Consider the following 113,124-nt stretch of genomic DNA (forward strand, 5'->3'; position numbering starts at 1 on the left):
GGAATCTCTGCCCTTACCATCGGCGGGTGACCTGGCGTTCGTTTGCGACCACGCTGCTGTCGGTGGTCGTGCGACCCACCGCCCGCCCGCTCGGCGTGGGCATCGTGGTGGCCTGCGTTTTCCTGGTTGCTGAGGTGCTCGCCGTCGTCGCGCTGAAACGGGTTGCGCCCATGAACGCCTTCGGGGCGTTGCTGCTGCTGGGTGTGCTGGTCGTGTCCGCCGGGTGGGGTTTCGGCCTCGCCGTCGCGACGTCGTTCGCAAGCGCGGCGGTGTATGCCTATCTCCATCTCGAGGGCCGCGACAGCCTCGCCCCCGCGGTGGCGGTCTTCCTGACGCTGGCGCTGCTGACCAATGCCCTGGTGGGCCAGGCGCGGGTCCGCGCGGCCGAGGCCGAGCAACGCCGGCGGCAGGCCGACAGGCTGGCCGCGCAGCAGGCCGCGCTGCGTCGCGTCGCCACCCTGGTCGCGCGCGGCGCGGCTCCCACCGAGGTCTTCGGAGTCGCGGTCGAGGAGCTGGCGCGCAGTCTGGGCGTCGATCAGGTCACGCTGCTGCGCTTCGAACCCGACGACATCGCCGTGGTGCTCGCCGCATGCGACCGGCCCGGGAAGCGGAGCCTGGCTCCTGGTGAGCGGCTCTCCCTCTCCGGGGACAGCGTCAGCACGAGAATTCGCCAGCGGGGCGCGCCGGCCCGGATCGAGGACTACGACGAGGCAACGGGCCCGATCGCGACGAGGTTGCGTGTCCTGGGTGTGCGTTCGGCCACCGGCGTGCCCGTGATCGTCGGCGGCGTCGTGCGTGGCGCGTTGTTGGTGGGGTGCCTCGACTCCGAAGAGATCGCCCCCGACCTCGACGCCCACATCGGGGACTTCGCCGATCTGCTCGCCACGGCGATCGCCAACGCGGAAACCCGCGCACAGCTGACCGCGTCGCGGGCGCGCCTCGTCGCGGCCGCCGACGAAGCGCGCCGGGGCTTCGAACGCGACCTCCACGACGGAGCGCAGCAGCGGATCGTCTCGTTGAGCTTGCAGCTGCGAGCCGCCGAGGCAGCCGCCGGCGCCGAAGATGTGCGCGATCAGCTGTCGGCCGCGGTCGCGGGACTGGCGGATCTGTACTCGGACTTGCAGGAGCTCTCCCGAGGGATGCATCCCGCTGTGCTGTCCAAGGGAGGGCTGCCTGCCGCACTGAAGGCGCTGGCGCGCCGCTCGACCGTGCCTGTCGAGGTGACGATCGACGTGGACCGCCGACTGCCCGAATCAGTGGAGGTCGCGGCGTATTACCTTGCGGCAGAAGCGCTCACCAACGCCGCCAAGCATGCCCAAGCGGAGGTGGTCACCATCGATGCCAGGCTGGCGGACGAGACGCTGCACCTGTCGGTGAGCGACGACGGCGTCGGTGGCGCAGAGTCGGGCGCGGGCTCAGGTCTGATGGGTCTGCGAGACAGGGTGGAGGCCCTCTCCGGCTCGCTCACCGTCACGAGTCGGCCCGGCGCGGGCACCCACATCACCGCGACCATTCCGGTCGCCGAGCACGCGGCGTCCTAGCGACTACTTCTTGCGCTGACTCTCGGCGTATTCCTCGGGGCGGTTCTTCTTCATCCACGCCCGCATCGGCCAGAACAGCACCCAGAGAACGGGATACACGGTGACGTAGAACAAGCCGTACACCGCCAGACACCCCAGGATCCCGAGCACCCAGCCGGGGTAGACGATGATCAGGCAGAACTGGATGAACTGTTTCAGCACGACCGGGTAGCCGTCGGACATCGACCAGACAGTCTTCGGACTCAGCGCGTCGAGCAGAGCCCGCCACGTCGAACGCTTCGGCGCGTCGACCGGCTCCTCCTCCAGGGCTCCGCTCGCCGGCTCGGTCATGTCAGAAGTCCCAGTCCTCGTCTTCGGTGTTGACAGCCTTGCCGATGACGTAGCTGGACCCGGAGCCGGAGAAGAAGTCGTGGTTCTCGTCGGCGTTGGGGCTCAGCGCGGACAGGATCGCCGGATTGACGTCGGTCTCGTCCCGCGGGAACAGCGCCTCGTAGCCGAGGTTCATCAGCGCCTTGTTGGCGTTGTAGCGCAGGAACTTCTTCACGTCCTCGGTCAGGCCGACCTCGTCGTAGAGATCCTGGGTGTATTCGACCTCGTTGTCGTAGAGCTCGAACAGCAGTTCGTAGGTGTAGTCCTTGAGCTCCTGGCGGATGCTCTCGTCCGTCAACGCCAGACCGCGCTGGAACTTGTATCCGATGTAGTACCCGTGCACGGCCTCGTCACGGATGATGAGCCGGATCATGTCGGCGGTGTTGGTGAGCTTGGCCCGGCTGCTCCAGTACATCGGCAGGTAGAAGCCGGAATAGAACAGGAAGCTCTCGAGCAGAGTGGATGCGACCTTGCGCTTGAGCGGCTCGTCACCCTTGTAGTAGCGCATGACGATCTCCGCCTTGCGCTGCAGGTTGGGGTTCTCCTCCGACCAGCGGAACGCATCGTCGATGTCGGCGGTCGAGCACAGCGTCGAGAAGATGTTGCTGTAGCTGCGAGCATGCACCGACTCCATGAACGCGATGTTGGTGTACACCGCTTCCTCGTGCGGCGTGAGCGCATCGGGGATCAGGCTGACCGCGCCGACGGTGCCCTGGATCGTGTCGAGCAGGGTCAGTCCGGTGAACACCCGCATCGTCAGTTGCTTCTCGTGGGCGGTGAGCGTGTTCCACGACGGGATGTCGTTGGACACCGGCACCTTCTCCGGCAGCCAGAAATTGCCGGTCAGGCGCTCCCAGACCTCGGCGTCTTTCTCGTCCTGTAGGCGGTTCCAGTTGATCGCAGAAACACGGTCGATCAGCTTGATGCCATCACTCACGAGAACCCCATTTCACCTGGCTGTTTACGCTGTCGTCGCGGGATCCCCCGCACCGCTGCCAACACTACAACTGGGGGGCGACATCGCCATGCTCTACGAGATGTTGTGTTCGGGCGTGTCGCTGATCGTCACTGTTTTCACTACCTTCGCCGGTAGAAGACCATCCCGCCGTGGTGCAGTTCGTCGCCGGTGACGAACGTTCCGGACGCGGTGAAGCCGGTGTCGTCCCAGTACTCGATGCGATTGCCCGTCACCTCGTACCGCCCGGTGTACGCGCTCTGCCGGTCCCCGCGAGCCTCGTCGTAGCGGCCGTCGGGCAGCAATTCCTGCCGGATCTCCCCGTCGGCGGTCACCCACATGCCCACGTATGGGTGGTCGGCGGCGGGTGCGGCCGGTACGCGGGTCAGGAGTTCATCGAGTGCCACCAGGTCGAGGTAGGCCGTCACGCGAATCACCCGCTCGTCGTGCAGCGTCATCACCCAGGCGTAGTCGTTGACGTACGGCCGGCCGTCGCGGGCGGTCGCCGTGCCCCGCCACAGGGCCACGACGGTGTCGCCATCGGTGTGGAGCTCGCGCACGTCGGCCCGGATCTCTCCGGCGAGGCGAGACACGATGGGCCCGGCACCGTCCCGCAGGAAGTCGATTCGACTCGTGTAGGTCGAGGGCCGGACGGCCCGCGCCACCGTCCAGTGGACGTCGTCGGCGAGGATCGAGTAGAAGGTGTCCGCCCTTCCGACGCCAAGCGCGAGGGCGTCGCGCACCACCTGGGCGTTGCGCCCCTCACCCTCGGCGGCATCGGCGGTGCCGGTGCTACTGCAGCCGACGGCCACGGCCGCTGCCGCGCCGATCACAGACGATCTCATTCTCGCGCCCCAGCGCTGATTCTCTCCCGATGTCTTCGTGACCATGACATCGAACCTAGGAACGCGCTGGACGTGCCGGCAGGGTGCAGTTCTCCCAGGGACGCGACGACGGGGACGGGCTCAGGCGACCTGTTCGCGCCGGGTGACGCCCTCGTGCAGCGGCAGGTCCGGGTCGATGCGGATGCCGAGCACCTCACAGGTCCCGTTGATCGAGCCCAGCATGATCGTGGTCAGGTAATCGACGAACTTCTCGGCCGGCAGCCGCCGCGGCATGTCCCGCGCAGTGCCGAGCCACCAGTCGGTCGCAGAGGCCGCAGCCCCGAAGGTCGCGAACGCGGCCAGCTCGAACGCCGCGCCGTCGAGCTCCATGTCCTGAAGTTCGTGGCTGAACATGTCGGCCATCGCCAGCGTGATGTCACGGCCCTCGTTCACCGCACGGATCGTCGACTCGCTTTCGGCGAACCGGCCCTGCATCAGGAACCGGATCACGTTCGGGTGGTCGTCGACCAGCCGGACGTATTGCTCGACGGCGCGACGGATGATCGTGTGCGCCGGATCAGTCGAGACGTCGATGGACGGGAAGATGGCCGACCACAACATGTCCCGCATGCGCTGGCCGATCGCCTGGAAAAGGTCCGATTTGTCGGTGAAGTGCCGGTAGATCTTGGGTTTGGCCGTGCCCGCCTCTTCGGCGATCTCCCGCAGTGAGACATCGGGGCCCTGCTGGTCGATCGCCCGGAATGCCGCGTCGACGATCTCGGACCGCACCTTCTTGCGGTGTTCGCGCCAGCGTTCGCTACGGGCGTCCACCTTGACGCCCGGCTCGTCGGCTGCGCGCCTGCTCGGCCCTCGTCGCACGCGGACACTCTACCCGGTACAGATGCGGCTGACCTGCCCCGACCGCGCGCCGCGGGAAGCGCGTCACCAACAGATCATCACGGCCGTGCCGCGCAGCGCGCCTCCGAATCGGTACTATCTCGGGCGACAGCCGCGCAACGAGACGAGAGATATGACGCAGCGATACGACCTGGTCATCGCAGGTGGGGGGCCGTCGGGATCGGCGGCCGCATGGCAGGCCGCCCAGACCGGAGCGAACGTGGTGGTGCTCGACAAGGCACAGTTCCCGCGGGCCAAACCCTGCGGCGACGGCCTGACCGCGCGCGCCGTGAGCTACCTGCAGAAGATGGGGCTGGCCGACGAGGTGGCCACCTATCACCGCGTCAACCGGGTGACCGTCTTCAGCCCCAGCCGCTGGGAACTGTCGTTCCCGACGCGTCCCGGCATGCCCAACCACGGGCACACCGTGAGCCGCGAGCACCTCGACACGACGCTGCTCAAGCACGCCGAATCCGCGGGTGCCGAAGTGCGCCAGGGCGCGGAGGTGGCAGGACCGGAGCTCGACGCCAACGGACGCGTCATCGGTGTCGTCCTCAAGGGCGGCGAGAAGGTGTACGGCGACGCGGTGATCGCCGCCGACGGCGCCTACTCCCCCATCAAGCGCGCGCTGAAGATCGACTCCGAGTACAACGGCTACTCGGCGATCGCGATCCGGTCGGAGATGCCGGCCAACCGCGCGGACTCCGACAGCCTCGACATCTACCTCAAGCTGCAGTTCCAGGGTGACCAGCTGCCCGGTTACGGGTGGGTCTTCCCGATGGGCGACGGCATCTTCAACATCGGCCTGGGCTACGTCAACAGCTACAAGAACTGGCAGTCCATCAACGCGACCCAGTTCCTGGGCGACTTCCTGCGCACACTGCCCCGAGAGTGGGATCTGCCGCCCATCGAGGAGCTGAAGAAGAACAAGAGCGTGCGCGCCTGGCGGTTGCCCATGGGGTTCACCGCCTGGCCGGCGTGGCGCCCAGGTGTGCTGTTCACGGGCGACTCGCTGGGCGCAGGCAAACCGGCATCGGGCGCGGGCATTTCGAAGGCACTGGAGTCCGGATTGGCCGCGGGTGAGTGCGCGATCGCCGCGCTGACCAACGGCGGGCCCGACGATTTCACGAACTACGGGCAGCGCATGGAAGCCGCGTGGGGCCGGGAGTACAAGCGCGGCAGGTACTTCCACAAGCTGGCGGGCATTCCGGCGGTCGCCAACACCGGTATCAAGCTGATCGACAACGCCCACTTCCGCGACCGGATGCTCAAGTCGCTGTACAAGAAGGCCCAGGGCCCCCAGCACACCTTCTAGAGACCACCCCGCCGCAATGTCGGCGCCCCGCCGGGTGTTGGAGTGACAGTCCACACCCGGCGGTGTGGTGTCAGGGGTCGGCGCTACGGTCGCCCTATGGAGCAACGCATCAGCCTGATCACGCTCGGTGTCGACGACCTCGCGCGGGCGCGCCGGTTCTACGAGGACGGTCTTGGTTGGCTGCCCCACGACGCGCCCGAGGGCGTGGTGTTCTACCAAATGCCCGGTATTGCGTTGGCGTTGTTCGGTCGCGCGGATCTGGCCGAGGACGCTCACCATCCCGTGGACGGACGGTTCAGTGGGATCACGATCGCAATCAATCAGCGCTCCGAAGCCGACGTCGACGCGGTGCTGGAGCAGGCTGTTGCCGCGGGTGGCACGCTGCTGAAGCCGGCTGAAAGGGTCTTCTGGGGCGGGTATTCGGGATACTTCGCCGACCCGGACGGGCACGTGTGGGAGGTGGCGCTGAACCCGGCGTGGACGATCAACGACGACGGCACGCTGACGCTCTGACGCTCCGCGGTCAGCGGCCCCGCTGGGCTCGGCCGGGTTTGCGGGCCACCTTGCCCGCGGCGGCGCGGGCGGCCTGCTTGGCCAGTGTTTTCTCGCGTGCGGTGCGCTTGGGCGCCGGTTCCGTCTGACCGCGGGACGAGCCGGGCTTGCGGCCGCGGACGACACCGATGAAGTCGTCGACGAGTGCTGATTGCGGACCCTGCGGCACGGCGAGCGCGACAGCGCAGGTAGGCGCGTCCACGATAGGCCGGTAGGTGATGTCTTTCCGGTGATGCAGGCGCGCCAGCGACTGCGGGACGATCAGCACGCCGGCCCCTGCAGCGACGAGTTCGATTGCAGCTGGCGTGTTTTCGGGCCGATGCTCGGCCGGGGTACCGGGTGCGTCAGGCCAGTCGACGACGTCGTCGAGGGGCACGAGCCGTGACTCGTCGGCGAGATCGGCGGCGGTGATCTCGTCGGCGGCGCTCAGCAGGTGATCCGCCGCGACGACGGCGACTGTGGTTTCGGCGTAGAGCGGGATGACCGCCAGCCCGGAGGTGTCGGTGGGCAGGCGCAGGACCGCGACGTCGACGGTACCGTCGCGTACGGCCTCAGCAGCCTCGGCCGCGGGAATCGTGGTGAGCTCCAGCCGAACCTGCGGGTGACGCTGCGTCCAGTGGCGCGCCCATTTCGCGGGCGTGCCGCCCGGGACGTAGCCGACCGTGAGCGACGGCTGCGACGGCGGGACCATCGCCACAGGCTACCGATACCCTGAGCGTCATGAGCAGGCCGAATTCGCAGTCGATGAAACCCGCGACCGCGGCGAAGAAGCTGGACGTCTACCTGCCGGCGACACCCGAGGAGTTCCAGAGCAACGCCATCACCCGCGACGAGCTCGCTGGGTTGCAGGCCGATCCTCCGCAGTGGCTGCAGGATCTTCGCAAGAACGGCCCGCATCCGAAGAACCTGGTGGCGGCGAAGCTGGGGGTGTCGATCGCGGGGTTGGCCCGCGGAGGGGTCACCGAGGCGCTGACCACCGAGCAGATCGACGCGCTGCTCGCCGATAAGCCGGAGTGGTTGGTCGCCGAACGCGAGAGCTACCAGAACGTGCTCCGCGAAGAGCGTCGCCTGAAGGCCGCACGCGCGGATCAGGCTTCCGAGAAGTAGGCCCGACCCTTTCGAGCGTGGGCATTGTGCACGCGAAAGTGGCTTTCGCCGTGCACAACCCCCACGCTCGAACCGTCGGCCTTTCGCCTGACTCTCACAGGCTCGTCAGCAGGGTATCCCTGAAGACCGGGAGGTGGCTTTTTCCGGTTTCACCCGTGCGCTCTTCGACGCATTTCACTACTGCATTTCCCATACGCGTGACCTCCTTCGCGATGATCGTCGACAGGTACCCGATAACTTCCGATACTGCGAATCCCACAAGAAAACTCATGGGACCGACGGTCATGAACACAATGGCTGCCATCATCAGCCTGAGAACACCACCTCCCAGGGACGCCGACCTTAGTCAGCGTTTCGGCAATTCAGTTGTCGTAGCTCAGCTCACAACATGCAGCTGACGCAACCCTCCACCTCAGTGCCTTCCAGCGCCATCTGGCGAAGCCGGATGTAGTACAGCGTCTTGATTCCCTTGCGCCAGGCGTAGATCTGCGCCTTGTTCACGTCGCGCGTGGTCGCGGTGTCCTTGAAGAACAACGTCAGTGACAGACCCTGATCCACGTGCTGGGTGGCCGCGGCGTAGGTGTCGATGATCTTCTCGTACCCGATCTCGTAGGCATCCTGGTAGTACTCCAGGTTGTCGTTGGTCAGGTACGGCGCCGGGTAGTAGACGCGACCGATCTTGCCTTCCTTGCGGATCTCGATCTTGCTCGCCACAGGGTGGATCGAGCTGGTCGAGTGGTTGATGTAGCTGATCGACCCGGTCGGCGGAACCGCCTGCAGGTTCTGGTTGTAGATGCCGTGCTTCTGCACCGACTCCTTGAGTCGCTTCCAGTCCTCCTGGGTCGGAATCCGGATGCCGGCGTCGGCGAAGATCTGCCGCACCTTGTCGGTGGCCGGCTCCCACACCTGATCGGTGTACTTGTCGAAGAACTCCCCCGACGCGTACTTCGAGCGCTCGAACCCGCCAAAGGCCCGACCTCGTTCGATCGCAATGCGATTCGACGCCTGCAGCGCGTGATAGAGCACCGTGTAGAAGTAGATGTTGGTGAAGTCCACACCCTCTTCCGAGCCGTACATGATGCGCTCACGTGCCAGATAGCCGTGCAGGTTCATCTGTCCCAGACCGATGGCGTGGGATTCGTTGTTGCCCTGCTCGATCGACGGCACCGACGTGATCGAGGTCTGGTCGCTCACCGCGGTCAAGGCGCGAATCGACACCTCGATGGTCTGCGCGAAGTCCGGTGAATCCATGGCTTTCGCGATGTTCAGCGAGCCGAGGTTGCAGGAGATGTCCTTGCCGACCTTGGCATAGGACAGGTCGTCGTTGAACTCCGAGGGCGTGGACACCTGCAGGATCTCCGAGCACAGGTTGCTGTGGGTGATCTTGCCGTCGATCGGGTTGGCGCGGTTCACCGTGTCCTCGTACATGATGTACGGGTAGCCGGACTCGAACTGCAGCTCCGCCAGGGTCTGGAAGAACTCGCGCGCCTTGATCTTGGTCTTGCGAATCCGCGCGTCGTCGACCATCTCGTAGTACTTCTCGGTCACCGAGATGTCAGCGAACGCCTTGCCGTAGACCTTCTCCACGTCATAGGGCGAGAAGAGGTACATGTCCTCGTTCTTCTTCGCCAACTCGAAGGTGATGTCCGGGATCACCACGCCCAGCGAGAGCGTCTTGATGCGGATCTTCTCGTCGGCGTTCTCGCGCTTGGTGTCGAGGAACCGGTAGATGTCGGGGTGGTGCGCGTGCAGGTACACCGCACCGGCGCCCTGGCGGGCGCCCAGCTGGTTGGCGTAGGAGAACGAGTCCTCGAGCAGCTTCATGATCGGGATGACGCCCGAGCTCTGGTTCTCGATGTTCTTGATCGGCGCGCCGTGCTCACGAATGTTGCTCAGCAGCAACGCGACTCCGCCACCGCGCTTGGACAGCTGCAGTGCCGAGTTGATGGAGCGACCGATCGACTCCATGTTGTCCTCGATGCGCAGCAGGAAGCAGCTCACCGGCTCGCCGCGCTGCTTCTTGCCCGAGTTGAGGAACGTCGGCGTCGCCGGCTGGAAGCGGCCGTCCATGATCTCGTCGACCAGCTTCTCGGCCAGCGTGGTGTCGCCGGAAGCCAGCGTCAGCGCCACCATCACCACACGATCTTCGAAGCGCTCGAGGTAGCGCTTTCCGTCGAAGGTCTTCAGCGTGTAGGAGGTGTAGTACTTGAACGCGCCCAGGAACGTCGGGAACCGGAACTTCTTGGCGTACGCACGATCTAACAGCGTCTTGACGAAGTTGCGCGAGTACTGGTCGAGCACCTCACGCTCGTAGTACTCCTTCTGCACCAGGTAGTCGAGCTTCTCGTCCTGATTGTGGAAGAAGACGGTGTTCTGGTTCACGTGCTGCAGGAAGTACTCCCGCGCCGCCTGGACGTCCTTGTCGAACTGGATCTTGCCGTCGGCGTCGTACAGGTTCAGCATCGCGTTCAGGGCGTGGTAATCCATCTCGCCCGGAAGCGCGTGCACGCCGGTGGTGGTTACAGGTTCTGCAGCTGTGACGGTTGGTGGCACGTCTGGTCCTTCCAGAAGTCTTGTAATCCTGCGCGGACGGCGAACACATCGTCCGTCGTTCCCATGAGTTCGAACCTGTAGAGAAAGGGGACGCCGCACTTACGTGAGACGACCACCCCGGCGTAGCCGAATTCGGCGCCGAAATTGGTGTTGCCCGCGGAGATGACACCGCGGATCAACGACCGGTTGTGTTCATCGTTGAGGAATGCGATCACCTGCTTGGGGACGTATCCCCCGCGATCGGGATCGGGGCCGTTGGCGTGCCCGCCGCCATAGGTGGGCAGGACGAGCACGTACGGCTCGTCTACCTGGATCCGCTCCTTGAGGGGAATCCGTATAGCGGGCAGTTCGAGCTTCTGCACGAACCGATGCGTGTTCTCCGACACGCTGGAGAAGTAGACGAGGTTGCTCACTCCCCTGCTCCTCTCGGTCGATGCGTCGGACGGTCCTGTCAGTGGTTCAGGCGGTGACGGCGGATGCGCCGGCGAGGGCCTTGATGCGGTCCGGGCGGAAACCCGACCAGTGGTCGTTGCCGGCCACCACGACGGGTGCCTGCAGGTAACCGAGCGCCATCACGTAATCGCGCGCCTCGGTGTCCACGCTGATGTCGACGACGTCGTAGGCCACGCCTGCCTTGTCGAGCGCCTTGTAGGTGGCGTTGCACTGAACGCAGGCCGGCTTGGTGTACACGGTGACAGTCATTTGCGCGCTCCCTCAGCGAAAATTTTCATCAACAACGGGTGTTTTTCCTGATAACTGCAAGTCCCTGCACACCCCATCCGACGATCACCTGCCCGGGCGATCTACCCTCCCCGCTCTCAACGCCGATCCGAGGAGGTAACTTCCCCCGAGATCCCCGCCGAGCGCAGATCGCGTCTTGTGTCGCTCTCCACCCTAGGGCACTAGATGTTGTGCCTCGTTAGTAGAGCACACACAAGATGGTCTTAATAACACGTTTGGAATTTTCCCTGGTCACCCCGGTGTGTCGCGCCGATTTCGGCGTGTCAGACATCACATCAGGGCCCGCGCGCATCCATGTGTCTGGTCTACCAGGACCCACCGACAACAACGCCCCTACCGGCGCCACCCCCGTAAAAGCCCAGCAAACAACATCGCCCGGCCTTGCTCGAGGAGCAAGGCCGGGCGAGTCGAGTGGAAGTCAGCCGATCTCGGCGACCAGTTTGCCGACGATGTCGCGCAGCTTGGCGACCACATCAGCGCTCTCTCGAGGGTGCTTGCCGTCGAGCGTCTGCGCGGGCAGCGAGAAGTCGAGGTCTTCCACGACACGCGGACCGGCGATACCGAACGACTTGCGGGTCTCGTCGTGCGCCCACACGCCGCCGTACTGCCCGAGCGCTGCTCCGACGACGGCCAGCGGCTTGTCCTTGAGTGCGCTGTCACCGTAGGGCCGCGACAACCAGTCGATCGCGTTCTTCAGGACGCCGGGGATGCTGCCGTTGTATTCGGGAGTGACGACGAGCGCCGCATCGGCGCGGCCGGCAGCCTCCCGCAGAGCCTTCACCGGTTCCGGCACCGACTCGTTGTCGATGTCCTCGTTGTAGAACGGCAGCTCGCCGAGGCGATCGAACTGTTCCAGGATGACCCCGTCCGGCGCTGTCTCAGCGGCCAGATCGGCCAACTGCCGGTTGATCGACTCCTTCCGCAAGCTGCCGACCAGGACCAGAACCGTACTCTCCGCCATCACTTCTCCTATCCGTCATTCGCGATCGTCGTGTGGATACTTGCAGAGTTTAACCGGACCGCGGTCCGATTGATTCCGGCTGAGTTAAAGTTGCCAGGTGAGCGCCTCTGACGGCCTGACGATGCTGTCGGTCAGCGATTCCGGCCCACCCGAGCGGGGTGATGCCGCGCGCAACCGCGCGTTGCTGCTGGACGCTGCGCGCCGACTCGTCGCCGAGCACGGGGCCGAGGCCGTCACCACCGACGACATCGCCGCTGCCGCCGGCGTCGGCAAGGGGACGCTGTTCCGCCGGTTCGGCAGTCGCGCCGGGTTGATGATCGTGCTGCTCGACGAGGACGAGAAGGCTCAGCAGCAGGCCATCCTGTTCGGCCCGCCTCCCCTGGGCCCGGGAGCCCCGCCGCTGGAGCGGCTGATCGCCTATGGCCGCGAACGGCTGTGCTTCGTCAACAGCCACCACGCCCTGCTCTCCGATGTCGGCCGGGACCCGCAGATGCGCTTCAACGCGCCGATGATGCTGCACCACCGCCACGTCCGCGTGCTGCTGGACGACGGCGGCACCAGCGGTGACCTCGACGCCCAGGCCACGGCGCTGCTGGCTCTCCTCGACGCCGACTACGTCCGCCACGAGACCACCGACCGTGGCCGCACGCTGGACGAACTCGGCGACGCATGGGAGACGCTGGCCCGCAAGATCTGCGGCACATGATCGCCGGGGGACAGACAACCGGGTGGATTCTGCACGTGGACCTCGACCAGTTCCTCGCCTCGGTCGAACTGCGGCGCCGACCCGATCTGGTCGGCCTTCCCGTCATCGTCGGCGGCAGCGGCGACCCGTCCGAGGCGCGCAAGGTCGTCACCTGTGCGTCGTATGAGGCCCGCGCACACGGCGTGCACGCGGGGATGCCCCTGCGGGTGGCGGCACGACGCTGCCCGGAGGCCACATTCCTGCCGTCCGATCCCGACGCCTACGACGCCGCCTCCGAGCAGGTGATGGCCGCGCTTCGCGACCTGGGTCATCCTGTCGAGGTGTGGGGTTGGGACGAGGCGTACGTGGACGGCGGCCAGACCGATCCGTTCGCGCTGGCCAAGCGCATCCAGGAGACGATCACCGCGGAGACCGGACTGTCCTGTTCGGTCGGCATCAGCGACAACAAGCAGCGGGCCAAAGTGGCGACCGGCTTCGGCAAGCCGGGCGGGATCGCCGCGCTGACCGACGAGAACTGGATGTCGATGATGGGCGAGCGGCCCGTCGACGCACTGTGGGGGATCGGCCCCAAGACGTCCAAAAAGCTTGCCGCGATGGGTATCACGACCGTCGCCGAGTTGTCGGCGACCGACGCCGAGGCACTCACGGCGACCTTCGGCCCCACCACCGGATTGTGGATCTTGTTGCTCGCCAAGGGTGGAGGCGACACGACGGTCCGCGCCGACCCGTGGGTGCCGCGCTCCCGCAGTCATGTCGTCACGTTTTCCGAGGACCTCACCGATGATGCCGAGATGGCCGCTGCTGTCACCGATCTCGCGCGGCGCACGCTGGCAGAGATCGTCGAACAGCAGCGGGTGGTCACCCGGGTGGCGGTCACCGTGCGCACCGCGACGTTCTACACCCGCACCAAGATCCGCACACTGCCCGCACCGACGGTCGACTCCGACTCCGTCGTCGCCACCGCGCTCGCCCTCCTCGGGGACTTCGATCTCACGCGTCCCGTGCGGCTCCTCGGGGTTCGCCTCGAGCTGTCGATGACCGACGTCGCACCTGTCGGTGCCGGCGGCTAACGTCGGTCGGCGATGTTGCACACCGTCGCGGTTCGCGGATACCGCTCACTTCGAGATCTCGTGTTGCCCTTGCGTCGACTGACCGTGGTCACCGGCGCCAACGGCACCGGCAAGTCGTCGCTCTACCGGGCGCTGCGCCTGCTGGCCGACTGCGGTCGCGGCGAGGTGATCGGATCCTTCGCCCGCGAGGGCGGCGTCGAATCGGCGATGTGGGCCGGTCCCGAACACCTCGGCGGAGCACGACGCACCGGGGCCGCCCAGGGCGGCCCTCGCACCCGCTCAGTGTCAATCGAATTGGGCTATGCCGCAGATGATTTCGGATACCTCGTAGATTTCGGCCTCCCCCAGGCGGTCGATTCGGCGTTCACCCGCGATCCGGAGCTCAAACGAGAGCTGGTCTTCGCCGGCCCGGTCGCCCGGCCGACCACCACCCTGGTCCGTCGCGTGCGGGGAATGGTGGAGGTCGCTTCCGAGGGCAGTCGGGGGTTCGACGAGCTGTCGCGCAACCTGCCGGCGCACCGCAGTGTGCTGGCGGAATGGGCGGGTGCCGCACCCGAACTGGTGATGGTCCGGGAACGGTTGCGGGACTGGCGATTCTACGACGGTTTCCGAGCAGACGCGCACGCTCCGGCGCGGCGACCCCACGTCGGCACCCGCACCCCTGTCCTGGCCGACGACGGTTCGGACCTGGCCGCGGCCATACAGACGATTGTGGAAACCGGCGACGACGACCTCGACCGTGCCGTGGCCGCCGCGTTCGACGGAGCGACGGTCTCGGTGTCGGTCACCGAGGGGCTGTTCGACCTCCACGTGCACCAACGCGGCATGCTCCGCCCGCTGCGCAGTGCCGAGATCTCCGACGGCACGCTGCGTTTCCTACTCTGGACGGCCGCACTGTTGAGTCCGCAGCCGCCGTCGCTGATGGTGCTCAACGAACCCGAAACGTCGTTGCACCCCGACCTGCTCCCCCCGCTGGCCGACCTGATCTCCGCCGCCGCGACGACGACCCAGGTGGTGGTGGTGACGCACTCCTCGGCGCTGCGGGAGCGGCTCGCTGCGGCGCCCCTCGGCGAAGACGAGACGACGGAGATCGAACTCGTCAAGGATTGGGGTGAGACGAAAATCGACGGCCAGGAACTGCTGACCACTCCCCCGTGGAACTGGGGGACGCGCTGAGGGTCAGCGGCGCCGCGGCGGCGGCCGCAGCGCGCGGGTGAACAGAACGTTGACCCGCGTCATCGCGAACGCGTACGGCCACCAGAAGAATCGCTTGGAGAAGTACAGCGCGCGGATGTCCACCGAGGTGTAGATCAGATATTTGTTGCGTTGTACGCCACGCAGGATCTTGTCGGCCGCTTTCTCCGGTGACACCGCGTGGCCCCCGAAGCGGTCGGTCCACCACTGCACGCGCGGATCCTCACGATCCACGCCGACGATCTGAACCGACTGCACCAGAGGCGTTTTCACCGCGCCGGGCACCACCACCGAGACGCCGATGCGGTGGCGCGCGAGGTCGAAACGCAGCACCTCCGACAACCCGCGCAGACCGTACTTGCTGGCCGAATAGGCGGCGTGCCACGGCAGAGCGACCAGCCCCGCCGCCGACGAGACGTTGACCAGGTGGCCGCCACGGCCGGCCGCCACCATGGGCGGCAGGAACGTCTCGATGACGTGGATCGGCCCCATCAGATTGACGTCGATCATCGACTTCCAGTGCTGGTGGGTGAGCTGACTGACAGTGCCCCACGCCGACACGCCCGCGATGTTCATCACGACGTCCATTGCGCCGTGGGCAGTGTGGATGTCGGCGGCGAACGCCACGACGGCGTCGTGGTCGGTGATGTCGAGCGCGCGGTGCGCCGCGACGACCGCACCGAGCGCTTGCGCATCGGCCACAGTGGCGGCCAGTCCGTCGGCGTCACGATCGGTGAGATAGAGCTCCGCACCCTGGGCCGCCAGCTTCAGCGCCGTCGCGCGTCCGATTCCGCTGGCCGCACCGGTGAGCAGGCACCGTTTGCTCGCGAAACCGTCGGCGAATCCCATGGGAGGTGACCTTACCGGCCCCCGACCGAGCCCCGGCCCGCCTCACCGCTCGGGCAGCTCGACCCCACCCCAGAGGCTGTTGAGCCACAATCGCTCGGCGATCTCGACCGCCCGGTTCGGATCCGTGTCACGTCCGACGAACGCGCTGTCCAGCGCGAGCGTCATCGACGTCACGGCGACCAGCGTGCGAACCAGCGCCTGCAGATCATCGGAAATAGGACGGGGGCCCGAATCCTGCTCGACCAGACCGACGATCTTGTTGACCACGGTGTCCTGGAAGTCGTCCATGATCTCGCGGATCTGCGCGTCGGTGCTGCGGGCCAGATTGCACGCGCCCATGATCGGGTCGTTGGACGCGAAAACTGCCGCGGCGTATCCGACCATCCGCTTGGCGAAGGACGACGGCGACTCCCCCGGCTCACGCGGCGCGAAGTCGTGGGTGAGCTGATCGAGCTCCGCCATCGCCTCGGCGACGATGACCGCGAGGACGGCGTACTTGGAGTCGAAATAGAAGTAGAAGCCCGATCGGGCGACGCCGGCGCGCTCGCTGATCGTGCTGACCGACAGGTCGGCGAAGGAGCGTTCCTCGAGGAGCTCCCGTACCGCAGCGATGATGGCTTCCCGCTGACGGTCACCGCGGGTCCTACGGGGATCGCTGCTGACGGGATCGGCGGTCATGACAACAAACCTTTGCATCGCGATGCACAGGACACAAACTCCGCGAAACTTGACAGCCGTCAAGTGGGTCCGCCAGGATGATCAGCAGTGACATCGACCACAGTCACCCTCATTCAGGAGTGCCAAGATGCCAACGATCAGCGCCACTGACTACTGGATCGACCAGGCCAAACGACGTCTGAAGCCCACCGCCCTCACCATCCCCGGGATGGGGGCGGTCGAGAAGCGCCTCAAGGACAAGGAGTGGGAGCGGTTCGTCTTCGCCGAGCCGCCGGCCGGCAGCGACCTGAAGGCGATCACCGGAGACTCCGGGCTGCCGATCATCGGTCACATGATCGAGACGTTCCGCGGCGGTCCGGACTTCATCGTCGAGCAGTACCGCAAGCACGGCCCGATCTTCTACTCGCAGTCGCCGGCCCTGTCGGCGGTGATGGCGCTCGGACCCGACGCGACCCAGGCCGTCTTCACCAACCGCAACAAGGACTTCTCGCAGCGCGCCTGGGATCCCATCATCGGCCCGTTCTTCGACGGCGGACTGATGCTCCTGGATTTCGAGGAGCACCTCTTCCACCGCCGCATCATGCAGGAGGCGTTCACCCGCACCCGGCTCTCCGGTTACGTCCCTCACGTCGATTCGGTGGCCACGCGCGTGCTGAGCAACGACTGGGTCGCCGACGATCCGCGCTTCCTGTTCTATCCGGCCATCAAGGAGCTGACCCTCGACATCGCGTCCGAGGTCTTCATGGGCCACCCCGCGGGCACCGACCGCGAACTGGTCACGACGATCAACCAGGCCTTCACCACCACCACGCGCGCGGGCAATGCCATTGTGCGCAAGCCCGTCCCGCCGCTGAGCTGGTGGCGCGGCATCAAGGCCCGCGAGACGCTGGAGCGCTACTTCGTGAGCCGGATCGGCGAGAAGCGTCGCTCGGAGGACACCGACATGTTCAGCGTGCTGTGCCACTCGCAGGACGAAGACGGCGGTAGCTTCACCGACGATCAGATCGTCAGCCACATGATCTTCCTGATGATGGCGGCCCACGACACGTCCACGTCGACGATGACCACGATGGCCTACCACCTGGCCGCCAATCCGGAGTGGCAGGACCGCTTGCGCGAAGAGTCCCAGCGCATCGGCGACGGACCACTCGACATCGAGGCGCTGGAGAAGCTCGAGACCTACGACCTGGTGGTCAACGAGTCGCTGCGGATGATGACGCCGTTGCCGTTCAACTTCCGCCAGACGGTCCGCGACACCGAGCTGCTCGGCTTCTACATTCCTGCCGACACCCCTGTGGTGACGTGGCCGTCGATCAATCACCGGCTGCCCGAGCTGTGGACCGATCCGGAGAAGTTCGACCCGGAGCGCTTCTCGGAGCCGCGCAACGAGCACAAGCGGCATCGCTACGCCTTCGCCCCGTTCGGCGGCGGCGCACACAAGTGCATCGGCATGGTGTTCGGCCAGCTGGAGATCAAGACCGTCATGCACCGCCTGCTCACGCGGTACCGTCTCGAACTCCCGAAGGCCGGATACACACCGCGCTACGACTACGGCGGCATGCCCGTGCCGCTCGACGGAATGCCGATCGTGCTGCGGCCGCTGCGCTGAGCCCTCCGCGCCGAGCCGTCAGGCCAGGAGCCGGTTCGCGCAGGCGATGACCGCGCGCAACGCCGACTGCACCGGATCGGATGACAGGCCCATCGCCCACTCGACTCGAGCGCCGTTGGCGCCCTGGATGAACGTCGCGATGTCGCCTCCCGCGGTGCGCTGATGGAACGCCGTCATCTCCACGGCGACACCTCGGTCGTAGAGCATCGCGGTGAGGGCGGCGACGGGACCGCATGCCGTCGCCTGCGCTGTTCCGATGCGGTCCCCCAGCGCCAGCGTGGCGTGGTACGTCTGTGCCTGCGGCCCCCACCGGGTCGACGGGCGGTCGGCCTCGGCGCAGGCCCACTGGCCGAGCCGCACCGGTCCGCTCGCCGGTGCGAACTCGGCGACGAACTCGTCGTAGGTGCGGCTGTCGGCCTTCGCCCGCAACGGTTCAGGAGCGCGGCCGGTCAGCCGGGCGGCGAACGACGACGTCCGAGAGTGGGCGATCGTGGCGATCGGAGAATTCATGATGTGCCGGCCTTGAGGTCGAGGAGAACGACCGACGGCTACGCAACGACCCACAGCGGGGGGTCGGTCTGGATCAGACCCCGCTGCGGGTTGCTACTACGAGTCGGTTCGGCACGTCGGCGATAGTAGCCCGCTGCCCGTCGGCGCGGCAAGCAGCTTTACTGTAGAGTTTGCCGTGTTCGATGCCGCCGCAACGCCGGCGAAATGCGCACCGCGAAATTACACTCCGGCTATCCCGTTCCTGACATTCGTTTGCCACGCCAGTGAAATACACACTCCGGAAATGCGTCACGACATTTTCGGAGTAGCAACTGACAGCATCTCCGCCGCCGCCAGGAAACACACCCCGATCCTGCCAGCAAAGTCACTTACCTGCGAAATTATCACAATGCCATTTGCTTGCAGCGCTGGCGCTGGCGCGGTCGCAGGAGCGCGGGGGCTCGTGCACAATGGGCCCAATGTCGTGGTCGATGACGGTGCTTCTGGTCGCGGCAGGCATCCTCGGTGGCCTCACCGGAAGCATCGCGGGTTTGGCCTCGGTCGCCACCTATCCCGCGCTTCTGGTCGCGGGATTGCCGCCGGTCGCTGCGAACGTCACCAACACCGTGGCCCTGGTGTTCAACGGCGTCGGGTCGATCCTGGGATCGCGCCCCGAACTAGCCGGGCAGCGCCAGCGTGTGGTGCGGTTGCTGCCCGTCGCGGTGCTGGGTGGAATCGCGGGCGCGGTGTTGCTTCTGTCCACTCCGGCCGAAGGATTCGAGAAGGTGGTGCCCCTGCTGCTCGGCTTCTCCTCATTGGCGATCCTGGCCCCGGTGCGACCTCCGCCGGAACCGGGAGGTGACACTCGGGGCCACAGAGCCCGCAGAATCGCCGAGGCTGTCGCGATCTGCGGGATCTGCATCTACGGCGGATATTTCGGCGCAGCTGCCGGAGTTCTGCTGCTCGCGCTGCTGTTGCGTTCCGGCGCAGCGAGTTTGGCCCACGCCAACGCCATCAAGAACGTCGTACTCGGCGCAGCCAATCTCAGCGCCGCGGTGATCTTCGCCTGCGTCGCGCCGGTGCATTGGACGGCAGTCGTCGTGTTGGGCCTGGGGTGCCTGATCGGCTCCCGATTGGGTCCCGTCGTGGTCCGCCACGCACCCCCGGGACCGATGCGGGTCGTCATCGGGGCGGCCGGTCTCGCCCTGGCGGTCAAGCTCGGCCTGGATGCCTACTGACGATCACAGAAATACGTCACAGAAAAGCGTTGTCGCCCTGGGTCACTCGGGTGCCCAGTGCGATCAGGTTCTCCGCCGAGGTGTGCAACCGTTCCCCCGCTTCGGCACTGGCCCGCCCCGCCAGATAACGGGACCACGTGCCCTCGATCACGATGCCGAGCTTGAAGCAGGCCATCGCGATGTACCAGTCCAGATGGTCGGTTGCCCTACCCCCGGCGTCGCGATAGGCGCGCAACAACTCGGTGCGGCTCGGCAACCCGCCCAGGTCGGCCAGCGCCGCACCCGCCTGGATCGGGTTCGGGCCGTCCGGCCAGCACACCAGCAGCCATCCCAGATCCAGCAGCGGATCCCCGATCGTGGACATCTCCCAGTCGATGAACGCGGCCAACTCCGGGACGTCGCGGCGCAACAACACGTTGTTGAGATGGCAGTCACCGTGCATCACGCCGGGTTCGGCCTCGGGCGGAAGGTTGGCCGTGAGCCACTCCGCGAGCCCGGTCACCGAGGGGAAGGACTCCGGTGCGTAGCGTTCGTGCCGATAGCTCTCGAGGAGCCGCATGAACTGCGGAACCTGCCTGGCGACAAAGGAACCCGGCCGTTTCAGCGCCCCGAGAGCGCTGCCCTGCCATGGCACCTGCCCCAGCTTCGCCAGGCTTGCGGCGTAGGACAGGCCGACGTCGTGGCGCATGCCGGCATCGCGCAGATAGGCGTCGTCGATGTCGGTGCCCGGGTTGAACCCGTCGATGCACTCCATCAGGTAGAAGACCACGCCGAGGACGTCGAGATCGTCACAGCCGGCGATCAATTCGGGGTGTGGGACCGGTGATCCGGCGAGCGTGCCGAGCACCGCGATCTCGCGACGCATGGTGTCGTCACTGGTCGGCCGGGGGTGTTCGGGCGGCCGGCGCAGCACCATCGGCCGTCCGTCGACGCTGACCCGCACCACGATGTTCTGGGAGCCACCGGTCAGCGGGGCGACGTCGTCCACGGTCGATCCGAGACCGATGTCGCGGATCCAGGCCTGCAGCGCGTCGATATCGGACGGGGACAGCGTCACCTCGACTGGCATGACCGCCATAGTGTCAGGTGCGGCACCGGCGGATCCGCCCGTTCGACCAGATCAGTCCAGGATGCGGCGTGCGACGTTGGTGCTGACGAGATCGAGTAGTTCGTCGGAGCGCCCGGCGAGGATGGTCCGGATCGCGTACAGCGAGAAGCCTTTCGCCTGTTCGGCCGTGATGGTCGGGGGGATCGAGAGCTCCTGGCGCGCGGTGACCACGTCGACGACGGCGGGGCCGTCGGTGGCGAACGCGTCGGCGAGCGCCTGCTCCAACTGCGCCGGATGCTCGACGCGACGACCGAAGATCCCCATGGACTCGGCGACCGCCGCGAAGTTCGGATTCACCAGATCGGTGCCGAAGTTGACGATGCCCGCGGCCTTCATCTCGAGTTCGACGAAGTTCAGCGACGAATTGTTGAACACCACGAGTTTCACCGGCAGCCGGTTCTGCACCAGCGTGATGAGGTCGCCGAACAGCATCGTCAGTCCACCGTCGCCCGCCAGGGCCACGATCTGACGGCCCGGCTGTGCGGTCTGGGCGCCGATCGCCAGCGGCAGGGCGCAGGCCATGGTGCCGTGGTTGAACGACCCGATCAACCGGCGGCGCCCGTTCATCTGCAGGTAGCGTGCCGCCCAGACCACCGGCGACCCGACGTCGACGGTGAACACGGCATCCGGGGCAGCGAGCCGATTCACCGCGCCGGCAACGTATTCCGGCCGGATCGGGGTGCGGTCACGGTCGTTGTCGGCGAGTTTGTCCAGCGTCGCGCGCGTCTTGCGGTAGTGCCGCAGTGAGCGCTCCAGGTGCGCGGTGTCCCCCTTGGGGCGCAGCAAGGGCATCAGGGCCGCCACGGTGTCCTTGACGGTGCCCACCAGAGGAAGGTCGACCGGCGTGCGGCGACCCAGGTTCCGGCCGCGGATGTCGACCTGGATGACCCGTGCGTGGTCGGGATAGAACTGTTGATACGGGAAGTCGGTACCCAGCATCAGCAGGGTGTCGCATTCCTTGATCGCCTTATAGCCCGACGCGAAACCCAGTAGTCCCGTCATCCCGACATCGAACGGGTTGTCGTACTCGATGAACTCCTTGCCGCGCAGGGCGTGCACGACAGGGGCTTTCAGCAGATCGGCCAGGGCCACGAGCTCGTCATGGGCGCCCTCGACGCCTGCGCCCCCCAGGATCGTGACCGCCTGCGCGGCGTTGAGGAGCTCGGCTGCCTGGCCCAGCGCTGTGTCGTCGGGCCGCACCACCGACGTCGTCGCACGCACGGGCCGGGTCTGCCAGGCCGTGGGATCCGCCTTCTGCAAGAAGATCTCCCCGGGCACGACCACGACGGCGACGCCGGACTCCTCGACCGCCGTCCGCATCGCCATGTGCAGGATGCGGGGCAGCATCTCCGGTGTGCTGACCAGCTCGCAGTAGACACTGCAGTCGCGGAACAGCTCCTGCGGGTGGGTCTCCTGGAAGTACTCCGAGCCGATCTCGGTCCGCGGGATGTGCGCGGCGATCGCCAGGACCGGAACCCGGCTGCGCTGGGCGTCGAAGAGGCCGTTGATGAGGTGCAGGTTGCCGGGCCCACAGCTGCCGGCGCAGACCGCCAGCGCGCCGGTCAGCGCAGCGTCGGCGGCCGCAGCGAACGCCGCGGTCTCCTCGTGTCGCACGTGCTCCCAGGTGATTTCACCCGAGCGGCGCAGCGCATCGGTGAATCCGTTGAGGCTGTCCCCGGGCAGACCGTAGACCCGCTGGACACCGCTGACGTGCAGCGCTTCGATGACGTGATCGGCGATGGTGGCCACCTCTGGAACCCTAGTGCGCCCCCGCACCCCGAGCACGACACCATTCGGTAAGGGTTGCCGGCGCACCCCGCCGGTAGGTTGGGCGCCATGACCACCCAGGGCGACAAAGCTGCTCACGGCGTCGCCGCGGCCTCGGTGTCCGTCGGCGTGGCGCAACTGCTCGGGGCTGCGTTCGGTCCGCAGGCCGACGTACGCACCGCCGTCGGCTCCTCGGTCATCGAGCGGACCCCCGGCCCACTCAAGGAGTGGGCCATCGAGACATTCGGCACCGCAGACAAGCTCTTCCTGACCGTCGCGGTGCTCGTCGTCGTGGCGGCGCTCGCGATCATCGCGGGCATCGTCGAGACCCCGCGGCGTCCGTGGGGCAGCGCGATGATCGTCGCCGCGGGCGTTCTCGGCTCCGCGGCGGTGCTGTCGCGGCCGGGCGCCGGCGCCGTCGACGTCATTCCCACGGTGGTGGGTGCCGTCTGTGGCGTTGCCGTGCTGCGGTTCCTTACGTCGCGCCGCTTCACCGGTGAGAGCAGCGAGGACGTCACCGCGACGGACACCGACACCGGCAGGCGCCGCTCGCTGATCACGCTCGGATTGATCGTCGCGGGAACGGCCAGCGGGGTCGCCGGGGTCGTGATCACCCGGCTGGCGTCGTCGGTGTCCGGAGACCGCAACGCCTTCGCACTCCCCCGCGTCGCCAAACCCGCGGCCCCGATCCCCGCCGATGTGCAGCCTCCCGACATCGCGCTGCCGTCGTTCGTCACCCGCAACGACGAGTTCTATCGGATCGACACCGCGCTGACCGTGCCGCAGCTCAGTCGTGAGGCGTGGAAGCTGCGCATCCACGGCATGGTCGACCGCGAGGTGACCGTCGACTTCGCCGATCTCGACCGATTCGAGGTGGTCGAACGGATGGTGACACTGACCTGCGTGTCGAATCCGGTAGGCGGTGAACTGATTTCCAATGCGGTGTGGACGGGCTACCGCGTCGCCGATCTACTCGCTGAAGCCGGGGTGCGCCCCGACGCCGACATGGTGATGTCGACATCGGTGGACGGGTGGACGGCCGGCACCCCGGTCGAGGCGCTCACCGCCGACGACGCGCTGCTGGCGATCGGGATGAACGGTCAGCCGCTGCCCATCGAGCACGGCTACCCGGCGCGGCTGGTGGTGCCGGGTCTGTACGGCTACGTGTCGGCGACGAAATGGGTCGTCGACCTCGAGCTCACCCGGTTCGACCGTGCTGAGGCCTACTGGACCAAGCTGGGGTGGGCGGCGCGAGGGCCGATCAAGACCGAGTCGCGTATCGACATCCCCCGGGCCGGCCAGGACGTGACGGCCGGGTCGACGCGGTTCGGCGGCGTGGCGTGGGCGCAAGACCGGGGCGTGCGGTCTGTCGAGGTCAAGATGGACGACGGCGACTGGCAGCAGGCCACGCTCGGTGCCGCCTATTCCGGGGACACCTGGCGGTTGTGGAGTTTTGACTGGCAGGCAACCCCGGGCTTCCACACGATCACCGTGCGCGCCACCGACAACAGCGGCTACACGCAGACGCCCGACCGCGCCGACCCGGTGCCCGACGGCGCCACGGGCTGGCATTCGATCACGTTCAACGTCAAGTGAGCCGGCTGTCGGACCCTCGTGCCAGGGTGGCTGTGTGCTCGTAGCAGACGTCGCGAAAGCCTCCACGGACGTGGCGGCCTCGTCGTCACGGCTGGCGAAACGCGCACGGCTCGGCGAGCTGCTGAGCCAGGCCGGAGCCGAGTCCTCCGAGGTGGTGTCCGTCGTGGTGTCGTGGCTCTCCGGTGAGCTCACGCAGCGCCAGATCGGTGTCGGGTGGGCCGCGCTGCGGTCGCTGCCGGCTCCCGCCCGTGCACCGGTGCTGACGGTGGATCAGGTGGAGGCGACGTTCACCCAGATCGGGGCGACCGCGGGCAAGGGTTCGCAGGCGCGTCGCGCGGAGCTGCTTCACGGATTGTTCGCCGCGGCCACCGACGTCGAGCAGGCGTTCCTGCGCCGGCTGCTGGGCGGGGAGTTGCGCCAGGGCGCGCTGATCGGGGTGATGGTCGACGCGGTCGCCGCGGCGTCCGGTGCACCGGCGCCGTCGGTGCGCCGGGCCGCGATGCTCAGCGGTGACCTCCCATCCGTGGCAGCGGCCGCGCTCGCCGGCGGTGAAGACGCGCTGGCGCAGTTCACGTTGCGGGTCGGCACCCCGGTCGGTCCGATGCTCGCGCAGACCGCCACCGATGTGGCCGACGCGCTGGAACGTCTGGGCGGCACCGCGGTCTTCGAGGCCAAACTCGACGGGGCGCGCGTGCAGATCCATCGCGACGGCGATCAGGTGTCGATCTTCACCCGCAGCTTGGACGACGTGACGGCGCGGCTGCCCGAGGTCGTCGATGCGGTGCTGGCGCTGCCGGTGACGGACCTGATCGCCGATGCGGAGGCCATCGCGCTGAAACCCGACGGGCGACCGCACCGATTCCAGGTGACCGCGTCGCGGTTCGGGCGGCGGGGCAGCTCCGGCCCGAACGAGCAGCGGCTGTCGGTCTTCTTCTTCGATCTGCTGCGCGCCGACGGAACCGACCTGCTGGATCGCCCGGCGCACGAACGCATCGCGGTGATGGATGCCCTCGTGCCGTCCGATCAGCGGGTCGACCGGCTGGTCACCTCCGACGCCGACGATGCGCACCGCTTCCTGGATGCCACGCTGGCAGCGGGCCATGAAGGTGTCATCGCGAAGTCCGTCGACGCCGCCTACGAGGCAGGCCGCCGCGGCGCCGGCTGGCTGAAGATCAAACCGGTGCACACGCTCGATCTGGTGGTGCTGGCCGTCGAATGGGGGTCGGGGCGGCGCACCGGCAAGCTGTCCAACATCCATCTCGGCGCCCGGGACGAGACGACGGGCGAGCTGAAGATGTTGGGCAAGACGTTCAAGGGCATGACCGACGAGATGCTGGCGTGGCAGACCCAGCGCTTTCTCGAGCTCGCTGACGGAGCGGCGCCGGCCGCGACATCAGGCACAGGTCCCACCGATGGCTACGTGGTGACGGTGCGGCCGGAACAGGTCGTCGAGATCGCCTTCGACGGAATCCAGACCTCGACGCGCTACCCCGCCGGGATGGCCCTGCGGTTCGCCCGTGTGCTGCGCTACCGCGACGACAAGACGGCCGCCGAGGCCGACACCGTCGCCACCGTGCGAGCCTTCCACGACCGCAGCGGTTGATCCGGCAGAGACAAGCCGGGCCGGGCGTCAGGATTCGGCCGCGCGGTACGCCGCGACCACAGGCTCCAGCTCGTCGGGTGTGGCGCCGTGCATGATGACCGCGTCGGCGCCATAGTCGAGTTCCGCGCGCACCCGCGCAGCACACTGCGACGCCGAACCCGTCGCCGCCGGCTCCAACCACTCGTCGGGGATCAGCGTCGCGATGTGCTCGATCTGCTCCGGTGTCGCCTTGTGATCGATACCGCCCGCAACCGACTGCACCACCTCGTCGGCGCGAAAACGTTGCAGCACAGCCGCATCCCACTCATTGGTGCGGACCAGTAGGTCACCATAACCCTGGAGATAGGTCGCCAGTCGAGCCACCGTCTTCTTCAGCCGCAGCTCCTCGGGGAGGTGATCGCCGACGGTGGCAAGGCACGACCAGACCCGCACCTGCCCAGGATCCCGGCCGGCCTGCTCGGCCGCGCTCTTGACGATGCGTACAGCTCGCTGCAGCGTCTCCGGAGTGAAGTAGGTGTGGAGGATGACGTCGTCGAACTGGCGCCCGCCCAATGCCAGCGTCTGCGGACCGAACGCGACGATCGCCAGCCGAATGTCCTCGTCGAAGTCGCCGTCGAGGTAGAGCACCGGGTACCGGCCGATCGGCCCGTCGTGGCCGACGATGGCCCCGCCGCGCCACAGTGTGCGCATCACCTCCGCGAAGTCCTCCATCTGCGCGGTGGTCACCGCGGGCACTCCGAAACCCTGATAGATGGCCGCGATTCCGCGCCCGATGCCGAGGGTGAATCTGCCTCCGGAGAGGCGGTGCATCGTCGTGGCCCACGAACCGGTGATCAGCGGGTGGCGGGTGTTGTGGTTGGTCGCCGCCGTCGCAATCTGCATACGCTCGGTCACGGCCAGCGCCGCCCCGGTCAACGAGGAAGCCTCCTTGACGTTCCACCGTTCGGAGATGAACGCGGTGCCGAATCCGAGCGCCTCCCCGTGGCGAGCCTCTTCGAGCAGGCTCGCCGGACCGTCACCACCCGCGCCGGCCAACAGGTAGTACCCCAGCTCGCCGAGCACCCGGTCCATGCGACGACCATACAACTTCGGCACATGTGTTCATTCGAGCGACGGCGGAGTCTAGAGTCCAGACCATGTCAGAGCCGACACACTTCACCGTCCCCGGTGCCTTGGACGCCATCGCCGCAGTCATCGGCGACCGCGAGTTCATCGTCGCGGGCGATCGACGTTTCACCTACGCGCACACCGTCGAACGGTCGAATCGGCTGGCCGGCTACCTCCACAGCCAAGGCCTCGGTTGCCACACCGAGCGGTCGGCGCTGGCCGGCCATGAGGTCGGACAGGACCTGCTCGGCATCTACGCCCACAACGGACCCGAGTACGTCGAGGGCATGCTCGGCGCCTGGCGGGCCCGGGTGGCGCCGTTCAACGTGAACTACCGCTACGTCCGGAGCGAACTGCAGTACCTGCTCGCGGACGCGGGCGCCACGGCGATGCTTTATCACGCCGCGTTCGCCCCGCGCCTGGCCGAGGTCCTCCCCGACCTCCCCTCAGTGCGGGTGCTGATCCAGATCGCCGACGACTCCGGCAATGAATTACTCCCCGGCGCAGTCGATTACGAGTCGATCGTGGCCGACGGTCCGGCCGATGCCCCGCCGGTCGAGCCGTCACCGGACGACCTCTACGTGCTCTACACCGGCGGCACCACCGGTATGCCCAAGGGTGTGCTGTGGCGATCGCACGACATCTTCATGGCGTCGTTCGGCGGTCGCAGCCTCTACACCGGCGAGACCGCTATGAGCTACGCCGACCTGGCCACGCGCTGCGCAGAGTCACCAGGCACCAAGTTGCTGGTGCTGCCGCCGCTGATGCACGGGGCCGCCCAGTGGGCCGTGATGACCTCGATGACGATGGGTCAGACAGTGGTGTTCTCCGCGGTCACCGATCACCTCGACGTCGACGATGTCGTGCGCACGATCGAACGGGAAAAGGTGCTGACCGTCACCGTGGTCGGCGATGCGATGGCGCGTCCGCTTGCCGACGCGTTCGAGCGCACCGACGCCGACCTGTCCTCGCTGGCCGTGGTGGCCAGCGGTGGAGCCCGGCTGACGCCGACCGCTAAGCAGCGCCTGATCGACACCAAACCGAACCTGATGGTGGTCGACAGCGTGGGCTCCTCGGAGACCGGAGCCCAGATGACCCACATGTCGGCGCCGGGCGCGGTGTCGACGGGCACCTTCACCGCCGGACCCGACACTTTTGTCACCGCAGAAGATCTCGGCTCCATCCTCGAGCCGGGACACGACGGCATCGGATGGCTGGCGCAGCGCGGCTACGTCCCTCTCGGCTACAAAGGCGATGCAGCCAAGACGGCGGCCACCTTCCCGGTCATCGACGGCGTCCGCTACTCCGTTCCGGGCGATCGTGCTCGTCACCTCGCCGACGGCGTGATCGAACTGCTCGGCCGCGATTCGGTGACCATCAACTCCGGCGGAGAGAAGATCTTCGCCGAGGAGGTGGAGACCGCCGTGGCGTCGCACCCGGCCGTGGCCGACGTCGTCGTCGCGAGTAGACCCAGCGACCGATGGGGGCAGGAGGTGGTCGCCGTCGTCGCGCTCGCCGACGGTGTCGAGGCCACGGCGCAGGAGCTGATCGACCACGCGGGAACCGTGCTCGCGCGCTATAAGTTGCCCAAAGCCGTGGTGTTCCGGCCCATCATCGAGCGCAGCCCCGCCGGCAAAGCCGACTACCGCTGGGCGCGCGACCAGGCGAGCGCCGAATCCTGAGCTATTACACCACGATTCGGCCCACACAGCAGCGGTGCGCCGCCTGATTCAGGCGACGCACCGCTGGTGTGACGAGATCAGGCGACGTCGCAGGCCGAGCCGTCGAGCAGGCACAGATCCTGGTCGGCGCCGAGCAGTCCACCGGACTGCGCACCCGCGAAGCTCAACAGGTTGTTCTGCGCGCTGTCCTTACCGTAGGGCGTGTAGAAGTCGTAGTCCGCCAACCCCTTCGACGCGTTGTAGATGTTGAACAGCGGGATCGCCCCGAAGATGGTGCGCAGCTCGTAACGCGTCTTGTCGCCGTCCGGGTCGGGCATCGAGTAATACCCCTCACCGAACGGGGAGTTGCCCATGTACTTCATGTTGAAGATCGAGCCGACCGGAGGGACCTCGCCCTTGGCGGTGCCGACTCCGTTGACGGAGCTGTTGACATCGGTGACCAGGATCGCCTTCGAGTACCCGCGGGAGAGGTCCCACTGAGTGCTGACGTCGGCGTCGACGCTGCCGATCTTGACGCCCTTGGAGTCGAACACGTCGAACTGCTGGTAGCCCTGGACGATGACCTCGCGCGGGGGCAGGCCGTTGACCCCGGTGTAGGTGATGTCCGACGTCGGCTTGAAGGTGTAGTCACCGACGGTGTACGAGTCGCGGGTGGGCTCGTCGGAGGCGTTGAAGCTCAGCGGCAGTTCGTCGACGACCTGGCCCTTACGGGTCTGCGAGATCAGCAGCGTCTTGACGATGTCGTTGCCCTCCTGGGGCAGGGAGTAGTAGAGCGCGTACTCCGACGCGTCCTTCCAGTAGATGATGTTGTAGACCGATCCGACCGGCGGGATCATCCCGTCTTCGACGCCGGATGGGCCGTCGACGGAGGTCACGATGATCGCCTGGCTGGTGGTGCCCCAGAAGTCCGATGTCACGGTGGTCACGCCGTCGAAGGTGCCGATGAGCGTGTTGGTCTCATCGTCGTAGATCCCGAACTTCTGCGTGCCCTGGATCGCGTTGAACAGCGGCTCGTATCCGACGAACCCGGTGTACTCCAGCGTGTCATCCTGGACCGGCTTGATGTGGTACCCATTGGTCAGGTAGATCGGCCGGTTGATGCCCTCGTAGTCGGTGAGGAAATCGGCCGCGCTGTAGTTGCGCCGGAATGGGTCCCCGTTGAGCGGCAGCGACCCGAATCGCGTGACGTACCTGTAGGACACCACATCCGTGCCCTCTTGGGCGAGCGCGGAGTACACCTGTCCGGCGCGACCGTTGGTGATGACGGCGAAGATCGAACCGTCCGGCGGAATGTCCTTGTTGTCGACACCCTGCTGGTAGCCCTCGGCGACGTTCGTGACGTCGAGGACGACGATCTGCAGCGAGCGGTTACCCGCACCGATGTCGTTGTTCATCGCGACGAGACCCTTGATGGTGGCCACCGTGTCGCCGGTCTCGGGATCGATGAGATCGAAGTCCTGCTTGCCCTGGAGCACGCCCGGGAACGCCGGAACCATCGTGTACTTGCCGTAGAACGAGGTGATCGTGGGCTCGCCCACCGGACGGACCTCGAGGCCGTTCCACACCATCGTCGGATCGCTCGGCTGCGCCTGCGAGTCGAGTTCGCGGCGTGACGCCGCGGCAACGAGCCACGCGAACGGCGAGTTCGCATTCGGCGCCGCGGGTGCGTTGCCGCTGAACACGTCGAGGAAGCGCTTGAACAGCGTCACGAGCGGGCCCTGCGACACGGTCGTGGTCGAGGCCTCTTCGGTGTCTGTCGCGACCTCGGTGGTCGTCTTCGCCGACGCGGTCGACACGTTGACCAGCGTCTTGGGAGTCGTGGCTGCTTCGGGGGCATCGACGGTGATCGTCGACAGCAGACCCTTCAGACCCTTGGGCGTCTTCGTCGTCTTCGTCGGAGCCGCTTCGTCGGTGACGGTGGGAGTGACACTCTCGGTGTCGTCTCCGGTCGATGCGCCGGCCTCGGCAGGCTTCCAGGACCAGCGCGGCTTCTTCGGGGGCGCCTTCACCGTGTCGGTGTCGTCGCCGGGCGTCTCGGTCGCGTCGTCAGAGGGCACCTGCGGAGTGTCGGACGGCTGGTCCGTCTCGGTTCCCGGCTTGGGCTTGTGACCGCTGAACAGTTCTTTCCAGACGTTCTTGCGGTCCTTCTTGTCCGGGGCCTTGTCGGCGTCTTTGTCGCCGTCAGTTCCGGTGTCCTTGACGTCCTTGGCGTCCTTGGTGTCCTGGCCGCCGGCGCCCGTCTCTTTGCTCGACCCTTTGCCAGCGCCCAGGGCGCCACCGGGAGTCTGGCTGCCCGTATCCGATGTCGAACCCGCATCGGTGGAGTCCGCGTAGGCCACCCCTTGGCCCGCGAAGACCGCGGCGCCTACACCCAGGGCGACCGCCAGGCCTCCGATACGACCGACGTAACAACCAGCGTTCATTGCTCTCCCCAGGACTACAAGCGACTTGTGACCGAAACTATACAATTCAGGACCGTTCGCACAGCCCGTTTCCAGAGTTAACCAGAAAACTTTCACTATTTTGCTGACCGGCGGGTGACCGCCGTCTTACCTACCGCCGTTCAGCCGACCTTTCGAGGCAGGTCGAAGGTGTCGTACACGAAGGACAGGTCGTTCTGAATCCGCTCCGCGCTCAGCCCGAAGCGGTCGGGGGCGTGCTGGTGCTTGCTCTTGTACGACCGCTGCTTCTCGGCCTGCGCACGCACCTCGGCCAGGAATGACGCGGTGGGCTCGATTTCGGCGAACTCACAGATGCGCTCGATCGTCGGCTCCAGGTTCTGGATCAGATCGGGATAGCGCACCACACACAGGTTCTTCTCCGGGATCTGGCCCGAGGTGTAGGCGTCGTGGAACACCTTCAGCATTGCGCAGGATGCCTGGTAGAGGTTCTCTACCCAGCGCTGCTGGTCCTCGGCGGATGTGCGATTGAACGCGTCGTAGCCGTTCTCCAGCACACTCGCGATCAGCGACATACCCGATGGGATGACCTCGACCGGATCGCGCACGATGTAGACGAGCTTGGCATCCGGATAGCGTTCGAGCACCTCGTCGAGGCGGAATGTCAGCATGCTCGTCTTGGCGAGGATGCGACGATCCTTCTTGTAGAAGAGGTTCCTTCGCCAGAGCTCTTCGTAGTAACCGAAGAATCGCTCCCGCTCCCGAGGAGCCGCGCCGTCGATGCCGAAGCAGCGCCGCGACAGGTCGCTCCCCCAGGTGTCCTGCCAGGCCAGGAAGTACGCCCAGGCGAACGGGCCGTCGAGGGTGTGGAAGAACCACGCCGGGTCGTCGGTCTCGATGCCGCGCAAGCTGGTGTCGTGCACATCCGACGGGTGATAGCGCGCCGGCGAGAGCCGATCCAGCTTGGGCACGATCCGACCGAGCAGTTTGCGCGCGCTGATCGCCGGAAACAGCATCTCCCATAGCTCGAACGCCGACAGGCCGCCGTTACTCAGCAGAAAGCGGTGCAGGAAGGTGGTGCCGCTGCGCGGGTTGCCGATGATGAAGATCGGGCGATCGATCGGCTCGTCTTTGTAGCGCGGGAACACGAGGCGGTCCAGGCCCATGGTGGCCGCGGACACGCCTCCTCGCACCTGCAGGATCAGAAAGGTACCGAGTGGCCGCAGCCACAACCCGAAGGTCTTGTTGATGACTCGGTAGACCCGCAGGTACCGGTCCATTCAGCCCTCCCACACGGCGGCGGCACCCACGATGGTGAATCCCGCTGCGGCACTTGCCATCACGATCTTGTCACCGGGCTCGACCGTGCCGTGCTTGAGCCGGTACTCGAGCGCCAGCGCCCACGCGGTGCTCGCGGTGTTGCCGAACAGCGAATGTGTGTGCACACAGGCCTGCGGGCGGGCGCCGAGCTCGGTGAAGACCCGCTCGAGCACCGCCTCGCTGGGCTGGTGCAAGGCATAGTGGTCGATCTCTTCCGAGGACCAGCCGAGCTCTGCGAGCATCTCGCGAATCGCGGGTGGTACGTGGACCGAGAGCGCGAACAGCTCCTTGGACTTCGACGTGAAGTGCCCGTCGACCGGCGTCTTGCACAGTCCGTAGTGCTCACACAGCGTCTTGTGGAAGATGCCCTCCAGCCGAGCACTGCCGCCGGCCAGCGGCTCGCGCGACACCAGCAGCGCAGCAGCGGCGTTGCCCAGGGTCAGCCCGGCGGCGAACACCGCAACGTCCTGCAGACCCCGCATGTCGTAGGTGATGCGGTCGCGAGTCAGCTCACCGGCGCAGATCAGGGCGGTCTTCATCTCCGGATGTAGCGCGAAATATCCGGCGACCGTGTGCATGGCCTCGATCAGGCCGGCGCACGCGCAGGTGACGTCGGTGGCATGCAGTGGACGTGCGCCGAGCCGACCGGCGACCTCCGCGGCCGTCGCCGGCTCGAAGTTATCGCGGGCGATACCGCCGTAGACCACCAGATCCAGATCGGTGGCCGCCACGCGGTTCTGCTCCAGACAGGCCAGCGCCGCCTGCGTTGCAAACTCTCCCGGCGACAGAGTCGTGCTCTGATCCAGGTAGCGGGTCTTGGTGTTGCAGCGGTCGAAGACGTAGCGAATGGTTTGCTCGACTCCGTCCCACTCCGCGGCCGGACCTGTGAACTCGCCGCGAACGAGCGCGAGAACCTCGTCGTTGTCCATTGCTGTTTCGGGCAGCACTGTGGCAGGCCGCGAGAAGTAAAGAGTTGGAAGCGTCATGAGCCGATCCCCCTGTTCAGTAGTGGCGCGATCATTGCGGTGAGCTGGTCATAACCTATGAGCCACGGGGCGGCTCCGCAATTGCAGCACACGAAACATAGCGTCTTGTCACTGCGCATTGGAAGTTACCCTGCCCTTCGACACCTGTCAGCGGATTGGGCAAGCCTGAGAATTTGGCACGACCTTCTACCAGGCCGCTCATAGATTGTCCCCCGACGCGGCCCTCTATATTGACAGTTCCGTAATATTTCTACCTGGCCGAAGGTTAGCTGATGATCTGCTGTGGAGGGCACGAATCATCACCAGTGTTTTCCTGCTGCTCATGCGCTCGCTACCGGCCAGCAACATAGTCGGCTGCGCGTCATAGCCTGATCGCATGCGCTGGGTCGTCGACGGGATGAACGTGATCGGCGCCAGGCCCGACGGCTGGTGGCGCGACCGGCACGCAGCGATGATCGCGCTGGTGCACGCACTCGAGCGGTGGGCCGGCACCGAGGGCACCGACGTGACCGTGGTTTTCGAACAGCCGCCGCGCCCGCCGATCGAGTCCTCGGTGATCACCGTCGCGCACGCGCCGTGCCCAGCACCCGACTCGGCTGACGCAGAGATCGTCAGGCTGGTCCAGGCCGACGAGCGCCCGGACGACATCGTCGTCGTCACCTCTGACCGCGCCTTGACCGAGCGGGTCCGGTCCGCCGGCGCCATCGTGGCGTCGCCCGCACGGCTGCGCGCCCTGATGGCGAACCAGTGAGCTAGCGGCGATCAGTCGATGACTCCGCGGCGGGTCAGATGGTCGATCAACGGCGAGGCCCCGGCCGTGAGGTGCTCGGCCATGGCCGCGCGGGCCTGCGCTTGATCGCGTGCCGCGAGGGCGGCCAGCACGCGCCGATGGTGCCGGTTCGAGTTCTGCGGCCAGCCGTCCACTGCGGGAAACACGGCCTCGGGCGCGTACCGGGTGATCTGAGACATCAGCTGCGCGAGTTTCGGAGAGTGCGCGGCGACGTTGATCGCGCGGTGGAACTCGTGGTTCAGCCGGACCGCCCGCTCCCCGTCACCGGCGGCGTACGCCGCCTCGAGGCCGGCCTGGACCGCCGACAGGTCCGCCAGCTCGGCGTCGGTGATCGCAGCAGCCGCGCGCGCAGCCAGCTCCCCTCCGATGAAGGCCTGCACCTCGGCGACGTCGGTGATGTCGCGCTCGGTGACCGGCCGGATGACGAAGCCACGTCGCGGCTGCTGGTCCAGCAGGCCTTCGGCCTTCAGCTCGAAGAGTGCCTCACGCACCGGGGTCACACTGATGCCGAGTTCGGCGGCGAGCTGTTCGAGTCGCACGTAGCTCCCCGCCGTGTAGGTGCCGTCGAAGATCCTGCGCCGGACCACCGCCGCCACATCCTCGGCCAGCTGTGGCCTGCTCGCGAAATCGGGGGTGCTCATTGCCGGTCACACCCGGTAGTCGGCGAGCAGCCGCTTGCTGATGATGTTCTTCTGGATCTCGCTGGTGCCCTCCCCGATCAGGAGGAACGGCGCGTCACGCATGAGTCTTTCGATCTCGTACTCGCTCGAGTAGCCGTAGCCGCCGTGGATGCGGAAGCTCTGCTGAGTGACCTCGGCGCAGGCTTCGCTCGCGAAGTACTTCGCCATACCTGCCGCGACGTCGTTACGGTCGCCGGAATCCTTGAGGCGTGCCGCGTTGACCATCATCAGATGGGCCGCTTCGACTTTGGTGGCCATCTCGGCCAGCGCGAAAGCGATGGCCTGATGTTCGGCGATCGGCTTGCCGAAGGTGCTGCGCTGCTGTGCGTAGCGCACCGCGAGTTCGAACGCCCGGACGCCGACCCCACAGGCCCGGGCCGAGACGTTGACACGACCGATTTCGACCCCGTCCATCATCTGGAAGAAGCCCTGTCCTGGTGCTTCCCCGAGGATGTCGGCGGCTTGGGCACGGTAGCCGTCGAAGATCAGTTCCGTGGTGTCGATGCCCTTGTAGCCGAGCTTGTGGAGCTTGCCGGGAATGATGAGGCCCGGCACCACTTCGCCGAAGCCCGTGGGCTTTTCGACGAGGAAGGCGGTCAGATTGCGATGGGGGCGGTCCGCCCCCTCCTCCGTGCGCACCAGCGCGGCCACCAATGTCGAGCTGGCCCCGTTGGTCAACCACATCTTCTGGCCGTGGATCGTGTAGGTGCCGTCGCCGTTGTCGACAGCCCTGGTCCGGATTGCCGCCACGTCGGAGCCGAGCTCGGGCTCCGACATCGAGAATGCACCCCGAGTCTCACCGGTTGCCATGCGCGGCAGGAAGTTTCGTTTCTGCGCGTCGGTGCCGTGCTGCCGGATCATGTAGGCGACGATGAAGTGGGTGTTGATCACTCCGGACACACTCATCCAGCCACGGGCCAGCTCCTCGACGCACAGCGCATAGGTCAGCAGCGACTCGCCGAGCCCGCCGTACTCCTCTGGGATCATCAGCCCGAACAATCCCAGGTCTTTCATGCCGTCGACGATCGCCTGCGGATAGGTGTCGGAGTGCTCGAGTTCCTGGGCGGCCGGAATGACCTCCCTGTCGACGAATGCCCGCACGGTCGAGACGATCTCGGTCTGGAGCTCGGTCAGTCCGAGGGTTTGAGCCAGTCTGGTCATCGCGTTGCCCTTTCACAGACGGACGTCCTTTCGAAGACGGCGGCCAACCCCTGCCCGCCGCCGATGCACATGGTGACCAATCCGTACCGGCCGCCTCGTCGGTGCAACTCACGAGCCAGTGTCGCGAGCATCCGCCCACCGGTGGCCCCGACCGGGTGCCCCAGGGAGATGCCCGACCCGTGCACGTTGGTGCGGTCGAAATCTTCTGCTCTGAAACCCCATTCGCGCGTACAGGCGAGCGCCTGGGCCGCGAACGCCTCGTTCAGCTCGATGAGGTCGACATCGGACAGTCTCAGGCCTGCTCTGGCGAGCGCCTGCCGGGTCGCCGGCACGGGGCCGATACCCATCACCTCGGGACCCACACCGGCGACCGCCCACGACACGAGCGTGACCAGCGGCGTCAGTCCGAGTTCTTCTGCTTTCTCTGCGGTGGTGACCAGGCACATCGACGCCGCGTCGTTCTGGCCGCTCGAGTTACCGGCTGTCACAGTGGCTTCCGGATCGGAGGCCGCGAGGATGGGCCGGAGTGCGGCGAGCTTGTCCAGCGAGGTGTCGGCACGGGGGTGCTCGTCGGTGTCGATCACGTCTTCACCACCGCGAGAGCTGACGGTCACTCCGATGATGGTTTCGGCGAGCAGGCCCTGCGCGCGAGCTGCGACGGCGCGCTGATGTGAGCGCACCGCGAGCTCGTCTTGTTCCTGACGCCCGATCCCGTAGCGACGGCGGAGGTTCTCCGCGGTCTCGAGCATGCCGCCGGGCACGGGATGGTGCTTGCCGCCCGCCGTGGTCCTGCCCCGTGCGAGCGCGTCGTGCACCGTGATGCCGCCGCGGACTCCGCCCCACCGCATGTCGGTCGAGTGGAACACCGCGTTGCTCATCGACTCTGCCCCGCCGGCGATCACGACTTCGTGGTCGCCCGCGGCGACCTGCTGGCAGGCCTGGATCACCGCTTGCAGTCCAGACCCACAGCGTCGGTCGACCTGCATGCCGGGCACTGTCACCGGGAGGCCGGCGTCGAGGGCGATGACGCGGCCGATGGCCGGCGCCTCCATCGAGGGGTAGCAGTGCCCGACGATGACGTCCTCAACACTCTCAGGACCCACACCGGTGCGAGCGAGCAGGCCCTGCAGCGCTGCGACGCCGAGGTCGACGGCCGTCAGCGACGCGAACATGCCGCCGTAGCGCCCGATCGGAGTACGTACCGGCTCGCAGATGACCGCCGCACGGGTCACAGGTGACGTCCGCCGGTGACCTCGAGGACTGTTCCCGTCATGTACGAGGAGAGGTCGCTGGCCAAGAAGAGCGCGACGCCCGCCACTTCGTCCGGTTCCCCGGCGCGGCCCATCGGCACCTCGGCCACCTTGGAGTCCCAAATGTGTTGCGGCATGGCCTCCGTCATCGCCGACCGGATCAGTCCGGGTTGGATCGCGTTCACCCGCACCCCGAGATAGGCGAGCTCCTTGGCTGCCGCCTTGGTCATCCCGACGATGCCGGCCTTGGCGGCCGAGTAGTTGGTCTGGCCGATCATGCCGACCTTGCCCGAGATCGACGACATGTTCACGATCGCGCCGCGCTTGTTCTCCCGCATCAGCGCCGAGGCTGCGCGCAGACCGTTCCACGTGCCCTTGAGGTGCACGGCGATCACCTGATCGAACTGCTCCTCGGTCATCTTGCGCATGGTCGCGTCGCGGGTGATACCCGCGTTGTTGACCATCACGTGCAGACCGCCGAAGTGCTCGACCGCCGCTGCGACCAACGCGTCGACCTGCTCGGCGCTGGTGACGTCGCACTGCACCGCGCGGGCGACGTCGGCACCCCCGAGCCCCTCGGCCGCGGCCTGCGTTGCCTCGAGGTTCACGTCGCCGAGCACCACCTGCGCTCCCTCGTCGACGAATCGCCGGGCGATCGCCAGGCCCAATCCCTGCGCTCCGCCGGTGACCACCGCGACCCGCTCACTCAGTAACCCCATGTGCCCATCCTCACGTCGTCTGACTTCGAGGCGATATCGTATTTCATATACGAAATTGTGGACACGACCCGAGGAGACCGATGACCAGCGCCGAGGTTAGTGACGAGGACTTCCGCGAGATCCTCGCGCAGACGCGCCACTTCGTCAGGACCGTCGTCGTCCCCCGCGAACAGGAGATCCTGACCGAGGACCGGGTTCCCGACGACCTCCGCGAGCAGGTCAAGAAGATGGGATTGTTCGGATACGCGATCCCCCAGGACTGGGGCGGGCTCGGCCTGAACCTCGCTCAGGACGTCGAGCTCGCCATGGAGCTCGGATACACCTCGCTCGCACTTCGGTCGATGTTCGGCACCAACAACGGCATCGCCGGACAGGTGCTCGTCGGCTACGGCACCGACGAACAGAAGTCCACCTGGTTGGCGCCCATCGCGTCGGGAGACGTGGTCGCGTCGTTCGCGCTGACCGAACCCGGCGCGGGGTCCAACCCGGCGGGCCTGCGCACCAAGGCAACTCGTGACGGCGACGGCTGGGTCATCAACGGCGCCAAGCAGTACATCACCAATGCCCCGACCGCGGATCTGTTCATCACGTTCGCACGCACCCGGCCCGCCGACGCGCAGGGCGCCGGCATCGCGGTGTTCCTCGTTCCCGCCGACGCCCCGGGGGTGACGGTCGGCGCGAAGGACAAGAAGATGGGCCAGGAGGGTGCCTGGACCGCCGATGTGTCCTTCACCGACGTACGGGTCGGCAGCAGCGCGCTCATCGGGGGCGCCGAGGACATCGGCTACCGGGCCGCGCTCGCATCTCTGGCTCGAGGCCGGGTACACATCGCGGCGCTGGCGGTCGGCACCGCTGCGCGAGCCCTGGACGAATCTGTCGCCTACGCCGCGACAGCGACTCAGGGCGGTACACCGATCGGCGAATTCCAGCTCGTGCAGGCGATGCTCGCCGATCAGTACACCGGGGTGATGGCCGGCCGGGCCATGGTGCGCGACGCCGCCCGACAGTGGCTGAGCGGCGAAGACCGCCGGCTGGCTCCCTCGGCAGTCAAACTGTTCTGCACCGAGATGGTGGGGCGCGTGGCCGACCTCGCCGTCCAGATCCACGGCGGCGCCGGCTACATGCGCGACGTGCCGGTGGAACGGATCTACCGCGACGTGCGCTTGCTCCGGCTCTACGAGGGCACCAGCGAGATCCAGCGACTCATCGTCGGCGGCGGGCTGGTCAGAGCGGCGTCTGCGGCCGCCCGCTGATCAGCCGACGAAACGCACGATCGACTCGGCGATCGCCGCGGGCTTGTCAGATCCGTCGATCTCGACGGTGACCGCGAGTGTGGCCTGCACGGCGCTGTCGAGTCGGCTCACCGTCGAGATCTGTGCGCGTGCGCGTAGCCGCGCACCCACGCGCACCGGGGTGATGAATCGGACCTTGTTGTAGCCGTAGTTGATCGCCATCGCCACGTTGTCGACGGTGTAGAGCTGGTGGGTGAAGTGCGGCAGCAGTGACAGGGTCAGCAACCCGTGTGCGATCGTCCCGCCGAAGGGCCCGCCGGCTGCCCGCTCAGGATCGACGTGAATCCACTGGTGGTCATCGGTGGCATCGGCGAACAGATTCACGCGGTCCTGCGTGATCTCGAGCCAGCCGGTGGGCCCGAGCTGCGAACCCTCCGCGTCGACGAACTCGGCCAGATCCTTGAACTTCTTCACCTGCGTCTCCTTTGACTGACAGCCCTGATGCCGGTTCCCCACAGTGCCATAGCGGGGTGGTGCGATAGGTCGCCGGACCGGTCCCCGGAAATCGTGTCAGCGAGTGCCGGAATATCTGCAGCCTGTTCCGCCGAGGAAATTGCTGTGTCTTCTCATTTCGTTTTCTGGATGAGTAATGTGAGATAACAGGAATGGGCGATTACGTCGCGCGGATTTCTGTCGCGAGAGTCAATAACATTTGCGGCACCGCCGCGTCGTTATCGCGATTTGCGAGTTTGGCAAACACCGCCGGGCCGCTGATTTATGGCCAAATCCGCTCGTCACAGCACCCGCCGGGCAGAGGTGCCACACGGACACGGCTTCCACGCAACGCCCACGCCCTGCGTCGGCACCGGATGGCGAGCCGCGTTGCCGCCCCCGGGTCAGCAGCCGCGAAACAGGGTCGTTACTGGACGGTAACCGCGCTGACGGTGCCGTCAGCGCGGCGATGTGCAGTGCGAATCCATCCCCGAGATTGCAAAAAGAGCAAAGGAGACAGGGGTGCCAGGCGACGCCCCTTGCGATCGAAACCACCTGGGATCGATTCTTCGCCACCGCAACGACATGGCCGCCTGAGCTGGGCCGACTCCGATCCCGGCAATTGCCATGAACACGGGTGTCGTGATCGTGACCTGATCGTGACCTTTACCGGATTCAGATTAAGTGGGTGACTTCTTCCGGCTAGCTGGAATTTGACTGTGGATGGGCGAGATACTTGAGAATGAACGTGTTTTTCCGCGTTCCGCGCAGCACCCGCCCCCACCATTGCGCCGCCGGACGAATGGATCGAAATGACCCGACCCGACTTTGCCTTTGCTGACCTCGATGTCGACCGGCTGGGCGCCAGTCCGCGATATTGGGACCCGGTCACTGAATGCACCGTCGTCTATGCGCGGCCCTCGACGGAACCCGAGTTGTGGTCCGATTTCGTGGCCGGAGCGTCACACAGCTACCAACAACACGGCATCGGTGCTGCGATCGACACACGCGCCTTACACCGCGGAGACGACACGGCACTATTCGCCGCATGCGTCAATCAGGCCGGTCGAGTTGTGGGTGGACTGCGCGCAAAGGGGCCCTATAGGTCGATAGCCGAATGCCATGCGATCGAGGAATGGGCGGGGCAAGAAGGCGAGGATGCGGTCCGAAAAATGGTTGCTGACCGTCTGCCGTTCGGGGTGGCGGAAATGAAGACCGCCTGGGTCGCCGACGATCCCGAGTTGAGCCGGCGACTCACCACGAGCATCGCTCGCACCCCCCTGCACGCCATGGACCTGCTGGGCATCCAGTTCGTCGTCGCGACCGCAGCGTCCTACGTGCTGAAAAGGTGGCTGACCTCGGGCGGAGTACTGGCTGCGAAGATCCCGCCGACGCCCTATCCCGACGTGCGGTACCAGACCAGGATCGCCTGGTGGGATCGCCTCACGTTCGCCAACCACGCGCAGCCCCGTCAGCTCGCCGCATTCCTGGCCGACAAGCGGGCCATGACGCCGGGGGCAGACTTCGCCGAGGACGCGGCGCTCGCGGGCGCGGCGCGGCGGCTGGGATGAGCGCGGGTGGGATGGATGATGCCGCCGATCAGCCCTGTGCCGCATCGGTGCTCGACCCGGACGACCCGCGGGATGCGGAGCGGTGGGCGGCATTGCGCGACGACCCCCGCGTCGAAGTGGTCGACACGATCTCTGCACAGCGTGCGGAGCTGGCCGCGGTGCGCCCTGCGGTATCGGCCGATATCGCCGACGAGCCCGACCGCTGGGCGTACTACCCCTGGCGGCGCGTGCTCGCCCGTGTCCTGGGCCCCCACGGGTACCGCCGACTGCGATTGGATCGCAATCGCAATCTGATCTCCGCCGACGAGATGGAGACACTGGGTCGGCTGCGGATCGGCGTGGTGGGGCTCAGTGTCGGGCATGCGATCGCCCACACCCTGGCCACCCAGGGGTTGTGCGGTGAACTCCGGCTCGCCGACTTCGACGCCATCGACGTGTCGAATCTGAATCGGGTGCCCGCCACCCTTCTCGACGTCGGGGTGAACAAGGCGGTGGTGTGTGCGCGGCGGCTCGCCGAACTCGACCCCTACCTCCCCGTCGTCGTGCAGCACGACGGGTTGACGCCCGACACCGTCGACGCATTCCTCGACGGGCTCGATGTTCTGGTGGAGGAATGCGATTCGTTGGACGCCAAGGTTCTCGTCCGGGCCGCGGCACGGGCTCGCGGTATCCCGGTGCTGATGGCCACGAGCAGCGGCGGATTGTTGGACGTCGAACGCTTCGACACCGAACGCGACCGACCGCTGCTGCACGGGATGCTGGGCGACCTCGCCGAGATGGATTCCGCGGCGTTGGCCGGCCTCAGCACCAAGGAGAAAGTGCCGCGGGTTCTCCGCATCATCGATGCCTCCGGTCTGCCGTCGCGGATGGCGGCGTCGCTGCTCGAGGTCGGCGCCACTCTCACGACGTGGCCGCAGCTGTCTTCAGAGGTGGCCGTCGGCGCCGCGTCGGTGGCCGAGGCGGTCCGGCGTATCGGGCTGGGCGAACCGCTGGCCTCCGGCCGGGTCAAGGTGGACGTGCCTGCACTGCTCGACCACATGCGCGAACCCCGCCGCGGGCTCGATGCCGCGGGGTCGGGCGAACGCCCGGAGGGCGAGACCCCGATAGCGCCGGTCGGGGAGACCATCGACGTGGTCGCCGCAGCGGCGCAGCGGGCGCCGTCGGGCGGCAATACCCAACCGTGGATCATCGAGAAGCGGATCGAGCCACCGGATCGCAGCCTGGCCATCCATCTCGATCCGGACCTCACCTCGGCTATGGACGTCGGATTCCGCGGAAGCGCGGTGGCCGTCGGCGCGGCCACGTTCAATGCGCGGGTTGCCGCCGCAGCCCGGGGATTCGGGGCGCGCGTCGACTTCCTTCTCGGCGACGAGCGTTTCCCACTGAGCGCTGTCGTGTACCTCGGCGGCACCGAACCCGACGGCGCGCTGGCCCAGCTCTATCCCGCGATGATGCGAAGGGAGACCAATCGTCGGCAGGGCACGCGCGTCGAGCTCGATGATGCGCTCGTCTCCGAGCTGAGAGCAGCGGCCGACCTCGAAGGTGCGCGGTTGTGCCTGCTGACCGATCCGTCCGACCTCGAACGCGCCGCCGCGATCCTGGCCGTTGCAGACCGGATCCGTTACCTGACACCACATTTGCACGCACAGATGATCGACGAGTTGCGGTGGCCCGGGCATCCCTCGCCGGACACCGGGATCGAGGTGCGCAGCCTCGATCTCGACGACGCCGACCTGGTCCTGCTCGACATCCTGCGTCGCGGCGACGTCATGGCGCATCTGGCGGCATGGGACGGGGGCACCGCGCTCGGCGATGACAGCCGGACGAAGGTGTCGGCGGCCGCAGGTGTGGCGATCATCACCGTGTCGGGCCACACGCTCATCGACTACGCCCGCGCCGGAGCTGCGGTGGAGTCGGTGTGGATATGCGCCCAGCAGCATGGATTAGCCGTGCAACCGGTGTCGCCGGCTTTTCTGTACGCCGCCGACAGCGAAGACTTTGCCGCGCTGTCGCCGCGCTTCGCCGATACGTTGGCTGACCTGCAATACACTTTCCGGACGTTGGTATCCGCGAATCCCGCTGAGTCACTGGCGTTGGTGCTGAGGCTGTCCCGAGCGCCGAGACCGTCGGTCGTCAGCCGGCGTCGCGGCCGGGAAGACAACTCGTCACCGAACTGACGCGGATACGGAGAGGGTCGCTTGCCCGAGAGCCTGGACCTGGTGGTGACATCGGTCGCGACGCAACTCATGGGTGCCACGTCCGCGACGGTGAAAGATCTCTGCCAGAACGTGCTCGCCGACCTGGTGGCGTTTTTCGGCGTCGACGTCAGCTTCCTCCGACGTAACGATCACACGATCCGGGCGTCGGTGCTGGTGGCCGAGTGGCCGGTGCGGCCGGGCATCCCTGACCCGGATCCACTCGCCGTCGTGTACTTCACAGACGCCGATCCCGTCTTCGCGATGGCCGAGCACCAGAAGGAGCCGGTGGTCTTCCGGCCCGAGCCGGCCACCGACGACTACCAGCGCACCATCAACGAGGGCCGACAGGTGGCGGCGACCTCGATGGCGTGCGTGCCGCTGCTCTCCGGCGAGGTGACGTCCGGGGTGCTGGGTTTCGTGAAGTTCGGGGACCGCGACTGGACCGAGGCCGAACTCAACGCGCTCAAGGCGATCGCCTCCCTGCTGGCGCAGGTCCAGGCGCGCGTCGACGCCGAAGAACAGCTGCGCTATCTCGCGGATCACGACGATCTCACCGGCCTCTACAACCGGCGCGCGCTACTGAGCCATCTGGACGCGCGTCTGACTGACGGCCAACCCGGGCCGGTGTCGGCTCTTTTCTTCGATCTCGACCGGCTCAAGGCGATCAACGACTATCTGGGCCACACGGCGGGCGACTGGTTCATCAGGGTGCTCGCCGAACGGCTCCGCCGCAGCTCCGATGGCCCCACTCTGATCGCGCGGCTCGGCGGTGACGAGTTCGTGGTGGTGCCTGCCACCCCGATGGACGCCGCGGCGGCAGAGGCGCTCGCGCTGCGGTTGCAGACAGCTCTGCGGGAGCGGGTGTCCATCGACGGGGAGATGCTGACGCGCACCGTGAGCATCGGGGTGGCGTTGGGGATGCCCGGCCGTGACAGCACCTCGGATCTCCTGCGCCGGGCCGACCAGGCTGTGCTGACAGCGAAGAACTCCGGCGGCAACCAGGTGGCGGTGTTCACCGATGACATGTCCATGGAGAACGAGTTCCGCAACGACATCGAGCTGCATCTGCAGACCGTGGTCGAGAGCGGTGCCCTCCTGCTGCACTACCTGCCCGAGGTCGACATGCGGACCGGCGACATCGTCGCCATGGAGGCGTTGGTGCGCTGGCAGCACCCCACGCGCGGCCTGCTGACCCCGGACTCGTTCATCGGCGTCGCCGAGTCGATCAACATGGCCGGTGAGCTGGGCCGGTGGGTCCTGCGCACTGCGTGCGCCGAGTTCGCTGCCTGGCGATCCCGCGGCCACGGAACCGAATCCGTGATGCGAATCAACGTGTCCCCCGTCCAGCTCGTCACCGAGGGCTTCGTGGAGAGCGTCAAGGGTGCGATGGCGGACAACGGCCTGCCGCCGGGTTCGGTGTGCCTGGAGATCACCGAGACGGTGGTGGTCCAGGACATCGAGACGACGCGCATCACGCTCGCCGGCCTGAAAGAGGCCGGCGTCCAGGTCGCCATTGACGATTTCGGCACCGGTTACAGTGCGCTGTCACAGTTGAAGTCACTGCCGGTGGACACCCTCAAGATCGACCGCAGCTTTGTGACCGAATTAGGTTCTGACCCAGGCGATCTGGCGATCGTGCGAGCCATCATCGCGCTGGCCGAGGCGTTCGGTCTCGAGTTGGTCGCCGAGGGGGTGGAAACCAAGGCCGCCGCGCTGACACTGCTGCGCCACGGGTGCCACCGCGCTCAGGGTTTCCTGCTGTCCCGGCCCATCGCTGCCGGACCGATGGAGTCACTGCTGTCCCAGGGTCGCATCGACGTCGACTTCTGAGCGACGTGGCGCCCGGTCTAGTTGCCGGTGAGGAGTTCGACCCGGCCGAACCGACTGGCCGACCTGCCGACCAGCGCGACCTTCCCGGGACGATTCGGCGCCTGCAGCGCGAGACCCGGCGGCCCGCAGAGCAGCACACCGTGCCGCGCGCGGACCGCCAGCGGGCCGTCCGCGGTGGCGAAGACCACCCCGGCCACCGTGGAGTCGTCGAACACCAGCCGGTCGATGGCCTCGACCGGCTCGGCCACGAGGCGGTGCTCCCGCGCCTGCGCGGTCAACCACGCGTCCAGCCCCCCGGGCTCGCCGAGTGCGCTCGCCGGAACGTCGGAGGTGCTCACATCCACGATGTCACCGTCGGCGGACACCACTTGCGACGACGGCCAGTCGGTGACGCGGGTGTAGAGGTAGCCCAACGGCGAGGCCAGACATTCCCCTGTCCAGCGCCGAAGCCGGCCACCATCGAACGGCGGCACCATGCGCTTCTTGCGACCAGCAGGCGCGGTCTCCACCGGCTTCACCGCGCGGGCGGGGAAAACATCGGGGTCGTCGGGCAGGTTCTTGACGTCGATGTCGTCGATGAGGGCAGAGGCGTAGGCCGTGGTGGCGGCATCACCGCGAAGCGTGTCGAACCAGGTTCGCGTGTGGCGCGGCTGTGCGGCCACCATCACGTCACCGCCTTCTGCAGATGCGGCGAGGGCACACAGTAGCCCCGCAGGGCCGACGTCGGTACACACGACGTCGACTTCGTCGTGCCACACCACATCGGGATACACCGTTATCCGCCTCTGATTTGCCGAATGTGTCAGCCAGTTCGCATAGTCCTGTCAGCGGGATCGCGACAAGAATATCCGGGCGTTGCTGAAATGTGCCATCACCGGACGTGGCAACACAATAAACCTACCACCGGCCACGAGAGGGCCGGTGCCACCGATACCCGGGTGGTGTTCCACCTAACTAACTAGGTTTACTCTCTTGGCATGAACCTGACCTGGTCGCCCGCCGATCTCGCCTTCCGCGACGAGGTACGTTCCTTTCTCGAGGAGAACCTCACTCCGCAGCTGCGGCGCGCGGGCACGTTGATGACCAGCGTGTACGCCGACCATGAGGCCAGCATGGAGTGGCAGCGAATTCTCCACGACAAGGGCTGGGCCGCGCCCGCGTGGCCGGTCGCCCACGGCGGCTGCGACTGGACGCTCACGCAGCACTACATCTTCAGCCGGGAGTCGACGCTGGCCGGCGCGCCCTCGCTCTCGCCGATGGGCATCCGCATGGTCGCCCACGCGATCATCGAGTTCGGCACGGACGCGCAGAAGGATTATTTCCTTCCCCGAATCCTCACCGGTGAGGTGTTCTTCTGCCAGGGCTACTCGGAGCCGGAAGCAGGTTCGGACCTCGCCGCGCTGTCGATGGCAGCCCGCGATGACGGCGACCACCTGGTCTGCACGGGTAGCAAGATCTGGACCACCCACGCCCGGGAAGCCAACTGGATGTTCGCGCTGGTGCGCACGACCCGGTCGGACAAGAAGCAGCGCGGCATCACGTTCGTGCTGGTCGATCTCGCGACACCGGGCATCGAGATCCGGCCACTGGTGATGACTTCTGGCGAGGAGGTACAGAACCAGGTGTTCTTCGACGAGGTGCGGGTCTCCAAAGACAACATCATCGGGGAGATCGACGACGGGTGGACGGTCGCGAAGTACCTGCTCGAGTTCGAGCGGGGCGGCGGGGCGGCGGCGCCCGGGCTGCAGGTGATGGTCGAGGACATCGCCGCGGCGGCCGCCGAGCAACCCGGTCCGGCCGGTGGGCGACTTCTCGATCATCCGGCGTTCGCCCGCAAGCTCGCCGACGTGCGAATCCGCACAGAAGTCCTCGAGATCCTCGAGTACCAGGTGCTCGCGGTGGTGGCCGCAGGCGGCAATCCCGGCGCCAAGTCGTCGATGCTCAAGGTGCTCGGCACCGAGTTGAGCCAGCACATCACCGAGTTGGCCATGGAGGCCGCAGGTCCTCGGGGCCGCGCGTACCAACCGCACGCCACGTGTCCCGGCGGTCCGATCGCCCATTTCGAGCCGCCCGCAGGCGACTACGTCAGTGGTGAGCCGTGGCAGGCGGTCGCCCCTCTGCGGTACCTCAACGACCGCGCCGGCTCGATTTACGCCGGCAGCAACGAGATTCAACGCAACATCCTGGCCAAAGCGGCACTGGGACTCTAGAGGGGCTGTAGAGGGAAAGAATGGACTTCACGTTCAACGACGAGCAGGATCTGTTGCGTACCGGGTTGACACGGTTCCTCGCAACGCGATACGACCTCGAAAAGAGCCGTACCGCAGCACAATCCGGAGCAGGCTGGCAGCCCGAGATCTGGCGGGCATTCGCCGAGGAACTGGACATCCTGGGTGCCACGTTGCCTGAAGAACACGGCGGGATCGGCGGGGGGTCGGTCGAGATGATGCTGATCTGCGAGGCACTCGGCCATGCGCTGGCCATCGAGCCCTATGTCGACACCGCGGTGGTGGCGGCCGGGTTGCTGCGCCGTGCCGAGGGCCCGCTGGCGACCACATTGCTCGACGGAATCGTCTCGGGGACAACGGTGGTCACCACGGCGGCGACTGAGCCGACGTCGGGTGAGAACTGGCAGGATGTCTCGACCGTGGCCGAACGCGACGGTGACAGCTGGGTGCTCACGGGAACGAAGATCGTCTCGGCGAGCACACCCCTGGCCGACCATGTGCTCGTCACCGCCCGCACCTCAGGCGCCCCTGCCGACAGCGACGGCATCTCCCTGTTCGCCGTCGACATCGGCTCGGCGCCCTCGGGTCTGGACATGCACCATTACCGCACCATCGACGATCGGCTCGCCGCGGACATCACGCTCGCGCGCGTTCCGACCGCGGCACTGCTGGGCGAGGAAGGCGGCGCCTGGCCCTCGATCTCTCGCGCGCGCGACGAGGGAGCCGCAGCGGTGTGCGCGGAAGCGGTCGGCGCGATGCGCAAGGTCCTGGCCGACACGGTCGACTACGCCAAGCAGCGCAAGCAGTTCGGCCAGCCGATCGGCGCATTCCAGGTGCTGCAGCACCGCATGGTGGACATGTACATGGAGGTCGAACAGGCCGCGGCGGCGGTGTATCTGGCGGTGCTGCATCTCGATGACGACGACGCCACCACCCGTGCCAGGGCGGTGTCAGCCGCCAAGGCGACCGTCGGGAGGGCAGCCCGCTTCGTGGGCCAGCAGGCGGTCCAACTGCACGGCGGGATGGGGATGACCGAGGAATTGGCGATCGGCCACTATTTCAAGCGCCTAACGGCGCTGCAGTTCGAGTTCGGCTCGACCGACTTCCACGTCGATCGGTATGCGGCTCTGACCCGCTAGCGGCGCGCGACGATCACCGGCGTGCGGGCGGACTGCACGACCTGGGTACTGACCGACCCGAGGAGCATGCCCGCGAACCCGCCGCGTCCGTGGCTGCCGACAACCACCAGCTGGGCCGTCGCCGCCTCGTCGAGGAGCCGGCGGGCCGGCTGATCGCGGCAGACCACCCTGCGCACCGTGACGTCGGGGTAGCGCTCCTGCCAGCCGGCGAGCCGCTCGGCCAGCAGCATGTCCTCTTCCGGCTGCGCCTCGGTCCAGGGCTCGTCGGGCAGTTCGTATCCCGCGTCGCTCCAGGTGTGCACCGCCACCAGGTCGACCCCGCGCCGTGACGCCTCGTCGAACGCGATCGCCGTGGCGTGCTCGCTGGCCGGGGATCCGTCGATGCCCACCACCACCGGCGCCTGATCCGGATGGGCGATGAGCGGATCTTCGTCGCGAATCACGGCGACCGGACATGTGGCGTGGTGCACCAGACCCGTGCTGACCGACCCCAGGAGTCGCCGCTCCCACGTGCCGAGCCCTCGGCTGCCGACGACGATCATGTCGGCGTCGGCGCTCAGGTCGGCCAGCGCCGCGACGGGCTGACCGGAGAGGATCTTCTCGCCGAGTCCGCCGAGCTGCTCACCGGCGGCCGCCCGGGCGACCACGGATGCGTCGTCGAGGATCTCGCGAGCCGCGTCCTGCTCGTCCTGCAGAAAGGCAGGCGGAAGTGGAACCTGGACCCACGACTGCATGCCGGCCGATGGCAGCACGTGCGCCAACGTCAACCTCGCCCGGCGACGCGCCGCGGTGCGCGCGGCCCAATCGACGGCCACCCGGGATGCCGCCGAACCGTCCACACAGACGACGATGCCCAGCGATGCAGCTGGTTGGCTCATGAAGTTCGCCTCCTGACGGGGCAGCGTCGTTGCCGCCAACCCCGACGCTACGCCCGCCGATCCCGCAGGTCAGGGGTCTGCAGACATCCATGGCGGGGACCAAAGTCCTTCCCGCGTCACGGTCGATGCAGATCGACCACGAGGGGGCGGTGATCGGAGATGGCGACCGCCGGCGTCTTGCAGGCGCGCGCCTGTAGGCCCGGGTCGTCGGTCAGGACATGGTCCAGTTGCTGGGTGGGCACGTCGGCGGGGAAGGTGGCCGCCGAGGCGAGGGCGCGCAGACGTGTGTGGCGGCGCGCAGCCGCAGGTGGCATGTTCAGGTCACCGGTCACGATGCGCGGCCCCGGCATGCCGTCGATGTCGCGCAGCAACCGGCGCAGCTGCAGCCGGTTCCACCCAGGTACGAACGACAGGTGCGTGTTCGCGATGGTGAGCGGGCCCAGCGGGGTGTCGAAGTGTCCGACAACCGCAGCTCGCGGTTCTTCGTGGATGATCTGCACGCGGTTGGGCGAGCGCAGGTACAGGGGGAACCGGACCGGGATCCGGGGCAGGCGCACCACCTGCCAGTGGGCCGCGGGATAGCGCGAGAGCAGCGCGACCCCGTATGCCGCGGTACCCGGCTGCTCCTCCCCCGTCGCAGCCATCCAGGTCGCGCCGGGCGTGCCGGAGATGGCGGCGACGAACCTGTGGCTGCGGGCGCCCATCGCCTCGGCGGCCAGTGCCGTCAGGTCGGCCATGCCCGATCGTTGCTGCACCGAGTCCACCTCCTGTAGTGCGAGGATGTCGGCGTCCAACCCCTGGATGCAATCGGCGAACCGGTCCAGATCAACATCGCCACCGAGGGTGCGCCCGTGGAGGATGTTGAAGGTCACCAATTTCATGGGTATTGCACTACCCACCCTGCAGTCGAAACCCACGGCGGTGCGAATGTCCCCTGAAGATCTGCCCGAGGCGTTGCGCCATGCGGCGTCAGCGCTCAAAGCCGACGGCCCGCCGTTTGCGCTCGCCGGGAGTTTCGCGCTGTGGGTGTACGGCGCACCAGAGCCGACCCACGACGTGGACTTCGTCGTGACTGAGGCGGACGCGGAGGCGGCGGCCGCCACGCTCTCCAAAGCAGGGTTCGACATCCGACGCCCTCCCGAGGACTGGCTGTTCAAAGCGGCGCTCTCCGTCGACGGACCCGCAGTGATCGACGTGCTGCATCAGATCAACAGGGTTCCGGTCGATCCCGCCATGATCACCGGTGCACCGATGATGGACGTTCTCGCGCTGTCGATACCGGTGCTGACGCCCGGTGAGGTGATTCTGCAGAAGCTGCACTCGCTGCACGAGCACCACTGCGATTTCGCGAAACTGCTTCCGGTGGTGCGGGCGGTCCGCGAGCAGCTCGACTGGGCGGCCATGCGCGCAGAGACCAGCGACAACCCCTTCGCGACGACGTTCCTCGATCTGTGTGCCCGGTTGGGCATCGACACGGGATGCACGGCGGACTCACAGCCGGAGCTCAGCTGAGAACCGTTGTGCCAGAGCTACCCTCGCGGGGGCCCGGTGAAGGAACGGATAGAGGCGGGGCCACAGTGAATCGTCAGGCGAAGCGACGCGCGATGTTGGTCATCGTCCTTGCGCTGCTCTGCTCGGGATGCCTCGGGCACCGATTCGCGGCTCGCCAGGATGCGTCGGCCCCGACGACCGGTCTGTCGGCAGCGGCCGCCACCCGACTCGGCATCCCGTCGCAAGGCACCGTTCTCGCGCTGCCCGGGGCGGATCTCCACTTCCGCGACACCATGGCCGAAGAGTTCCGCGGGGTGTTCAGCACCGGCCCCTACACGATGAAAGTCGTCGACTACCCGCGCGATCTGGCCCTGGATTCGATTCCGACCGGGGTCGCCAACCTCGACACCGCGATACGCGCCACACCGGGCACCATCATCGTGCTGGCGTACAGCCAAGGGGCCCAGGTGGCGTCGGAATGGATGCGCCAGCATGCGCAGGATCAGGCGGCGCCGGGACCCGACCGCATGACGTTCATTCTGTTCGGCAACCCGTTGCGCGCATCGGGAGGCGCGAAGGTGGGCGATCCCACGGCCCGCACCACTGGGCTCGCCACCCCGACCGACACCCCGTGGCACATCGTGGACATCGCCCGCCGCTACGACGGCTGGGCCGACTCGCCCACCGACAAGAGCAACGCCGCCGCGGTGCGCAACGCCGACCTGGGAAAGCTGTTCATCCATCCGCACTACGAGGGTGTGGATCTCGACGACCCCTCGCTGACGGTGTGGCAGCGCGGAAACACCACGTTCGTCCTGACGAACGAGGCACCGTTGCTGCCCAACGATGCCGCCCAGATCGAGTCTGCTTACCGTCGAACGTGATTCATATCGCGGGAAGAGTTGCCCCCGTCGCCGATTCCGCGTACTGCCGCATGAGACGCAGCGCCGTCGCACGGTCCATCTCCGGATCGCGCGCCACGATGCGGTAGCCGAGGTAGTCCTCCATCGCCATCAGCGTCATCGCGATGTCACGCGCCGGCACGGAGAGGCTGAACACGCCCGCGTCGGCACCCGCAGTCAGCAGATCCCGGTAGAGACCGACCTGACGGTGATAGATCCCCTGGACGTCGCGGCGTTGGTCCAATTCGAATCCGGCGGCGAGCACAGCCCGCCAGATGGCCCGCCACTCGGCGTCCTCGGCCCCGGTCGGCAGGCCCGCCGCGATCGTCATAGCCAGCTGCAGTGACAGGTCGTCGGTCCGATCGCCGAAACGACGGCGTTCTTCGTAGAAGCGCACGTCCGAGCGGAGTGCCAACGCTGAGAGCAGCTCGGCCATGTCCTTGAAGTAGTAGCGCACCGCGTTCGTGGTCAGACCGAGCTCGGCTGCCACGTCCGCGAGCCTGAGACTGGCGAGGTCATGGCGTTCGATGAGGGCGATCGCCGCATCCATGATGTCGGCGCGTCGCTGCGCCTGGGTGTTCGGCCGACCCATCTGTGTGCACCCCTCTCTGGTGTCGTGAGTGTGATTCTGCCGTTCCGGTTGCGTGACGTCCGACACGGGCGCATAGTTCTTTTCCAATTCGGAAAACAATGGAGCGTGTCATGAGGGCAAGAGACCTCGGCGTCATCATCGGCGACCACCCCACCGGTGCCCACAACGCCATCACCGACGTGCCCGGGGTGCGCGTCGGACACGTCACCCTCGACGCCGACGGGCCGCCCGCCGTCCACACCGGCGTCACGATGGTCGTGCCGCACGACGACATCTGGACCGAGCCCGTGTTCGCCGGCGCGCACCGCCTCAACGGCAGCGGCGAACTCACCGGCCTGGAATGGATCCGCGAATCCGGCGAGTTGACATCCGTGATCGGACTCACCAACACCCACAGTGTCGGCGTGGTGCGCGACGAGTTGGTCGCTGCGCAGGTACGGGCCCGCGGTGACGGCGTCTACTGGTCACTGCCCGTGGTCGGAGAGACCTACGACGGTCTGCTCAACGACATCAACGGATTTCACGTCAGATCCGAACACGCCCGCGCCGCGCTGGAGAACGCATCGGCGCAACCACCCGCCGAAGGCAACGTGGGCGGCGGCACCGGGATGATCTGCCACGGCTTCAAAGGCGGCATCGGTACGTCGTCGCGCATCACCGAGACCGCGACGGGTCACTACACCGTCGGCGTCCTGGTTCAGGCCAATCACGGCCGCCGGGAACGACTGCGCATCAACGGAGTCCACGTCGGTGAGCTGATCGGAGCGGACGCTGTACCGCTGCCCGACCTGCCGCCGCGTTACGAACCCGGATCCGGTTCGATCATCGTGATCGTCGCGACCGACGCACCCCTGCTCCCCCACCAGTGCACCCGCCTGGCGCAACGCGCCGCTCTGGCCGTCGGCCGGCTCGGCGGCACCGGTGAGCAGTACAGCGGTGATCTCATGCTGGCGTTCTCGACGGGAAACCGCGGAATCCCCCCGTATGCCTGGGACGAGAACGTGAGCACCGCCCAACCGGAGATCGGGCTCCGCATGGTCGCGCCGCAATTGATGACGCGACTGTTCGACTTGACGATCGACGCCACCGAGGAGGCCATTGTCAACGCGATGGTCGCCGCCACCACGATGACCGGCCGCCACGGCTTCACCGCCCACGCGATCGATCACGACCTGCTCCGCACCGCACTGTCGACCACTTCCCCCCAGGAGACCCCGTGACCGCCACGACCATCGCCGAATCTCGGCGACTGACAGGACAACTCGGCCCCGTCGGAATCGTGTTCATGGTGGTGGCCGCCGCGGCACCACTGACCGTGATCGGCGGCAACATGCCGCTGGCGATGGGCCTGGGCAACGGCGCAGGCGCACCCGTCGGGTTCGTGATCGCCGCCCTGGTGCTGCTGGTGTTCAGCATCGGGTTCGTGACGATGACACCTCACGTTCCCGAGGCCGGCGCGTTCTTCTCCTACGTCACAGTGGGTCTCGGCGGACGGATGGGCAAGGGCATCGCGGTGGTCGCCCTGATCGCCTACACCGCGATCCAGATCGGCATCTACGGATACATCGGCTGGGCAATCGCCGACACTGTCGCCCACTACAGAGGCTCCTCCCAAAGCCCCGACATTCCCTGGCCCGTCTACTCGTTCGTCGTCCTGGCGATCGTCGCCGTCCTCGGCTACCGCCACATCGATCTGAGCGCCAAGGTCCTCGGCGTCGCGCTGGCCTTCGAGATCGGCATCGTGGTGATCCTCGACGTGGTGATGGTCGCCAAGCCCGGCCCGGCCGGTGTCACCTTCACCTCGTTCGCTCCGGCGACGTTCACCCAGGGCACCATCGGAATCGCGATCCTGTTCGCGCTCACCGGATTCATCGGATTCGAGGCCACGGCGGTGTTCCGTGACGAGGCGCGCGACCCCGAGCGAACGATCCCGCGCGCGACCTATGCGGCGGTCATCATCATCGGCGCGTTCTACGCGATCACCGTGTGGGCGTTCGTGGTGGCGCTGGGCCCCGATCAGGTGACCGGTATCGCGCAGCGGACACTCGACGGCGACGGCAACATGCTGCTGGACACCACCGGCGACATGCTCGGCACCATAGGCCGCGACATCGTCAACGTACTGCTGCTGAGCAGTCTGTTCGCCTGCGTGCTGTCTTTTCACAACGTGATCGCGCGCTACCAGTTCGTGCTGGCCGGTAAGGGATTGCTGCCTTCGCGACTGGCCACTGTGCATGACGACCATGCGTCCCCGTCGTTCTCGTCGCTCGTCCAGACCGTGACGGCAGGGGTCATCGTCGCGGTTCTCGCGCTGCTCGGCATCGATCCGCTGGTCGGTGTGTTCGGTTCGATGGCGGGCGTCGCGACGGTCGGCATGGTGGTGCTGATGTTGACCACGTCTGTCGCGGTGCTCGCGTTCTTCCTGCGCCACCGCGAGCACGGCGGAACGTGGACGACCCGGATCGCGCCCGCACTCGCCGTGCTCGGGTTGCTCGCGAGCCTGTGGCTGGTGCTGTCGAACTTCACGCTGGTGACCGGCGGCAGCGTGACGCTGAGCACTGTGCTGGCCGCGATCCCGTTCCTCGGGCTGGCGGTCGGTTTCCTGGCGTGGCGGCCGTCGAAGTCACTCACGTGACCCGGTAGCCCCGTCGACGATCATCATCGCGACGTGCAGTGAGGTCATCGATTCTCCGTCGTCGAGGTCGACCCCCACGGCGGCGCGGATAGCGGCCAGCCGCTTGTAGAGGGCCGGTCTGCTCATGTGCAGCCGTTGCGCGAGCGCCGCCTTGTTGCCCGCGAGCCGCAGATACTCCCGCAGCACCGTCAGGTTGGACGGCGTGTCCGAGGAATCCTCGGAGAGCAGGCTTTTCAGTTCGGTCTCGGCGAATTGCTGGACACGCCGATCGTCACGCAGCAGGGACAGAAGGCCGCGCAGCCGAACGTCGGCGGCCCGGAAGTAGGGGCGGTGTCGATCCCCCTGCGCCAGAGCGACTTCAGCGATGTGCGCGGCCTCGGCCAGCCCGGACACCGCGTCGGCGATCTGCTCCGCCGGCGGCCCCAGCGCCAGCACCGACGCCATCGCACCGTCGACTCGACGCACCTGCTCCCGCAGCCGGGCACCCAGTGCCGCCAGTGTCGCGTCTGTGCCGCGAGAGTCCTTGAGGGACAGGATCATCACGACTTCCGAATCACCCCGCAGCGCGAACAGACCGGTGTGACCGGACGCGTTGACGGTGTGGGCAACCGCGTCGAGGAACGCGATGGCGCGCCGGTGACCGGCCACAGGGTCCGATGACGGGGACGGCCGTTCCGCGCGCACTGTGGCCGGGTGATACCGGGCGGCCCGCCGCAGTCCCAGCGCTTCGGCGCGCGCCGCCAATTCGCGCTCGTCGGTGAGGCGTCCCCGCAGCACGTCGTCGATGAGCCCGCTCTGCGCCTGATGCTGCAGCCCCGTTCGGTCCTGCTCGATCATCCGGTGCATGGCCAGCGCCGCCGCTGCCCGTTCGAGCACCATCTTGGCGCGATGCTCGTCTGCGGGTGCGCGAGGCACGACCAGCCGCCCCCACAGCTGGGTGCGAGGCCCGACACCGGTGACCGCCCAGGGCTCCGCCTGCTCGGTGCGTCCAGGGCTGCGGCGGGAGCGGCGCTCCCAGTTGTCGAGCAGATCCGCGGGTATCCCCGCCGACATCGCGACCGCCTGGTGCGAAAGATCCTCCAGCACAACCGGCTCGGCGAGGATCTGTGCTGCCGCATCGACGATTCCCCTCAGCGAGGCGCGCTTCATGGACAACTCGGTGAACGTCTCGTGCACGCGGCGGTCGAAGGCCACCTCGTCGTACTGCTCGGCGACGATGCGTCGGTGTACCGCTTCGGTGATCTCGACGAACCGCACCGTGCGGTGGAGGACGACCAGGGCGAGTGCGAGTTCCTCGGCGACGGCGCCGACCCCGGTCGGCAGCGCGGGCACCTGGGTGCCCACCTCCACGATGACGCCGAGTGCACCTGCGTCGGCGAGGCCACGCAAATACCTGCGCGGGTGCCGAGCCAGGGCCTTGCCTGTGGTCAGCACCAGCTCACCGCCCTGGAGCAGACTGGACAGGTCGGCCAGGTCGCTGCCGTGGACCCAGCGGATTGTCTCGGCCCACCGCTGATCGCTGAGGACTTCTGGATCGCCCTGCTGCACCACAGGCAGAGCGACGACCTCACCCACCGTCAACGGCATTGACACAGTGTATTGCCTGGGCCTGTTTTGATGACAGTGTGTATCTGTCACGATGTCCGTGCGCGCGCGAGACTCTTCGTATGGCTGCGCAGATTTCGCATTGGGTGAACGGTGAAGTGTTCGAGGGTTCTTCCGGTGCGTCGGCGCCGGTGACGAATCCGGCGACGGGTCAGGTGACCGGTCAGGTGGCCCTGGCTTCGGTCGAGGACGCGCGAGCCGTGATCGACGCCGCGGCGGCGGCGTTCCCCGCCTGGCGCGACACGTCGCTGGCCAAGCGCACCCAGGTGCTGTTCCGCTTCCGCGAACTGCTCAACGAGCGCAAGGGTGAGCTCGCCGAGATCATCACCAGCGAGCACGGCAAGGTCGTCTCCGACGCCCTGGGCGAAGTGGCCCGCGGCCAGGAAGTCGTCGAGTTCGCCTGCGGCATCCCCCACCTCCTCAAAGGCGGGTTCACCGAGAACGCGTCGACCAACATCGACGTGCACTCCATTCGCCAACCCCTCGGACCGGTCGGCATCATCTCCCCGTTCAACTTCCCCGCGATGGTCCCGATGTGGTTCTTCCCCCTGGCCATCGCCTGCGGCAACAGCGTCGTACTGAAGCCGTCGGAGAAGGATCCGTCGGCGTCGCTGTGGCTGGCCAAACTGTGGACCGAAGCCGGCCTGCCCGCCGGGGTGTTCAACGTTCTGCAGGGCGACAAGACCGCCGTCGACGAGCTGCTCACCAACCCCAAGATCAAGAGTGTGTCGTTCGTCGGATCGACCCCGATCGCTCAGTACGTCTACGCCACCGGCACTGCCGCGGGTAAGCGCGTCCAGGCTCTCGGTGGCGCCAAGAACCACGCCGTGATCCTGCCCGACGCCGACCTCGACCTGGCCGCCGATGCGATGGTCAACGCCGGTTTCGGCTCCGCCGGGGAACGCTGCATGGCCATCTCCGCGGCCGTCGCTGTCGGACCCATCGCTGACGACCTCGTCGCCAAGATCGCCGAACGCGCTGCCACCATCAAAACCGGCGACGGCACCAAAGACTCCGACATGGGCCCGCTGGTCACTGCCGCCCACCGCGACAAGGTCGCCTCCTACATCGACGCCGGCGAAACCGCCGGAGCCAAAGTCGTTCTCGACGGCCGCACCGTCACCGCTGACGGTGGTCAGGACGGGTTCTGGCTCGGCCCTACCCTGCTCGACAACGTCACCCCCGACATGACCGTCTACACCGACGAGATCTTCGGCCCCGTCCTGTCCGTGGTGCGGGTGGACACCTACGACCAGGCGCTCGAGCTCATCAACACCAACCCCTACGGCAACGGCACCGCGATCTTCACCAACGACGGCGGCGCCGCCCGCCGCTTCCAGAACGAGGTGGAGGTCGGCATGGTCGGCATCAACGTGCCGATCCCGGTTCCCATGGCCTACTACAGCTTCGGCGGCTGGAAAGCCTCCCTGTTCGGTGACAGCCACGCCCACGGCCTCGACGGTGTGCAGTTCTTCACCCGCCAGAAGGCCATCACCACCCGCTGGCTCGATCCCAGTCACGGCGGCATCAACCTCGGCTTCCCCACCAACTAAGCGAGAGAGCACCATGACGTCAACAGTGAGCGCGCTGCCCACCGGCGAAGACCTCGACACGGCGATCGCCCGCGGGCAGCGCGCCTACGATCTGGACCGCCAGCACGTGTTCCATTCGTGGTCGGCGCAGGCCCAGATCACGCCGATGACGGTGCTCGCTGCGCAGGGTTCCTACGTGTGGGACGGTGACGGCAACCGGCTGCTGGACTTCTCCTCGCAGCTGGTCAACACCAACATCGGCCATCAGCATCCGAAAGTGGTTGCCGCCATTGCCGAGCAGGCCGCCAAGCTGTGCACGATCGCACCTCAGCACGTCAACGACGCGCGCTCCGAAGCCGCCCGGCTGGTTGCCGAGCGGACACCCGGCGATCTCAACCGCATCTTCTTCACCAACGGTGGTGCTGACGCCGTCGAGCACGCCGTGCGCATGGCCCGCCTGCACACCGGCCGCTACAAGGTGCTCTCCCGCTACCGCTCCTACCACGGCGGCACCGAGACCGCGATCAACCTGACCGGCGACCCCCGCCGCTGGCCCAACGACCACGGCAACGCCGGAATCGTCCATTTCAGTGGGCCTTTCCTGTACCGGTCGACGTTCCACGCCGAGACCGAAGAGCAGGAAACGCAGCGTGCGCTCGAGCACCTGGATCGCCTGGTGCAGATGGAGGGTCCGTCGACGATCGCGGCGATCATCCTGGAATCGGTGCCGGGCACCGCGGGCATCATGGTCCCGCCGCCGGGTTACATGGCCGGTGTCCGCGAGATCTGTGATCGTCACGGCATCGTGTTCATCGCCGACGAGGTGATGGCGGGCTTCGGCCGGACCGGGCGCTGGTTCGCGATCGACAACTTCGACGTCGTCCCGGATCTGATCACATTCGCCAAAGGTGTTACCTCAGGCTATGTTCCGCTCGGCGGCGTCGCGATCAACGACGCGATCTACGCGACGTTCGCCGACCGCGCGTACCCGGGCGGGCTCACGTACTCGGGTCATCCGCTGGCGACCGCCTGCGCCGTCGCGACCATCACCGCGATGGAGGACGAAGGCATGATCGGCAACGCCGCACGCATCGGCTCCGACGTGCTCGCCCCAGGCCTGCGGCACCTGGCCGCTCGGCACCGCAGTGTCGGCGAGGTCCGCGGTCTCGGCGTGTTCTGGGCGATCGAGTTGGTGGCTGACCAGCAGACGCGCGAGCCGCTGGCTCCCTACGGCGGCTCCAGCCCCGCGATGGCCGCGGTGCTCGCGGCGTGCAAGTCCGGAGGGCTGCTGCCGTTCGCGAACTTCAACCGCATCCACGCGGTGCCGCCGTGCAACGTGACCGACGACGAAGTCGCCGAGGGACTGCGCATTCTCGACGCCGCGCTGGACGTCGCCGACGAGTACGCGCGCTGAGGATCGTTTTCAGACAGTCAGTTTCGCGAAGGACACGTCGACGCCATCCGGCACCCACGTGCGGGCCCGGAACACCGGGATGTCACCCAACGGAGTGGTGATCCATGATCGCTTGACGTCGACTCTGCCGTCGGGCATCACGAATTGCGCAGTGCCGAAACGGCTGTCGCCCAGCGTGACGATGTTGATGACGGAGCCGACGGGCGGGACGTCGCCTCTCGCAGTCCCGGCGTCGCCGTCGACGACATCGGTGACGAGGACAGCCTCGCTGCGGATTCCGTACAGGTCGTTCTGGGTCATCACGTCGGCGTCGACGCGTCCGATCCGGGTGCCCTTGGCGTCGTAGACGTCGAACTGTTGATAACCCTGGTATTGGATCTCCCTGGGCGGCAGACCGTTCACGCCGACGGGTTGCAGTGCCGAGACCGGAACCAGGGTCAGGCCGCGGGACACCTTCAGCGGTTGCGTCGACGGTGGCTCCGATGCGTCGATGAAGGTCTTGGTGCTGGTCTGCACACCGCCCGGGCCTACCTGTTCGACGATGAGCACGTCACCTGTCGGCGACGGAAGGGATTGGTACAGAACGTAGTTGTCGTCGTTGCCGGCGTAGACGACGTTGTAGACCGACCCGACCGGGGGAATCTGCCCGTCACCGGTGCCGACGTCGACACCGTCGTTGGCGGTGACCAGGATCGCTTGGGTGTATGTACCGAGGATGTCCGAAGTGGTCGTGAAGACACCTTCGAAGGTTCCGACCTGGGTGCCCGTCGCGTCGTACATTCCGAACACCTGCCGGCCTTGGATACTGGTGAACAGCGGTTGGATTCCGCTTGTGCCGGTGATGGTTTCGCCGTCAGGATCGGCGGGTGCGATGCTGTAACCGTTGGTGAGCCGCACGGGTCTGTTGTCGAATGTGTGGTCGGCGATGCCGGCGGCGCCGTCGAACGTCAGGGGCAGAGGGATGCTGCCGAACGGGGTGACGATCTTGAAGGAGATCACGTCACCGGTTGCGGTCGGCATCGCCGTGTAGGCCCAGCCGACGGGACCGATCGTGAATGTGGCTATCAGCGATCCGACTGGGGGAACCTGTCCTGGACCGGTTCCGACGTTCGTTCCCCCGTTGTCGATGACGAGCAGCGAGGTGTAGTTGTAGCCGAGCCCGCGCCCGACCAGGGCGTCGAACTCACCCACCGACTCTTTGGTTCGCGGATCGACGATGTCGAATTTCTGTTGGCCTTGAACGAGGCTGGGGGCGCCGGGAAGGTAGGTCCAGCGGCCGTAGAACGACGTGATCTCCTCCGCAGAGTCCGGCACCAGGCTGTAGCCGTTCAGCTTCAACCGTGGCGGCGCGGCGGTGGGACTCGGCATGCCGATGTTGAGCACCGATACCGCGACGGCGAGACCCACCTCGAGCACCGATGTGAGTGCGAGGCTCACCACCCCGGGCGGCACGTCGCCCGCTCTGCGCATTTCCGCTCGCTTGACCAGCGGTGTTGACGCGACGGTGACGGTCTCCGTCTCGGCTCGCCAGCGGCTCTGGCGGGCGGTCATCGGACGGGTTGTCTCACTTCGCCTTTCGCTCGATGTGGGCCGCGGTTCACGCTCGGTGGCGAGTGTCCGCTTGCGCGGTGCGGCGTCTTCAGTCGGCGCGTCGGCGTGGTCGTGCGGGGCGCTCTGGCGCGCATCCCGCCGGGCCGCCAGACTGGTCCGCCGAGCCTGGCGCGTCTCGGCCTTTTCGTCACCGCGCTCTCGCAGCTGTCGTGCGCCACTGGATCGTGGCGTCTCTTTGGCAGCCGTCTGCGATGAGTCGGCCGAGGACGAGTCCGGCGCCGCAGATGCCATCGGACAACTTGTCATCACGGCGGCGCCCACACCGAAGAAGACCGCCAGCGCGCCCACCCGCCCGATTACCCGCGAAGCATTCATCGCGTCCGAAAGTAGCCGGTCAGCGACTCCTGCGCGCGATTTCTCGCGGCCACATTCGGCGGCTCGAGATTTGTCGGTGGTCGAATATATGTTCGAATCATGTCGGAGGTGCGGGAGGCGGTGGCGGTCTTGCGGGCCGCTGTCGACGGCGTGCTCGCTGCCGATCTGGACCTCTCGACGGCTGCGGAGCTCACGGAGCTGCTCGATGAGGTGGAATCGGCGGGCTGCCGGTTGCCGGCGGCCCAGCATCGGGCGTTGGCCCGGCTGCAGATCGAGACCACCCCGCATGCGATGGGGGCGAAGAACTGGAAAGACGTGCTGGCGATCCGCTGGCGGATCAGCGGCGGTGAGGCGCATCGCCGGTTGACTGAGGCCGCGCTGCTCGGGCCGCGGGTGTCGCTGACCGGAGAGCCGTTGCCGCCGGTGTTGCCGGCGACCGCTATCGCGCAGGAACATGGGCTCATCACCGGGGAGCATGTCACCGAGATCCGCAAGGCCGTCGACAAACTGCCCGGCTTCTGCGATACCGCGACCCGCGAGCAGTTCGAGGTCGAGCTGGTCCGCACGGCGGTCGGTGCCGGCCCGAAAGAGACCCGCGACGCCGCCGATCTGACCCTGTTCCTCCTCGATCAGGACGGCCCCGAACCCGACGATGCGGAACGCACCCGCAAACGGGGTCTGAAGAAATCTCGGCAGGGTCGGGACGGGATGACGGCGTGGTGGGCGGATTTGACGCCGGAGGCTGCAGCGGTGTGGGAGGCGATCTTCGCCAGATACGCCGCCCCCGGCATGTGCAACCCCGACGATGACGAACCCTGTATCTCGGGGACGCCGACCCAAGCGCAGATCGACAACGATCACCGCAGCCTGGCCCAACGCCAACACGACGCCCTGCTGGCGGTGGGGCGGATCGCGTTGATGAGTGGCGAGTTGGGTCAGCTCAACGGGTTACCGGTGACGGTGATCGTGCGCACCACCCTGCAGGATCTGGAATCCCGCGCCGGGATCGGGGTGACCGGTGGCGGCACCCGGCTGCCCATCCGCGACGTGATCCGGATGGGCGCGCACGCCTCCCACTACCTCGCGGTGTTCGACCGGGCCACCGGCTCCGCCCTGGACCTGTTCCGTACCCGCCGGGTCGCCTCGGCGGCGCAACGGATCATGCTGATTGGCCGCGACGGTGGCTGCACGAAACCCGGCTGCCGGGTCGGGGCGTACGGATGTCAGGTCCACCACGTCACACAAGATTGGGCTGCGGGTGGGCTGACCAACATCGACGACCTCGGCCTGGCCTGCCCACCCGACAACCGCAGCGTGAACGACGGCGGCTGGACCACGACGATGAACACCCGCCACGAAGTCGAATGGGCCCCACCACCGAACCTCGACACCGGACAAGCCCGGGTCAACACCCACCACACCCCAGAACGCCTCCTCCGCCCACCCGACGAGCAGGAACCCACCCAGGCGTCCGCCGACCCCGCAGAACCCGGCGGACCCGCACCACCCGACAACGAAGCGGCTTGATGTTCGGGCGTGATCGCGCACCGGCGCCACGACACGGCGGCGGTATCCATGCCCGCCAAGGTGACGGGGCCGTCTCGTTCGGATGGCGAAGTGGTGTCACAGCGTTACTGACCGGTCCGTCTGCTGACATCATCTGACGAGTGGCGCCGTACACCGTCAGAATGACGGACAGCAGACTGGCAGTTCGCCTCGCGGCGCTGGCGTCGCTGGGCGCTGGGATCATTCACGTCGCAGTCGTCCCCGCACACTGGCAGGAGTGGGCTCCCTCGGGCGCGTTCTTTTTCTTCCTGGCTCTCTTCCAGGTGATCTGGGCTCGGTCAGTTCTCGCGCACACCACCATTCCGGTACTGAGCGCTGGAGTTCTGCTCAACGTCGGCGCGCTTGCGCTGTGGGCGGTATCCCGCACCGCGGGAGCTCCGTTCGGTCCGAACGCCGGGCACGTCGAGCTGATCGCCGGCGCTGACGTGTGCGCGGTGCTGCTCCAGATCTACGTCGTGATGGGCGCCGGTTGGGTGTGGTACCGCGGCCTGCGCGGAGCTCCCGTGCCGACCTTCGCCGGCGCCGTGATCCTCGTCGGCGCCGTCGGTGTCGTCGCGATGGCATCAACGGTGGGCGCGGCCTCCGGACTCCAGCACGGCGAGCATCACACCGGCGGCCACGGGCCGGCCGGTCATGCCGACGGCGCTCATGACGTCGGCCCCGAAGCGGTCACTCCCCCGCCGGCCCTGCGCCCCGTCCAATCACCCTCGCCCACAAGCGAACCGTTCCCTGCGGCGGTACCCCTGAGCGGTCACGAGGCCCACGACCACGCACACTGACTGGCCGTCACGCAATACTGCGCGCGCTGGGGCTGAGGTCGAGTCGGCGCAACAGCTGCGCATTCAACGCCACCACGACGGTCGACAGCGACATCAGGACCGCGCCCACCGACATGGGCAGGACGAACCCGACGGGTGCCAGTACCCCAGCGGCGAGCGGCACCGCCACGAGGTTGTATCCGGCTCCCCACCAAAGGTTTTGCTGCATCTTGCGGTAGCTCGCGCGGGACAGCTCGATCACCGACAGCACCGAGCGCGGGTCAGAACTGGCCAGGATCACTCCCGCCGAGGCGATCGCGACGTCGGTGCCGGCCCCGATCGCGATGCCGACGTCGGCCTGAGCCAGCGCGGGCGCGTCGTTGACGCCGTCACCGACCATCGCAACCTTCCTGCCTTCGCGCTGCAGGTCAGAGACCTTGGTGGCCTTGTCTTCTGGGCGCACGCCCGAGAACACACGGTCGATGCCGAGCTCCCGCCCGACGGCCTCGGCGACAGCCGCGGCGTCACCGGTGATCATGACGACCTCGACACCGAGTTCGCGAAGGGCGTCGACAGCGTCGCGGGACTCCGGCCGGATGTCGTCGGCAAGGCGAAGTCCACCGATCACCACGCCGTCCCGGACGACGTGCAGGATGATCGCGCCTTCGGCACGCCACGCGGCGGCAGCTGCGATCTCCTGGGCGCCTATCTCGTCGAGCAGCCGGGGCCCGCCGACACGGACTTCGCGACCGTCGACGGTCGCTGTGACACCCACCGCCGGAGATGACGAAAACCCACGAGCTGAAGGCACTTCGAGGCTGCGATCATGGGCCGCCCGCACGATGGCCTTCGCCAGGGGATGCTCGCTGTCGGCCTCGGCAGCGGCAGCCAGCGCGAGTACCGTCTCGTCGTCGAGGCCGGCCTCGGCGTCGACGGCGGTCACCGTCGGCTCGCCCGTGGTGAGGGTGCCCGTCTTGTCGAACAGCACCGCGTCGACGGTGCGCATCCCTTCGAGAGCCAGCCGATCCTTGACGAGCACACCACCAAGCGCGGCTCGCTCGGTGGCGATCGACACGACCAGGGGAATCGCCAAACCCAACGCGTGCGGGCAGGCGATGACGAGCACGGTGATCGCCCGCACGACGGATGCATCCGGGTCCCCGACGAGCGTCCACACGACCGCCGTGACAGCAGCGGTGATCAGGGCGAACCAGAACAGCCAACCGGCCGCTCGGTCCGCGAGTCGCTGGGCCCGCGACGACGAGTTCTGCGCCTCGGTCACCAGGCGCTGGATGCCGGCAAGGGCGGTGTCGTCGCCGGTCGCGGTGACCTCGACGCGCAGACCGGAATCGGTGGCGACGGTCCCCGCCGTGACCACGTCACCGACGCCACGGGTGACGGGGCGTGATTCGCCGGTCACCATCGACTCGTCCATGTCCGCACGCCCGTCGACGATCGCGCCGTCGGCGGGAACGCTGCCACCGGGTCGGACGAGGACCACATCGCCGACGCGCAGGTCTGCCGGTGCGACGGCCACCGTCCGGTCGCCCTCGACTTTCTCCGCCTCGTCGGGAAGAAGCGCCGCAAGTGAATCCAGCGCGGAGGTCGTCTGGGCCAGCGAGCGCATCTCCACCCAATGGCCGAGCAGCATGATGACGATGAGCAGCGCGAGTTCCCACCAGAACTCGAGTTCGTGGTGCAGCAGACCGAGGCTCGCCCCCCAGGACGCGAGGAATGCGACGGTGATCGCCAGGCCGATCAGCAGCATCATCCCGGGCTTGCGTGAGCGGATCTCGCTGACGGCGCCGGTGAGGAAAGGACGCCCACCGATGACGTACATCGCCGTACCGATCAGCGGTGCGATCCACTGCGCTCCGGGAAAGCCGGGTAAGTCATAGCCGACCAGCATGGCGAACATGGTCGAGAACGCGACGACGGGAATCGCGAGAATCAGGTTGATCCAGAACAGCTTTCGGAACTGAGCAGCGTGGTCAGTACCGTGGCCGGCGTGCTCGTGTGTCACCGTCATGGGCGTCCTCCGCGTTCACCATATACCCCCACGGGGTATATGAACAGATGCGCTCCGGAGGACATTCCCGAAGGAGCGGCGCGCTACTGTGATTCGCGAAAGTACGGCTCGACGGTGCCGCTCAGCTTCACGACCATCGGATTGCCGCGGCGGTCCCTCGCGGTGGGGACTTCGACGCGCACCCAACCCTCGGCCACGTCGTACTCGTGGACGTTCGTCCGCTCGACGCCGTTGAAGCGGATGCCGACGTCGCGGGTGAGCACCTCTTCGTCGTAGAAGGGGCTGCGCGGATCGATGGAGAGGTGATCCGGCGGAACGTCTGGGGTCTGATCCTGCGACATGCCCCAAGAACCTACGCGATCCGATGGGAAGGGATTCCGTCGCCGTCACACCCGTGCCGTTGACGGGCGGCCCCGGTTGCTTCAGTAGGAGATTCGATCGATCCCGGCCGGGGTGGCTACCCCCCAAAGACTCACAGCCACACACCATCCCACACGTCGGCGGACACCACGGGCGCACCGTGACCAGGGAGAAGCGCGGTGACCGCCAGCGCACGCAGCCGAGCATTCGACTCGCGAGCAGCCTCGCCATCGACGAACTCCGGTGTGAACCATGCTCTTCCGCGACGCGTCAGGACGGCGTCACCTGACAGCAGGGTTCCCGATGCTGCGTGCCACAGAGCGACGCTGTCATCGGTGTGTCCGGGAGCGTCGAGGATCTGCCATGACGGGGCACCGGGGAGGCGGTCACCATTACGCAAGACACCTGCGGGGGCGCTTCCGCTCCAGACCATGCGATCGCTCCGACCGAAGCCGGCGCACCGCGTGCCGCTCCACAGCCCGCTGATCGCCGACCAGTCCACAGGCTGATCTCGGAAGACGGCTGCGATCTTCGCTTGATCCCGCAGGCCGGGAGTACGGGCTTTCTCTCCCGCAATGTAAGAATGCGTCCGCTCGGGAAGATGAACACCGACGCCGAATCGCTCGGCGACTGCGGGGGCTCCCGCGAGGTGGTCGCTGTGCCCGTGCGTCGCGACCACGGCGCCGACCGACCCGCCCAGGTTCTGGATCACCGGCGCGATGTCAGCAACGGCCGAGGGCAGCCCGGCATCGACGACGACCGGGCCTTCATGGATGACGTAGCAGTTCCAGATCCACCGGGAGATCCTGGTGACACCTGCGCCGTCGTAGGTTTCGATCACCGGGTCGCGAGCCATGGATGATGACCTTCTCCCGTTGTGTGTGGGGTGATCTCACGCGCCGCCGGTGTAAAGCGGCCAGGCCAGATACGAAAATCGCCCCGACCGAGTGGTCAGGGCAGTCTCCGTGTCGAAAAGTGGAGCTAAGGGGATTCGAACCCCTGACCCCCACACTGCCAGTGTGGTGCGCTACCAACTGCGCCATAGCCCCTGATTGTTGTGCTCATCGAAGCTACACCACGACCCGGTTCCGCTCAAAATCGCAGGTCACGGGCATTCCCCGCCGGCTTCGGGGCCGAGCGGCCGCACCTCGGTCCGCTCGCGCGCGACCCGGGGCCGGGTTTCCGGCGCGAACACCCAGCCGATGCAGGCCACGCCCAGGATGACGCCACTGATCAGGAATGCCAGCCCGTAGGACGTGTACTGCGCGATCAGCCCGACCAACAGCGAGCCGCCGATCGATCCGAAGTCGGCCATCATCTGGAACGTCGCGATCGCGGTCCCGCCGCGCGATTTGCTGCCCACCACGTCGGCGACCGCGGCCTGCTGCGGCGACACGAACACCCCGGTGGCCGCTCCGGCGACGTACGCCGCCGCCAGGAACACCGGCAGTGACGTGGTGAACCCGACCAACGCCGTCGACACCGCCGCGAGGCTCAGCCCGAAGATCAACAGCTTGCGCCGCCCTAGCCGATCCGACAGATATCCGCTCGGGATCACCACCGAGATGTTGCCCACCGCGAACGCCGTCAACGCGACGCCTGCCGCACCGGGCCCCCGACCGAGGACCTCCACCACGAACAGCGGCACCAACGCGATCCGCAGACCGAACGACGCCCAGCCGGTCGCGAAGTTCGACAGCAGCGCCGCCCGGTAGGCCCCGTGGCGGAACACCGTCCGGAACGGCACGGCCGCCTCGACATCGTCATCGGATCGGGTGATCACCGTCGAATTGCGCAGGCTCACGAACACCACCGTGGCGGCGACCAGCAGCGCCGCGCCGTAGATCAGGAATGGTGCCGCGAGCCCCAGCCCAGCGGTGAGGCTGCCCAGGATCGGCCCGCCCACCGAGCCGACCATGAACCCCGACGAGAACAACCCGGCGACACGACCGCGTGCGTCCGGGGGTGAGATGCGGATCAGCAGCCCCAGCGACGACACCGTGAACATCGCCGATCCGATGCCGCCAAGAGCGCGGAAAACCAGCAGCTGCCAATAGGTTTCGGCGAACGCGCAGGCGGCGGTGGAGACCGCGACGATGAGCAGTCCGCTGATGTAGACGCGCCGCTCCCCCAGCCGCTGCACCAGCATCCCGGCGGGCGGCGCGCCCACGAGCCGCATCACCGCGAACGCGGTGATGACGAACGTGGCGGCACTGATGCTGACGCCGAAATGCCGGGCGTACTGCGGCAGCACCGGTGCGACGACGCCGTAACCCAGCGCCACCACCACGTTGGCGGCGACGAGCACCCACACCTCGCGCGGCAGGCGCGGGGTCGTGCGTCTGTCGCCGTCGGCGACAGAACTCACGAAATGACCGCCGACACCACTTCCCGAGCCGCCTCCTGCACCTCGGCGAGATGGTCAGGGCCGCGGAACGATTCGGCGTAGATCTTGTACACGTCCTCGGTGCCCGACGGCCGCGCCGCGAACCAGGCGTTCTCCGTCGTCACCTTCAGTCCGCCCAGCGGCGCCCCGTTGCCGGGTGCACTCGTCAGCTTCGCGGTGATCGGCTCTCCCGCCAACTCGGTGGCGCTCACCTGCTCCGGTGACAGCTTGCCCAACCGTGCCTTCTGCTCGCGGTTGGCCGGCGCGTCAATGCGCGCATACGTTGGCGCTCCGTATTTTTCGGACAACTCCCGGTAACGTTCCGACGGTGTGGAGCCGGTAACCGCGAGCATCTCCGACGCCAGCAACGCCAGGATGATGCCGTCCTTGTCGGTGGTCCACACCGAACCGTCGCGGCGCAGGAACGACGCCCCTGCGCTCTCCTCGCCGCCGAAGCCGATCGTCCCGCCGACGAGCCCGTCGACGAACCACTTGAAGCCCACCGGCACCTCGACGAGCGTGCGCCCCAGACCGGCCACCACGCGGTCGATGATCGACGAGCTCACCGCCGTCTTGCCGACCGCCGTCTCCGCCGCCCACTCAGCCCGGTGCGTGAACAGGTAGTCGATCGCCACTGCGAGGTAGTGGTTCGGGTTGAGCAGTCCACCGTCGGGGGTGACGATTCCGTGCCGGTCGGAGTCGGCGTCGTTGCCGGTCGCGATCTGGTACGCATCCCTGTTCGCGATCAACGACGCCATGGCGTTGGGGGAACTGCAGTCCATCCGGATCTTGCCGTCGGTGTCGAGCGTCATGAACCGCCACGTCGCATCGACCAGCGGGTTGACGACGGTGAGCGCCAGATTGTGCCGCTCGGCGATCGCGCCCCAGTAGTCCACGCTGGCGCCGCCCAGCGGATCGGCTCCGATGCGGATGCCTTCGGCGGAGATGACGTGCATGTCGACCACGTTGGGCAGGTCGGCGACGTACGCCTCGAGATAGTCGTGGCGTTGCACCGTGGTCAGCGCCCGCGCCAGCGGCACGCGTTGGACACCCTTCAGACCGTCGCGCAGCAGCTCGTTGGCCCGCTTCGCAATCACTCCGGTGGCGTCGGTGTCGGCGGGCCCGCCATTGGGCGGGTTGTACTTGAAGCCGCCGTCGCGCGGTGGGTTGTGCGATGGCGTGACGACGATGCCGTCGGCGAGCGCGGAGTCGCGGCCTCTGTTGTAGGACAGGATCGCGTGGCTCACCGCCGGCGTCGGGGTGTAGCGATCGGCCGAATCGACCATCGTGACAACGTCATTGGCGGCCAGTACCTCCAGCGCCGACACCCAAGCGGGCTCGGACAGCGCATGCGTGTCGCGCCCGATGAACAGCGGACCCGTGGTGCCCTGCGCGGCGCGGTACTCCACGATCGCCTGCGTGGTCGCCACGATGTGCGCCTCGTTGAAAGCCGCATCCAGACTGGAGCCGCGGTGTCCCGACGTGCCGAACGCCACCTGCTGATCGACGTCGTCCGGATCGGGGACGACGGAGTAGTAGGCCGTCACCACCGCAGCGATGTCGATCAGGTCGTCAGGTTGCGCCGGCTGGCCGGCACGTGGGTTCGCAGCCATGGACTCGATTCTGCTACGCCACGCGCCCCCGCAACACCGGGTACCGGGATCGGATCACCGATACTGTGCGCCATGGGCTCAGACCGGCGCGAGTTGGCCGCGGTGTTCGCGGGGGGCGCCCTCGGCACCCTGGCCCGTGCGGGCCTCGAGGAACTCGCGGCCAGTGACCCCGGGCGCTGGCCGTGGCCCACGTTCACGGTCAACATCGTCGGCGCATTTCTGCTCGGGTTCTTCGTCACCCGCCTGCTCGAACGTCTGCCGGTGTCGAGCTACCGCCGACCGTTGTTGGGCACCGGCATCTGCGGAGGGCTCACGACGTTTTCCACCATGCAGGTCGAGACCGTCAAGATGCTCGAACACGGCCACTACGGCCTGGCCATCTCCTACACCGCGGCCAGCGTGGCCGCCGGCCTGGTGGCGGTCTATCTCGCGACGGCGCTCGTGCGCCGGGTTCGGACGCGTCGATGACCGCGGTGGTGTGGTTCGGCGTCGTCCTACTCGGCGGACTGGGGGCAGTCGCCCGCCTCACCGTCGACAAGGCCGTGTCGCGGCGCATCAGCCGACCGTTTCCGTTCGGCACGCTCGTCGTCAACGTCAGCGGCGCTTTCCTTCTCGGCGCGTTCGCCGGGTTGACGCTGCGGCCGCACGTGGCGCTCCTGGTCGGCACGGCCTTCGTCGGCTCGTACACGACCTTTTCGACGTGGATGCTGGAGACGCAGCGGCTGGCCGAGGAACGTCAGCTGGTCGCGGCGCTGGCCAACATCGGTGTCAGCATCGTCTCGGGCCTGCTCGCCGCGTGGCTCGGTCAGCGCCTGGGAGCTGCACTGTGACCGAAATACACACGCTCACAGTATATTTCGCCGAAAGACAACGGATGGGAGGGCGCTTCGTCGCGGATGCGCTGCTCGAGCTCTGCACCCGTGAAGACGTGGCCGCCAGCATCTGTCTACGTGGCATCGCGGGGTTCGGCACCACGCATGTGCTGCGCACGGACCGCTCGTTGACGCTGTCCGAGGACCCTCCGGTAGCGGTGACGGCCGTCGACAGCCCGGAACGGATCCGTGGGCTCGCCGACGGGGTGGTCGCGCTGGCGCAGCGCGGGGTCATCACTGTCGAGCGGTCATGGCTGGCCCCGGATTCACCGCCCGGCGACGGGGCGGTGCGGCTGTCCCTTCTTCTGGGACGAAAACAGCCGGTCGCCGGCGCACCCGGGTACGTAGCGGTGTGCGAGGTCCTGCACCGGCGCGGATTCGTCACCGCCGACGTCTTCCTCGGCGTCGACGGCACGGTGGCCGGCCAACGCCGGCGGGCTCGTTTCCTGAGCCGCAACACCGATGTACCCCTGCTCGTCACCGGCGTCGGTCCGCGCGCGCAGGCCCCGGCAGCGCTCGACGAACTCACGGCTCTGCTGGACACCGCACTGATCAGCGTCGCCCCGGTCGTCGTCTGCAAAGTCGACGGCCGCACCGTCGCCGAGCCGCCCGGCCACTGGCGCTCCCACAAGATCACGGTGCACACCAATGAGGACACCCGACACGGGGGCAGATCTGGGGGCCGCCCCGTGCACCGCGAGCTCATGACGCGGCTGCGCGCGACCGACCATGCCGGCGGCGCCACCACGTTGCGTGGGCTGTGGGGGTTCCGAGGCAGCCAGCGCCCGCACGGCGACCACTTCCTGCAGATCGGTCGGCACGTACCGGTGACGACCACACTGCTCAGCACCGACACCACGATCGGCGCCGATTACGGCGTCGTCGACCAGGTGACGGCGGAGCACGGCGTGGTCACCTGCGAGCAGGTGTCCGCGCTGGTCGCGGTCCACGATGGCCGGCGGCGCGGCACACTGACGCTCGACTGATCACAGCGCGAGCAGCATTACTCCGCCGGTGATCAGCGCGACCACCTTGACCGCCTCCAACCCGACATAGACGACGTGCGCCCGCGACCGCGGAGCATCCTCGCCAGCCAGCACGCGATCCGAGCGACGTGTCAGCGCCGGGCGCACCAGCAGGACTTGGACCGCCAGCAGCGCGACCGCCGTCACCGTGGCGCCCAACGCGACACCCGTCACGTGCGCGGTCAGCACGCCGACGAGCACCACGACCGCGAGGACGACCTCGCTCGCATTGAGCGCGCGGAACACGAGGCGGCCGATCCCGAGCCCTACGGGCAGTGTGACTCCCGGCGCGCGGAACTTCAGGGGCGCTTCGAGGAAGGAGATCGCCAGCACCATGCCGAACCAGGTGAAGGTCGCCGCCACCGCGACCGCCGAAGCAGCGTGCACATCGGCGAGCTTAGGAGGTGGCACGCTGAGGCGATGGACCGTGTAGCCGAACTCCAGCGCTGGGCCGACTCTGGCGCCGTCTGGGAGGTGATCGGCCGCGCCGCCGGCACGGTCACCGTGGCGCTGCTGCGCTGCGACGGGGGCGAGGAAGCGGCCCGCTTCACCAGTTCCGAGCCAGAGCTGTTGGCCTACCTCGCCGACCGCGACAGCAGTCAGGAGTGAGCGTTCAGGCGTGGGATTTCTTCTTGCCGAACGGCAGAACCGACACGATGCCGACGACCAGCGCACCGACGATCAGCCCGATCACTGCCGAAGCTGCGGTGTTGACCAGCCAGGCCAGCACCGCACCGACCCCACCCACGTGGTGCACGGCCTCCTCGGCGTGGTGCACCAGGGAGTAGGGGCCGTGCCAGCCCAGCGTGTCGGTGCCGACGAGCAGGATGTGCCCGCCCACCCACAGCATCGCCGCCGTTCCCACGACGGACAGGAAACTGAGCAGCTTCGGCATACCCGCCACCAGTCCGCGCCCGATGCGCTGCACGAAGGCACTGGAACGCTGGGTGAAGTGGAGCCCGACGTCATCCATCTTGACGATGCCGGCGACCACGCCGTAGACCGCCACCGTGATCACCACCGCGACGACGAGCAGAATGATGAGCCTCGGCCAAAATGATTCGGAGGCAACCTCGTTCAGCGCGATCACCATGATCTCGGCGGAGAGGATGAAGTCGGTGCGGATCGCGCCGGCCACCATCTGCTTCTCGGCGTCCGGCCCCTGTGCGGCGGCGGTCTCGTGATGGCCGCCGTGGCCGAGCAGCTTGCCGAACACCTTCTCGGCGCCCTCGTAACACAGATACGTCGCGCCCAGCATCAGGATCGGTGTGAGCAGCCACGGTGCGAACTGACTGAGCAGCAGCGCCGCCGGCAGGATGAACACGATCTTGTTGCGCAGCGAGCCGATGGCGATGCGTTTGATGATCGGCAGCTCGCGCTCGGCGGTGACACCGTGCACGTACTGCGGGGTCACCGCGGTGTCGTCGATGACGACCCCGGCAGCCTTGGCGGTCGCCCGCCCCGCGGCCGCGCCGACATCGTCGACGGACGCGGCCGCCAGTCGGGCCAGTGCCGCGACGTCGTCGAGCAGGGCGAACAGCCCCCCGCTCACCGGACACTCCTGATCGCACCTGCGGTCATGGCGGGAAGAGTACCCGCAGCGACCGGTCAGGAGTCTCCCAGCGCCGGACGCACCGGATAAGCGCTCGCCGGTTGTCGGAGCAGCGTGCTAATTTGCGCTGAGATCGTCGGGGGCAGCGCAACAGGTCGCCGACTCAGGGGGGTGCCACATGCGCAAGGCCGTACGCCCGTGGCTGACTGTGGGGGTGGCCGCCGTCGGTGCGGGCGTCACAGTCGTCGCACCGCCGTACGTCCCGGAAAGCCAAGTGCACGTTGCGAATTCAGCAGTGGTTCAGCACGTCACCCGGAGTCCACTGCAGTACTACCCCGAGGTGCTGTCGCGGTCGCTGACCAACGCAGGGCTTCTCGTCGACGAGTACCTCGAGGACCCCTTGCCCGTCGTTCGGGCGATTGCCGACAATCAACATCGCGCCGTCGTCGAGATACTCCGCGCCGCCGCCGAACTGGACCCAGAGGCGTTCGCGCATGCAGTCCTCGCCGCGGTCAACCAACCGGTCGCCGGCGTCGGCCGCGTGGTCGGCAGCGGCGAGCCGTTCCGCACGGCCAACAGCCTGCTGGTCAGACTGACCATGCCCGCGGCCAGCGGTGTGTTGGCCGGCGGGGCAGGCGCAGCCGATACCGTCGCCGCGGTGACCGACCTCGACCCTGTGCGTGCTGCCGGCGCGCTGGTCAACATCCCGGCACGCACTGTCGACGGACTGCTCAACGGCCGCGTCGACGGCGAGAACGACGAATACTTCGGCCTCCTCGGTGACGTCGTGGAAGCCCCTGTGAGCGAGGAAATTTCGGGGCCGTTCGACTATCTGATCCATTCACTGCGCGACATCGGCGAGACGATCTCCGCTCAGCCGCCGGCTGCCGACACCCTCGCCGATCCGGGTGCGGCACCCGACCTGGATGCGCCGACGCTGACGGTGCACTCGAATGGCGAAGACACCCCTGCAGTACAGCCTCCCCCCGAACGGGCGGACAGCCGAGCCGAGGGTGAGGCCGAGAGCGAGGGCGCTCCCGCGCGGGATCGGCCGGAAAGCCCCCGGCCGACGCAGAGACGCCATGGCGCGACACCGCGCCACGCTGAGCCGTCCGCCCCTCGCCACGCGCGCGGAACCGACGCGCCGTCAGGCACCGACAGGCCTTCGGCGTAGCTCGGGGAGTTTCGGGGGACGGAGGCTCGGGTATCTGCGGGGCACCCTGCGACAGATTGGTGGCCCATGAAATCCCCGAGGACTGCACTGGCCGTGTTCGGCGGCGCGACGTTGCTCGTGTTCGCCGTCGGTTGTGGAGGCGGTGAGAGCGGCGACTCGAGCAGCACGTCGTCGACCACCGAGAGCAGTACCAGCACGAGCACCACGACGCCGGCCAGCACCGCGCCGACGATGAGTACGAGCCCGGCACCCGGCGGTGCGACCGGTGGCGGCGGAGCCGACGGCGGCGGCGGTGCCATCCCGGGCGGGCCTTCCGGTGGCGGCGACGCCAACGGTGGCGGTGGCTCCATCCCCGGCGGCCCGACCGGCAGCGGCGGACCCGGCGGAGGCGGCGGCTCCATCCCCGGCGGACCCACGGGCAGCGGCGGACCCGGCGGAGGCGGCGGCTCCATCCCCGGCGGACCCACCGGCAGCGGCGGACCCGGCGGAGGCGGCGGCTGCGTGCCCGGCGTCGGCTGCGTCACGGTTCCCTGAGCCCGTCGATGCCTTCAGCCCGTCCTGCCGTGTTGTTCGACGTCGACGGCACCCTCGTGGACTCGAACTATCTGCACATCTACGCCTGGATTCGCGCCTTCGACGCAGAAGGCGTGGGATTCGAGGCGTGGCGGATCCATCGGTGCATCGGCATGGACGGCACGACGCTGGTGAAGACCCTGGCCGGTGACGACACCGGCCAGGGTCAGCTCGATGAACTCAAGAGCAAGCACAGCGAGTTCTACCGGGAGAGTGCGCACCTGCTCACTCCCCTGCCCGGCGCGCGCGACCTGCTGCGGCGCGTCGCGGACCTCGGCCTGCAGGTGGTGCTCGCGACCTCCGCGCCCGACGACGAATTGCGCACGCTGCGTGAGGTTCTCGACTGCGACGACGTGGTGTCCGAGGTGACGTCGTCCGAGGACGTCGACACCGCCAAACCACAACCCGACATCGTCGAGGTCGCACTGGAGCGGGCCGGCGTCACCGCCGCAGAGGCGGTGTTCGTCGGCGACGCGGTCTGGGACTGCGAGGCTGCCCGCCGGGTCGACCTGACCTCGGTCGGTGTCCTCTCCGGCGGCGTGTCGAGGGGCGAGTTGTCCGAGGCGGGCGCGGCTGCCGTATTCGAGAACGCCGCCGACTTGTTGGTGCACCTCGACGCGACGCCAATCGGCAAACTCGCCGCTAGCTCCTGAGGGCGGCCAGTCTGCGCCGTGACGCCGGGCTGGGCACGTGCTGCGGCCACCAGAACCACCGGCCCAGCATCGTGGCCATCGCCGGCGTCATGAACGAGCGCACGATCAGTGTGTCGAACAGCAAACCCAGTGCGATCGTGGTTCCGACCTGCGCCATCACCGCCAGGTCGCTGAAGGCGAACGAGGCCATCGTGAACGCGAACACCAACCCCGCCGAGGTGACCACCGAACCGGTGCCCGCCATCGCGCGGATGATGCCTGTCTTCAGCCCGCCTTCCTTCTCCTCTTTGAACCGCGAGACGAGCAGCAGGTTGTAGTCCGAACCGACGGCGAGCAGCAGGATCACCGACATCGGCAGCACCATCCAGTGCAGCTCGAGGCCGATCAGGTGTTGCCACAGCAGAATCGACAGACCGAAGGACGCGCCGAGGGACAGCAGCACCGTACCGACGATGACCGCCGCGGCGATCGCGGCCCGGGTGATGATCAGCATGATGACGAAGATCAAGGTGACGGCGGCGATTCCGGCGATCAGCAGGTCGTAGTGCGAGCCGTCCTTCATGTCCTTGTAGGTGGCCGCGGTGCCGGCGAGGAAGACCTTCGATCCCTCCAGCGGGGTGCCCTTGATCGCCTCTTTGGCCGCCGTCTTGATCGGGTCCACCTTGTCGAGGCCCTCGATGGTCGCCGGGTCGCCCTCGTGGCTGATGATGAACCGCACTGATTTGCCATCGGGCGAGATGAACTGCGCGATACCGCGCTGAAAGGCCTTGTTGGTGAACACTTCCGGCGGCAGGTAGAACGAATCGTCGTTACGCGAATCGTCGAAGGCCTCCCCCATCGCCGACGCGTTGTCCTGCTGCGCCGCCATCTGGTCCTGCATGCCCTTCTGCGACTGGTACATCGTCAGCATCATCGACTTCATCGACCGCATGGTCTCGATCTGAGAAGGCAGCAGCTCCACCAGCTGCGGCATCAACGTGTCGAGGCGTTCCAGGTCGGGAACGATGGCGGCGATGTCGTCGCTCATCGTGTTGATCCCGTCGAGGGTGTCGAACACCGAGCGGATCGCCCAGCACACCGGGATGTTGTAGCAGTGCGGTTCCCAGTAGAAGTAGCTGCGCAGCGGACGGATGAAGTCGTCGAAGTTGGCGATGTTGTCACGGAGGGTCGCGACGTCGACGGCGGTGTCTTTCGTCTTGAGCACCAACTGGTGCGTGGTGTCGCGCATCTGCTGGGTGATGCCGTACATCTTCTGCATCGTGTCGATGGTCTTCTGGATCTCGTCGGCCTGCGTGAGCATGTCACCCATCCGGTCCTGCTGATACTTCTGGTTCAGCTGCATGAGCGTGCCCTGCATGCTCATCTGGAACGGGATGGTGCTGTGCTTGATCGGCTTGCCGTCGGGGCGGGTGATCGTCTGCACGCGGGCGACACCAGGTACCCGGAACAGGGCCTTGGCGATCTTGTCGATGACGAGGAAGTCCGCCGGATTCCGGAGGTCGCGGTCGCTCTGAACCATCAGCAGTTCGGGATTCATCCGCGCCGTGCCGAAGTGGCGATCCGCCGCGGCGTACCCGACGTTCGCCGGGATGTCGGACGGCAGGTAGTTTCGCGCGTCGTAGTTGGTCTTGTAGCCGGGAAGGGTGACCAGCCCGACGAGCGCGAGCGCCAGCGTCGCTCCCAGCACCGGCCCGGGCCAGCGCACCACCATCGTGCCGATGCGGCGCCAGCCGCGGGAGCTGATCGCGCGCTTGGGAGTGAAAGCTCCGAAACGGCCCGCGATCACCACCACCGCGGGCCCGAGCGTCATTGCGGCCAGCACTGCCACCAAGGTGCCGACCGCACAGGGCACGCCGAGTGAGTTGAAGTACGGCAACCGCGTGAAGCTCAGACACGACATGGCGCCCGCGATCGTCAGACCCGAGCCGAGGATGACGTGCGCGGTGCCGTTGAACATCGTGTAGAACGCCGTCACCCGATCCTGGCCCGCGCCGAGCGCCTCCTGGTAGCGCCCTATGGCGAAGATCGCGTAGTCGGTACCCGCCGCGATGACCATCAGCACCAAGAGATTCACCGCGAACGTGGACAGCCCGATGACGTTGTTGATCGCCAGGAAGGACACGATGCCACGGGCCGCGCCGAGCTCGATGAACACCATGAACAGGATCAGCAGCATCGTGACGACGGACCGGTAGACGAGCAGGAGCATGATCGCGATGACGCCGATGGTGATCAGCGTGACGCGGAAGATGCTCCTGTCGCCTGCGTGCGCCTGGTCGGCGATCAGCGGCGCCGGCCCGGTCAGGTAGGTCGTCATGCCCGGCGGCGCGGGGGTGGAGTCGATGAGTTCGCGCACCGCGGCGACCGACTCGTTGGCCAGTGGTTCGCCCTGATTGCCGTGCAGGTTGATCTGGACGTACGCGGCCTTGCCGTCCGCGCTCTGGGCCCCCGAGGCGGTCAGCGGGTCGCCCCAGAAATCGGCGACGTGCTGAACGTGGGCCTTGTCGGCCTCGAGCTTGTCGACGAGCGTGTCGTAGTAGCGGTGCGCTTCGTCGCCGAGTGGGTGGTCCCCCTCGAGCACGATCATCGCGGTGCTGTCGGAGTCGAACTCCTCGAAGTTCGCGCCGATCTGCTTCATCGAGATGTAGGCGGGTCCGTCCTTGGCGGCCAGACCCACGGTGCGGTCTTCGCCGACCTTCTCCAGCGACGGGAGGAGCACGTTGGTCCCGACGGTCAGCAGGAGCCAGCCCAGCAGAATGGGCACGGCGAGGGCGCGCACGACCCGCGCCACTCCCGAGTGCTCATTCGCCATCGTGCATCGTCCCCATCAAGCCTGACCTCGCCCTTTTCCAGGCCTTTTCCGGGCCCATTCCAGACCCACGTCGTGGAGTCGCCCGCGCATCACCCGGCGCGTCGAAGATACATACAACTAGCTCATCAAATCTTTCGCTGTCGATCCGGGCAGACGTTACCGGTTCGCCACCCTGTCGTCGGCCCTGCGCTCGCGAACGTCACTGTTGCGTTGCTCCGTAGGCTGGCGGAATGCGTTCGGAGCTGTGCGACTGATGTCGTCAGAGGAGCGCGCGGGGGTCGACCTGACCAACCTCGACCAGCCCCTCGACGGGGATGGCGGGGCGACCAAACGCGACCTCGTCGACTACCTGGACGCGATCTCCGACCGGATGCTCCCGGTGCTGGCCGATCGGCCCTTGACCGTCCTGCGCGTGCTGCGCGGCCGTGCCCCGTTCATGCAGAAGAACCTGCCGACGTACACCCCGGAATGGGTGCCGACCGTGCAGATGTGGGCGGAGGCGTCGCACCGCGACGTTCGCTACGCGCTCTGCAACGACCGGCGCACGCTGCTGTGGCTGGCCAACCAGCGTGCCGTCGAGTACCACCCGGCGCTGGGCCTGGCCGGCGACGTTCACCGGCCCACCCACCTGATCCTCGACCTCGACCCACCCGACGGTGCAGACTTCACCGCGGTCGTCTCGGTCGCGGAACTGGCCCGTCGGGCCCTGCAGGACGTGGGGTTGACGGGCGCGGTGAAGACCAGCGGGTCGAGAGGTCTGCACGTCTTCGTCCCGGTCGAGCTGGGCGGGCTGCAGACTCCGGGTGAGGACGTGGCCGCGGCCACCCGCGCGCTCGCGGCGCGGGCCGAGGCGCTCGATCCGGCGATCGCGACCACGGCGTTCATCGTCTCCGACCGGGCCGGCAAGGTGTTCATCGATGCCACCCGCTCGGGTGGGGCGACCGTCGCCGCGGCGTACAGCCCACGCCTACGCCCCGGGACGCCGGTGTCGTTTCCGGTCGCATGGTCGGAGCTCGACAGCGTGCACCCGTCGGATTTCACGATCACCACGGCGGTGGAGCTGCTCGGCGGACGGGACCCGTGGGCCGAGGCGATGCCGATGCCGCAGCGGCTGCCCGACGAGCTGATCGAGCACGGACGGACGATCCCCGTCGCACGGGTGGCGGCGATGCACGAGGGCAAGCGACGTGCCCGCGCCCGCCGGCAGGCCGGAAACTGAACTACTGGGCCGTCTGAACTACTGGGGCGGCGCGGCCTGCACCGTCGTGACCTTGTCCAGGCCGCTGACCGTCAGGACCGACATCAGGATCGGGTTGACGAGCACATCGATGGCGTCGGCATGGTCGAACAGCACGTTGATGGCGCCACTGTCCAGATATTCGATCCGGGTCAGATCGACGCGCACCGGGGCTTCGTCGCCGGTGCGCACCGCAGCGCCGAGGGCCTCGGAGAACACGGCGACATTGCTCAGGTCGAGTTCGCCTGCCGCCGCCACCACTGTTGTGCCGTCGTCGCGGCGGTCGGTGTGCACCTCCAGCGGAGTGGCCATCACGCGATCCTCGCCTGCATGTGCACCGTGGTGCCGGTCGTCTGGGAGTCGATGGACACATCCTGCATCAGGGCATGCATCAGCCCGAGGCCGCGTCCCCGATGGATCGCCGGCGTCTCGGCCTGCGGTTTCCAGCGGCCCGTGTCGCGGATCGTCACCTGGAGGTGGTCGGCGAACGCGCTGGCATGCAGGCTGACCGTCCCGCCGGGGTCGTCGCGGTGGCCGTGCTCGATCGCGTTCGCCACCGCCTCACCGACCGCGATCAGCACGTCGAGCGTCTGCTCCTGGCTGACACCTGCGCTCCCGAGCCACGTCCGCAGGGCGGCGCGGCTCGGCGCCAGCTCGGCCACGTCGGCGGTCATGTCGATCTCCAGCGGCGCGGGCTGCCGGTAGAGCAGCAGCGCCACGTCGTCGTCGTAACCGCTGTCCGGCGCCAGCCCGGTCATGATCACGTCGGCCAATTCGTCGAGCGCGGTGCCGCGATGAGCACCGACGACGCCGGTGGCGCGGGCGATGCCGTCGTCGATCGATTCCCTGCGGCGCTCGACCAGGCCGTCGGTGTAGAGCAGCAGGGTGGCACGCGGCGGCATCGTGACGCGCGTTTCGGGGCGCGGCTGCCCGTATCTGACGGCCAGCGGTGTGGAGCGGGCGTCGTCGAGCAGTTCTGTCGTCTTGTCGGCGAAAACCAGAATGGGCGGCGGATGCCCGGCGCAGGAGTAGGTCAGCTCGCCGGTCCCGGGGGTGAGGACCGCACAGAACGCGGTGGTGCACCGCGCCCCGGGAAGGCGCGCGGCGAAGCGGTCGAGCGCCGACAGCGTCGCGGCAGGGCTGGGATGCTCGAGGAGCAGGGCCCGACACGCACTGCGCAGCTGACCCATCACCGTCGCGGCGGCCAGTCCGTGCCCGACACAGTCACCGACGATCAACCCGATCCGGCCGTCGTCGAGGTCGACGACGTCGTACCAGTCCCCGCCGACCTGCAGCGGCCGGGTGGCGGGTTGGTAGCGCACCGCGAACCCCGTCGAGAGGGCCGGCCCGAGAATCGCGTGCTGCAACGCCAGCGCGGTCTCGCGCTGCTGGTCGATCTGGTGTACCCGCTGCAGCCCCTGACCGAGCCGGCCGGCGAGCACCGTGAGCAGTGTGTGGTCTTCGGCGGTGAACCGGCGCTGCTCGAGGAGCTCGATGTGGATCACCAGGATGCCGCGGGGGTGTTGCATGGCCACCCCGGCCGACCCGGGCTCCGAGGTAGCCGGGTCCAGCAAATCGCCGTCGCGCAGCGTGGTGATCGCGCGCTGCGCACGCTCGGACAATCCGCCCCAGCCTGCGACACTCTCCCCGGCGCTCACGACATGTGGTGCGCTGGAGCGTGATCCGGAGCCATCCGCCGGGAACGTCACGGCGACCACCCGGCGGGCGTGCCAGACGCCACGCAGCTGCTCGGCGGCGGCCCGCACCGCGTCGCCGAGCGTATCCGCCTGTGCCAGAGCATCACTGAGTGACGCCAGCGCGGACTCGCGCTGAACCAGGTAGTGCTCGGCGGTGACATCACGCATGGTGCCGACCACCACCTTGCGGCCGGTGTCCGGGTCCTCGGAGTGGGTGAACGTCGCGGTGACCCAGAGCCGGTGCCCGTCACGGTGAGTGACGGGCACGTGATTGATGGTGCCGTGCGGCTGGTCCATCAGGCTGCCGAACGCCTCGGCGACCTCGCGGTGGGCGTCGGCGTCCGTGTCGGCCGACGGCCACCAGGGATACACCGGCGCATACGGCAGGCCGGACGCGTCGAATCCGAGGATGTCGGTGAACGCGCCGTTGATCTCGATGACCGAGCCGCCCTCGTCGCACAGGAAGAACGCCTCCTGCAGCGAGTCGACCAGCGCGGTGCGCCATCGCGCGTGATGGTCACGGAGGCGGGCGAGTTCGACATTGGTGCGCACGCGGGCCAGCAGTTCGGCCGCGGCGAACGGCTTGACCATGTAGTCGTCTGCCCCGGCCTGAAGACCGCTGATGGACGCCTCTTGCCCGGCACGGGCGGACAGCAACAGCACCGGGACCGCGGCGGTTCGCCGGTCGGCGCGCAGGGCCGACACCAGGGCGAGCCCGTCGAGCCCCGGCATCATCACATCGCTGATCACCATCTCCGGGGGGTTGGCGCGCACCGATTCCAGCGCCCGCACACCGTCGGTGACGGCGTCGACCACGTAACCGTCGGATCGCAGCAATCGGGTCAGGTAGTCCCGCATGTCGGCGTTGTCGTCGGCGACGAGCACCCGAACCGGCGCCCCGGAGAGCGGCGACTGCGGTGCGTCAGCGCCGGAAACCGTTGCGGTAAACCGATTGTCGGTGTCCGCTTCACCCTGCCAGCGCATCGCCTCTTCGACGTAGGCGTCCGCCGAGGCGCCGAGGCGGCGGACCGATTCCGACGCGATCGCTTCGGCAGGGAGATGATCGGTGCCGAACGGCAGCCGGATGTCGAAGGTGGTGCCCACGCCGTGGGTACTGTCCACATCGATGGTCCCGCCGTGCAATTCGACGAGTTCCTTGACCAGCGCGAGCCCGATACCGCTGCCCTCGTGCGAGCGGGCCGCGACGTTCTCGATGCGATGGAACCGCTCGAACAGGCGCGGGATCTCGTCGGTCGGCACCCCGGTCCCGGTGTCCGACACGGTGATCAACGCCCCGTCGCCGTCCTGGCGGACGGAGACCGAGATCGTGCCGTCGAACGTGAACTTGAGGGCATTCGACAGCAGGTTGAAAACGATCTTCTCCCACATGTCGGTGTCGACGTAGACCGGCTGATCGAGCGCCGCGCAATCCACCGCAAACGTCAACCCCGCCCGTTCCACGGCGGACCGGAACACGCTCGCCAGTTCCGCGGTCGCCGCACCGACATCGACGGGCACATAGGTCGCCTGCGCCCGGCCGGCTTCGATGCGCGAGAAATCGAGGAGGGTGTTCACCAGTTTGGTCAGCCGTAACCCGTTGCGCCACACCACGTCGAGCTCTTCACGGGTGGAGGTGTCGACATCCTCGCGGCGCCGAAGCTCGGCCACGGGATCGAGGATCAGGGTCAGCGGCGTGCGGAACTCATGGCTGATGTTGGAGAAGAAGGTGGTCTTCGCCCGGTCGAGTTCGGCGAGTTCCTCGGCCCGGCGCTGTTGCGCGCGGTAGCTGCGGGCCAGGCTGACACCGGCGGCGAGGTGGCCCGCTACCAGAGTCACGAAGCCGCGGTAGCCCTCGTCGAGCGGTCGATAGCGGTTCAGTCCGGCCACCAGGAACCCCACCGGCGCGCCGCCACCCTGCTGCAGGAGCGGGGTCACCAACGCCTGGGTGGGCGATTCTCGCCAGTCACCGGTCGGCATGGGCGGGAAGTCGTCGAGATCGACGACGATCGTCTGGCCTGCCGCGGCCGGCGCGACCGGCCAGATGTCACCGTCCGCTGCGATGACTGCCGCCGCCGCGGGATGATCCGCTCCGATCCCGCTCATCCCTGCCAGGCGCCCAATTCCGTCGGCGTCCAAGAGGTACGTCAGCGTGAACGGCAGGTCCCGAAGGTTGTGGCTCAACTGCCGATCGGCGAACGCGAGGATCTCCGTTTCGGTGCGGGCGACACTGGGATCGGAGCCCAGATCGCGCAGCGTGGCCATCCGACGTTCACCGATCACCTGCACGGTGTCCTCGCTGACGACGCAGAGCAGACCGACCACGGTGCCGGTGTCGTCGCGCAGCGGGCTGTAGGAGAACGTGTGGTAGGACTCCTCCGGGTAACCGGAGCGTTCGAGGAACAGCAGCAGCGCAGCGTCCCAGGTCGCGTCGCCGGTGGACATCACGTGCTCGATGCGGGGGTAGATGTCGGCCCAGATCTCCGCCCAGACTTCGCGCGCGGGCCGGCCGAGCGCCCAGGGGTACTTGCGCGCCAACGTGTCCCGGCGGTAGGCCTCGTTGCAGAAGAAGGTCAGCTCTGGACCCCACGCCATCCACATCGAGAACCGCGAGGACAACAGGATGCTGACCGCGGTCTGCAGGCTCTGTGCCCACTGCTGCGGCTGACCCAGCGGAGTGGCGGCCCAGTCCACCCGAGCGAGGTCCCGGCCGATCTCGCCGCCATCCGTGAACGGGCCGGGAGACGTCACAGCGAACCGGCGTCCGTTGCCAACGCTTTCGCGACGGAGGGAAAGGGACGCAGCACGGTGTCCAGCTTGGTCACCTCGATCGGCCGGATCACCTCCGGGTTGTCGGCGACCACGCGAACCGCGACGCCGACGTCGCGGCCCCGCTCATAGCAGCCCAGTACGGCGTTCAACCCTGCGCTGCCGAAGTAGGTCACCCGTGTCAGGTCGATGATCAACACCTTCGTCGGGGCCGTCGCGCCGGTGGACAGACCGCCGTCGAGCGCATCGACGAGCGCACCGACTGAGTTCGAATCGACGTCACCGCGGACGCACACCACCACCGCGCCACCGTCAACATCCTGTACGACGTCCAGCAACCCCACACACCTTCGTATCCACCATCACCGGCCCCATCATCGGCGCTCGGCGTTCGAGCCGACCCGTTCGTGCACCGTGAGCATCAGATGGTCGACCTGGCGGCGTACACCCCCGCTGTCGACCGTAACCGCACTCAGCTCGGACACCAGCTGCGCCGCCAGTGCTCGCAGCTTCGTGTTGGTTTCTTGCGACCTCCACAGCAACAGCTTGAACGCCTGATCGGCGTCCACGCCGTAGACCAGCATCAGTGCGCCCTTGGCCTGTTCGATGGCCGCTCTGGCTTCGAAGAGATCGGGCAGCGACTCGTCGAGCGCCGCACGTCGCTCCCTGTCGAGGGTTTCGGTCAGATCGACGTAATAGCCTTCGGTGCCGACGACCGCACCCTCGTCGTCGTACATCCGATCGGCGATCACGATCACGTCGTGCTCGACGCCGCCGGTGTCGACGAAGCGATGCTTGCTGTTGAACGAGCCGCCGAAGTGCAACGCGTAGTCGAGCAGTTCCTGGACGGGCCGGCGGTCCTCGGGGTGCTTGTGGGAGAGCAACAGCTCGGTGGTCGGCTCGATGGCGCCGGGTTCGTAGCCGTGCATCCGCGCCACCTCATCCGACCATTCCCAGCGCTGCCCGACGAACCAGAAGCGGAATCCGCCGGCCGGCAGCTGACTGGTCGACGACGACGGTCCGGCCGACGGCGGCCCGGAAGACGAGGCGGAGGCGCGGGCGGATTCCGGCATGCCGCCATTATCCCATCACCCCTCCGCCGGATCGGCCTTCTGCTCAGAAGTCATGTTCCGACAGCAGATGTGGTGCCCGATTCGGCACTGTGCGGCCCGAACTCGTGCGCGATCGTGACCACGACGTCAGCCGGGAACCCGCCGCGGCGGGCGTGCTCACGGATGGCGTCCTCGTCGTCTGCCTCGTGTACGCAATAGATCTTGTCCCCCGCGACATAGCTGGTCACCCAGCGATAGGGGACGCCGAGGGAGTCGACGGCGGCGTTGGACGTGCAGGCGATGGTCGCCAGCTGTTCCTCGGTCAGCTCCGATGCCCCGGGGATGTGCCGCTCGATGAGGAATCTCTGCATGAGCCTCTCCTGTTCTCGATTCTCGTGGTCCGGCCCGTGCCGGACGTCGTCGACTCTGGTCGATACGGCGACCACGGTCATCGGGAGAACCTCCCCATTTACCTAGGTGACGGTCGGCAGGTTGCCGATACGATTCCTGGGTGACGCTCACCGGCTGCGAGCGGCAGTACGAGCAGCTCGCGGCCATGCACGCAAGGGCGCGCGCCGGTCATGGTGGCGCGGTGCTGGTGTGCGGGGAGTCCGGCGCCGGCAAGACGACCTTCGTCGAGCAGTTCGCCGCCGGGGTCGGCGAGCACACCCGCGTCCTGTGGGGCGCCTGCGATCCGCTGTCCACCCCGAGGCCACTCGGACCGGTTCATGACGTCGCCCATGAACTGAGTCCGCCCACCCGTCGACAACTCGCCGAGGGACAGCAGCCGTACGACATCTTCGTGTCGATGTTCGACGAACTGCGCAGCTCGCCCGCGATCCTGGTCCTCGACGATCTCCAGTGGGCGGATCAGGCCACCCTCGACCTGTGCCGCTTCCTGCTGCGCCGGGCCGCGCAGTCGACGCTGCTGATCGTGGGGATCCTGCGCGACGACGAGGTCGACCTGACCCATCCACTGCGAGGCTTCCTGGGAGACGTCGCCCGCTCCGCGCATGCACAGACGCTGACCGTGCCCCCACTGGACGTGGACGCCGTCACCGCGCTGGTGGGCACGCGTGATGTCGACCCGGTGTGGCTGCACCGGATCACCGGTGGCAACGCGTTTTTCGTCTGCGAGATGCTCGACCAGGACTGCTCTGACGGCGCAGAGTTGCCAACGACGGTGCGCGACGCGATCCTGGCCCGCACCGCCGACCTCGGTGCCGACACGTGGGACCTCCTGCAACTGTTGACCTGCGCCCCGGGCGCGATCGGCGATCAGCTGCTGGTCGGGCTCGGTGTGACGCTGCCCGCGCTGCGCGCGGCCCACCAGGCGAAGCTGATCCGGCGGGACGTCCGTGGCGTGGCGTTCCGCCACGACCTCTGCCGGCGCGCCGTCGCCGGTGCGCTCCCGCCCGGCGCGCAACCGAGCCTGCACCGCAGATTCGTCGAGGCCCTGAGCACCGTCGCGACGCCCGACCCTGCAGTGCTCACCCACCACGCACTCGGCGCCGGGGACATGACGCTGGCCGTCGCGGCCGCGGCCGACGCCGGCCGGGCGGCCGCGCGGACGGGGGCGCACACCCAGGCATGCGAGTTCTTCGAGCTGGCCCTGCAACAAGGGGGGCTGCTCTCCGACGCCGTCGAGGCAGAGCTTCTCGAGCTGCTCGCCCCCGAGTACTACCTGACCGACCGGCTCAGCGATGCGATCGCCGCCAGCCGACGGGCCCTGCTGCTGCGCCGCGCCCTGGGCGACTCGGCCGCGGTGAGCGCGAACCACCACGCCCTCGCTGTCTACGAGTGGTACAGCGGAAACCGCGCCGCGGCTGAGCAACACGCCGCCGATGCCGTGGCAGCGCTGGAAAGACTTGCCGGCGAATGCGATTCAACGCAACTCTGTCAGCTCGGGCACGGTCTTGCCATGCAGGCATTCCTTGCGGTGCAGGCCAACAGCATCGAGGACGCCGAGCGCATCCTGCGTGGTGCGCGCGACATCGCCACCGCCGTCGCCGACACCGATCTGACGGCACGGGTGGAGCTGATCGGTCAGTACTGCGGCATCCTGTCCGGGCGAGCGCACTCGCGGGACCGGTTGTTGGCCGTCCTGGCGGCAGCACCCCGGCACATCGACGAGATCTACTCGAGCGGATACACCAACCTCACGCACTTCGACGTCGAGCAACGACGGCTCGGGCCGGCCGCAGAGCTGCTCCGACACAGCATCCCGCTGATGGTCGAACACGATCTGCCGATTTGCCGCATGGTGCAGGTCGGGTCGCGCAGCAGACTCGGATTACTGACCGGCGACTGGGCCGCCGCGCTGGCCGACGCCGATTCGGTGCTGCGCAGCCCGAGCGCCCCGCTGGCCAGGATGTGGCCCCTGCTCATCCGCGGCCTCGTCGCGTTGCGTCGGGACGGTGGTGACAGCGGACTGATCGATCAGGCCTGGGAGCTCGCCGAGCGCTTCGGAGAGCTGGTGCGGATGTTGCCTGTCGCGTCTGCCTTCGCCGAACGCAGCTGGGTGACCGGCCAGCCCGACCCACACCTGGATCACTGCCTGGTTCTGTTGCGGGACAGCGGTTCTCACAGCGGCCTGGAGTGGGCGCGCGGCGATCTCGCCGTGTGGTTGCACCGGCTGGGCATGCCGGTCACCGGTACCGCCGGCGTCGCCGAACCGTATGCGCTGCTTCTCGACGGCCAACTCGACGACGCAGCGCGGGCATTCGAGGAGCTGTCGAGCCCTTACGAGGCCGCGCTGGCGTGTGGCTCCACCGCTGACCCGCTGTTGTCGCGCCGGGCGCTTGACATGCTGGACCGGCTCGGGGCCGACGCGATCGCCGCGAGGATGCGCGCCAACCTGCGCGCGGCCGGCATGTCCGGCGTTCCCGGGCCGCGGCGCACCAGCACCCTCGCCCATCCTGCCGGGCTGACCAGCCGGCAGGTGGAGGTACTGCGCCTACTGGGCGACGGGCTGACCAACGCCGAGCTCGCCGAGCGGCTGTTCCTGTCGGTGAAGACGGTCGATCACCACGTGTCGGCGATCCTCACCAAGCTGGGCGCCACGAGCCGGCGGGACGCGGTACGTCGCGCCCACGAGGCGGGACTGCTCCCCCGGCCGTCCGCCCCGCTCTAGACCCCTGTGCGGTCGTCGGCCCGTGTGTGCGACGTAGCCGACTGTCGCTGCGTCACCCTGCGCGCGATGGCGTACAGCACGACGCCGACCAGCAACAGGATCCCGCCGAACAGCCAGACTTGCGCACTCTGTTGCGTCAACAGGAGCAGGCACGAACCGACGCCGAGCACCGGCACGAACGTCCACACCCGGAAGTGCCGGTGGGCGACCTCGTCACGACGCAGCACCAGCACCGCGACGTTGGTGGACAGGAACACGAACAGCAGCAGCAACACCACGGTCTCGGCCAGGGTGGACAGGTCGCCGACCAGGGTCAGCAGCATCGCCACCGCGGTGGTCGCGACAATAGCGACCCACGGCGTGCGGCGGCGGGGCAAGACCCGGGTCAGCCCCGTCGGCAGCAGACCCTGCTCGGCCATACCGTAGGCGAGACGGCTCGACATGATCATCGTCAACAACGCGCCGTTGGCCACGGCGATCAGCGCGATGAGGCTGAACACCCAGTCGGGCACACCGACGCCGGATGCGGCGACGACGGCGAGCAGCGGGCCCGAGGACTCGGACAATTCGCTCGCCGGCAGCGCGATCGCGCTGGCCACACCGACCAGTGCGTACATCACCCCTGCTGTGATCAACGCACCGAACAGCGCCCGCGGATACACCCGGCTCGGATCCTTGATCTCCTCCACGACATTCGCCGACGTCTCGAACCCGACGAACGAGTAATAGGCGATGATCGCGCCGCCCAGGATCGCCAGCGCCGGGGTCGACCCGTCCGGGAACTCGACGACGCGACCGACGTCGCCCTGACCGCGGCCGAGCATCACCGCCACCACCGCGATGACGATCAGCAGGCCGGACAGCTCGACGACCGTCATCACCACGTTGGTTTTCAGCGACTCGGAGATACCTCGCGCGTTCAGACATGCGACCAACAGCAGGAACACCAACGCCGCAGGGACGACGGGTACGTCGACGAACGTCGCGAGATAGTCGCCCGAGAACGCCAGCGCGAGTCCGGCAGCACTGGTCACGCCCGCGGCGAGCATCGAGAAGCCGACCAGAAACGACAGCAGGGGTCTGCCGAACGCCCGGTCGGCGAACACCGACGCTCCTCCCGCGCGGGGGTACTTGGTGACCAGTTCGGCGTAGGACCCTGCGGTGAGCAGCGCCAGCACCAAGGCGATCACCAGCGGCGCCCACAGCACACCGCCCACCTCCTGCGACAGCACACCCATCAGCGCGTAGATCCCCGCGCCGAGAACGTCACCGAGGATGAACAGGAACAGCAGAGGGCCCGTGATGCGGCGGGCCAGCTTCGTCGACCCGGTGTCGGTGTCGCGCGCCGGGTCGGTATCGGATGCCATCGGATCTCAGTACCCGCTGCCTCGCCATCTAGGCCCGAGGAATCGAGCGACACCGCAGAATGGTCGGATGCGCTTCGGGAACTTCATGGCACCGTTTCACCCCACCGGGCAGAATCCGACGCTCGCGATCGAACGCGACCTCGACCTGATCGTCGCCATGGACCGGCTGGGCTTTCACGAGGCCTGGATCGGCGAACACCACTCCGCCGGATTCGAGATCATCGCCTCGCCGGAAGTCATGATCGGCGTTGCCGCGGAGCGCACCAAGCACATCAAGCTCGGTACCGGTGTCAGCTCCCTGCCCTACCACCACCCGCTGATGCTGGCCGATCGCATGGTGCTGCTCGACCACCTGACCCGCGGGCGGGTGATGCTCGGCTGCGGGCCGGGTCAGCTGACCTCCGATGCGCACATGCTGGGCATCCCGGCCGACGAGCAGCGCCCCCGAATGGAGCAGTGCCTCGAAGCGATCATGCGGTTGTTGCGCGGTGAGACCGTCACGATGCACACCGACGGCTTCACATTGCAGGAGGCCCGGCTGCAGCTCGCGCCCTACAGCGATCCGTGCTTCGACGTCGCGGTCGCAGCCTCGTTCTCCCCCACCGGGCCACGCGGAGCGGGCAAGCACGGCATCGGGATGCTGTCGATCGCGGCGACCGCCCGGCAGGGAATGGATCTACTGGCCCAGCATTGGCAGACGTGGGAGGAGGTGGCACTCGAGCACGGGCACGTCGCGGACCGGTCGAAGTGGCGCCTCGTCGGCCCTATGCATCTGGCCGAGACGCGCGAGCAGGCCGAGCGCGACGTCGCGTACGGAATCGCCGAATTCTCAAGGTATTTCAGCCACATCCTGCCCGCGGGGCCGGTGCAGGGCGACACCGTGTCCGAGATCGTGGCCAACAATCACGAGTCCGGCTTCGCGGTGATCGGCACGCCGGAGGACGCAGTCGCCAAGATCGAGGAACTCATCGAGGCCAGCGACGGCGGGTTCGGGGCGTTCCTGCTGTTCGACCACGACTGGGCCCCACCCGCGGCCAAGCTGCGCAGCTACGAACTCTTCGCGCAGTACGTGATCCCGCATTTCACCGGTCAGCTCACCCCACCCCGCGCGTCGCAGGAGTGGGTCACCGCAAGTGGGCGCGAATTCGTCGACCGTGCAGCGCATGCCATCGGCAAGGCGATCGAGGACCACGCTGCCGAACAACACGCCAAACAATCCCCGGCCGCGCCGTAGTGCCCGATCGGGCTGACCTGGTACCGCAGTTGGTCGACGAGTGGCGGCTGCGTGCCGACGGACCGGCCGACGAAGACGCCGACGCGCTGACCCTCCCGGTGCGCACCGCCGACGGCGCACCCGCCCTGCTCAAGATCGGCTCACCGGCGTCTGCCGACGAACATCTGGTACTGCGACGGTGGGCCGGCGACGGCGCGGTCCGACTGCTCCGTGCGGACCCGCACCGCCACGCGGTGCTGACCGAGCGGGCCGGCCCGGCCACGCTGGAGACGCTGAGCGACACCGACGCCTGCGAGGTGGTGGCCGGCCTCTACGCGCGGCTCCATGTCCCGGCGATGCCCCAACTGCCCTCGGCGGCAGACGCATTGCGGCGCTGGCTCGACGACGCGGGACATGCCGGTACCGCCGTACCGCGCCGGCTGGTCGACCAGGCGCAGATCCTCGGTCGGGATCTGCTCGCCGGCGGCGCCACGGAGGTGGTGATGCACGGCAACCTCCACTTCACGTCGGTGCGCGCCGCCGACCGTACGCCGTGGCTGGCCGTCGATCCCCGCCCGGTCAACGGCGACCGCAACGACGAGGTGGCACCGATGCTCACCCATCGCTGGGACGAGGTTGCCGGGCGGGTGCGCGACGGTGTTCGAGCGCGCTTCTGGACACTGGTCGATGTCGCGGGACTCGACGAGGATCGCGCCCGTGCCTGGGTGATCGTGCGCATGGTGCGCGCGGCCGCCCGAGCCTCCCGCGCGGATGAGGTGACGCGATACCTGGCGATCGCCAAAGCGGTCCAGGACTGACCGGCATGAGAGAGATTCCGTCTAGTCGGGTAGAGCCGAGCCGGCTCGCACGAGTCCGGTGAGGATCATGTCGAGCCCGGCGTCGAACCGCCGGTCACGGTCACCGGTGAGTATCGCGATGAGGTCATCAGCCTCAGCGGGCCGAGGGTGGCCGCTGTCGGCGATCTGCTGAAGCAGCGTGTCCCACTCGTCTGTGGCTTCGAGCTCTAGGAAGGCCTGCTCGTCGATAACGAATCCGGTTGTGTAGGAACGTAACAACGCTGCAAGCTGGCCTGGACTGAATTGGGGTGCCGTGACTGCGCTCAGGAGCTCGATGAGCGTCGCCGACAGATTGAGCGTGGCAGCAAAGGGCGCGTAGGAGCCGGCGATGATGCGTCCGCCGTCCCGAAATGCCATCATGGCGCGGCGCATTCGTTCGCAGCAGACCTTCACCTGCTGGACCGATGGGACAGCACAGTCGATGTCGGAGAGATCGATGGTGGCGTAGATCGCGTCGGCCATCGCACGCTGGAGGTCCTTGCGGTCCCGAAAGTGCTTGTACAACGCCCCAGGAGTTACTTCGGCAGCTGCCGCCAGCCGGCGCATCGTCAGCGCGTCGAGTCCGTTGGCGCCAACGTATTCGTGAGCGAGCGCCACCAGCGCGTCACGGGTTAATCCACGCTTGACCATTGCGGCCCAGCGTAGATCGGACGTGTTGACAGAGCGCTCGGATAGCCTCACACTTCGATGGTAAACATTGTTTACCTTGGAAGTGAGATGTGACAGAGCACCAGGTGGTAGTCGTCGGCGGGGGCCCGACGGGACTGATGCTGGCTGGCGAGTTGGCGCTTGCGGGAGCCGACGTCGCCGTGGTCGAACGTCGAGTCGATCGCGACCTGGCGGGTTCGCGTGCGGGTGGCATGACACCGCGCACGATCGAGGTGCTCGATCAGCGTGGCATTGCCGATCGATTCATCGCCGAAGGGACCACGGGTCAGAACGTCCACTATGCAGGACTGTTCTTCGACGTCTCCGATCTGCCAACCCGGCATCACTACGGGCTCGGACTGCTGCAGTACCGCATCGAGACGATCCTGGCGGACTGGGTTGCCGAACTGGGCGTGTCCGTGCACTACGGCCGTGAGGTCACCAGCTTCGCCGCGGACGAGACCGGGGTTCACGCTGCGGTGTCGGATGGGTCAACGCTTCGGGCCGAATACCTGGTGGGGTGCGACGGAGGTCGCAGCTCCATCCGTAAGACGGCCGGGATCGCCTTCCCAGGGTGGGGCGCCTCGACCAGTTGTCTGGTCGCCGACGTCGACATGGACTCCGTGCCGCCGTGGGGTCTGCACCGACGAGGCGGGTTCCATTCGTTCTTCACCTTTCACGGCCAAGACACCGTGCGGGTGATGGTGACTGAAGCGCAGGTCGGAAACACCGCCGAACCCACCCTGGCCGACCTCAGTGAGCAGTTGATTGCCGTCTGCGGAACAGACTATGGATTACGCAGTGCCACATGGATTTCCCGCTTCACCGATACAACCCGACAAGCAGCGACCTACCGAGCCGGCCGCGTTCTGTTGGCCGGTGACGCCGCGCACATCCATTTCCCGATCGGCGGCCAAGGCCTCAATACGGGTATCCAGGACGCGGTGAACCTCGGATGGAAATTGGCTCGCGTCGTGCGTGGCGCATCCGGTGAACAACTCCTCGATACCTACCACGCGGAACGGCACCCCGTCGCGGCGCGCGTTCTGCACAACACCATGGCCCAAACCGCTCTCAACGGCACGGGGGAACGCATCGACGCTCTCCGCGACACCATGTGCGAACTGCTCGCCATGGACGAACCTCGTATCTGGGTGGCGGCCATGATGTGCGGTCTGGACATCCACTACGACCTCGGAAGCGACCACGGGGGCGACCACCCGTTGCTCGGCCGCCGCATGCCAGACCTCGACTTGCAGACCCCTTCCGGCCCCACCCGGGTGTTCACGCTCCTGCACCAGGGCAATGGAGTCCTGCTCAAGTTCGGTGGCCGATCATTCGATGTCGACATCACGCCCTGGTCGGACGAAGTGTCGACATACGACGTGCATTACAACGGAAGCTGGGAGCTCCCGGTCATCGGCGAGGTGGCGGCGCCGCAGGCCGTTTTGGTCCGACCCGATGGCCACATCGCCTGGGCGGCGGACAGCTCCTCCGCGGGACTCGTGGATGCACTCGACAAGTGGTTCGCGTAGCGCCTCGGGCCCGAGCCCGCGCGATGAGACGAGCGACCGAAGTCAGATGACGATTCGATGAATACGCTCCGCTGAGCCCCCGGAGCTATCTCCAGGCGGGTACTCCGGACGGCATGGCTCTTGTCGACAGCACCGGGTTCGCCCATGTCCGCATCACCGTGAGCGACATCGCGCGCTCCAAGAAGTTCTACGACACGGTGTTCGGCTGGCCGCTGGTGGTGGATGCGTCCTCGATGGCCGACGACCCGGGTGTCGCTCAGTCAGCCGAGCGCTTCTTCGGCGGTGCGGTGTATCAGACGCCGCAAGGCACACTGTTCGGGCTGCGCCCCGGCGGCAGCGGCGACTTCGATCCGGAGCACTTGGGCCTGGATCACGTGAGCTTCGCCGTCGCCGGCCGTGCGGAACTGGCGGCGGCCCAGAGCGCGCTCGCGGAGGCGGGGATTCCCCACGGGGCCATCACGGTCCTTGAAGAGGCCGGCATCGCGATCCTGTCCTTCCAGGATCCCGACGACGTCAACATCGAGCTGACCGCCCCGCTGGACTGAGCGGCGTCAGGTCACCTGCGTCGGCGCGTCGGCGAGCTTCACCAGCGCGACGTCCGGCCGCGTGGGCACCCGCTCAGCGTGAAACCAGCGGAACGCCAGGTTGCCACGCGGGTAGTCGACGGTCGAGATCGCATTCGGATGTGCTGTCTGGCTTTTCGCGATCACCACGGTCACCGAGCCGTCGCTGTTGGGCACAGCGGTCGCGCCGTTGATCGACACTCGGGCGTCGGTGACGATGTGGCCGCCCATGAACTGGTTCCACACCACGAGATTCCAGAAGCGGCAAGCCGGCGGGCGATGGGTGACGACGAGCGCCTCGTCGTCGTCGAGGACGAAGCTCGCGTAGGCATAGCAGGCGTCGCGGGCCGACCACCCGAAGTTCGCGTCGGGAACCTGGTACGGCTCGCCGAATTCGTTGGCGATGGCGCCGGTAACGTGTCCGAGCGCGTGCGCATCGTCGACCCGGGCACCGACGGCCAACGGGACGATGGCGAACATGGTGCGCAGCCAGGCCGCGCAGGCGCGCAGCGATGCGGCGGTCTCGGCATCTGAATGCCGAATCGGGTCGGGCTCGTCGAGTGCCTCGATGTGCCAGCGCACCGGCCTCCCGGTCAGTGGATCGGCCTGATAATCCCGGGTCACGAGCACCGCCACCTCCGGCAACGGCCCGATCTCGAACGAGAAGCCACCGTCGGCGTCCATGCGACCGCTGGCCTCCAGGTCGGAATCGTTGACGATGTCCACGATCCGATCCGACCAGCTGCCCGATGCCGGCTCGTTGTAGGCGGTCACCGAAAAGTACACGCTGTCACCACGATTGCCGCTGATCCGGTAACGACGGTTCTCGTCGACCGGGCACAGGTGATACCACGCGTCGGTGTTGTCGCCTCCCCAGCGACGGTCTCGGCGAAATGGCGTGTTGAGCTCCACGAACTGAGGCCGGCTGCGCTCAGCGAACAGGTACGTGTCGAAGGCGACTCCGAGTGTGGTGGCCATCATCCGGTAGCCATCGGCGAGGTGGCGGTCGTCGACGACGGCACGGTCACCCTCGATGAAGCCGCGGTCGAGCTCACCCAGGGTCTGGACCAATTCCTGCCAGGCGGTAGTGGATTCGGCGCTCACGTGGCGATTCCTCTCGTGATCAGGGTGGCGGCGCGGTCGAGCCAGCCGTCATCGGGGGTATCGGTGCGTGTCAGCAGTGAGAGCATCGTGATGCCGACAACGGCCTCGGCGAGCTCTGCCGCGTCGACGTCCGCGCGGACCTCGCCGCGCTGGACGGCATCGCGCAGGAAATCGCCGAGGCCACGGGTGATCACATCACCGAAGCGTTCGAGCAGCGCGGAGTGCAGGGTGGGGTCGGCCGCCATCTCGGCGATCAGCCCCGGGATGGCGGCGCGCGCCGGGGCGGCGGTCAGCAAGGCCGCGACGCGACGCACCATCTCGCGGATGTCGGTAGCCAGCGAGCCGGTCGACGGGATCTGGGTCGCCTCGCCGATCGGGAACACGGCCTCGTGCACCAGGTGCGCCTTGCTCGGCCAGCGCCGATAGATCGCGGGCTTGCTGGTGCCTGCGCGCCGCGCGATCGCGCCGACCGACAGCTCGGCGTAGGGCACCTCGCCGATCATCTCGGCGGCGGCGGCCAGCGCGGCGTCGTCGATACGCCGGTCCCGAGGCCGGCCGAGCTCTGTCGTCATTACGTGACCAAGAGTAACATAATTGCCTGTGATGCACACCACACCTGCAGTCATCGAGCTGACCGACCTGGCTGCACCGTGCTATAGCGTTGAGGCTCAACAGGTTCGGGAGATGATCGCCTCGGTCGCCGATGGCTGCGCGCTCACGTCCGACGCGCTGCACGCAGCCGCGCGGGATGCGACCGGTCTCGACGACTTCGGCGCCGACGACTACCGGGAACGCCTCGACGTCTACCTCGGCGCGCTGGCCGGCCTGGACGACATGCACGACTGCGGACGGGTGAACTTCTTCGCCCAGCTCTCGCAGTGGTTGAAGAACCGGCTACTGCTCACCGACCTCCTGCGCCGACACCCCGAGATCCACGACATCGAGCTGACCCCGCCGGTCGTCATCGCGGGGCTACCCCGCACCGGGACCACACACCTGCACAACATGCTCGCCGCCGGCCCGACATTCCGCACGATGCCGTACTGGGAAAGCGCCGAACCGTTTCCCGCACCGGCCGAGATCGGTGTCGAACCCGACCCGCGGGTGGCCCGCATGGAGATGGCGGTGTCGATGATGGACCTGCTGCTCCCCCACTTCCGGGCCATGCACGAGATGACGAGCGAGCACGTGCACGAAGAGATCCAGCTGCTGGCCAACGACTTCTCCACGATGCTGATGGAGACGCTCGCGCACGTACCGCCCTGGCGTGACTACTACCTCGCCCACGATCAGACGCCGCACTACGAGTATCTGCGCACGCAGCTCAAGGCCATGCAGTTCCTCCGCGGCGGACGCCGCTGGCTGCTGAAATCTCCGCAGCACCTCGAGCAGCTCCCCGTGCTACAGCGCGTCTTCCCCGGCGCCGTCGTGGTGTGCACGCACCGCGATCCCGTTCCGGTGGCGGTCTCCATGGTCGCGATGGTCGCCTACACCGCCCGGATGTACAGCGCCGCACCGCCAGTGCAGGCCATCGCCACGTCGTGGACCGATCGTCTGGAACAGATGCTCGCTGCGTTGGTGCGCGATCGCGACGTGCTGGGTCCCGAACAGTCGACCGATGTCGACTTCGAGTCGTTCATGACCGACGAACGCGGTGTCGCCGAGCGCGTGTACGGGCTCGCCGGCGAACCGATGACCGACGAGGCACGCACCTCCATCGACAGTTATCTGGCTGCGCACCAACGCAATCGATTCGGCCGGGTGGCCTGCACCAGCGCGATGTTCGGGCTCGACGAGCAAGAACTCGCCACCCGATTCGGTGGCTACACCGAGCGCTTTCTCACCTGATCACTACCCGCTCATTCCGATACAGCGGGGGCTTCCACCAGCAGCGACATCCCGTGCAGCGGCGGCATCTCGGTGGCGAAGCTGTGCAGATCGTCGACGGTCGCGATCTCGTTGCCGCTGAACATGTCCGACACCACCGCACCCGGGGGCAGATGCTCCGAGCGCACGGTGCCGGCGATCTGCTCCTGGGCGAAGTTGAGCACCGTGAGCTGGAAGCGCCCGTCACCCTCGAGTTCGTGCACCAGCACCAGCATGCCGCGGTGCGACACCTCGGGGATGTCGAGCTGGCGGCTGGTCGCGATGCCGTAGTGCGAGCGCACCTTCAGAATTGCTTGCAGTTGGCGGATGAAGCTGGTCTCGTCGGCGAGCTGCTGCGGAATCGGGCCGTACAGGTTGCGGCCCACCGGCATTCCCGCGATGGACTGACGCGCATACGGGTTGATGCCCATCAGGTCGTGTGCGCCGCGGTTGATCCAGCGGGTGTCGCCCCCGGCCACCAACTCGGCGACGTCGGAGACCGGCAGCGTCAGCATCCCGACCAGATCCCAGCCCGAGAGCGCGAACACTCCTGGTTGCAGCGCGTTGAACATCGCGAGCAGCAGGTGGGCGCGCCGGATGGGATCGATGTCGTCGATCTCGTCGAAATCCTTAACACCGAGCGCCGCGCAGACGACAGACGCTGTGGTACAGGCGATTCCGTTGGTGGTGAAGGTGCGGTTGTACGGCGCGTCGGGTCCCGTCAGATGCGCGACGAGGTCGCTGCGCACGCTGGCCGCGATCTGCTCGCCGGTGACTTCCCCGCCCCGGAAGCTGTAGACGTCGTCGCGGTGCCCGTTCTCCCAGTGCAGCAGCTCGTAGGTCAGCTCGTCGTGGTTCTGCATCGCGTGCACCAGCGACGCGGGGTCGACGCCCAGTTCCAGCGTGGTACGCAATGTCAGCCGCAGGAATTCGGTGTCGCCGGTGGCGAGGGCGTGGTGGTAGGCCGGGCGGTTGACGAAGTCGTAGGACAGGTCGGCCCCCGCCTCGCCGATCTGGCGGATGTCGTCGATGGTGAGGTTCAGTTCCTGGAACGTGAACCCGCCGACCTTGCGCACCATGCTGGCGATGAGGTGGTTGGCTGCCTCCGACAGCGGGTGACCCTCCGACCACGCCGACGACCCTTCTGCCGCGGCCTTCTCCACGCCGAGGAAACCGTTGGCGTCCAGGCGCAGCGCGCCGGTGCCCAGATCGGCCAGTGAGTGCAGGGCGTCACCGATGACCAGCCGCATGCCGGCGAACGAGGGGTCCAGCCAGTTGATAGACGGCTGCCCGTCCTTGAAGTAATGCAGGTACACCCAGCGGCGTTCGACGCCGTCGACACCGGTGACCGGGCGGGTGACGCTCCAGTTGGTCTCCTTGACGCCTTCGGCGTAGAAGATGACGCGCTGAAGCCGACCGATGATGTAGCCGGCTTTGTCCAGCCACTCCTCGGTGGCCGCGTCGATGTTGATCGAGTCGGCGCCTGCGGGGACGTCGGGCAGCTCGTGCCAGTCGCGCGGGTCGATTTCGACCATGTGGTAGATGCCCGGGTAGTCCGCGTACTTCATCTCGGCCAACCGGAAGTCGGCGCCCTTGCCGGTGTGACCGGGGACGATGTCGTCGATGATGGTGCCGCCGTACCACGCGGCCGTGGCGCACATCTGCCGGAATTCGTCCTCGGTGCCGAATGCGGGATCGATCTGCGTGCCGATCCGGTCGAAGTGCCCGTCGACGCTCGGGGTGTACTGCCATCCGGAGATGCCGCCCGCGCGCTTGACCGGGCCGGTGTGGATGGCCTCGATGCCGATCTCGGCGAACGCCTTCCACATGTCCTCGCTGGCCATCGCCTTGAGGAACGACTCCTCAGGCCGAGTGATCAGGGACAGCGGGTAGGCGGTGAACCACACCGACGCGGTGTCGACAGCACCCCGGGGATTCGGCGTGGCGAAAGGGTTCTGCCACATCGAACCCTGACCCGAGAACTGCGCGCTGATCTCGTTGGCGTCGGCCAGCATCGACTGGGCGCGCAACCACTCCACATACGCGGGGTTCTTGCCGTTGGCCGGGCCGTCCTGGGCCACGGAGCGGCGCACGAACGGCGTCTTGACCCGCGGCCGGAACCGCAGCGTTCGCGGACGCGCCGGGTGAAGGTGCTCGGCGTAGGTGGGTTCGACCGACTCGTGTCCCTCGTCGGTGACCTCCAACTCCGACATGCATCTCCTCCTCATCGTGGCGATCGTGGTCGAACATTCCAGCCCGTATTGCCACCGCATCGTGGCCGGAAACCGCCGGACGCATACTGTGGCGCGATCGCCAGTGACGACGATACTGGCGGCCGGGGATCGACTCGATGTGAGAGAAGAGGAGTTCGGCCTGAGCAGGACAACAGCATGTCGGCGCGATCGTGTCCTGGCGCTGCTCGTCGCGACGTGTGCGCTGGCTGGCTGCTCGTCCGCGCCGACTCCGCCCGCGGCGACGACTTCGGCACCGCCGCCGGCCGTCGCGCCGGCACCGCGGGTGCTGGCGAGCGAACCGGTCGGTCTCGCCGACGGCGTCGTCGCCGACGAACAGGCCCTGCGTGACCCTGCGGCGTCCGACGTGTTGGTCACGGCGGCCGCCCGCCGTCAGCAATCGGCCTACCGCCTGCTCGCCCGCCATCCCGAGTGGGATGCGCTCGCCCGGTCGCGCGTGCCCGCCGAATTGCTGGGCACCTATGACCGCAACATCGATGCGCGCCGTCAACTCGGGGCCATGGCGCGGCCCCGGGCGACCCTGCCTGCGTGGCGGATCGTCGCGCCACGGCCCGTCGAGGAGCTGATGGGCTACTACCGCGAGGCGGAGGCGGCCTTCGGGGTCGACTGGCATGTGCTGGCGGCGGTGAACTTCGTGGAGACCGCGTTCGGACGGGTGGCTGGGGTCAGCACGGCCGGGGCGCAGGGCCCGATGCAGTTCATGCCGGCGACGTTCGCGGCGTACGGGGCAGGCGGCGACATTCACGCGCCTCGCGACGCCGTCATGGCCGCCGGCCGCTACCTCGCCGCCAACGGTTTCGCACGCGACCGCGACTACGCGCTGTACCGGTACAACAACTCGCGACAGTACGTGCGGGCGGTCAACGACTACGCGACGGTGCTGGCCGCCGACCCGGCGGGACTGCGCGGCTACTTCCAGTGGGGTGTCTACGTCAACACCACCGCCGGTGACGTGTTGCTACCCGACGACTACGCGGCCACCGAGCCGATCCCGGTCGCGGACTACCTCGCATCGAAACCTGTTGCCGGACGCTGACTTTCGTCAGCTCTCACACGCCGCGCTCGACGGGCATCCTGCCTCGATCGACGGCTGCCACCAGCGCGGCGTGGTCGGCTTCGGTTTGGTCGGCGTATCGCCGGGCGAACGCGCACAGGGCCTTGTCCACCTTCTCCGAGCGGCCGAGATACCCGGCGATCATCGACGCCCCGCTGGTGCGCGCATGCCCCTTGGCGAGCAGCTGGCCGACCACCGCGGTGTAGTCGATGAGCGCTGCGGGGTCCATGGCATCCAACGGGATGGTGCCCTTCATGTTGCGGAACTGCCGCACGTAGAACTGCAGGCCGTCGACCGTCGTCCACCCCAACAGCGGATCACTGACCGTCTGCAGCGCCTTCTGGTACTCGACCACCCGCTGACCCTGATGTGCGTGCCACGCCGATTCGCCGTGTACGTACCGCGCAAGGACCGAGCGGCGCGCCTGCTTGAGTTGCAGGAAGACCACGTCCTCAGGAGACGAGCCCTCCAGCAGAGCCACGTAGGCACGCAGACCGACACTGCCCACACCGACGACCTTGTGCGCGACGTCGATCAGGGTGTACCCCCCGAGCACCCGGCGCCAGTGCGTGGACAGCGTCGGGAGGTAGTCGTCGAGCGCTTCGGCGAGCGCATCGGCTTCCCGCTCGGGCAGGCGTGTGATCAGCGGCGGCTCCTCGACGATCTGGCGGACGCCGTCGACCTCCTCGGTGAATCGGGGCAGGGCACGGTCGCTGGTGCGGTGGCGTGCACGCCGGGCCGAGCGCCGCACCTCGTCGGCCAGCGGCCCGTGCGCTTCTCCGGCCAGGCGGTCCACGTCGAGGCGAGCGAAAGACCGCGAGAACAGCGGCTCGTCGGCCAGGCGGCGCACCTCGTTGCGATATGCCGCGACGCACGAGCGCACCGCGCACCCGCAGTCCTCCTCGGACGAGCCGTTGTGGCGGCCGGCCACCCAGATGCTGGCGACCAGGCGGCGCAGGTCCCATTCCCACGCGCCGGGGTGGGCCTCGTCGAAGTCGTTGAGATCGATGACCAGATCACGTTCAGGTGATGCGTAGAAACCGAAGTTGCCGAGGTGGGAGTCGCCGCAGACCACCGGCGTGATGCCGGTGGCGGGCAGATGCGCGACGTCCTCGGCCATCACAACGGCGCTGCCGCGCAGGAATCCGTAGGGCGAGGCGACCATGCGTCCCACCCGGATCGGAACGAGGAGGTCCACCCTGCCGCGATGGTTCTCCTCGATGAGGTACACCGGGTCCGGCCTGTCGGCGGGAGGGGTCCAGTCCGCGAGTGATTTACGAGGCACCCGTTTGCGCAGGCTCTTCCCGAGCGCGTAGCGCTCTGCTCGCGTCACCGGTTGTTGTCTCAGGGAGTGGTACGCCGCGCCGTCCGTCTCGGCCAGAACGGTGTGCCGGGTTGGCTCAACAGTCGTCATCGGGCTCCATGGTGCGCGGGTCGCGGGCGCCGCGGTAGGTGAACCGATCAGATGGACGAGGGGGTGAACACATCGACCGGCCTCACCGGCGTGAGCATGAGCAACGGTATGTGCCGGCTCGTTGACCGCTGATAGGCGATGTAGGGCGGGTAGAGGTGGCTCATGTACTCCCAAACATTGTGGCGCTCAGTATCTTCCGGCTCACGCCAGGTGGCCTCGAAGGCCTGGGTGGCGATCTGCACACCGATGGTCTCGTTGGTCAGGATGCTGAGGTACCACTCCGGGTGCGTGTCCGCCCCACCCTTCGACGCGACGACCACGATCTCCCCGCCCACGTTGCCGTAGATGAGCGGCTTGACGTAGTTCCTGCCCGACTTCCGTCCTGTGTACCTGATCAGACAGTGCGTGGTCATTGCACGGCCACCGACCGAACTGAGGTCGACGATGTGGCCCTGTGCACCACCCGACTCGAGATACATGGTGAGATGCTGGCCCATCCAGTCACGATGGTCGGCCGTGTTCGCGGCGGCGTCGGTGTCAGCCATGTCAGTCCCCTCGGTCAGCTGAGCCGACCTTACGGCAGACGCGAGCTCACTCCGGTCCGGGCTCGAACCCCGTCGGAACAGCCAGCGCCACGGTGAGTTCCATGACCGTTCGCGGATCGTCGAGTCCGGCGCCGAACAGTTCGCGAATTTGTGTCATCCGGTACCGCACCGTCTGCGGGTGGACGAACAGCTCCGCGGCGACGGCCTCCCGTTGGCCCTGATGCAGAAGCCACGATCTCAGCGTCTCGGCCAGCCGCTCGGCGGTGGTGGGCCTCAGCCCGCTCAACGGCGCCAGCACCCGTTCCCGGAGATCCTCGGCAGCCTCCCGGTCCGCGGTGAGAAGGAGCTCGACCAGGTGGTCGTCGGTATCGACGATGTCATCGGTGACGGGCAGCGTGCGCGCCCGCAGCGCCCGTCGATACGACGATTGGACCAGCATCCACGGACGAGCGGGCCCCACCAGGGCCCGCCGGCCCTGCAGCGCCGAACGGAGTTGGCGGCGATGCCGGACGTCCAGATCGGGGGCCAGCAGCACTGCCAACGAGTCCGATGCGCCGACGCCGGGCAGGTCTTCGCTGACGAGCAGCGTTGCTTGGCCGAAACGTGCCGCCAGACCTCGGGTTTGGCTCTCCGCAAGGAGGATGGCGGTCAGCGTGGACGGCGGAGTCCACCCCGCCCGCTCGGCACTGTCGTGCAGAACCTCTGCCGGCTCGCCATCGAGCAACTGCCGCGCCAGCCGTTCGAGATAGCGTTCCCGCACCCGCCCCGTCGTCGCCAATTCGTCGGCGTGCCCGGAGACGCTGGACGCCGACAGTTCGTCGATGAACGCGAACACCAGCTCCGCGAATCGGGCCACCGTGTCCGCGGTCAGCCCTGCCTCGACGGCGGTGCCCGACAGCTCCCGCCAGGCGACGCGCGCGCCGACCCGGTACGCCGACAGCAGTGCATCCATGGAACGGCCCTGTCGCGCCTCGCCACGACCGAGTTCGTAGGCGCCGTTCAGCGCGGGGGTCAGCGTCGCTGCCGGGTCGGTGTCCTGCGCGCGCACCGCGAGCCGCAGGAAGCCACCGAGGGCCATCTGCACGGCGTTCTCGATGTTCTGGCCCATCCGGCCGCTGAACGCGGCGGCGTAGCTGGGCACCTCGGCTGTCACCGCGGTCACGGTGCGCTCGGCCATCCGCGGCAGGACCGCCTGCAGGGCAGCAGCGACGTCGTCCGGCAGGTCGAGCCCAGTGAAGCGGAGCCCCTGCTCGACCATCAACTGTCCCCTGCGAACAAAAAAGAGCATGGAATTCACGCTCAGTAGCCAAGAGTTTATACCCGAGACCAAGCCAGAGTGGTGTCATGACCACAACAGCACCCCGCCCGACAACTGTCGGCACTCTGCGGGGGCGCGTCATCAAGCTCGCGGAATGGGTGACCACGCCGCTGGTCCCCGCCGACTACCTCGACGTCATCGACCCGCTGCGCTCCAGCGCAGACCTACGCGGCCGCATCGTCGCGGTGCACCCGCAGACCCGCGACGCCGTCACGGTGGTGATCAAGCCGGGTCGCAGCTGGCGCGGCCACACACCCGGCCAGTATGTCCGCATCGGTGTCGACGTCGACGGCGTCCGCCAGTGGCGCGCCTACTCGCTCACCTCGGAGGTGTCCCGCGAGGACGGTTGCATCGCGATCACCGTGAAGGCGATCCCCGACGGCACGGTCAGCAACCATCTGGTACGTCGGGCCACCGTCGGCACCGTCATCCAACTCGACCAGGCCGCAGGAGATTTCACTCTCGGCACCCAGACGCCGAGCAAGCTCCTGTTCCTCACCGCAGGCAGCGGCATCACCCCCGTGATGGGGATGCTGCGCAACATGACCGACGAGCGCGCCGATGTCGTGGTCGTGCACTCCGCCCCCTCCGCGGACGACGTCATCTTCGGCAGGGAACTCCGCTTGATGGCCCGCCGCGGCCGAATCCGGTTGGTGGAGAGGCACACCGACACCGACGGCATGCTCGACATGGGGCGCCTCGGCGATCTGGTCGGCGACGTCGCCGAGCGCGAGACCTGGGCCTGCGGGCCGGCCGGAATGCTCGACGCCCTCGAGGCCCGCTGGGACACCGCGGGCATCGCCGATCGGCTGCACACCGAGCGCTTCCGGCCGACCGTCATCACCGCCGGCGACGGCGGCGAGGTCACCTTCGCCAAGACCGGAACGGTCGTCGCGGCCGAAGGGTCTCAGACTCTGCTCGACGCCGGCGAGGCCGCGGGTGTCCTGATGCCGTCCGGCTGCCGGATGGGCATCTGCTTCGGCTGTGTCGCTCCCCTGCGTCAGGGCGCCGTTCGCGACCTCCGCACCGGAGACGTCACCACGGCCTCACCCGGTGACAACGTTCAGATCCAAACCTGTGTCTCCGCCGCTGCGGGCACCTGCGAAATCGCACTGTGATCAAGGAGATTCGACATGACTTCCACCACCCTCGCCCCGGCACGCACCACGGCCGGCCCCGCCGCCCATCTCACCGATGACGACATCGAGAATCTCGGCCGGGAGCTCGACGCCGTCCGCGAACAGATCATCTCCAGCCGCGGCGAGCGCGACGCAGCCTACATCCGCAGGGTCATCGACGGTCAGCGCAAACTCGAGCTGAGCAGCCGGGCGATCCTGCTGTTCTCGTTGTTCCCGCCCGCCTGGATCGTCGGAACGGCCGGTCTGTCCGTGTCGAAGATCGTCGAGAACATGGAGATCGGCCACAACGTCATGCACGGCCAGTGGGACTGGATGCGCGACTCGAAGATCCACTCGACCACCTGGGAGTGGGACAACGCCTCGCCCGCGGACATGTGGAAGCACTCGCACAACGAGGTCCACCACACGTACACCAACGTGCGCGGCAAGGACCACGACCTGGGTTACGGCATCATGCGCGTCGACGAGAACCAGAAGTGGACGCCGTTCTACCTGGGCCAGCCGCTCTACAACGCTGTCAATGCCCTCATGTTCCAGTACGGGATCGCGGCGTACGACCTCGAGATCGGCAAGTATCTGAAGGGCAGGACGGACTCCGAGGAGTTCCGCCGCAACGGCAAGCGGGTGCTCGCCAAGATCGGCAAGCACGCGGTGCGCGACTATCTGCTGCATCCGCTGCTGTCGGGACCGTCCGCGCTGACCACCCTGACCGGGAACCTGACGGCGAACGCGGTCCGCAATCTGTGGACGCACTCGGTCATCATGTGCGGGCATTTCCCCGAAGGGGTCGAGACGTTCGAGAAGACGTCGATCGACGGCGAGACGCGCGGCCAGTGGTATCTGCGTCAAATGCTCGGATCGGCCAACATCACAGGAAGTCCGTTGCTGCACTTCATGACTGGCAATCTGTCGTTCCAGATCGAGCATCACCTGTTCCCCGACCTGCCCAGCAACCGCTACCAGGAGATCGCGCCGAAGGTGCAGGAGCTGTTCGAACGGTACGGGCTGACCTACACCAGCGGTTCGCTTCCCCGACAGGTGGCATCGGCGTGGAAGAAGGTCTTCCGTCTGTCCCTGCCGAACGACTTCGGCCGGTCACGGCGGACGACCGACGCCGCCGCCGCGGCGTAAGCCCAGCTCGGCGGCGCCGCCGGCCTGAGCCGTGCCGGTTTGTAGGCTCGGTGCATGCCGCTGCACAAGGGCGAGGAATTCGCCGGGTACCTGATCGAGCGGCTGCTCGGCACCGGCGGGATGGGCGAGGTCTACCTCGCGCAGCATCCCCGCCTACCTCGTCATGACGCGCTGAAGATCCTCACGTCCACCTCGACGGCAGACACCGAGTTCCGCGCCCGGTTCATCCGGGAGGCCGAGATGGCGGCGACGCTGCGGCACCCCCACATCGTCGGTGTGCTCGACCGGGGCGAATTCGACGGCCGCCTGTGGATCTCGATGGACTTCGTCGACGGCACGGACGCGGGCCGATTGATCGCGCAGACCTACCCGCGCGGGATGCCCGAGATCGAGGTGATCGACACCGTGACGGCGGTGGCAGATGCGCTAGACTTCGCCCACGAACGGCGCCTGCTTCATCGCGACGTCAAGCCGGAGAACATCCTCGTGACCGCATCGGACGGACGCCGCCGCCGGGTGCTGCTGACGGACTTCGGCATCGCCCGTCGCATCGACGACGTCAGCAACCTCACCGACGACAACGTTGCGATCGGGACCGTCAGCTACATGGCCCCCGAGCAGCTGCGCGGTCAGCCACTCGATGGTCGCGCCGACCAATATGCACTGGGGGCCACCGCTTTCCACCTCCTGACCGGTGCGCCGCCGTTCGACGACGCCAATCGTGCGGTCGTGATCGGTCACCATCTGGGGACACCACCTCCGCGCATTTCGGCGCGTCGGCCCGATCTCGCGCACCTCGACGACGTCCTCGCGAAAGCACTGGCCAAGGATCCCGATCAGCGGTACCCCAGCTGCCTCGACTTCGCCGAAGCGCTGTCGAGTCGACACCGAGCAGCCAAGAACACGCAACGCCACCCCGCGGCGCCGGAAGCGGGTCCGCAGGGCCGTCCCGCCACCCAACGCCTCGAACATCTGGCGCTGCGTGGAACTGCATATGAGGTGAAATACCGCGCTGCCGGGGCCGGTGGCGGCGGCGAGGCGGTGTCGTTCCGTCTGACACCGACCGATCCGACCGATCATCTGCCCAGTCCGGTTCCCGTCGCGGTCAGTGCTGAGCTCGGGCCTGGTCCGCTCGCTGACGGCGCGACGGTCGACGTGCACGGGGTCTGGGACGGCCGAACCCTCGACGCCGACGAGATCAGAATCTACCCGGCCCAGGCGCCCCCGCCGCCCCCGCCGCCGCCGTCGTCGCGGTTGTCGCGCGAGACGGCAGCGTTCGAGACGGCCGAGCACGAGCCGACATTCACCCGCCGCAGGCGCAGGCCGGCGATCCTCGGTGCGCTCGCCGGGGTGATCCTGGTGGCGGTGGGTGCAGTCGCGTGGTTCACCGACGGCTTCGGTCTGTGGACACGTTCGGGGCCGATCGTCACGCCGGCCGGGGTCACCGTCTTCGCGCCCGCCGGCGCCGCGGACAATCCCGACAAGGCGAAACTGGTGATCGACGGCAACCCCGACACGTCGTGGTCCACGGTCACCTACACCGACCCCGTCCCCTTCCCGAATTTCGTCGAGGGCGAGGGATTGATAGTGCACCTGCCCGAACCGACGGCGTTGAGCGCCGTCACCATCGACCTGTCCAGCACCGGGACCGAGGTCCAGATCCGCTCCTCGCCGTCGGAGAATCCTGCCGCACTGGCCGATACCGCGGTGCTGACCCCGACCACCCCGCTACAGCCGGGACACAACCGCATCGCCATCCAGGACCACACCGCCACGTCCAATGTCCTGGTGTGGATCAGCACATTGGGCACCACCGACGGCAAGAGCCGTACCGCGATCTCCGAGATCACCGTGCAGGCGGCCCGGTAGAACGCCGGGCCCGCAGCATCACGCCGACAGTCCTTCGACGACGGCCAGCGCGGTGAGGTAGCGAACTTCCTCAGTGGCGGCGCGATCGCTGAGGAACTGACCGGAGGCGCCGGCCTGAGCCGCCATCAGCGCGCGTGTGAACGCCTCCGGGGTGACGGTCAACGTCCGGCCGGTCTTGGCGATCATCTCCATGAAGATCTCCTGCAGGCCTTCTCGAAGGCGTTCGACCTGGGCGTCCAGCGCACGGGCGATATCGGGCTGATGAGCGGCCCGGGCGACCAGAGCGGCGTGCAGGGCGATGCGCGGTTGATCGGTGACGCCGGCCTTCAGCAGGTGCCGCACCACGCGGTCGGTCTCGAGGATGCCCGCGGTGCGCAGCAGGGGTTCGGCCGTGTTCCGTAACCGCGCGACGAGGGCGTCGTTCTGATGCTCGTAGACCTCGAAGAGCAGGTCTTCCATGCCCTCGTAACTGGAGTAGAACGCGCCACGCGTGTAACCGGCCGCGCGGCACACTTCCTCGACGCTGAACCACGTCCGGCCGCTGTCTGCGATGAGCGCATCAGTGGCCTCGATCAACCGTGCCCGGGTGTTGCTGCGCCGGCGGGTTCTCGGCGTCCCTGTGACCTTCACGACAAACGGCCCTTCTAGCTCGATACATTCCGTATTGGATGCATATCGTATTGAAGCACCCACACAGTTCCGACGGCAACCCAGGAGGCGAGAATGAGCCGACACACTGCGGCGAGCGATCCGCAGACGCGTCCCGGGACCGCCAGTGAGGCGGTCATCGTGGCGCGCGGGTTGACGTTCGACGGTGAGCACGGCCCGCTGTTCAGCGACGTGGATCTGGATCTCGATCGCGGCCTGCACGCGGTGCACATGCCCGGCGGCCACAGCCAGAAAGCGCTCTTGCTCACGCTGGCCGGTCGGCTCAAGCCGAGCGCCGGCACCGTGGAGGTGTTCGGCGACACGGCGCCGCGGGCGATACGCCGGCACTGCGCGATCGCCGCCTTCGCCGACATCGACGATCTGGACGACGCCGTCACCGTGGGGACAGTCGTCGCCGAGCAGCGTCGCTGGCTCGCTCCCCTGTTCCGCCGGTCGGTTGACGATTCGGGCCGCGACGTCCTGTCCGAGGTCTTCGGGGATCTGCGCCGCCCGGCGCCTACCGACTACATCGGAGACCTGGGCGATCTGGAGATGTTCCTGCTGCAGATCGCTCTGGCGCTGCAGTCCGATCGGCCGGTGCTGGTGGTGGGCGACCTCGAACAGGTCCGCGACAGCGAGCGGCGGGTGCAGGCCGCGCAACGCCTCGGCGCCATCGCCGGCTCCCGCCTGGTGGTCGTGGGCGTGACGAACTCGCTCGGCGATGAGGCTCCCGAGCACGACGTGCACATCCCGAACATGGGGAAGGACTGAAGATGATGGGCGGACTTGCCCTCGGGTCGGAGATCACACGCTTCGCCCGCAACCGGATGACGCGGATCGCCGTCGTCGTCCTGATGCTGATGCCGTTGACCTACGGCGCGCTGTATCTGTGGGCATACTGGGATCCGTTCGGCCATGTGGACAAATTGCCTGTGGCGCTGGTGAATTCGGACCGCGGCACGGAGGTGTCCGGTCAGAAGATTAACGTCGGCGCCGAGATTGCCGACCGCCTCAACGACGACAAGAGCCTGGACTGGCACTTGGTCGACGATGCCGAGGCGCGCGACGGGGTCACACACGGCAAGTACTACTTCATGCTGGAGCTGCCACCGGACTTCAGCGAGGCCATCGCGTCGCCCACCACGGGTAACCCCCGCAAGGCGCAGCTGATCGCCGAGTACAACGACGCCAACAACTACATCTCGTCGAGCATCGGCCGCACTGCAGTGGAACAGGTCCTGGGCGCCGTGTCGACCAAGATCTCGGGGCAGGCGGTTAACCAGGTGCTGTCGGTGATCACCACCTCGGGGACAGGTATCAAGCAGGCGGCCGACGGAGCGAACCAACTCGCCGACGGCGCAGCGCAACTCGACACTGGCGCGGGTCGATTGGTGGCCGGCCTCGATGCCGCCCGCAACGGGTCGGCGGAACTGGCGGCCGGGTCCCGCAAACTGTCCGACGGTATCGACACCGCCACAGATCCCCTACTGAAGATCACCAACCTGGTCGCGTCGGTCGGCACGACGAGCGATCAACTCGACGGGCAGGTCCAGGACAGCTCGTCTGCGCTGACCGAGGCGTCCGACGAGATCGCCACCATCACCGCAGCGCAGGACACCGCCGCCCAGTCGCTGACATCGGTCATCGACAGCCTCTCTGCCAACCAGGATCCGGTGTCGGTGATCGCGACCGGGAAACTTCGGGAGACCCGCGATCAACTGCTCGCCCACCAGCGGACCGCAGACATCCAGGCCAAGCTCACCAAGGCCCGCGCCATCGCAGACTCGGGCGGCCCAGTGGGGTCTGCGCTCTCCGACATCTCCAGCACGAGCAAGGAACTCAGCGCAAAACTCACTCAATTGCGCGACGGCGCCCAGCAGGTTGCGTCCGGCAACGCCCAATTGAGCGCAGGGATCACCACACTCGATGACGGCGCCCAGCAGTTGAAATCCGGTACCGCACAGCTGACTTCCGGTTCTCATGAGCTGGCGACCAAGCTGACCGAGGGCGCGCAGCGCGTTCCCGACTGGACACCCCAGCAGAAGGACGCCATCGCCGATACGATCGGCGGACCTGTGCAGCTGACGAGCTCGCATGAGAACTCGGCGCCGAACTTCGGTACCGGCATGGCGCCGTTTTTCCTCACGCTCGCACTGTTCTTCGGTGCCATGCTGGTGTGGATGGCGTTCCGTCCGCTGCAGAACCGGGCGCTCGCCGCGGAGATCGCGCCGCTCCGGGTGACCTTGGCCAGTTATCTGCCCGCAGTCCTGATCGGAATCCCCCAGGCGATCATCCTGTATAGCGTTGTGCGCTTCGCTCTACACGTCCACGCGGAACATCCCGTCGCGATGCTGGGCTTCATGATCCTCACGTCATGCGCCTTCATCGCGGTGGCCCAGGCGATCAGCGCCTGGCTCGGCCCGGTGCTGGGCAAGGTGCTCCTGATGATGCTGCTGATGGTGCAGCTGGTCAGCGCGGGCGGGCTCTACCCCGTCGAGACCACCACCGCGCCGTTCCAGACCCTGCACAAGTTCGACCCGATGGCCTACGGCGTCAACGGGCTTCGGCAGCTGATCCTCGGCGGAATCGACGGTAGGCTCTGGCAGGCGCTGATCTTCATGGTCGCGGTGTGGCTGGGATCGATACTGCTGACCTCACTGGCGGCGCGGCGCAACCAGTTGTGGAACCTCACCCGCCTGGTGCCGCTCGTCAAGATGTAGGGAACCGAGCGAGCGATGCCCGACAGTCGTCGGAACCTCCCGCTCACCGGGCGGCCGTTTCGTCATCGCCGCCACCGTCTGCAACCGTGTGGTTCACAGGCAGACGTCAGGGAAGGGCGACATGAAAGCCGTGTTGTTGATCCTGCTCGCGATCTGCGCTTCGGCGCTCGGGCCACCTCTCGCAGTGGCCGACACTCCACACGGCAACTTCGAACTGCGGCTCGACGGCAGATACGACTTCCACACGTGGATCTGGGTGTTGGCGAGCTGCGACGGTGACTGCGTCTTCGTCCAGGCAATTCCCCAGCCCGTCGCGAGGGCCTTCCCCTACGCCGGTGACGCGTGGCTGAAGGATGGCCGCTACACCCTGGCGGTGGATGTCCCGGACGGATTGCGCTGCGGCAATGTGTATTACGGAACGACGATCCCCACCCACGACGTCTACACCTGGGACGCCACCACCCGCGTCGGTGTACTCACGTCCTCTTTCGATGCCGGGTGCGACGGCAAGCCGGGGACACTGACCTATCCGTTCTCCCTGTCGCTCATGTAGCAGCGACCACTACCTGTCGGCCCTGACTGCCATGGTCTTGGCGTCCATCCCCCCGAGTGACCCCGTGCCCGTCTCGGCATTGTGCGCATGGGCGAAGTGGTGCAACCCGAAAACCGAGTCCATACCGTTGCGCAGACCCATCTGGTCTTCACACTGGTTGACGGCCCGTTTCGCCAGCGCCAGACCGAAGGCGGGCATCTGCGCGATGCGCTCGGCGAACTCGAGCGCCGTCGCCTCGAGTGCGTCCCGCGGCACCACGCGATTGACCATACCCACCTCGTATGCTCGTTGGGCGGTGAACCGGTCGGCGGTGAACAGGACTTCCTTGGCGAATCGCGGACCGAGGATCCAGGGGTGGGCGAAGTACTCGACACCGGGAATGCCCATCCGGACAACGGGATCGGCGAAGAACGCGTCGTCCGCGGCGATGATGGCGTCGCAGACCCAGGCCAGCATGAGGCCGCCGGCGATGCATGCACCGTGCACCATGGCGATCATCGGTTTTGGGATGTCGCGCCAGCGGCGACACATTCCGAGATAGACCTCCATCTCGCGGGCATAGCGTTGGTCGCCGCCGTCCTTTCCGACG

General features: G+C 67.4%; 101 protein-coding genes, 1 tRNA gene and 1 other RNA gene (1 of these 103 running past the window's edge). 48 read left to right on the plus strand and 55 right to left on the minus strand.

Annotated features, from left to right (window positions below; all coding sequences use genetic code 11):
• The first annotated feature begins 26 nt into the window (after positions 1–26).
• Complete coding sequence (locus ACZYYX_RS23495) at positions 27–1,541, plus strand: GAF domain-containing sensor histidine kinase (protein ID WP_463817017.1); 1,515 nt, start codon at positions 27–29, stop codon at positions 1,539–1,541.
• Between the two features lie 3 nt (positions 1,542–1,544).
• On the opposite strand, the gene ACZYYX_RS23500 is transcribed toward ACZYYX_RS23495, so the two are convergent.
• The 4 genes from ACZYYX_RS23500 to ACZYYX_RS23515 all read right to left on the minus strand — a co-directional run bounded on the left by ACZYYX_RS23500 (position 1,545) and on the right by ACZYYX_RS23515 (position 4,568).
• A complete protein-coding gene (locus tag ACZYYX_RS23500) occupies positions 1,545–1,871 on the minus strand; it encodes a hypothetical protein (protein WP_463817018.1) in 327 nt (108 codons plus the stop codon).
• 1 nt (position 1,872) lies between these two features.
• Positions 1,873–2,835, minus strand: a complete 963-nt coding sequence (nrdF, locus tag ACZYYX_RS23505; RefSeq protein ID WP_463817212.1) for a class 1b ribonucleoside-diphosphate reductase subunit beta — start codon at positions 2,833–2,835, stop codon at positions 1,873–1,875.
• Between the two features lie 152 nt (positions 2,836–2,987).
• A complete protein-coding gene (locus ACZYYX_RS23510; protein ID WP_463817019.1) occupies positions 2,988–3,710 on the minus strand; it encodes an Atu4866 domain-containing protein in 723 nt (240 codons plus the stop codon).
• A 120-nt stretch (positions 3,711–3,830) separates the two neighbouring features.
• Complete coding sequence (locus ACZYYX_RS23515; protein WP_463817020.1) at positions 3,831–4,568, minus strand: TetR/AcrR family transcriptional regulator; 738 nt, start codon at positions 4,566–4,568, stop codon at positions 3,831–3,833.
• 151 nt (positions 4,569–4,719) lie between these two features.
• Between ACZYYX_RS23515 and ACZYYX_RS23520 the strand changes: the two genes are divergently transcribed.
• The gene (locus ACZYYX_RS23520; RefSeq protein WP_463817021.1) at positions 4,720–5,901 is read left to right on the plus strand and encodes a geranylgeranyl reductase family protein; all 1,182 of its coding nucleotides are present in this window, start codon (positions 4,720–4,722) and stop codon (positions 5,899–5,901) included.
• Between the two features lie 96 nt (positions 5,902–5,997).
• Complete coding sequence (locus tag ACZYYX_RS23525; RefSeq protein ID WP_463817022.1) at positions 5,998–6,414, plus strand: VOC family protein; 417 nt, start codon at positions 5,998–6,000, stop codon at positions 6,412–6,414.
• 10 nt (positions 6,415–6,424) lie between these two features.
• Here the strand turns inward: ACZYYX_RS23525 and ACZYYX_RS23530 are convergent, their stop codons facing one another.
• Positions 6,425–7,144: a LysR family transcriptional regulator substrate-binding protein gene (locus ACZYYX_RS23530; protein WP_463817024.1), complete on the minus strand. Its 720-nt coding sequence runs from the start codon at positions 7,142–7,144 to the stop codon at positions 6,425–6,427.
• Positions 7,145–7,173: 29 nt separating this feature from the next.
• Here ACZYYX_RS23530 and ACZYYX_RS23535 point away from each other — a divergent pair, with 29 nt between their 5' ends.
• Positions 7,174–7,560, plus strand: a complete 387-nt coding sequence (locus tag ACZYYX_RS23535; protein WP_463817025.1) for a DUF5997 family protein — start codon at positions 7,174–7,176, stop codon at positions 7,558–7,560.
• Between the two features lie 94 nt (positions 7,561–7,654).
• On the opposite strand, the gene ACZYYX_RS23540 is transcribed toward ACZYYX_RS23535, so the two are convergent.
• From ACZYYX_RS23540 to ACZYYX_RS23565, 6 genes are all read right to left on the minus strand, one after another.
• The gene (locus ACZYYX_RS23540; RefSeq protein ID WP_463817026.1) at positions 7,655–7,831 is read right to left on the minus strand and encodes a hypothetical protein; all 177 of its coding nucleotides are present in this window, start codon (positions 7,829–7,831) and stop codon (positions 7,655–7,657) included.
• Positions 7,832–7,851: 20 nt separating this feature from the next.
• Positions 7,852–7,920, minus strand: an RNA gene (locus ACZYYX_RS23545) — hammerhead ribozyme type II.
• 21 nt (positions 7,921–7,941) lie between these two features.
• On the minus strand, positions 7,942–10,113 hold the full coding sequence (gene nrdE, locus ACZYYX_RS23550) for a class 1b ribonucleoside-diphosphate reductase subunit alpha (RefSeq protein WP_463817027.1): 2,172 nt from the start codon (positions 10,111–10,113) through the stop codon (positions 7,942–7,944).
• On the minus strand, positions 10,080–10,526 hold the full coding sequence (nrdI, locus tag ACZYYX_RS23555) for a class Ib ribonucleoside-diphosphate reductase assembly flavoprotein NrdI (protein WP_463817029.1): 447 nt from the start codon (positions 10,524–10,526) through the stop codon (positions 10,080–10,082). Before nrdI ends, nrdE begins: the two co-directional genes overlap by 34 nt.
• Before the next feature lie 46 nt (positions 10,527–10,572).
• Positions 10,573–10,815, minus strand: a complete 243-nt coding sequence (nrdH, locus tag ACZYYX_RS23560; protein WP_463817030.1) for a glutaredoxin-like protein NrdH — start codon at positions 10,813–10,815, stop codon at positions 10,573–10,575.
• Between the two features lie 457 nt (positions 10,816–11,272).
• Positions 11,273–11,815, minus strand: coding sequence for an NAD(P)H-dependent oxidoreductase (locus tag ACZYYX_RS23565; protein ID WP_463817031.1), 543 nt, complete (start codon positions 11,813–11,815; stop codon positions 11,273–11,275).
• 121 nt (positions 11,816–11,936) lie between these two features.
• Here ACZYYX_RS23565 and ACZYYX_RS23570 point away from each other — a divergent pair, with 121 nt between their 5' ends.
• The 3 genes from ACZYYX_RS23570 to ACZYYX_RS23580 are packed head-to-tail and all read left to right on the plus strand — an operon-like array spanning position 11,937 to position 14,767.
• Positions 11,937–12,521, plus strand: coding sequence for a TetR/AcrR family transcriptional regulator (locus ACZYYX_RS23570; RefSeq protein WP_463817214.1), 585 nt, complete (start codon positions 11,937–11,939; stop codon positions 12,519–12,521).
• Positions 12,518–13,591 (plus strand): DNA polymerase IV, encoded by a 1,074-nt coding sequence (locus ACZYYX_RS23575; protein ID WP_463817032.1) that lies wholly within the window; start codon positions 12,518–12,520, stop codon positions 13,589–13,591. Before ACZYYX_RS23570 ends, ACZYYX_RS23575 begins: the two co-directional genes overlap by 4 nt.
• 12 nt (positions 13,592–13,603) lie before the next feature.
• Positions 13,604–14,767 carry an AAA family ATPase gene (locus ACZYYX_RS23580; RefSeq protein WP_463817033.1) on the plus strand — a complete coding sequence of 388 codons (1,164 nt, stop codon included), beginning with the start codon at positions 13,604–13,606 and terminating at the stop codon, positions 14,765–14,767.
• A 3-nt stretch (positions 14,768–14,770) separates the two neighbouring features.
• Here ACZYYX_RS23580 and ACZYYX_RS23585 read toward each other — a convergent pair whose 3' ends face one another.
• Together ACZYYX_RS23585 and ACZYYX_RS23590 are read right to left on the minus strand one after the other, a co-directional pair.
• On the minus strand, positions 14,771–15,634 hold the full coding sequence (locus ACZYYX_RS23585) for an SDR family oxidoreductase (RefSeq protein WP_463817034.1): 864 nt from the start codon (positions 15,632–15,634) through the stop codon (positions 14,771–14,773).
• 42 nt (positions 15,635–15,676) lie between these two features.
• Positions 15,677–16,312 (minus strand): TetR/AcrR family transcriptional regulator, encoded by a 636-nt coding sequence (locus ACZYYX_RS23590; protein ID WP_463817035.1) that lies wholly within the window; start codon positions 16,310–16,312, stop codon positions 15,677–15,679.
• A 127-nt stretch (positions 16,313–16,439) separates the two neighbouring features.
• On the opposite strand from ACZYYX_RS23590, the gene ACZYYX_RS23595 reads away from it, so the two are divergent.
• A complete protein-coding gene (locus tag ACZYYX_RS23595; protein WP_463817036.1) occupies positions 16,440–17,921 on the plus strand; it encodes a cytochrome P450 in 1,482 nt (493 codons plus the stop codon).
• 18 nt (positions 17,922–17,939) lie between these two features.
• Here ACZYYX_RS23595 and ACZYYX_RS23600 read toward each other — a convergent pair whose 3' ends face one another.
• Positions 17,940–18,431, minus strand: coding sequence for a homocitrate synthase (locus tag ACZYYX_RS23600; protein WP_463817037.1), 492 nt, complete (start codon positions 18,429–18,431; stop codon positions 17,940–17,942).
• Positions 18,432–18,889: 458 nt separating this feature from the next.
• Here ACZYYX_RS23600 and ACZYYX_RS23605 point away from each other — a divergent pair, with 458 nt between their 5' ends.
• On the plus strand, positions 18,890–19,648 hold the full coding sequence (locus ACZYYX_RS23605) for a sulfite exporter TauE/SafE family protein (RefSeq protein ID WP_463817038.1): 759 nt from the start codon (positions 18,890–18,892) through the stop codon (positions 19,646–19,648).
• Positions 19,649–19,664: 16 nt separating this feature from the next.
• Here the strand turns inward: ACZYYX_RS23605 and ACZYYX_RS23610 are convergent, their stop codons facing one another.
• Positions 19,665–20,717 (minus strand): phosphotransferase family protein, encoded by a 1,053-nt coding sequence (locus ACZYYX_RS23610; RefSeq protein ID WP_463817039.1) that lies wholly within the window; start codon positions 20,715–20,717, stop codon positions 19,665–19,667.
• A gap of 51 nt (positions 20,718–20,768) precedes the next feature.
• Positions 20,769–22,505, minus strand: a complete 1,737-nt coding sequence (poxB, locus tag ACZYYX_RS23615) for a ubiquinone-dependent pyruvate dehydrogenase (RefSeq protein ID WP_463817040.1) — start codon at positions 22,503–22,505, stop codon at positions 20,769–20,771.
• A gap of 87 nt (positions 22,506–22,592) precedes the next feature.
• Here poxB and ACZYYX_RS23620 point away from each other — a divergent pair, with 87 nt between their 5' ends.
• On the plus strand, positions 22,593–24,119 hold the full coding sequence (locus tag ACZYYX_RS23620) for a molybdopterin-dependent oxidoreductase (protein ID WP_463817042.1): 1,527 nt from the start codon (positions 22,593–22,595) through the stop codon (positions 24,117–24,119).
• A 34-nt stretch (positions 24,120–24,153) separates the two neighbouring features.
• Complete coding sequence (locus ACZYYX_RS23625; protein WP_463817044.1) at positions 24,154–25,722, plus strand: ATP-dependent DNA ligase; 1,569 nt, start codon at positions 24,154–24,156, stop codon at positions 25,720–25,722.
• 27 nt (positions 25,723–25,749) lie between these two features.
• On the opposite strand, the gene ACZYYX_RS23630 is transcribed toward ACZYYX_RS23625, so the two are convergent.
• A complete protein-coding gene (locus tag ACZYYX_RS23630) occupies positions 25,750–26,793 on the minus strand; it encodes a TIGR03857 family LLM class F420-dependent oxidoreductase (protein WP_463817045.1) in 1,044 nt (347 codons plus the stop codon).
• A 65-nt stretch (positions 26,794–26,858) separates the two neighbouring features.
• Here ACZYYX_RS23630 and ACZYYX_RS23635 point away from each other — a divergent pair, with 65 nt between their 5' ends.
• Positions 26,859–28,511: an acyl-CoA synthetase gene (locus ACZYYX_RS23635; RefSeq protein WP_463817046.1), complete on the plus strand. Its 1,653-nt coding sequence runs from the start codon at positions 26,859–26,861 to the stop codon at positions 28,509–28,511.
• Positions 28,512–28,588: 77 nt separating this feature from the next.
• Here the strand turns inward: ACZYYX_RS23635 and ACZYYX_RS23640 are convergent, their stop codons facing one another.
• From ACZYYX_RS23640 to ACZYYX_RS23650, 3 genes are all read right to left on the minus strand, one after another.
• Positions 28,589–30,934 (minus strand): hypothetical protein, encoded by a 2,346-nt coding sequence (locus ACZYYX_RS23640; protein WP_463817047.1) that lies wholly within the window; start codon positions 30,932–30,934, stop codon positions 28,589–28,591.
• 140 nt (positions 30,935–31,074) lie between these two features.
• Positions 31,075–32,190, minus strand: coding sequence for a sulfotransferase family protein (locus tag ACZYYX_RS23645; RefSeq protein WP_463817048.1), 1,116 nt, complete (start codon positions 32,188–32,190; stop codon positions 31,075–31,077).
• Positions 32,191–33,216, minus strand: coding sequence for a 3-oxoacyl-ACP synthase III family protein (locus ACZYYX_RS23650; protein ID WP_463817049.1), 1,026 nt, complete (start codon positions 33,214–33,216; stop codon positions 32,191–32,193).
• Between the two features lie 376 nt (positions 33,217–33,592).
• On the opposite strand from ACZYYX_RS23650, the gene ACZYYX_RS23655 reads away from it, so the two are divergent.
• Positions 33,593–33,967: an NYN domain-containing protein gene (locus tag ACZYYX_RS23655; protein ID WP_463817050.1), complete on the plus strand. Its 375-nt coding sequence runs from the start codon at positions 33,593–33,595 to the stop codon at positions 33,965–33,967.
• Between the two features lie 11 nt (positions 33,968–33,978).
• Here ACZYYX_RS23655 and ACZYYX_RS23660 read toward each other — a convergent pair whose 3' ends face one another.
• The 4 genes from ACZYYX_RS23660 to fabG are packed head-to-tail and all read right to left on the minus strand — an operon-like array spanning position 33,979 to position 37,816.
• Entirely contained in the window at positions 33,979–34,647 is a 669-nt protein-coding gene (locus ACZYYX_RS23660; protein ID WP_463817051.1) for a GntR family transcriptional regulator, read from the minus strand.
• A 6-nt stretch (positions 34,648–34,653) separates the two neighbouring features.
• Positions 34,654–35,847, minus strand: a complete 1,194-nt coding sequence (locus ACZYYX_RS23665; RefSeq protein ID WP_463817052.1) for an acyl-CoA dehydrogenase family protein — start codon at positions 35,845–35,847, stop codon at positions 34,654–34,656.
• Positions 35,844–37,079 carry an acetyl-CoA C-acetyltransferase gene (locus ACZYYX_RS23670; protein WP_463817053.1) on the minus strand — a complete coding sequence of 412 codons (1,236 nt, stop codon included), beginning with the start codon at positions 37,077–37,079 and terminating at the stop codon, positions 35,844–35,846. The genes ACZYYX_RS23665 and ACZYYX_RS23670 overlap by 4 nt, the downstream gene beginning before the upstream one ends.
• The gene (gene fabG / locus ACZYYX_RS23675; protein ID WP_463817054.1) at positions 37,076–37,816 is read right to left on the minus strand and encodes a 3-oxoacyl-ACP reductase FabG; all 741 of its coding nucleotides are present in this window, start codon (positions 37,814–37,816) and stop codon (positions 37,076–37,078) included. The genes ACZYYX_RS23670 and fabG overlap by 4 nt, the downstream gene beginning before the upstream one ends.
• An 80-nt stretch (positions 37,817–37,896) precedes the next feature.
• Between fabG and ACZYYX_RS23680 the strand changes: the two genes are divergently transcribed.
• Positions 37,897–39,069 carry an acyl-CoA dehydrogenase family protein gene (locus ACZYYX_RS23680; protein WP_463817056.1) on the plus strand — a complete coding sequence of 391 codons (1,173 nt, stop codon included), beginning with the start codon at positions 37,897–37,899 and terminating at the stop codon, positions 39,067–39,069.
• Here the strand turns inward: ACZYYX_RS23680 and ACZYYX_RS23685 are convergent, their stop codons facing one another.
• Complete coding sequence (locus ACZYYX_RS23685) at positions 39,070–39,522, minus strand: MaoC family dehydratase (RefSeq protein ID WP_463817057.1); 453 nt, start codon at positions 39,520–39,522, stop codon at positions 39,070–39,072.
• A gap of 1,226 nt (positions 39,523–40,748) precedes the next feature.
• Here ACZYYX_RS23685 and ACZYYX_RS23690 point away from each other — a divergent pair.
• From ACZYYX_RS23690 to ACZYYX_RS23700, 3 genes are all read left to right on the plus strand, one after another.
• Positions 40,749–41,111 (plus strand): hypothetical protein, encoded by a 363-nt coding sequence (locus ACZYYX_RS23690; RefSeq protein WP_463817058.1) that lies wholly within the window; start codon positions 40,749–40,751, stop codon positions 41,109–41,111.
• Between the two features lie 11 nt (positions 41,112–41,122).
• Positions 41,123–43,288 (plus strand): Rv1355c family protein, encoded by a 2,166-nt coding sequence (locus tag ACZYYX_RS23695; protein WP_463817060.1) that lies wholly within the window; start codon positions 41,123–41,125, stop codon positions 43,286–43,288.
• A 69-nt stretch (positions 43,289–43,357) separates the two neighbouring features.
• Entirely contained in the window at positions 43,358–45,139 is a 1,782-nt protein-coding gene (locus ACZYYX_RS23700; protein ID WP_463817215.1) for a putative bifunctional diguanylate cyclase/phosphodiesterase, read from the plus strand.
• A gap of 17 nt (positions 45,140–45,156) precedes the next feature.
• Here the strand turns inward: ACZYYX_RS23700 and ACZYYX_RS23705 are convergent, their stop codons facing one another.
• Positions 45,157–45,912 carry a hypothetical protein gene (locus ACZYYX_RS23705; protein ID WP_463817062.1) on the minus strand — a complete coding sequence of 252 codons (756 nt, stop codon included), beginning with the start codon at positions 45,910–45,912 and terminating at the stop codon, positions 45,157–45,159.
• A gap of 204 nt (positions 45,913–46,116) precedes the next feature.
• On the opposite strand from ACZYYX_RS23705, the gene ACZYYX_RS23710 reads away from it, so the two are divergent.
• Both ACZYYX_RS23710 and ACZYYX_RS23715 read left to right on the plus strand, forming a co-directional pair.
• The gene (locus ACZYYX_RS23710; protein ID WP_463817064.1) at positions 46,117–47,349 is read left to right on the plus strand and encodes an acyl-CoA dehydrogenase family protein; all 1,233 of its coding nucleotides are present in this window, start codon (positions 46,117–46,119) and stop codon (positions 47,347–47,349) included.
• A 20-nt stretch (positions 47,350–47,369) separates the two neighbouring features.
• A complete protein-coding gene (locus ACZYYX_RS23715) occupies positions 47,370–48,506 on the plus strand; it encodes an acyl-CoA dehydrogenase family protein (protein ID WP_463817065.1) in 1,137 nt (378 codons plus the stop codon).
• Here ACZYYX_RS23715 and ACZYYX_RS23720 read toward each other — a convergent pair.
• Complete coding sequence (locus ACZYYX_RS23720; RefSeq protein WP_463817066.1) at positions 48,503–49,384, minus strand: universal stress protein; 882 nt, start codon at positions 49,382–49,384, stop codon at positions 48,503–48,505. The two genes, ACZYYX_RS23715 and ACZYYX_RS23720, sit on opposite strands and share 4 nt — an antisense overlap.
• Before the next feature lie 116 nt (positions 49,385–49,500).
• On the minus strand, positions 49,501–50,265 hold the full coding sequence (locus tag ACZYYX_RS23725; RefSeq protein ID WP_463817067.1) for an endonuclease/exonuclease/phosphatase family protein: 765 nt from the start codon (positions 50,263–50,265) through the stop codon (positions 49,501–49,503).
• 46 nt (positions 50,266–50,311) lie between these two features.
• Here ACZYYX_RS23725 and ACZYYX_RS23730 point away from each other — a divergent pair, with 46 nt between their 5' ends.
• Both ACZYYX_RS23730 and ACZYYX_RS23735 read left to right on the plus strand, forming a co-directional pair.
• Positions 50,312–50,896, plus strand: a complete 585-nt coding sequence (locus ACZYYX_RS23730) for a hypothetical protein (RefSeq protein ID WP_463817216.1) — start codon at positions 50,312–50,314, stop codon at positions 50,894–50,896.
• A 92-nt stretch (positions 50,897–50,988) separates the two neighbouring features.
• Positions 50,989–51,759, plus strand: a complete 771-nt coding sequence (locus ACZYYX_RS23735) for a PE-PPE domain-containing protein (RefSeq protein ID WP_463817069.1) — start codon at positions 50,989–50,991, stop codon at positions 51,757–51,759.
• Between the two features lies 1 nt (position 51,760).
• Here ACZYYX_RS23735 and ACZYYX_RS23740 read toward each other — a convergent pair whose 3' ends face one another.
• Positions 51,761–52,369: a TetR/AcrR family transcriptional regulator gene (locus ACZYYX_RS23740; protein ID WP_463817070.1), complete on the minus strand. Its 609-nt coding sequence runs from the start codon at positions 52,367–52,369 to the stop codon at positions 51,761–51,763.
• 110 nt (positions 52,370–52,479) lie between these two features.
• Between ACZYYX_RS23740 and ACZYYX_RS23745 the strand changes: the two genes are divergently transcribed.
• Entirely contained in the window at positions 52,480–53,589 is a 1,110-nt protein-coding gene (locus ACZYYX_RS23745) for a DmpA family aminopeptidase (RefSeq protein WP_463817072.1), read from the plus strand.
• A gap of 65 nt (positions 53,590–53,654) precedes the next feature.
• Positions 53,655–55,004 carry an APC family permease gene (locus ACZYYX_RS23750; RefSeq protein WP_463817217.1) on the plus strand — a complete coding sequence of 450 codons (1,350 nt, stop codon included), beginning with the start codon at positions 53,655–53,657 and terminating at the stop codon, positions 55,002–55,004.
• On the opposite strand, the gene ACZYYX_RS23755 is transcribed toward ACZYYX_RS23750, so the two are convergent.
• Positions 54,993–56,591, minus strand: coding sequence for a PucR family transcriptional regulator (locus ACZYYX_RS23755; protein ID WP_463817073.1), 1,599 nt, complete (start codon positions 56,589–56,591; stop codon positions 54,993–54,995). The two genes, ACZYYX_RS23750 and ACZYYX_RS23755, sit on opposite strands and share 12 nt — an antisense overlap.
• An 80-nt stretch (positions 56,592–56,671) precedes the next feature.
• Between ACZYYX_RS23755 and ACZYYX_RS23760 the strand changes: the two genes are divergently transcribed.
• Together ACZYYX_RS23760 and ACZYYX_RS23765 are read left to right on the plus strand one after the other, a co-directional pair.
• On the plus strand, positions 56,672–58,162 hold the full coding sequence (locus ACZYYX_RS23760; RefSeq protein WP_463817074.1) for a CoA-acylating methylmalonate-semialdehyde dehydrogenase: 1,491 nt from the start codon (positions 56,672–56,674) through the stop codon (positions 58,160–58,162).
• A gap of 13 nt (positions 58,163–58,175) precedes the next feature.
• Positions 58,176–59,555 carry an aminotransferase class III-fold pyridoxal phosphate-dependent enzyme gene (locus ACZYYX_RS23765; protein ID WP_463817075.1) on the plus strand — a complete coding sequence of 460 codons (1,380 nt, stop codon included), beginning with the start codon at positions 58,176–58,178 and terminating at the stop codon, positions 59,553–59,555.
• A 9-nt stretch (positions 59,556–59,564) separates the two neighbouring features.
• Here the strand turns inward: ACZYYX_RS23765 and ACZYYX_RS23770 are convergent, their stop codons facing one another.
• Complete coding sequence (locus ACZYYX_RS23770; protein ID WP_463817077.1) at positions 59,565–61,106, minus strand: hypothetical protein; 1,542 nt, start codon at positions 61,104–61,106, stop codon at positions 59,565–59,567.
• A 459-nt stretch (positions 61,107–61,565) separates the two neighbouring features.
• Between ACZYYX_RS23770 and ACZYYX_RS23775 the strand changes: the two genes are divergently transcribed.
• Both ACZYYX_RS23775 and ACZYYX_RS23780 read left to right on the plus strand, forming a co-directional pair.
• Complete coding sequence (locus ACZYYX_RS23775; RefSeq protein ID WP_463817218.1) at positions 61,566–63,008, plus strand: HNH endonuclease signature motif containing protein; 1,443 nt, start codon at positions 61,566–61,568, stop codon at positions 63,006–63,008.
• Between the two features lie 161 nt (positions 63,009–63,169).
• Complete coding sequence (locus ACZYYX_RS23780; RefSeq protein WP_463817079.1) at positions 63,170–63,826, plus strand: hypothetical protein; 657 nt, start codon at positions 63,170–63,172, stop codon at positions 63,824–63,826.
• A 7-nt stretch (positions 63,827–63,833) separates the two neighbouring features.
• Here ACZYYX_RS23780 and ACZYYX_RS23785 read toward each other — a convergent pair whose 3' ends face one another.
• The 6 genes from ACZYYX_RS23785 to pgm all read right to left on the minus strand — a co-directional run bounded on the left by ACZYYX_RS23785 (position 63,834) and on the right by pgm (position 70,193).
• A complete protein-coding gene (locus ACZYYX_RS23785) occupies positions 63,834–65,834 on the minus strand; it encodes a heavy metal translocating P-type ATPase (protein ID WP_463817081.1) in 2,001 nt (666 codons plus the stop codon).
• 83 nt (positions 65,835–65,917) lie between these two features.
• Entirely contained in the window at positions 65,918–66,175 is a 258-nt protein-coding gene (locus ACZYYX_RS23790; protein WP_463817082.1) for a DUF3297 family protein, read from the minus strand.
• Positions 66,176–66,306: 131 nt separating this feature from the next.
• Positions 66,307–67,050, minus strand: a complete 744-nt coding sequence (locus tag ACZYYX_RS23795) for an MBL fold metallo-hydrolase (RefSeq protein WP_463817084.1) — start codon at positions 67,048–67,050, stop codon at positions 66,307–66,309.
• Positions 67,051–67,170: 120 nt separating this feature from the next.
• Positions 67,171–67,243 (minus strand) — tRNA-Ala (locus ACZYYX_RS23800).
• Positions 67,244–67,299: 56 nt separating this feature from the next.
• The gene (locus ACZYYX_RS23805) at positions 67,300–68,562 is read right to left on the minus strand and encodes an MFS transporter (RefSeq protein ID WP_463817085.1); all 1,263 of its coding nucleotides are present in this window, start codon (positions 68,560–68,562) and stop codon (positions 67,300–67,302) included.
• Entirely contained in the window at positions 68,559–70,193 is a 1,635-nt protein-coding gene (gene pgm / locus ACZYYX_RS23810) for a phosphoglucomutase (alpha-D-glucose-1,6-bisphosphate-dependent) (RefSeq protein WP_463817086.1), read from the minus strand. The genes ACZYYX_RS23805 and pgm overlap by 4 nt, the downstream gene beginning before the upstream one ends.
• A gap of 72 nt (positions 70,194–70,265) precedes the next feature.
• Between pgm and crcB (ACZYYX_RS23815) the strand changes: the two genes are divergently transcribed.
• Genes crcB (ACZYYX_RS23815) through ACZYYX_RS23825 form a run of 3 tightly spaced genes read left to right on the plus strand, consistent with a single transcriptional unit; the run spans position 70,266 to position 72,051 of the window.
• On the plus strand, positions 70,266–70,661 hold the full coding sequence (crcB, locus tag ACZYYX_RS23815) for a fluoride efflux transporter CrcB (RefSeq protein ID WP_463817087.1): 396 nt from the start codon (positions 70,266–70,268) through the stop codon (positions 70,659–70,661).
• Entirely contained in the window at positions 70,658–71,023 is a 366-nt protein-coding gene (gene crcB, locus ACZYYX_RS23820; protein ID WP_463817088.1) for a fluoride efflux transporter CrcB, read from the plus strand. Before crcB (ACZYYX_RS23815) ends, crcB (ACZYYX_RS23820) begins: the two co-directional genes overlap by 4 nt.
• Positions 71,020–72,051: a DUF190 domain-containing protein gene (locus ACZYYX_RS23825; RefSeq protein ID WP_463817089.1), complete on the plus strand. Its 1,032-nt coding sequence runs from the start codon at positions 71,020–71,022 to the stop codon at positions 72,049–72,051. The genes crcB (ACZYYX_RS23820) and ACZYYX_RS23825 overlap by 4 nt, the downstream gene beginning before the upstream one ends.
• On the opposite strand, the gene ACZYYX_RS23830 is transcribed toward ACZYYX_RS23825, so the two are convergent.
• On the minus strand, positions 72,052–72,426 hold the full coding sequence (locus ACZYYX_RS23830) for a hypothetical protein (protein ID WP_463817219.1): 375 nt from the start codon (positions 72,424–72,426) through the stop codon (positions 72,052–72,054). It lies immediately after the preceding gene.
• Positions 72,427–72,510: 84 nt separating this feature from the next.
• Between ACZYYX_RS23830 and ACZYYX_RS23835 the strand changes: the two genes are divergently transcribed.
• Positions 72,511–72,699, plus strand: coding sequence for a hypothetical protein (locus ACZYYX_RS23835; RefSeq protein ID WP_463817090.1), 189 nt, complete (start codon positions 72,511–72,513; stop codon positions 72,697–72,699).
• 4 nt (positions 72,700–72,703) lie between these two features.
• On the opposite strand, the gene ACZYYX_RS23840 is transcribed toward ACZYYX_RS23835, so the two are convergent.
• A complete protein-coding gene (locus tag ACZYYX_RS23840) occupies positions 72,704–73,642 on the minus strand; it encodes a DUF808 domain-containing protein (RefSeq protein WP_463817091.1) in 939 nt (312 codons plus the stop codon).
• A gap of 178 nt (positions 73,643–73,820) precedes the next feature.
• On the opposite strand from ACZYYX_RS23840, the gene ACZYYX_RS23845 reads away from it, so the two are divergent.
• The 3 genes from ACZYYX_RS23845 (at position 73,821) to ACZYYX_RS23855 (ending at position 76,042) form a co-directional block, all read left to right on the plus strand.
• Entirely contained in the window at positions 73,821–74,816 is a 996-nt protein-coding gene (locus ACZYYX_RS23845; protein ID WP_463817092.1) for a hypothetical protein, read from the plus strand.
• 66 nt (positions 74,817–74,882) lie between these two features.
• Positions 74,883–75,350: a hypothetical protein gene (locus ACZYYX_RS23850; protein ID WP_463817093.1), complete on the plus strand. Its 468-nt coding sequence runs from the start codon at positions 74,883–74,885 to the stop codon at positions 75,348–75,350.
• An 8-nt stretch (positions 75,351–75,358) separates the two neighbouring features.
• A complete protein-coding gene (locus ACZYYX_RS23855) occupies positions 75,359–76,042 on the plus strand; it encodes an HAD family hydrolase (RefSeq protein WP_463817094.1) in 684 nt (227 codons plus the stop codon).
• Here ACZYYX_RS23855 and ACZYYX_RS23860 read toward each other — a convergent pair.
• Positions 76,032–78,854, minus strand: coding sequence for an MMPL/RND family transporter (locus tag ACZYYX_RS23860; RefSeq protein WP_463817096.1), 2,823 nt, complete (start codon positions 78,852–78,854; stop codon positions 76,032–76,034). The genes ACZYYX_RS23855 and ACZYYX_RS23860 overlap by 11 nt on opposite strands.
• Before the next feature lie 253 nt (positions 78,855–79,107).
• On the opposite strand from ACZYYX_RS23860, the gene ACZYYX_RS23865 reads away from it, so the two are divergent.
• On the plus strand, positions 79,108–80,073 hold the full coding sequence (locus tag ACZYYX_RS23865) for a DNA polymerase domain-containing protein (RefSeq protein ID WP_463817097.1): 966 nt from the start codon (positions 79,108–79,110) through the stop codon (positions 80,071–80,073).
• 18 nt (positions 80,074–80,091) lie between these two features.
• Here ACZYYX_RS23865 and ACZYYX_RS23870 read toward each other — a convergent pair whose 3' ends face one another.
• From ACZYYX_RS23870 to ACZYYX_RS23890, 5 genes are read right to left on the minus strand one after another with little or no spacing between them, the layout of a single operon-like run.
• Entirely contained in the window at positions 80,092–80,403 is a 312-nt protein-coding gene (locus ACZYYX_RS23870) for an STAS domain-containing protein (protein ID WP_463817099.1), read from the minus strand.
• On the minus strand, positions 80,403–84,536 hold the full coding sequence (locus tag ACZYYX_RS23875) for a SpoIIE family protein phosphatase (protein WP_463817100.1): 4,134 nt from the start codon (positions 84,534–84,536) through the stop codon (positions 80,403–80,405). The genes ACZYYX_RS23870 and ACZYYX_RS23875 overlap by 1 nt, the downstream gene beginning before the upstream one ends.
• Positions 84,533–84,898 (minus strand): STAS domain-containing protein, encoded by a 366-nt coding sequence (locus tag ACZYYX_RS23880; RefSeq protein WP_463817102.1) that lies wholly within the window; start codon positions 84,896–84,898, stop codon positions 84,533–84,535. Before ACZYYX_RS23880 ends, ACZYYX_RS23875 begins: the two co-directional genes overlap by 4 nt.
• A gap of 30 nt (positions 84,899–84,928) precedes the next feature.
• Positions 84,929–85,627 carry a PAS and ANTAR domain-containing protein gene (locus ACZYYX_RS23885; protein WP_463817103.1) on the minus strand — a complete coding sequence of 233 codons (699 nt, stop codon included), beginning with the start codon at positions 85,625–85,627 and terminating at the stop codon, positions 84,929–84,931.
• Between the two features lie 50 nt (positions 85,628–85,677).
• The gene (locus ACZYYX_RS23890; RefSeq protein WP_463817105.1) at positions 85,678–86,058 is read right to left on the minus strand and encodes a DUF4242 domain-containing protein; all 381 of its coding nucleotides are present in this window, start codon (positions 86,056–86,058) and stop codon (positions 85,678–85,680) included.
• A gap of 59 nt (positions 86,059–86,117) precedes the next feature.
• Between ACZYYX_RS23890 and ACZYYX_RS23895 the strand changes: the two genes are divergently transcribed.
• Positions 86,118–88,739 (plus strand): ATP-binding protein, encoded by a 2,622-nt coding sequence (locus ACZYYX_RS23895; protein ID WP_463817106.1) that lies wholly within the window; start codon positions 86,118–86,120, stop codon positions 88,737–88,739.
• On the opposite strand, the gene ACZYYX_RS23900 is transcribed toward ACZYYX_RS23895, so the two are convergent.
• Positions 88,736–90,106 carry an APC family permease gene (locus tag ACZYYX_RS23900; protein ID WP_463817107.1) on the minus strand — a complete coding sequence of 457 codons (1,371 nt, stop codon included), beginning with the start codon at positions 90,104–90,106 and terminating at the stop codon, positions 88,736–88,738. The genes ACZYYX_RS23895 and ACZYYX_RS23900 overlap by 4 nt on opposite strands.
• Positions 90,107–90,173: 67 nt before the next feature.
• On the opposite strand from ACZYYX_RS23900, the gene ACZYYX_RS23905 reads away from it, so the two are divergent.
• A complete protein-coding gene (locus tag ACZYYX_RS23905) occupies positions 90,174–91,340 on the plus strand; it encodes an LLM class flavin-dependent oxidoreductase (RefSeq protein WP_463817109.1) in 1,167 nt (388 codons plus the stop codon).
• Positions 91,340–92,137 (plus strand): aminoglycoside phosphotransferase family protein, encoded by a 798-nt coding sequence (locus tag ACZYYX_RS23910; RefSeq protein ID WP_463817110.1) that lies wholly within the window; start codon positions 91,340–91,342, stop codon positions 92,135–92,137. Before ACZYYX_RS23905 ends, ACZYYX_RS23910 begins: the two co-directional genes overlap by 1 nt.
• Before the next feature lie 21 nt (positions 92,138–92,158).
• On the opposite strand, the gene ACZYYX_RS23915 is transcribed toward ACZYYX_RS23910, so the two are convergent.
• Positions 92,159–92,806: a TetR/AcrR family transcriptional regulator gene (locus tag ACZYYX_RS23915; protein WP_463817111.1), complete on the minus strand. Its 648-nt coding sequence runs from the start codon at positions 92,804–92,806 to the stop codon at positions 92,159–92,161.
• A gap of 89 nt (positions 92,807–92,895) precedes the next feature.
• On the opposite strand from ACZYYX_RS23915, the gene ACZYYX_RS23920 reads away from it, so the two are divergent.
• The gene (locus ACZYYX_RS23920) at positions 92,896–94,359 is read left to right on the plus strand and encodes an FAD-dependent monooxygenase (protein ID WP_463817112.1); all 1,464 of its coding nucleotides are present in this window, start codon (positions 92,896–92,898) and stop codon (positions 94,357–94,359) included.
• Positions 94,360–94,472: 113 nt separating this feature from the next.
• The gene (locus ACZYYX_RS23925) at positions 94,473–94,904 is read left to right on the plus strand and encodes a VOC family protein (protein ID WP_463817113.1); all 432 of its coding nucleotides are present in this window, start codon (positions 94,473–94,475) and stop codon (positions 94,902–94,904) included.
• Between the two features lie 6 nt (positions 94,905–94,910).
• Here the strand turns inward: ACZYYX_RS23925 and ACZYYX_RS23930 are convergent, their stop codons facing one another.
• Entirely contained in the window at positions 94,911–96,026 is a 1,116-nt protein-coding gene (locus tag ACZYYX_RS23930) for a DUF1214 domain-containing protein (RefSeq protein ID WP_463817114.1), read from the minus strand.
• Positions 96,023–96,598, minus strand: a complete 576-nt coding sequence (locus ACZYYX_RS23935; protein WP_463817115.1) for a TetR/AcrR family transcriptional regulator — start codon at positions 96,596–96,598, stop codon at positions 96,023–96,025. The genes ACZYYX_RS23930 and ACZYYX_RS23935 overlap by 4 nt, the downstream gene beginning before the upstream one ends.
• Before the next feature lie 31 nt (positions 96,599–96,629).
• Here ACZYYX_RS23935 and ACZYYX_RS23940 point away from each other — a divergent pair, with 31 nt between their 5' ends.
• On the plus strand, positions 96,630–97,874 hold the full coding sequence (locus ACZYYX_RS23940; protein ID WP_463817116.1) for a sulfotransferase family protein: 1,245 nt from the start codon (positions 96,630–96,632) through the stop codon (positions 97,872–97,874).
• An 11-nt stretch (positions 97,875–97,885) separates the two neighbouring features.
• Here ACZYYX_RS23940 and treS read toward each other — a convergent pair whose 3' ends face one another.
• Entirely contained in the window at positions 97,886–100,105 is a 2,220-nt protein-coding gene (treS, locus tag ACZYYX_RS23945; protein WP_463817118.1) for a maltose alpha-D-glucosyltransferase, read from the minus strand.
• Between the two features lie 196 nt (positions 100,106–100,301).
• Between treS and ACZYYX_RS23950 the strand changes: the two genes are divergently transcribed.
• Positions 100,302–101,180 (plus strand): lytic transglycosylase domain-containing protein, encoded by an 879-nt coding sequence (locus ACZYYX_RS23950; RefSeq protein ID WP_463817220.1) that lies wholly within the window; start codon positions 100,302–100,304, stop codon positions 101,178–101,180.
• 13 nt (positions 101,181–101,193) lie between these two features.
• Here ACZYYX_RS23950 and ACZYYX_RS23955 read toward each other — a convergent pair whose 3' ends face one another.
• Genes ACZYYX_RS23955 through ACZYYX_RS23965 form a run of 3 tightly spaced genes read right to left on the minus strand, consistent with a single transcriptional unit; the run spans position 101,194 to position 104,445 of the window.
• A complete protein-coding gene (locus ACZYYX_RS23955) occupies positions 101,194–102,612 on the minus strand; it encodes a DUF2252 domain-containing protein (RefSeq protein WP_463817119.1) in 1,419 nt (472 codons plus the stop codon).
• A gap of 47 nt (positions 102,613–102,659) precedes the next feature.
• Complete coding sequence (locus ACZYYX_RS23960) at positions 102,660–103,157, minus strand: nitroreductase/quinone reductase family protein (protein WP_463817120.1); 498 nt, start codon at positions 103,155–103,157, stop codon at positions 102,660–102,662.
• Positions 103,158–103,203: 46 nt separating this feature from the next.
• Positions 103,204–104,445, minus strand: a complete 1,242-nt coding sequence (locus ACZYYX_RS23965; protein ID WP_463817121.1) for a PucR family transcriptional regulator — start codon at positions 104,443–104,445, stop codon at positions 103,204–103,206.
• A 56-nt stretch (positions 104,446–104,501) separates the two neighbouring features.
• On the opposite strand from ACZYYX_RS23965, the gene ACZYYX_RS23970 reads away from it, so the two are divergent.
• From ACZYYX_RS23970 to ACZYYX_RS23980, 3 genes are read left to right on the plus strand one after another with little or no spacing between them, the layout of a single operon-like run.
• Positions 104,502–105,593 (plus strand): ferredoxin reductase, encoded by a 1,092-nt coding sequence (locus ACZYYX_RS23970; RefSeq protein WP_463817123.1) that lies wholly within the window; start codon positions 104,502–104,504, stop codon positions 105,591–105,593.
• A 15-nt stretch (positions 105,594–105,608) separates the two neighbouring features.
• Entirely contained in the window at positions 105,609–106,745 is a 1,137-nt protein-coding gene (locus ACZYYX_RS23975; RefSeq protein ID WP_463817125.1) for a fatty acid desaturase family protein, read from the plus strand.
• 54 nt (positions 106,746–106,799) lie between these two features.
• A complete protein-coding gene (locus ACZYYX_RS23980; RefSeq protein ID WP_463817127.1) occupies positions 106,800–108,614 on the plus strand; it encodes a serine/threonine-protein kinase in 1,815 nt (604 codons plus the stop codon).
• 18 nt (positions 108,615–108,632) lie between these two features.
• On the opposite strand, the gene ACZYYX_RS23985 is transcribed toward ACZYYX_RS23980, so the two are convergent.
• Entirely contained in the window at positions 108,633–109,244 is a 612-nt protein-coding gene (locus ACZYYX_RS23985; RefSeq protein WP_463817128.1) for a TetR/AcrR family transcriptional regulator, read from the minus strand.
• 93 nt (positions 109,245–109,337) lie between these two features.
• Between ACZYYX_RS23985 and ACZYYX_RS23990 the strand changes: the two genes are divergently transcribed.
• The 3 genes from ACZYYX_RS23990 to ACZYYX_RS24000 all read left to right on the plus strand — a co-directional run bounded on the left by ACZYYX_RS23990 (position 109,338) and on the right by ACZYYX_RS24000 (position 112,535).
• Positions 109,338–110,033 carry a hypothetical protein gene (locus tag ACZYYX_RS23990; RefSeq protein ID WP_463817130.1) on the plus strand — a complete coding sequence of 232 codons (696 nt, stop codon included), beginning with the start codon at positions 109,338–109,340 and terminating at the stop codon, positions 110,031–110,033.
• A 2-nt stretch (positions 110,034–110,035) separates the two neighbouring features.
• Positions 110,036–111,982: a YhgE/Pip family protein gene (locus ACZYYX_RS23995; RefSeq protein ID WP_463817132.1), complete on the plus strand. Its 1,947-nt coding sequence runs from the start codon at positions 110,036–110,038 to the stop codon at positions 111,980–111,982.
• Positions 111,983–112,103: 121 nt separating this feature from the next.
• Positions 112,104–112,535: a hypothetical protein gene (locus ACZYYX_RS24000; RefSeq protein WP_463817134.1), complete on the plus strand. Its 432-nt coding sequence runs from the start codon at positions 112,104–112,106 to the stop codon at positions 112,533–112,535.
• 9 nt (positions 112,536–112,544) lie between these two features.
• Here ACZYYX_RS24000 and ACZYYX_RS24005 read toward each other — a convergent pair whose 3' ends face one another.
• On the minus strand, positions 112,545–113,124 hold the 3' portion of the coding sequence (locus ACZYYX_RS24005; RefSeq protein ID WP_463817135.1) for an enoyl-CoA hydratase. The gene runs 296 nt beyond the window's last position; the window shows 580 of its 876 coding nt (coding positions 297–876); the start codon falls outside the window, past its right edge; it ends in the stop codon at positions 112,545–112,547.

It is taken from the genome of Mycobacterium sp. IDUB_1 (assembly GCF_055419625.1).

Excerpts from the sequence above, each read along its gene's own strand:
- ACZYYX_RS23535 (WP_463817025.1), top strand. The coding sequence starts at position 7,174 with ATGAGCAGGCCGAATTCGCAGTCGATGAAACCCGCGACCGCGGCGAAG.
- ACZYYX_RS23650 (WP_463817049.1), bottom strand. The coding sequence starts at position 33,216 with ATGACGCTTCCAACTCTTTACTTCTCGCGGCCTGCCACAGTGCTGCCC.
- ACZYYX_RS23575 (WP_463817032.1), top strand. The coding sequence starts at position 12,518 with ATGATCGCCGGGGGACAGACAACCGGGTGGATTCTGCACGTGGACCTC.
- ACZYYX_RS23770 (WP_463817077.1), bottom strand. The coding sequence starts at position 61,106 with ATGACCGCCCGCCAGAGCCGCTGGCGAGCCGAGACGGAGACCGTCACC.
- ACZYYX_RS23915 (WP_463817111.1), bottom strand. The coding sequence starts at position 92,806 with ATGGTCAAGCGTGGATTAACCCGTGACGCGCTGGTGGCGCTCGCTCAC.
- ACZYYX_RS23925 (WP_463817113.1), top strand. The coding sequence starts at position 94,473 with ATGGCTCTTGTCGACAGCACCGGGTTCGCCCATGTCCGCATCACCGTG.
- ACZYYX_RS23580 (WP_463817033.1), top strand. The coding sequence starts at position 13,604 with ATGTTGCACACCGTCGCGGTTCGCGGATACCGCTCACTTCGAGATCTC.
- ACZYYX_RS24000 (WP_463817134.1), top strand. The coding sequence starts at position 112,104 with ATGAAAGCCGTGTTGTTGATCCTGCTCGCGATCTGCGCTTCGGCGCTC.
- ACZYYX_RS23850 (WP_463817093.1), top strand. The coding sequence starts at position 74,883 with ATGAAATCCCCGAGGACTGCACTGGCCGTGTTCGGCGGCGCGACGTTG.
- ACZYYX_RS23710 (WP_463817064.1), top strand. The coding sequence starts at position 46,117 with ATGAACCTGACCTGGTCGCCCGCCGATCTCGCCTTCCGCGACGAGGTA.
- ACZYYX_RS23600 (WP_463817037.1), bottom strand. The coding sequence starts at position 18,431 with ATGAATTCTCCGATCGCCACGATCGCCCACTCTCGGACGTCGTCGTTC.
- ACZYYX_RS23960 (WP_463817120.1), bottom strand. The coding sequence starts at position 103,157 with ATGGCTGACACCGACGCCGCCGCGAACACGGCCGACCATCGTGACTGG.
- ACZYYX_RS23980 (WP_463817127.1), top strand. The coding sequence starts at position 106,800 with ATGCCGCTGCACAAGGGCGAGGAATTCGCCGGGTACCTGATCGAGCGG.
- ACZYYX_RS23635 (WP_463817046.1), top strand. The coding sequence starts at position 26,859 with ATGTCAGAGCCGACACACTTCACCGTCCCCGGTGCCTTGGACGCCATC.
- ACZYYX_RS23740 (WP_463817070.1), bottom strand. The coding sequence starts at position 52,369 with ATGGGTCGGCCGAACACCCAGGCGCAGCGACGCGCCGACATCATGGAT.
- ACZYYX_RS23700 (WP_463817215.1), top strand. The coding sequence starts at position 43,358 with ATGGGTGCCACGTCCGCGACGGTGAAAGATCTCTGCCAGAACGTGCTC.
- ACZYYX_RS23890 (WP_463817105.1), bottom strand. The coding sequence starts at position 86,058 with ATGACCGTGGTCGCCGTATCGACCAGAGTCGACGACGTCCGGCACGGG.
- crcB (WP_463817087.1), top strand. The coding sequence starts at position 70,266 with ATGGGCTCAGACCGGCGCGAGTTGGCCGCGGTGTTCGCGGGGGGCGCC.
- ACZYYX_RS23620 (WP_463817042.1), top strand. The coding sequence starts at position 22,593 with ATGACCACCCAGGGCGACAAAGCTGCTCACGGCGTCGCCGCGGCCTCG.
- ACZYYX_RS23760 (WP_463817074.1), top strand. The coding sequence starts at position 56,672 with ATGGCTGCGCAGATTTCGCATTGGGTGAACGGTGAAGTGTTCGAGGGT.
- ACZYYX_RS23780 (WP_463817079.1), top strand. The coding sequence starts at position 63,170 with ATGACGGACAGCAGACTGGCAGTTCGCCTCGCGGCGCTGGCGTCGCTG.
- ACZYYX_RS23695 (WP_463817060.1), top strand. The coding sequence starts at position 41,123 with ATGGATGATGCCGCCGATCAGCCCTGTGCCGCATCGGTGCTCGACCCG.
- ACZYYX_RS23665 (WP_463817052.1), bottom strand. The coding sequence starts at position 35,847 with ATGACCAGACTGGCTCAAACCCTCGGACTGACCGAGCTCCAGACCGAG.
- ACZYYX_RS23955 (WP_463817119.1), bottom strand. The coding sequence starts at position 102,612 with ATGACGACTGTTGAGCCAACCCGGCACACCGTTCTGGCCGAGACGGAC.
- ACZYYX_RS23865 (WP_463817097.1), top strand. The coding sequence starts at position 79,108 with ATGTCGTCAGAGGAGCGCGCGGGGGTCGACCTGACCAACCTCGACCAG.
- ACZYYX_RS23605 (WP_463817038.1), top strand. The coding sequence starts at position 18,890 with ATGTCGTGGTCGATGACGGTGCTTCTGGTCGCGGCAGGCATCCTCGGT.
- ACZYYX_RS23610 (WP_463817039.1), bottom strand. The coding sequence starts at position 20,717 with ATGCCAGTCGAGGTGACGCTGTCCCCGTCCGATATCGACGCGCTGCAG.
- crcB (WP_463817088.1), top strand. The coding sequence starts at position 70,658 with ATGACCGCGGTGGTGTGGTTCGGCGTCGTCCTACTCGGCGGACTGGGG.
- ACZYYX_RS23525 (WP_463817022.1), top strand. The coding sequence starts at position 5,998 with ATGGAGCAACGCATCAGCCTGATCACGCTCGGTGTCGACGACCTCGCG.
- ACZYYX_RS23690 (WP_463817058.1), top strand. The coding sequence starts at position 40,749 with ATGAAGACCGCCTGGGTCGCCGACGATCCCGAGTTGAGCCGGCGACTC.
- ACZYYX_RS23645 (WP_463817048.1), bottom strand. The coding sequence starts at position 32,190 with ATGGACCGGTACCTGCGGGTCTACCGAGTCATCAACAAGACCTTCGGG.
- ACZYYX_RS23900 (WP_463817107.1), bottom strand. The coding sequence starts at position 90,106 with ATGGCATCCGATACCGACCCGGCGCGCGACACCGACACCGGGTCGACG.
- ACZYYX_RS23540 (WP_463817026.1), bottom strand. The coding sequence starts at position 7,831 with ATGAGTTTTCTTGTGGGATTCGCAGTATCGGAAGTTATCGGGTACCTG.
- ACZYYX_RS23640 (WP_463817047.1), bottom strand. The coding sequence starts at position 30,934 with ATGAACGCTGGTTGTTACGTCGGTCGTATCGGAGGCCTGGCGGTCGCC.
- ACZYYX_RS23905 (WP_463817109.1), top strand. The coding sequence starts at position 90,174 with ATGCGCTTCGGGAACTTCATGGCACCGTTTCACCCCACCGGGCAGAAT.
- ACZYYX_RS23835 (WP_463817090.1), top strand. The coding sequence starts at position 72,511 with ATGGACCGTGTAGCCGAACTCCAGCGCTGGGCCGACTCTGGCGCCGTC.
- ACZYYX_RS23565 (WP_463817031.1), bottom strand. The coding sequence starts at position 11,815 with ATGGCGGAGAGTACGGTTCTGGTCCTGGTCGGCAGCTTGCGGAAGGAG.
- ACZYYX_RS23855 (WP_463817094.1), top strand. The coding sequence starts at position 75,359 with ATGCCTTCAGCCCGTCCTGCCGTGTTGTTCGACGTCGACGGCACCCTC.
- ACZYYX_RS23530 (WP_463817024.1), bottom strand. The coding sequence starts at position 7,144 with ATGGTCCCGCCGTCGCAGCCGTCGCTCACGGTCGGCTACGTCCCGGGC.
- pgm (WP_463817086.1), bottom strand. The coding sequence starts at position 70,193 with ATGGCTGCGAACCCACGTGCCGGCCAGCCGGCGCAACCTGACGACCTG.
- ACZYYX_RS23730 (WP_463817216.1), top strand. The coding sequence starts at position 50,312 with ATGTCCCCTGAAGATCTGCCCGAGGCGTTGCGCCATGCGGCGTCAGCG.
- ACZYYX_RS23520 (WP_463817021.1), top strand. The coding sequence starts at position 4,720 with ATGACGCAGCGATACGACCTGGTCATCGCAGGTGGGGGGCCGTCGGGA.
- ACZYYX_RS23795 (WP_463817084.1), bottom strand. The coding sequence starts at position 67,050 with ATGGCTCGCGACCCGGTGATCGAAACCTACGACGGCGCAGGTGTCACC.
- ACZYYX_RS23785 (WP_463817081.1), bottom strand. The coding sequence starts at position 65,834 with ATGACGGTGACACACGAGCACGCCGGCCACGGTACTGACCACGCTGCT.
- ACZYYX_RS23750 (WP_463817217.1), top strand. The coding sequence starts at position 53,655 with ATGGTGGTGGCCGCCGCGGCACCACTGACCGTGATCGGCGGCAACATG.
- ACZYYX_RS23680 (WP_463817056.1), top strand. The coding sequence starts at position 37,897 with ATGACCAGCGCCGAGGTTAGTGACGAGGACTTCCGCGAGATCCTCGCG.
- ACZYYX_RS23765 (WP_463817075.1), top strand. The coding sequence starts at position 58,176 with ATGACGTCAACAGTGAGCGCGCTGCCCACCGGCGAAGACCTCGACACG.
- treS (WP_463817118.1), bottom strand. The coding sequence starts at position 100,105 with ATGTCGGAGTTGGAGGTCACCGACGAGGGACACGAGTCGGTCGAACCC.
- ACZYYX_RS23725 (WP_463817067.1), bottom strand. The coding sequence starts at position 50,265 with ATGAAATTGGTGACCTTCAACATCCTCCACGGGCGCACCCTCGGTGGC.
- ACZYYX_RS23630 (WP_463817045.1), bottom strand. The coding sequence starts at position 26,793 with ATGGACCGGGTGCTCGGCGAGCTGGGGTACTACCTGTTGGCCGGCGCG.
- fabG (WP_463817054.1), bottom strand. The coding sequence starts at position 37,816 with ATGGGGTTACTGAGTGAGCGGGTCGCGGTGGTCACCGGCGGAGCGCAG.
- ACZYYX_RS23500 (WP_463817018.1), bottom strand. The coding sequence starts at position 1,871 with ATGACCGAGCCGGCGAGCGGAGCCCTGGAGGAGGAGCCGGTCGACGCG.
- ACZYYX_RS23940 (WP_463817116.1), top strand. The coding sequence starts at position 96,630 with ATGCACACCACACCTGCAGTCATCGAGCTGACCGACCTGGCTGCACCG.
- ACZYYX_RS23595 (WP_463817036.1), top strand. The coding sequence starts at position 16,440 with ATGCCAACGATCAGCGCCACTGACTACTGGATCGACCAGGCCAAACGA.
- ACZYYX_RS23660 (WP_463817051.1), bottom strand. The coding sequence starts at position 34,647 with ATGAGCACCCCCGATTTCGCGAGCAGGCCACAGCTGGCCGAGGATGTG.
- ACZYYX_RS23715 (WP_463817065.1), top strand. The coding sequence starts at position 47,370 with ATGGACTTCACGTTCAACGACGAGCAGGATCTGTTGCGTACCGGGTTG.
- ACZYYX_RS23790 (WP_463817082.1), bottom strand. The coding sequence starts at position 66,175 with ATGTCGCAGGATCAGACCCCAGACGTTCCGCCGGATCACCTCTCCATC.
- ACZYYX_RS23995 (WP_463817132.1), top strand. The coding sequence starts at position 110,036 with ATGATGGGCGGACTTGCCCTCGGGTCGGAGATCACACGCTTCGCCCGC.
- ACZYYX_RS23655 (WP_463817050.1), top strand. The coding sequence starts at position 33,593 with ATGCGCTGGGTCGTCGACGGGATGAACGTGATCGGCGCCAGGCCCGAC.
- ACZYYX_RS23735 (WP_463817069.1), top strand. The coding sequence starts at position 50,989 with ATGTTGGTCATCGTCCTTGCGCTGCTCTGCTCGGGATGCCTCGGGCAC.
- ACZYYX_RS23830 (WP_463817219.1), bottom strand. The coding sequence starts at position 72,426 with ATGGTGCTGGCGATCTCCTTCCTCGAAGCGCCCCTGAAGTTCCGCGCG.
- ACZYYX_RS23975 (WP_463817125.1), top strand. The coding sequence starts at position 105,609 with ATGACTTCCACCACCCTCGCCCCGGCACGCACCACGGCCGGCCCCGCC.
- ACZYYX_RS23585 (WP_463817034.1), bottom strand. The coding sequence starts at position 15,634 with ATGGGATTCGCCGACGGTTTCGCGAGCAAACGGTGCCTGCTCACCGGT.
- ACZYYX_RS23590 (WP_463817035.1), bottom strand. The coding sequence starts at position 16,312 with ATGACCGCCGATCCCGTCAGCAGCGATCCCCGTAGGACCCGCGGTGAC.
- ACZYYX_RS23970 (WP_463817123.1), top strand. The coding sequence starts at position 104,502 with ATGACCACAACAGCACCCCGCCCGACAACTGTCGGCACTCTGCGGGGG.
- ACZYYX_RS23860 (WP_463817096.1), bottom strand. The coding sequence starts at position 78,854 with ATGGCGAATGAGCACTCGGGAGTGGCGCGGGTCGTGCGCGCCCTCGCC.
- ACZYYX_RS23755 (WP_463817073.1), bottom strand. The coding sequence starts at position 56,591 with ATGCCGTTGACGGTGGGTGAGGTCGTCGCTCTGCCTGTGGTGCAGCAG.
- ACZYYX_RS23745 (WP_463817072.1), top strand. The coding sequence starts at position 52,480 with ATGAGGGCAAGAGACCTCGGCGTCATCATCGGCGACCACCCCACCGGT.
- ACZYYX_RS23935 (WP_463817115.1), bottom strand. The coding sequence starts at position 96,598 with ATGACGACAGAGCTCGGCCGGCCTCGGGACCGGCGTATCGACGACGCC.
- nrdH (WP_463817030.1), bottom strand. The coding sequence starts at position 10,815 with ATGACTGTCACCGTGTACACCAAGCCGGCCTGCGTTCAGTGCAACGCC.
- ACZYYX_RS23570 (WP_463817214.1), top strand. The coding sequence starts at position 11,937 with ATGCTGTCGGTCAGCGATTCCGGCCCACCCGAGCGGGGTGATGCCGCG.
- ACZYYX_RS23720 (WP_463817066.1), bottom strand. The coding sequence starts at position 49,384 with ATGAGCCAACCAGCTGCATCGCTGGGCATCGTCGTCTGTGTGGACGGT.
- ACZYYX_RS23510 (WP_463817019.1), bottom strand. The coding sequence starts at position 3,710 with ATGAGATCGTCTGTGATCGGCGCGGCAGCGGCCGTGGCCGTCGGCTGC.
- ACZYYX_RS23845 (WP_463817092.1), top strand. The coding sequence starts at position 73,821 with ATGCGCAAGGCCGTACGCCCGTGGCTGACTGTGGGGGTGGCCGCCGTC.
- ACZYYX_RS23990 (WP_463817130.1), top strand. The coding sequence starts at position 109,338 with ATGAGCCGACACACTGCGGCGAGCGATCCGCAGACGCGTCCCGGGACC.
- ACZYYX_RS23885 (WP_463817103.1), bottom strand. The coding sequence starts at position 85,627 with ATGCCGGAATCCGCCCGCGCCTCCGCCTCGTCTTCCGGGCCGCCGTCG.
- ACZYYX_RS23870 (WP_463817099.1), bottom strand. The coding sequence starts at position 80,403 with ATGGCCACTCCGCTGGAGGTGCACACCGACCGCCGCGACGACGGCACA.
- ACZYYX_RS23965 (WP_463817121.1), bottom strand. The coding sequence starts at position 104,445 with ATGCTCTTTTTTGTTCGCAGGGGACAGTTGATGGTCGAGCAGGGGCTC.